The following is a 112,477-nucleotide window of genomic DNA, read 5'->3' on the forward strand; positions in this document are numbered from 1 at the left end:
CCACTACAACTACCATCGACCACACACTGCCGCCGGAAACCAACCACCAGTCACCCGGCTCCATGCCGGCGTCACCAACGTCATGGCCTCATACAACTAGCCCTCGCAGGAAGCCGCGAACTCCACCAGCGTCCGAGCCGCGAACCCGGACGCGCCGGGCACCACGTCCTCGTACGTCTTGTCCGCGCGCGCCGGGCCCGCGATGTCCAGGTGCGCCCACGGCAGCCCCGCGGTGAACTCGCGCAGGAACAGCGCCGCCATGATCCCGCCCGGCCCGCCGGGGGCCTGCCGGACGTCGCCGAGTTCGCCCTCGATGCCGGTCGCGTAGTCCTCGACCAGCGGCATCCGCCACCACGCCTCCCCGGCGCGGGCACCCGCCTCGATCACCCGGGCGGCGAGGTCGTCGTCAGTCGCGAAGACGCCGCCGGTGCGCAGGCCGAGCGACACCTTCATCGCGCCGGTCAGCGTGGCCGCGTCGACGATCAGGTCCGGCTTGAACTGGGCGATTCCGTAGGCGAGCGCGTCGGCCAGCACCATCCGGCCCTCGGCGTCGGTGTTGCCGATCTCGGTGGTCCGGCCGCCGTAGTGGCGCACGATGTCGCCCGGCCGGTAGGAGCCGCCGGAGACGTGGTTTTCCGCCGCGGGCACCAGCGCGGTGACCCGCACCGGCAGCTTCAGCTCCCCGATCGCGCGCATCGCGGCGATCACGGCCGCGCCGCCCGCCATGTCGGTGCGCATCAGGTGCATCCCGTCGGCAGGCTTCAGCGAAATGCCGCCGGTGTCGAAGGTGATCCCCTTGCCCACGAACAGCAGGTGCTTCGTCGCGCCGCGCGGGCGGTGCGTCATTTCGATCAAGCGCGGCGGCGAAGCCGAACCGCCGCCGACCGCCAGAACCCCGCCGAAACCCTTGTCGGCGAGCCACTTCTCGTCCCGCACGGTCACGTCGACCGTGCCGCCCAGCACCTTCGCCGCGGTGTTCGCCAGCCATGCCGGGTTCTTGATGTTCGACGGCGTGTTCGCGAGGTCGCGCGTAAAGGCAGCAGCCGCCGCGAGAACGCGTACACGGGCGACAGCGTCTGCGTACGCGGACACAGCGCGCTCATGCGCGACGACGAGGCGTACGGCGGGCACAGGCGGCTTCGGCTCTGTCGTGGTGACCACGAAGCGATATCCGCCCAGCGACAGTCCAATCGCTAACTCCGCCGCGTGCTCCGCTGTCGCGTCTTCAGGCAGCACGACCTGGACTGTCCGGATCGGACGGTCCCCGGCCGCTTCGCGGAACGCGCGCGCCAACGCGGCACCGGTCTGTCGAAAGTCCTTCGGCGCGCTTTCGCCGATACCGGCGACCCAGCGCGGAGCATCGCCGTCTTCGGGCACTTCGCGCACTTCGGCGGTGTGTCCGCTCGTCCCGTACGCCGCGCCTTCCTCCGCCTCGGCCAGCGCGATCAGCACTGCTCGCGGGACTCCGCGGCGCGTCGTGGCGACGACCTCGATTTCGGGCAGCTTCGTGGGAACAGGTGGTAGCGAATTACGCACAGCGAGCAACCTTAGGGCGCAGACGAACCGACCCCGGCCTCCAGAAGGAGACCGGGGTGCACAGTGGACAGAGCGGGGAGAGCGCAGGTCAGCCAGTGACCTCCTGCAATGCGGCGCCGAGGTCCTTCGCTTCCTCCGCGGAGAGCTCGACGACCAGCCGGCCGCCACCCTCCAGTGGCACCCGCATGACGAGGCCCCGCCCCTCCTTGGTCACTTCGAGGGGACCATCTCCGGTCCGGGGCTTCATGGCCGCCATAGCGTGCTCCCTCCGTCTCAACCGGCGCGCCCGGGTCGCGCACTCCCATGCCAGCCGGGTCTCGTCCCCCATTGTCCCTCATCAGCGCCCGGGCGCGAACGCGGACCGATCATTTGCCGCCGCATCGGTGCTGGTATGCCGCCCGCCGAGGGTGCGAGACTCAGTCCCGAGAACCCGAGCCGCCGCTTCAGAGGAGCATTTCGTGACCACATCCGACGTCCTGTTGACCGCCGACGCCGACGGCGTGCGCACCCTGCGGCTGAACCGGCCGGAGGCGTACAACTCGCTGACCGTCGAGCTCAAGGAGCGCCTGATCGCCGAACTGCGCGCGGCCGCCGAGGACCCGGACGTCCGCGCGGTGGTGCTCACCGGCACCGGCAAGGCGTTCTGCGCCGGGCAGGACCTCAAGGAGCACGTCGGCCTGCTGCAGGCGAACGACCCGGCCCCGCTGCACACGGTGAGCGACCACTACAACCCGATCGTCCAGGCGATCACCGGGATGCCGAAGCCGGTCATCGCGGCGGTGAACGGCACCGCGGCGGGCGCCGGCGCGGCCTTCGCGTACGCGAGCGACCTGCGGATCGCGGCGGAGTCGTCGTCGTTCCTGATGGCGTTCGCGAACGTCGGTCTCGGGCCGGACTCCGGCGCGTCGTGGACGTTGCAGCGGCTGATCGGATACGGCCGGGCTGCCGAGCTGATGCTGATGGCGCGGACGGTGGACTCGGCGGAGGCGTTGCGGATCGGGCTCGTCGGGGAGGTCGTGCCGGACGAGGAGCTTGCCGCTCGGGCGCAGAAGGTGGCGGCGAAGCTGGCGGCTGGGCCGACGGTGGCTTACGCGAAGATCAAGAGTGTGCTGGGGGTGGCGGCGGAGTCTTCGCTGGAGGAGGCGCTGGCTGCCGAGGACGCGGCGCAGACTGCGTTGGGGGCGACTGCGGATCACAGTGAGGCGGTGGAGGCGTTTGTGGGGAAGCGTCGGCCGGATTTTCAGGGGAAGTGAGCGGCTGCGCCGCTGAAAGAGAGAGTTGCGTGGGACACCCCGAAGCTTGATTGTGCTGACGGCCCGGGGTGGCTTGTCCAGGCGGGAAAGATGCCTCGACAAGCCACCCCAGACCGCAGTGAGGCTTCGTATCGGGGTGCGCGGGAGGGGCTTGGGTGCCTCGATAGTTGAGTGCGTCGGTGGCGGTCTCGTAAGCGGTGGGCGAGCGGCGGAGCGGGCCGGTCGTGAGGGGAACTCTGGGGAATCAGAGTCCGTGAGGGTGGCCCTCACGGACTTCACGCGGCGCGGAAGCAGCCTTTGACGTGGTCGTCGACCATGCCGGTGGCTTGCATCAGGGCGTAGCACGTGGTGGGGCCGAGGAAGGCGAAGCCGCGTTTCTTCAGGTCTTTCGCCATTGCCTTCGATTCGTCGGTGATCGCTGGGACGTCGGCCATGGTGCGGGGGCGGCGGTGCTTGGCGGGGGCGAAGGACCACAGCAGTTTGTCCAGCGGGATGTCCAGGTCTGCCACGGCGCGCGCGTTCTTCACCGCCGCCTCGATCTTCGCGCGGTTGCGGACGATACCGGCGTCTTGCATCAGGCGTTCGACGTCCTTCTCGCCGAAGCGGGCGACCTTCTCCGGCGCGAAGCCTCGGAACGCTTTTCGGAAGTTCTCGCGTTTGCGCAGGATGGTGATCCAGGACAGTCCCGACTGGAACGATTCGAGGCACAGGCGTTCGTACAACTCAGCCTCGCCGTGGAGCGGGACGCCCCACTCCTCGTCGTGGTACGTCGCGTAGTCCGGAGCTGAGTTGCCCCAGCTGCAGCGGGCGATTCCGTCTTCGCCCAGCAGTTCGGTCATTGTTCCCCCATTGAATAGTTCTCCGCGAACCTCGCGAACTGCCGCAGCGAATGCCGTACACCCAGGGCGAACGCGGGGCGCGCTAAGGGCCAGCCTGCGCGGCCGAGCAGGCCGAAGGGCAGTTTGAGGTGTTCGGCCCACACGAAGGTGCAGTGTCCGGCACCCTTCGACAGCACCTGGAACACCCCGGTTCCCTGCACGAGGCTGCCCAGGTGGCGCACCGTGCAGCGCAGCGGCGGTTCCCAGGTCGTGATCTCCATGGTGTCGGTGAAGCCGATGCCGCCGAAGCCGGTGAAGGCCGCGAGTTTCGAGCCGACGCTGCGGCCGTTGCCCTCGATCACCCGCACCTGCGTGCCGAGCATCCACTCGCCTTGGCGGGCCCAGTCGGTGAGCGCGAGCCAGGTCGTGCCAGCCGGTGCCGCGACGTCGACCGACAGCACCAGGTCACTCACCCGTCGGCCTCCGGTGCGCTGGTTCGCGCGGCTGGTGCGCCGCCTCAAGCCGGGCGACCCGTTCGCGCAGTTCGTCCAGTTCCACGCCGGTCCTGCGCAGCACCCAGTCCACTTCGGACATCTTGTAGCCGCGGAACACGAGCTGGAAGCGCACCTGGCGGACGTCCTCGCCGGTGATGTCCTCGGCGGGCAGACGGGTCGGCGAGCTGCCCGGCGGCAGCGGCGCCAGTTCCTCGCCCCGGCCGAACACCACAGCGGCCAGGAGGAACACCACGGCGGCCACCAGCAGCATGACTACGAGGTAGATCAGCGCGGTCGTCACGCGACGATCGTGGCACACCGCCGCCAGGAACGTCGCGCTAGCACGGCAAGTCGGAACGACAGGACTACCCACGCGACCATCAGCAGCCCGCACGGGCCGCTCAGGAACAGCCGCGCCGCGTCGACCGCTCCGGTCGCTCCGATCAGCAGCAGCACGGAGAACAGGTTGAGGCCCACCGCGACCGCACCGAGCGTCCGGCAGACCCGGGCCGTGCGGACTCCGTCGAACCGGCGGCTGACGAACCGGGTGCCCAGCAGCGAGAGAAGGCCGAGCATGGGCACGGCGTAGATCGCGGCGTGGGTGAACTGCGTGACGTAGGAATACCAACCGGGGCTCGGCGTGGTCAGCCGCGACCAGGGGCCGTAGGTGAAGATGCGCGCCACCTCCCACGACGTCTGCATCGCGGGCACACCGAGCACGAGCAGCCACAGCGTCCGTACGCCGTTGTGCATGCTCAGTTCCGCCTGGTAGTCACCGGCGATCTCCCGGACATGACCGAAATCCGCTACCGCGCGGCGTTGTGCTTCGCTCTCGCTCCAGCCGCCTTCGCGGTACGCCTCGGCCGCGTCGTGCAGGCCGTCGCGTGCTTCGGCGAGCAGATCCGCCTTCGTGCCGCGGCGGCCGATCAGCGCGCGGTCCAGTTCGGCGAGGTAGGCCTCGACGGGGCTCAACGCGGTCTGACTTGTCGTGGTCATGGTTCCAGCACTCCACCGATCACCGTGGTGAACTCCCGCCACTGCACCCGCTCCGCGGCCAGCGCCTGCTGCCCGGCGCGAGTGAGCCGGTAGGTGCGCCGTTTGCGGCCGGACACCACGTCCCACTCACTGGCAAGCCAGCCGGCGCGCTCAAGCCGGCGCAACGCCGGGTACACCGTGCCGGTGGGCAGGTCGAGCGCGCCGTCGCTGCGCAGCGCCAATGCCTCGATGATCGCGTATCCGTGCAGCTTACGGCCGTCGAGGACGGCGAGCAGCAACGCGTCGAGGTGTCCGCGCAACGTGTCCGCTTTCATAGGTCGGCAGTCTACTCATCTTGACCTTGGCAGGTTAATCTCCGTGCCCGCCGGAACCGTCCGGGAAAAACCCTGAGATCACCCCGATCTCTTGGGTTCCCTCGCTACATGTAGCCGCACTACCTATAGGCTCCGTCGGCATGGACCCACTGCCGATAGCGCGACTCCAGTTCGCGACCACGACCTCGCTCCACTTCCTGTTTGTGCTGCTCACCCTGGGCTTGGTGACCATGGTGGCGATCATGCAGACCCGCGCGACACTCCGCGGCGGAGAACAGCCGCACCGGATGACCACGTTCTGGGGCCGCCTGTACGTGGTCAACTACGCGCTCGGAATCGTCACCGGAATCGTGCTGGAATTCCAGTTCGGGATGACCTGGACCGGGCTGTCCGCGTTCGCCGGGGACGTTTTCGGCGCGCCGCTCGCGATCGAGACGCTGGTGGCGTTCTTCCTGGAATCGACGTTCCTCGGCGTGTGGATCTTCGGCCGCGGCCGGATGAACAAGTGGCTGCACCTGACGGTGCTGTGGCTGGTCACGCTGACCGCGTACGCCTCCGCGCTGTTCATCATGGTCGCCAACTCGTTCCTGCAGAACCCGGTCGGTTCGCGGATGGAGAACGGCGTGCTGCGACTGGACGACTTCGGCACGTTGTTCGCCAACCCCGCGCTCACCGCGTCGTTGCCGCACGTCATCGGGGCCGCGCTGCTGACCGGCGGCTTCTTCGTGACCGGCGTCAGTGCGTACCACTTTCTCAAGGGCACCAGCGAGATCGACTTCTTCCGCCAGTCGCTGCGGATCGGTGTCGTGACGTCGCTGATCGGCAGTGTGCTGGTAGTCCAGGCCGGGTTCGCGCAGTTCGCCGAGGTCGCCGGGTACCAGCCGGACAAGTTCACGGATTCGGTCGCTGTCGGGCTGCCGCTCGGGATGATGATCAACGTCGGCTTCTTCGCGTTCTTCGCCGCGCTGATCGGCACGCTGCTGTTGTTCCGCGACCTGCTGCTGCGAGCGCGGCCGCTGCTCGTCCTGATGGTGCCGGGGATCGCCGTGCCGTTCATCGCGGCGATCCTGGGCTGGCTGGTCCGCGAGATCGGCCGTCAGCCGTGGCTGGTGTGGGGCAAGCTGCGCACCGCCGACGCCGTCGCCGACGTCAGCGGCGGGCAGATCCTGTTCTCCTTCATCGCTTTCACGCTGTTGTTCGTCGTGCTGGCCATCGCCGACGGGGTGCTGCTCGCCCGGATCGCCAAACGCGGTCCGGCCGTCGCCGCGGCGGAAACCGAACTTCCTGTCCTGAGTGGAGTGTGACCCGTGGTGACGATCTGGTGGGGTGTGCTCGGTTTGCTGCTGGGCGGGTACTTCGCGCTGGCAGGCTATGACTACGGCGTCGGAATGCTGCTGCCCGTGCTCTCGCGCGACGAGGCTGGGCAACGGCGGGTGCTGGGCGCGGCCGGCCCGTTTTTCCTGGCCAACGAGGTGTGGCTGGTCGCCGCGGTCGGCGTGCTGTTCGGCGCGTTCCCGCAGCTGGAAGGACGGGTGTTCGCCGGGGCTTACGTGCTGGTCGTGCTGTTGCTGCTGGGCTTGGTCACGTTCACCGCGGCGGTGCAGCTGCGGAGCCGGAATCCGGAGGGAAACCGGCGCGGGTGGACGTTCGCCATTACCGCGGGTGCGCTGGTCACGGCGGTTTCGTGGGGATTGTTCCTCGGCAACCTCGTGCGCGGGCTTCCGCTCGACGCGCAGGGACGTCCGGTCGACGATGTTCTGGCGTTGTTCTCTCCGTACGCGGTGTTGTGGGGACTCGGGTTTGTCGCCCTGTTCTGCTTGCAGGGACTGGTCTTCCTCGCGGTGCGCGGCCCAGCGGACCTTGCCGGACGGGTTCGGCGGCTGACTCGGTCGTTCCTGCTTCCGGTGGGCGTTTTCCTGGTGGCAGCGACGACTTGGGGAGCCTTCTCCGGTGGTTCCTGGGCCGCGCTGGCGGTGGCAGCTGTCGCCTTCGCGGCTTACCTGACCGTCCTTTTCGGACTCCAGCGGCCACGATGGGCTCTCCCCGCCGCCATGCTTTTGAGTGCCTGCCCCGCGCTGCTGGCCGGCGTGCTGCGGTTCCCGGTCGTCCTGTCCTCCGGCGCGGGCTACCAGCTGACCGTCGACCAGGCCGCCACCACGCCGGAGATGGCCGCAGTGCTCGGCTGGTTCGCCGCGCCCGCACTCCTCGTGCTGGTCGTCGTGCAGTGGCTGACCTGGCGGGCACATCGGCGTCCGGTCGACGAGAAGTCGTTGCTGCACTTCTAAGGGAGTCTCGCCATGCCTGGTCTTCGCGGTTACCTGACAGCGCTCGCCGTGCTGGGTGTCATCGCCGCTGGTGCCGTGCTCGTCCAGGCGGACGGGCTCGCGACACTGCTCACCGGCGGCGGCGTCTCGGTCGCCCTGTTCGTCGCCGTCGGGACGCGGCTTCTGCTCGTCGTCGCGCACGGCCTGCTCACCAATCACTTCGCGGCATCGGCACAAGCCGCACTCCGTCGCCGGTTGCTCGACGCGACCGGCGACCCTGGCGTAACCGCCGCTCGAATCACCCAAGGCGTCGACACCACCTCCACCTACCTGACGGGCTACTTGCCCGCGATGGTGCTGTCGGTCGTGGTACCGATCGCAGCACTGGCAAGACTTTTTACTGCCGACTTGGCCTCCGCCCTGATCGTCACCGCGACCGTCCCGTTGATCCCGCTCTTCGGCGCGCTGATTGGCGCACACACGAAAGCGCGTACACAGTGGACGCTTCTAACGCGACTGGGTGGACACTTCCTCGACGTCGTCCGAGGTTTGCCGACGCTCAAGCTGTTCGGCCGCGCGCAAGCCCAGACCCGGATCGTGCGCGAGATGGCCGATGTGCACGCCGACGCCACCATCCGGACGCTGAAGGTCGCCTTTCTCTCCGCACTGGTGCTGGAACTCGTCGCCACGCTGTCGATCGCGCTCGTCGCAGTACCCATCGGGTTCCGCCTGTTGTCCGGCTCGATGACCGCGCACACCGCGATGCTGGTCCTGGTCCTCGCCCCCGAGGCATACCTGCCGCTGCGCGCCGCCGGAGCGAAGTTCCACGCCGCTGCCGAAGGACTCGCCGCGTTGAAAGAGATCCTGAGCGCGCCTACGGTAATCCGCCGATCCGGAACGCAGACACGTCGCCTTGGCCCGCCGGAAGTAGTGTTCGACCGCGTTTCCGTGCATTACGGCGAAACCTGCGCACTGTCCGAAGTAGACCTGACGATGCACCCTGGCGAACACCTTGCGTTGGCCGGGCCGAGCGGTTCCGGCAAATCCACCCTGCTCGCCGTGCTGCTGGGATTCGTCGAGCCGACCTCCGGGCGAGTGCTCGTGGACGGCGTCGACCTGCGCGCCCTCGACCACTCGTCCTGGCTGCACGACATTGCGTGGCTATCGCAACGTCCGACCCTGTTTCGCGGCACTCTCCTGGAAAACACCGGCGGACGCCGCGTCGACGACATCGTCACCGACCTCCCCGACGGCTACGCGACGCAGATCGGCGAACTGGGCGCTGGACTGTCCGCCGGGCAACGCCAACGCGTCGGCCTGGCCCGTGCCTTGTCCCGCACCGAAGCCGGACTCGTCCTGCTGGACGAGCCCACCGCCCGTCTCGACGCCGGTACGGAAGCGACCGTGCTGGCCGGTGCCAAGGAACTGCTGCCCGGCCGCACCGCGGTCCTGGTCGCGCACCGACCGGCGCTGGCGGCGCTCGCTTCGCGGACGGTCGCACTCAACCACGGGGTGACAGTATGAAACTCGTCCGTGCAGCCCTGCTCTCCGTCGGTGCCGAACTCGCCGGACTCGGCCTGACCGGCACCGCGGCCTGGCTGCTCATGCGTGCCGCCGAGCAGCCCCCGCTCGCCGCGCTCACCCTCGCGATCGTCGCCGTGCGCGTCTTCGCCTTGGCGCGCGGCGGACTCCGGTACGCCGAACGCCTTGCCGGACACGACGTTGTCCTCCGCTACCTCGGCTCCCTCCGGACCCGGGTGTACCAGGCCCTGCTCCCCCGACGCGTCGCCGAACACTCCGGCGCGGATCTGGTCACCCGCCTGGTGTCCGATGTGGACGCCGTACAGGACGCCATCCTCCGGCTCGCGCTACCAGCCGTGGTCGCGGGCACCGTCGGTATCGCCGTGATGATCTTCGCCTGCCTGGTAAACCTTCCGCTCGCCGGGATCATCCTCATTGGACTGATCACCGCAGGACTTCTGCTGATCCCGAGAGGCACAGCACCCGAGTCACGGGCGGAACTCGCGGAACGCACCGTAGAACTCGTCCTCGGCCGCGACGAACTCATCGCCTACGGCTGGGAACAACGAGAAAAAGCCCGCGCCGCCACGATTATCCGAAAGCTAGCCGCAGACTCCCGTCGCACCGGCCGCCGTCTCGCCCTGACCACTGCCGCCGGAGTGGCCGTGCAATTCGCGACCACCACCGCAGTCGCGCTGCTCAGCCCGGCGAACATCCCGGTCACCGCCGCCCTCGCCCTGACCACGATGGCACTGTTCGAGCTGGTCCTTCCGCTGATCCCCGCCGCCGAGCGAATCCCCGAAATCCGCACCTCGCTGAGCCGGGTGCGCGCCGTCCTCTCCGCGCCGGAACCAGCCCCCGAACCCGTCCCCGGACCAGGGCACTTCCGGCTGACCAATGTCGGCGTCCAGCATCCCGGCCGCCGCGCCGCACTCGAAGGCATCGACCTCGACCTGCCGCCCGGCACCCGGTTAGGCGTCCTCGGCCCGTCGGGTGCCGGAAAGACGACCCTGCTGCACGTCCTTCTCGGCTTCGTCTCCCCCACGTCCGGTTCGATCACCGTCGACGGCCGTCCCGTGGCCGGACCGCACCCCGCCGTCATTTCCGGAGCCCTCGCCGACGCGCACGTCTTCGCCACGACCGTCCGCGAAAACCTGCTCCTCGCCAGCCCGGAAGCCACCGACGACGACCTGCGCGCCGCCTGCGAAACCGCCGGCTTCGACCTCCCGCTCGACCGGGACACCGGCCAAGACGGCGACGCCCTCTCCGGCGGTCAACGGCAACGGCTGCTCCTCGCCCGCGCGGTGCTCGCCGCACCGCCGGTCCTGGTCCTCGACGAGCCGGTGGAAGGCCTCGACCCCGCACACGGCGACGAGGTCTTGGCGCGGGTTCTCGCCCAGGCGAAGGGAACCGTGGTGCTGGTGACGCACCGGCCGGAGCACGTCGCCGGGTTCGACCAGATCCGCACGCTGGAAGACGGGCGGCTAGCACTCAGCGTTCACCGATGAGCTGGATCGGCGAGTCCATCGGATCGAGGTGGACCATGTCGTTGGCGTCGACGTACGGCTGCGATTCCGGCGACCCCCGGAAAAGCGCGACGACGACGGCGGTGAGCCGGACTCGTCCGCCGCCGAGGTGAGTGCCCCCCAGTCGGCTCGGCGAGCCCGGCCAGCCACTCGGCCCGCACCGGGTCCATCGTGGCGGTGTAGGCCCCGGTCCGGCCGGAACGGACCTCGCGGGCGGCCAGGACGTCGCCCCACCGGGCGAGCGCGAGGATCTCGTCGATCGACAAGCGGATCGACTCGTTCCCGCAGTGTTCCAACGGCCGGTAACCGGCTCTGCTCGCCAGTAGCTGTTGTCGTCGCCGGGAACGCTTCGGTAGACCGTCTGCCACGCGGTGCGGGCGCCCGTGAAAAGGATGCGGAGCCAGCCCGGCCCAGCCGACCGGGAAGCCGTCCCGGCTGCCGGACGAGCAGACCGCGCGGTTTCACCCGGTTCGCGCTCGTGGGATCCAGCTGGTCTTCGGCCACGTCCATCGCCCCCGCGAGTCGCGGCGGATCAGACCCGGAACGCAGCGCGCGGCGATGACATCTCGATGAAACCGCGTTCTGTCCGATGTAGACAGACTGTCACCCCTGCCGGGCGGCCAGCACGTCCCGCATCGGCGGCCGGTCCGTCACCGGCACCTCCGTCACGTCCGGCACCCATTCCCCGGACACCTGCACGAACTGCGTGAACCGCGCCGCCTCCGCACTCGGCATCCCGCAACGGGCGAGTGCGGTGCCGAGGATCTGCCGGGCCATCACGCCGAGTTGCAGCAGCGACCGGTTGCGATGTTTGCGCACGCCGAGGTTGACCTGCGCCAACCCGTCGAGCCCGTAGCGCTCCTCGGCGTCCAGCAGCAGGCCGATCTCCACGCCGTACCCCCCGGCGAACGGCACCGACTCCAGGAACTCGCGCGTGCCCGCGTACTCGCCGCCCAGCGGCTGCACCAGCTCGCCGAGGGCCGGGCGCAACGCGGACAGCACCGGCCGCGCCAGCAGTTCGGTGACCCGGCCGCCGCCAGTGCTCTCCAGCCGCAGCGGGCGACGGTAGAAGCCCTTGACCAGGTGCACGCCTTCCTCGGTGAGCAGCGGGCCGAGCAGCGACGGCACGAACGCCGGGTCCGGATCGACCAGGTCGGAGTCGAGGAAGACCACGACGTCGCCGGTCGTCGCGGCGAGCGAGCGCCACAGCACCTCGCCCTTGCCGGGACGCGGCGTCAGCTCCGGCACGACATCCTCGCGGCGCACCACCCGGGCCCCGGCGGCCGCGGCGGCCTCGGCCGTCGCGTCGGTGGAGCCGGAGTCGACGACCACCAGCTCGTCGACCACCCCGCCGAGCAGCGGGCGCACCGACGCGACCACCGCGGCGACCGTTTCCTCCTCGTCCAGCGCCGGCAGCACGACCGACACGGTCCGGCCGCGTTTGGCGGCGAGGATGTCCGCGCCGCTCCACCCCGGCTCCTGCCAGGTGCGACGGTGAAACCAGCTCATGGAGACGATCGTGCCATGCTGGAGCCGGTGCCCGATCCTCCGGAGGGAGAACCTTTGCTGCCGCTGCTCGTCCGTTTCGTGCTCGGACCGCTGGTCCGCGCGCTTTACCGGCCTCAGGTCGAGGGCGTCGAGAACATCCCCGAGGACGGCCCGGTGCTGCTCGCCGCCAACCACCGGGCGGCGCTCGACACCGGTGTGATCACGTTCACCACGCCGCGGCAGGTCCGGTTCCTCGGCAAGGCCGAGTACTTCACCGGCAAGGGCATCAAGGGCCGGTTCACCGCGAAATCGCTCGACGCGCTCGGGTACATCCCGGTCGAACGCGGCAACGCACAGGCCGGGCTCGCCGCGCTGGAAGCGGGCCGGAAGGTGCTCACCGACGGCGGCGTCTTCGCGATCTACCCCGAAGGCACCCGCTCGCTCGACGGGCGGCTGCACCGCGGGCACACCGGCGTCGCCGCGCTCGCGCTCTCCACCGGGGCGAAGGTGGTTCCGGTCGCGTTGTTCGGCACCGAGGGCATCCAGCCCAACGGCGCGAGAATCCCTCGGCTCGCCAAAATCAAGGTCCGATTCGGCGAACCGCTGGACTTCGCGCGCTACGAAGGCCAGGACTCGTCCTCGGCGATCCGCCGGTCGGTGACCGACGAGATCATGTACGCGATCCTGGAACTGTCCGGGCAGGAATACGTCGACACCTACCACAAACGACCGGACGAAAAAGCGTCGTGACGCTTAACCGGTCGAGCGGCTCAGGATGTCGACCAGTTTGTCCGCGTCGGCGGCGACGCTGATCAGCTGCCGGGTCTCCGGCCGCAGGAACCCCTTCTCCAGCATTTGATCGGCGAAGGCGACCAGCGGCGAGTAATACCCGGCCACGTCGAGCAGCCCGATCGGCTTGCGGTGAATGCCGAGCTGCGCCCAGGTCCACACCTCGAACAATTCTTCAAGGGTGCCGACGCCGCCGGGCAACGCGACGAACGCGTCCGACAAAGCGGCCATTTTCGCTTTGCGCTGGTGCATGTCGGCGACCACGTGCAATTCGGTAAGGCCGCCGTGCGCGATTTCCACGCTCGCCAGCACTTCCGGGATCACGCCGATCACTTCACCGCCCGCGGCGAGCGCGGCGTTGGCCACCACGCCCATGGTGCCGACGCTCGCGCCGCCGTAGACAAGACCGATTCCCCGCTGCGCCAACAGCTTCCCGACGCCGGCCGCCGCTTCGGCGTACTCCGGCGAAAAGCCCTGCGCCGAACCGCAGAACACACAGATCCGCATCAGTGCGTGTCCTCCCAAGCCTGATAAGAATCCTGCACGACGCGCACCGCGTCGTCGATGTCGTCGGTCAAGTGCAGCAGGTTGAGGTCCTTTTCGCCGATCTTCCCGCCGCCGAGCACCGATTTCGCGATCCAGTCGTACAGCCCGCCCCAGTATTCGGTGCCGAACAGCACCACCGGGAACTTGGTGACCTTCTTGGTCTGGACCAGCGTGAGCGCCTCGAACAGTTCGTCGAGCGTCCCGAATCCGCCGGGAAGGCAGATGAACGCCTGCGAGTACTTGACGAACATGGTCTTGCGGGCGAAGAAGTAGCGGAAGTTCACGCCGAGGTCGACCCACGGGTTCAGGCCCTGCTCGAACGGCAGCTCGATGCCGAGCCCGACGGAGAACCCGCCCGCTTCGTTCGCGCCGCGGTTCACCGCTTCCATCGCGCCCGGACCGCCGCCGGTCATCACCGCGAACCCGGCGTCGGCGAGCGCGGCCCCGATCTTGCGGCCCAGTTCGTACTCCGGGTTGTCGCGTTTGGTGCGCGCGGAACCGAACACGGTCACCGCGCGCGGAACCTCGGCCAGCGCGCCGAATCCCTCGACGAACTCGGCCTGGATCCGCAGCACGCGCCACGGGTCGGTGTGCACCCAGTCGCTCGGCCCCCGCGAGTCGAGCAGGCGCTGATCGGTGGTGCTGCCCTGGTCGCGCCGATCGCGCCGGAGCACCACCGGGCCCTTGTGCCGCTCCACCGGACGTTCGGGGTACTGGCCGTCGGGAAATTCAGACTGTTCGGTCACCGGCCAAGCCTACGGGCCGATCGGCCGCGGCGGGCGCCCGCGTGGGCACCAGAGCGTGCCGGATCGGTTGCCCGTGCTTGAACGCGGGAAAGCGGACCACAGCGGGTTCCGGTCCTGCTACCAATGGCCGGTTGTCGGCAACTACCGACGAAAGTCGCCCGGCCCCGCCCCGAAACGGCGTTTTCCCTGCTACGGAGCCGCTTGCGGGGAATAGTCCTGATCGCCCCCAGGGTCCTGCTGGTCCGTTCAGCGCATTGACCGCCCTCGTGAGCGCTTTTTTACTCACGGTGTCCGCGGCCTGATCAGCCCAGCTCAACGCGTTGCGCTTTCCCCATCGTGTACCCCGAAAGGACTGTCGATGACGTCCAGAAGAGGGCTCGCCACCGGTATCGCAAGTGTCGCCGGTCTCGCCCTTTCCCTGCTCGCGCTGCCGGTGACCCCGGCATCCGCGGCCCCCGCCCAACCTTCCGCAGACCCGCAGGCCACCGCGATCGCGGCCGCCGACCGGGTCGCCGCCGCAGGCGCGGTCGGGCTTCGCAAGAGCTCGGCCGAGAGCCTGCACCGCGTCAGCACCACCCTGGGCGACGCCGGGCTGTACTACAACTCCTACGAGCGCACCTACGACGGCCTCCGGGTCGTCGGCGGGGATGCGGTGATCGTCGCCGACGGAACGGGCCGCGTGCGCGGCACCGACTCCGCCGAGGGCGCGGCCATCACCGTGGGCACCAAGCCCACTGTCGACGCGGCGCGCGCGGCCTCGGTCGCCCGCGGCCAGTTGCCGGCCGTGAGCACGGTGAGCAAGCCTGATCTGGTCGTTCTCGGCGGCGCACAGCCGAAACTGGCCTACGAGGTCGTCGTCAAGGGCCGTACCGCGAAGGCGCCGAGCAACCTGCACGTCTTCGTCGACGCCGCCACCGGCAAGGTCCTCGACCAGCGCGACGACGTGAAGGCCGAAAGCCCGGCGAAGACCGGTTCGACCGCCGCGGCCCCGCGCGCGGCGGCCAACGGCAACAGCTACTACGCCGGCCAGGTCAGCATCGACACCACCGGTTCCGGCAGCTCGTACTCGATGCGCGACCCGAACCGGCCCGGCATCAGCTGCGGGCGCGAGGGCGGCTCGGTGTACACGAAGTCCAGCAACTCGTGGGGCAACGGACGGGGCACCGACCTCGAAACCGGTTGCGTCGACGTGCTCTACACGGTGCAGACCGAGTGGAACATGCTCAAGGACTGGCTGGGCCGCAACGGAATCGACGGCAACGGCCGCGGGTTCCCGGCGTCGGTCGGCCTGAACGACGTCAACGCCTACTGGGACGGCTCGTCCACCCACTTCGGGCACTCGCAGGACAACCAGCGCCAGGCGACGTCGATGGACGTGGCGGGCCACGAGTTCGGCCACGGCATCTTCCAGAACACGCCGGGCGGCGCGGGATCGGGCAACGAGAACGGCGGTCTCAACGAGTCCACCGGCGACGTGTTCGGCGCGCTGACCGAGTTCTACGCGAACAACCCGGTCGACACCCCGGACTTCACCGTCGGCGAGGGCGTGAACCTGGTCGGCAACGGCCCGATCCGCTACATGTACGACCCGAGCCGCGAGGGCGACCCGAACTGCTACTCGTCGTCGATCCCGAACACCGAGGTGCACGCGGCGGCAGGCCCGCAGAACCACTGGTTCTACCTGCTGTCCGAGGGCAGCTCGCCGACCGACGGCCAGCCGGCCAGCCCGACCTGCAACGGCAGCAGCGTCACCGGCATCGGCATCCAGAAGGCGGGCAAGATCTTCTACAACGGCCTGCTGCACAAGACCTCGTCCTGGAACCACAAGGCGGCCCGCAAGGCGACCCTTCAGGCCGCGGTCGACCTGTTCCCGGGCAGCTGCACCGAGTTCAACGCCACCAAGGCGGCGTGGGACGCGATTTCGGTCGGCGCGGTCTCCGGTGAGGCCACCTGCACCGGCGAACCGCCGAAGGACAACGACTTCTCGGTCAGCCTTTCGCCCTCGACCGCGACTGTCCAGCCTGGACAGTCGGCCACGTCGACGGTGACCACCAAGATCACCAACGGCAACGCGCAGTCGGTGAAGCTGACCGCGAGCGGCCTGCCCTCGGGCGCCACCGCGACGTTCACCCCGGCGACCGTGCAGTCCGGCGCCACCGCGTCCGTCACGATCGCCACGACGGCCAGCACGCCGAACGGCACCAGCAAGGTCACGATCACCGCGACCGGCGCGAACGCCACCCACACCGCGGACTTCACGCTCACCGTGGGCAGCGGCAACCCAGGCGGCTGCGGCGGCGTGACCGCGTGGGACTCGAACACGTTCTACGGTCCAGGCGACGTGGTCTCGTACGGCAACCACAAGTGGACCTCGACGTGGTACTCCGTCGGCGCTGAGCCGGGTGCGCCCGGTTCCTGGGCCGTCTGGACCGACAGCGGGGCCTGCTGACGCAGTAGTCGCACCCTAGTTCGCCCCTTGGGACCAGCCGGGCACGGCGCCTCGTGCCCGGCTGGTTCGCGTCCGCGCTTGTCCAGACCACCTGTCGTGAATTTGTCTAGACCATACGATCGGGGGTAGGCATCCCCCGGCCCGCCGCTTACCGTTGCGGCACCACCGTTACCGGGGACGGGAGCCGTGATGAACGGACGGAAATCGCGCTGGTTCGGGACCGCCGTGGCGGCCCTGCTCGCACTGCCGCTCGCGGGAATCGCCCCCGCCTCCGCGGCCGCCGCGCCACAGTCGGACACCTGCGCGGTGAAGCCGAGACCCGCCGGCCCGGTGCTGCAGGGGTACTGGGAAAACTGGGACGGAGCCTCGAACGGCGTCCACCCCGGCATGGGCTGGGTACCGATCAACGACCCCAGCATGGCCGCACACGGGTACAACGTCATCAACGCCGCCTTCCCGGTGATCCTCTCCGACGGCACGGTGCAGTGGGAAGACGGCATGGACTCTACGGTGAAGGTCTCCACGCCCGCCGAGATGTGCGCGGCCAAAGACGCCGGAGCCACTATTCTGATGTCCATCGGCGGCGCGGCGGCGGGCATTGACTTGTCGTCCAGCTCGGTCGCCGACAAGTTCGTCAGCACCATCGTGCCGATCCTGAAAAAGTACAATTTCGACGGAATCGACATCGACATCGAAACCGGCTTGTCGAGCAGCGGCGACATCAATTCGCTGTCCGCCTCGCAAGCAAACCTGGAACGCATCATCGACGGCGTGCTGTCCCAAATGCCCTCCGGCTTCGGCCTGACCATGGCCCCGGAAACGGCCTACGTCACCGGCGGCTCGGTCACCTACGGCTCGATCTGGGGCGCATACCTGCCGATCATCAAGAAGTACGTCGACAACGGCCAGCTGTGGTGGCTGAACATGCAGTACTACAACGGTTCCATGTACGGCTGCTCCGGCGACAGCTACGAAGCCGGGACCGTGCAGGGCTTCACCGTGCAGACCCAGTGCCTGGACAAGGGCCTCACCGTACAAGGCACAACCATCCGGGTCCCAGCGGACAAGCAGGTCCCCGGCCTCCCCGCACAACCAGGCGCAGGCGGCGGCTACCTCGACCCGGGCTCGGTTTCGCAGGCCTACCAAAGCGTCCCCGGGCTCAAGGGCCTGATGGACTGGTCGATCAACTGGGACGGCTCAAGAGGCTGGACCTTCGGCGACAACGTGAAGTCGCTGCAAGGCCGGTAAAAGACCGCTGCGGGCCGGGGTGCTGCGCGAGGCGCCGCCCCGGCCCGCAGCTCAACTCGCCGAACTCTCCCTCCCCCGCCCCTCTGTCCGCGAGGGAACCCTGAGGGAATCAGAGTCTGTGAGGCTTCCCCTCACGACCCACCCACCAAACCGCAGCAGACGCACCCAACCATCGAGGCACCCAGCCCCTCCCACCGCAGCCAATGCACCCACCATCGAGGCACCCAGCCCTCCCCCACACCCCGATACGAAGCTTCCCTGCACACTCAAGCTTCGGGGTGCCCCACGCAACCCCACAAGCGATGTCGCCCCCAGGCGACGAGCCCGAGACTCAACCCAAGAATTTCCTCAACACCGCGGCAACCCCCCGAATCTCCCCCACCCGAACACACTCCTGCCGAGTATGCGCCAACGTAGGATCCCCAGGCCCGAAATTCACCGCAGGCATCCCCAACGCGGCGAACCGAGCCACATCCGTCCACCCCAGCTTCGCCGCAGCCGACCCCCCAGCCGCAGCCACCAACTCCGCGGCAGCAGGCGCGGACAACCCCGGCAACGCCCCCGGCGACATATCCACCAACGTCACCTCAAACCCGGCAAACACCTCACGCACATGCGCCTCGGCCTGCTCCGCTCCCCGATCCGGCGCGAACCGATGATTAACCGTCAACACAGCCGCATCCGGCACCACATTCCCAGCCACGCCACCAGAAATAGAAGTAGCCTGCAACCCTTCCCGATAAGTCAGCCCGTCAATATCCACCACCCGAGGCGCATAAGAAGCCAACCTCCGCAACGGCTCCGCCAGCGCATGGATCGCATTCGACCCCATCCAAGCCCGAGCGGTATGCGCCCGAGCCCCAGAAGTCCGCACCTCAACCCGCAGAGTCCCCTGACACCCAGCCTCGATCACCCCATTGGACGGTTCCCCCACCACCGCCAAATCCCCAGCAAGCCACTCCGGCAGCTCCCGCTCTATCCGCCCAAGCCCATTCCGAACAGCCGCAACCTCTTCATTGTCGTAAAACACGAACGTCACATCATGGCGAGGCTCCGGCAAAGTAGCGGCCAGATGCAAAAACACCGCGTCCCCGCCCTTCATATCCACCGACCCAAGCCCGTGCAACACCTCGTCGTCCCCGGCCCCAGTACGATGAGAAGGCAAGTTGGAATTCTCCGGCACCGTATCCAAATGCCCGGCGAGAATCACTCGCGAAGGACGCCCGAGATTCGTCCGCGCAAGAACGGCATCGCCATTGCGCACGACCTCCAGCTGCGGAGCCTGCTCACTCAGCGCGGCCTGCACCAGGTCCGCCAGCTTGCCCTCCTCCCCGGAGACGCTGAACACATCCACAAGGGCGGCAGTGAGCTCGGCCGGATCGGCGCGCAGGTCAAGGGAGGTCATACCGGCACCGTACCCAGCCGGCGCGGGGGCTACCGTGAGGACGTGCGCACGCGAAGCTCCCTGGTCGCTCTCGGCGTCCTCGCCCTCGTCCTCACCGGCTGCGGCAACGAGGCCGGGCCCAAGGCCCGTCCCGGGGCCGGCGATCCGGGTCCGGACGCCCTGCCGACCAAGCTTGAGGCGCTGTCGGCCGACGCCTGCTTCACCGGTCCGCAAACCCAGCTGCCCAAGGGCTGTGAGAAATACGTCACCGAGGTCGGCAACACCGCCGGTTCGGTGCACAAGCTGGCGAAAGCGGGCAAGACGGTCAACCAGCCGCTCGACCGCGACGCGACCGCGATCGACCAGGCGGTCGGCGCGTTCCGCCAGGCGGGCTGCACCACCGTGGCCGCCCCGGGCGGGGCGTGCACGCAGGCGCTGGTGTCCATCTCGACCGCGCTGACCGAGGTCAAGCAGAAGGTGAACCAGCTGGCCACCACAGGTTGATCCGGTCCGCTTCGGCTACCGTGACCAGCGTGAGCGAGCAGACCCCTGACCCCGAAACGACCGGCGCCGTCGGCGTCGGGCTGGCCACCGTCACCTCCGACGGGACCGTGCTGGACACCTGGTACCCGCACCCGAAGCTGGTCGAAGCAGGCACCAGCGGCACCGAGCGGCTGACCGCGGAGCAGACCACCGAACTGCTCGGCGAGTCCGCTGCCGCGCTGCTCGGCCCGGACACCGACCGCGGTGTCGAGGTCGTCGCGGTGCGCGTCACGATCGGCAGCCTGGCTACCGCGCCCGCCGACGCCCACGACGTCTATCTGCGCCTGCACCTGCTGTCGCACCGGCTGGTCCGGCCGCACGGGCAGAGTCTCGACGGCATCTTCGGCCTGCTGGCCAACGTCGTGTGGACGAGCCACGGCCCGTGCCCGGTCGAGGGCTTCGAGCAGACCCGGCTGCGGCTGCGGTCGCGCGGTGCGGTCGCCGTGTACGGCGTGGACAAGTTCCCGCGGATGGTCGACTACGTGCTGCCGACCGGTGTCCGCATCGCCGACGCCGACCGCGTGCGGCTCGGCGCGCACCTGGCGTCCGGCACCACCGTGATGCACGAGGGCTTCGTGAACTTCAACGCGGGCACGCTCGGCGCGTCGATGGTCGAGGGCCGTATCTCGGCGGGTGTGCTGGTCGGCGACGGCAGCGACGTCGGCGGCGGCGCGTCGATCATGGGCACGCTGTCCGGCGGCGGCACCGAGGTGATCTCGGTCGGCGAACGCTGCCTGATCGGCGCGAACGGCGGCGCGGGCATCTCGCTCGGCGACGATTCGGTGATCGAGGCCGGGCTGTACATCACCGCGGGCACCAAGGTCGAGGTCGACGGCAAGACGGTCAAGGCACGCGAGCTGTCCGGCATCTCCGGTGCCGTCTTCCGGCGCAACTCCGCGACCGGCGCGGTCGAGGTCGTGCCGCGCGGCGGTGTCGGCATCCAGCTGAACGAAGCACTGCACGCCAACTGATCCGGCCTTCGAGAGGGTGCGCTTCCCGCTGCGGGAAGCGCACCCTCTCGCTGTTTCGGCGGACTCCGATCCGAACGCTGTTCACCTACCATTAACCAGGTGACTTCCGAAGCGACCAGCCGCCGTACTCCGGAACCGACGACGCCGGCCGCTCTCGGGCTCCCCGCCGAACCGGCGAAGGCGCGACCCGGGGCACCGGCGGCCGCGCACGTCCGCGCCAAGCTCGACCACGAACTGCGCGAACTGCTGTCCCGCGAACCGGGCACCCGGGCCGGGGCCGATCCGGAAGAACTGCACCAGATGCGCGTCGCGCAACGGCGGATGCGAAGCGTGCTGAAATCGTCGAGCGCGCTGATCGGCCCCACCGCGGAACCGGTGCGCGCCGACCTCGGCTGGCTGGGCCAGGTCCTCGGCGAGGTCCGCGACTACGACGTGCTGATCGGCCACCTGCGCGAGGTGATCGCCGGCTTCGACGTCCGAGACCAGCCCGCCGGACGACGGCTGGTGTCCCGCTTCGTCGCCGAACGCACCGCCGCCCGCCGCCGGCTGAACCGGGCGTTGTCGAGCCCTCGGTACGCGACCCTCCTGCAAGGCATCGCCCAGTTGTCCCGCACCGCCGAGCACGAGATCGACGAGACCCCGGCCGAGAAGCCCAGTTTGGCCGCCGACGTACGGAAGCCATACCGGAAGCTGGCGCGCGCGGTCGCCGCCCTGCCCCCGAATCCCCCGGACGACGACCTGCACGCGCTGCGCATCCACGGCAAGAAACTCCGCTATACCGCCGAATTGGCCCGATCGGCGGCGAAGAAGAAGCAAGCCGGGAAGCTGTCCGAACTGATCAAGGCGACTCGCGAGTTCCAGACCGTTCTGGGCGACCACCAGGACGCGGTCTTCGCCGCGGAAAAGGTGCGCGGCGTACTGGCCGACGCGGACGCCGAGATCGGTTTCGTAGCAGGCCGGATCGTCGAACACGAACTCGCCAAACGCTCCCGCGTCCGCGCCACCTGGCTCGGCGTATGGCACCGCATCGAAGCCGCCGAGCACGCCGTCTCGTGAGTGGCTATCGCGGTTCTAACCGAGATTAACACTCACGACGTCGTCCACACATACCCATCCGGCCGCACCAGCACCCGCTTCCCCGGCACTCCCTCATACGCCGCGTACGCATGCCCGCCCGCATCCACGAATTCCCCCTGCGCCGTCGCCCCCTGCGGCAGAATCCGGTACGCCGGATGCTCCGTCCCGAGCGGCCCGTCGCCGAAGACCAGTTCTGTCGCATGTGGACCCTGGAACAACTCGAACAGCCGCACGCTCTTGCCGTTCGCGTCCACGAGCGGCGCGTCCGGTGCCCGATCACCCGGCCGCAACGTCCCCGTGCCCACCGGCGACAGCGGTCCGCCCCGGTAAGTCAGATCAAGCTGCTGAGTCTCCGGCCCGCGTTCGTGCGCGTCCTCAGCACCCTCCTTGTACTTCTCCAGCAACGCGGTGCTCACCCCCAGAACCCGCGCCGCGACCGCGCGCCGTTCCGCCTCGTAGCTGTCCAGCAGCGCGGGCGATCCGTCGGCGAGTTTCCAGCCGAGGTTGTACGCGTCCTGCACGCCGGTGTTCAGCCCCTGCCCGCCGGTCGGCGGGTGTACGTGCGCGGCGTCCCCGGCGAGGAACACCCGGCCCTGCCGGAATGCCGCCGCCAGCCGGATATTCGGCCGCCACACGGTTGACCACGCCAGGTCGAGCAGCCGGATCCCGCCACCGGACACCGCGTCCAGGTGCTCCTGCAACGCGCTCAGCGAGGTGCCCGTGTCGCCGTCGCCGATCGGGGAGGCGAACTGGAAATACGGCGTCCCCGGGAGCGGCGTGAACGCGACGCCGGACATCGGATCGTCCGCCTTCGCGAACCAGTACCCCGAGTCGTGGTCGAGCACTTCCGCCGAGACGTCGCCCAGCAGCATCCGGATCGACTCGTCGGTGGTCCCCTCGAACGCGATCCCCAGCGCCTTGCGCACGAAGCTCTTCCCGCCGTCCGCACCGACCAGGTACTCCACGCGCACCGTCTCCCCCGTAGACAGCTCCGCGGTGACGCCCTCCTCGTCCTGCGCAAAGCCGGCCAACGCGGTGTTCAGCTCCACCCGTACGCCAAGCTCGGCCAGCCGGTCCCGGAGGATCCCCTCGGTCTGCGACTGGCCGAGGAACCAGGCGTTCGGATACGGCACCGCGGGCGTCGGCTCGACCGGCTCGGCCATCCGCCGCACCATCGTGAACTCCCCGTCGAGGTACACGCGCATCTCATGCGGCGGCACACCCGCGGCGAGCACCGCGTCCAGCACCCCGAGGTCCTCGAAAACCTCCATCGTGCGCGGCTGCAGCCCGTCCCCGCGCGAGCCGACGAAGTACTGCTCCGCCTTGTCCACCACTCGCACGCCGACCCCGCGCCGCGCCAGCTCGATCGCCAGCGTGAGCCCGGTCGGGCCCGCCCCCGCCACCAGTACCGTCATGGCCCTCTCCCATCTAACTGAATTAAGATTCACTGAATATGGATTCAGGATGCCCGCTGATAGCGTTCGCGTCAAGGGAGGTGCCGGATGACAGCGACGAGCCGCCGGGGCAAAGCCGCCGAAACGGAAACGGCGCTCAAGGACGCGGCCAAGCGCGTGTTCTCGGCCAAGGGCTACCTGAACACGAAGATCACCGACATCACCAAGGAGGCAGGCCGCGCCGCGGGATCGTTCTACAACCACTTCGCGAGCAAGGAGGAACTGCTGATCGCGCTGCTGGCCGACCTGGCCGAGGACAGCGACCAGCAGGCCATGGCCGAGGACCATCTGTCCGATTTCAGCGACCCCGCCGCGGTCCGCTGGCACGTGCGGCAGTACTGGGATTTCTACCGCGCCAACGCGCCCACGATGCTCGCGCTGCGGCAGGCGGCGATGGTGAACGAGGACTTCGCCGCCACGTACGCGAACTTCGGGGCCACCCAGGCCTCGGACGTCGAGAGCCACCTCCGGCACGTCACCGCGGCCGGCTTGCGGCTTCCGGCGAACACCCAGCTCACCATCGCGATGATGTACCAGCTGATCGACAACTTCGCGCAGATGTGGCTGGTGACCCCGCCGCCGGCGGGCTGGAAGCAGCCCTCCGACGAGGAAGCGATCGAGGCACTGACGCGGTTCGTCTACCGCGGCTTCACCGGCCGCGACTACTGAACCCCGCACACCCCACGCCGGACCGGTCGGCAGGCTCGGCCTCGCCGGTGCGCGTACGTGAGGGGAACCCTCACGTACGTCAGCAGGAGCCGAGAGAGCCGGGCGGCGCGTCCGCTAGCCCTGTGCCAGCCGCTCCGCAGCCGCTTCGATGCGCTCGTCCGTCGAGGTCAGTGCGACGCGCACGTGATCGCGACCCGCGGGCCCGTAGAACGTGCCCGGCGCGACCAGGATCCCGCGCTCGGCGAGCCATTCCACGGTGGCCTGCGCGGATTCCCCGCGCGTCGCCCACAGATACAGCCCGGCCTCGGAATAATGGATCTCGAAGCCGTTGTCCTGCAACGCCTTCCGCAGCACGACCCGCCGCGCGCGGTAACGTTCGCGTTGCCCGGCAAGGGCTTCGTCGTCCGACAGCGCGGCCACCATCGCCTGCTGCACCGGACGCGGCACGATCATGCCGGCGTGCTTGCGCACCTCCAGCAGGTTCTTCACCAGCGCCGGGTCGCCCGTCACGAATCCGGCGCGGTAGCTCGCGAGGTTCGCCGACTTGGACAGCGAATGCACCGCGAGCAGGCCGTCGGTCTGTCCACCGTGGACGGACGGATGCAGCACCGACAGCGGTTCCGCCTCCCAGCCGAGCGAGAGGTAGCACTCGTCGGACACCACGACGGTGCCGCGGTCGCGCGCCCATTCCACCACCTTGCGCAGGTGGTCGACGCCGAGCACCCGGCCGGTCGGGTTCGACGGCGAGTTCAGCCAGATCATCGCCGGGCGGCGCGGGCCGAGCTGGGTCAGCCCGTCCGCGCGCACCACCTCGGCGCCCGCGAGCAGTGCACCGACCTCATACGTCGGATACGCCAGCTCCGGGATGACCACCACGTCGCCCGGCCCGAAGCCGAGCAGCCGCGGCAGCCAGGCCACAGCCTCTTTCGAGCCGATAGTCGGCAGCACGGCGTCCGGTTCGACGCCGGTGATCCCGTACCGCCGCCGCAGCGCCGCGACGGCCGTTTCACGCAGCTCGGGCGTGCCGTGCGTGGCCGGGTAGCCGGGGATCTCCGACACCGACGCGAGCGCGGCGCGGATCGAGTCCGGCACCGGGTCGACGGGCGTGCCGACGGAAAGGTCGACGATGCCCCCGGGATGCGCCTGCGCGCGGGCCTTGACCTCGGCGAGCGAGTCCCAGGGGAAGTCGGGCAGCCGGGTCATTCGCCCTGCGGGGGCAGAGCCTTGATGAACCCCGGGTCGTGCGCGGTCTTGCCGACCTTGGAGGCGCCGCCGGGCGAGCCCAGCTCGTTGAAGAAGTCGACGTTCGCCTTGGTGTAGTCGGACCAGTTGTCCGGGACGTCGTCCTCGTAGTAAATGGCCTCGACCGGGCAGACCGGCTCGCAGGCGCCGCAGTCGACGCACTCGTCCGGGTGGATGTACAACATCCGCTCGCCCTCGTAGATGCAGTCCACGGGGCACTCGTCGATACACGCCTTGTCGAGCACGTCGACGCAGGGCTCGGCGATCACGTAGGTCACTGCGTACTCCTGGCTTCTCCTGCTGGGCCGGTCGGTGCGGACATTACGCGCTTCCCCGGCCCCCGGTGGTGGTTAGGCGACCCTTATCCCACCCCTGGAAACGGGGCGGATCCGCGCCGCTCAGCGGTCCCGGCGACGCGGTTTCGGCGCGTTCCGGGCATCGCCGGTAATGGTGAACGCGGGGCCGGCGGGCTTGCCGTCCTCGCGTTTCTCTTCGAGAGTCCGCTTGAAGCCATCGGCGATCTCGTCGACAAGCTCGTCGTTGTGCCGGTCGTCCTTGCGCGCGTAGCTCATGGGGTTCTCCTGCGGAACGGGACAGCTCTCTCCGTCACAATCTAACCGTGAACTCCCGGGAAAAGCTCGAAATCGTGTGTGCGAAAGCCTGGCCAGCGGTGGTCGAGGAGCCGCTCGGAGATTGGACTCTGCGCTGGGCGGACGGCTTCACCGGGCGCGCGAACAGCACACTCGCCGTCGGCGACCCCGGCCGTCCGGTCCCGGACGCGCTCGCGGCGGCGTGTGACTTCGCCCACGATCGTGGCATCCCGCCCGCGGTCCAGGTGCTGAAAGACAGCGATCTGGAGCGCGCGGTGGCCGCGGCGGGCTGGCGCGAACAGGTCGAGCACGCCGCCGGGCACCAGGTGTCGGTACTGACCGGTCCACTGCCGTCCGGGCCCTCGCGCGGTGCCGAGGTCCTCGACCAGGCGTCGCCGGAATGGTGGGACTTGGCCGAGAACACCACCGAGCCGAGTTCCGCCAGCGGCACGTCGTGACCACCGGAAAGGTCGGCTACGGCGTCGTGCTGGCCGACGGAATCACCGCAGGCGCGGTGCGCGGGGCCATCGTCGACGACTGGCTGCACGTCGCCCGTCTCGCGGTCGCACCGGAGTTTCGCCGCCGCGGCCTCGCCACCACGGTGCTGCACGCGCTCGCCGGCTGGGGCCGCGCGCACGGTGCCGGCAAGTGGATCCTGCAAGTGGCGGTGGGCAACGCCGGCGCGCTCGCGTTGTATTCCGCGCTGGGCTGTTCGGAGCACCACAGGTACCGGTACTGGGGCCCGGCGCCGCGGACGTGCGAGGATCGCCAGTCGTGAAGATCGTCGTACTGGTTGGCGGGGTGGGCGGCGCCCGCTTCCTGCTCGGGGTCAAAACCGCACTCGGACTTCCCGCGATCGGCGCGGGCGAGTCTCCGCACGAGATCACCGCGCTGGTGAACACCGGCGACGACGTGTGGATGCACGGCCTGCGCATCTGCCCGGATCTCGACACCTGCATGTACACCCTCGGCGGCGGCATCGACACCGAACGCGGCTGGGGCCACGCGGGCGAGACGTGGACGGTCAAGGAGGAACTTGCCGCCTACGGCGCGGAGCCGACCTGGTTCGGGCTCGGCGACAAGGACATCGCGACCCACCTCATCCGGTCACGGATGCTGCGCGCGGGCTATCCGCTGTCCCAGGTCACCGAGGCGCTGTGCGACCGCTGGCAGCCCGGTGTGCGGCTGCTGCCGATGTCGGACGACCGGGTCGAAACGCACGTCGTGATCGACGATCCGGACCAGCCGGAGCAGCAGAAGGCCGTGCACTTCCAGGAGTGGTGGGTGCGCTACCGGGCCGGTGTGCCCGCGCATTCGATCGTCGCGGTCGGCAACGACGAGGCCAAGCCCGGCCCCGGCGTGCTGGCGGCACTGGCCGAGGCGGACGTCGTGCTGTTCGCGCCGTCGAATCCGGTCGTTTCGGTCGGCACGACGCTCGGGGTGCCCGGGGTGCGCGACGCCCTGCGGAAAACTCGCGCCAAGGTCGTCGGGGTGTCGCCGATCATCGGCGGGAAAGCGTTGCGCGGCATGGCCGACGCGTGCCTCACCGCGATCGGCGTGGAGACCTCCGCGGAGGCGGTCGGCCGCCACTACGGAGCGCGTACCGACGGCGGCGTGCTCGACGGCTGGCTCGTCGCGCCGGAGGATCACGAGGTCACGGTGCCCGGCGTGGACGTGCGCGCGGTGCCGCTGCTGATGTCCGATGTGGACGCGACGGCGGACATGGTCCGCGCGGCGCTCGACGTGGCTGGAGTCTCTCTTGGCTGATCACGCTTCGCGGAAGATCGAGATCCTGCCGGTCCCCGGGCTGCCGGAGTTCCGTCCCGGAGACGACCTGACCGGCGCGATCGTGACCGCCGCGCCGTGGCTGCGTTCCGGTGACGTGGTCGTGGTGACCAGCAAGGCGTTCTCGAAAATCGAGGGCCGGCTCGTACGCGTGCCGAGCGACCCCGAGGCGCGCGACGCGGCCCGGCGCAAGCTGGTCGAGGAAGAATCGGTACGGGTGGTCGCCCGGATCGCGCGCACGCTGATCACCGAAAACAACCTGGGCATCGTGCAGGCCGCGGCCGGGATCGACGCGTCGAACGTGCGCGGCGACGAGGTGGCGTTGCTGCCCGCGGACCCGGACGCGTCGGCTTTGGCGCTGCGCAACGGATTGCGGGAACGGCTTGGCGTCGAGGTGGGCGTGGTCGTCACCGACACCATGGGCCGGGCCTGGCGCGTCGGCCAAACCGACGCCGCGATCGGCACGTCCGGCCTGCGCGTGCTGCACGGGTACGCCGGAGAGGTCGATTCGCAGGGAAACGAGCTGGCCGTTACGGAAATCGCGGTCGCGGACGAGATCGCCGCCGCGGCGGATCTGGTGAAGGGCAAGCTGGGCGGACTGCCGGTGGCGGTGGTGCGCGGACTGCGGATCCACGACGACGGATCCACCGCGCGGGACTTGATCCGCCCGAGCGAAACCGATCTCTTTCGCTTGGGCACCAGCGAATCCATCGCGCAGGGCCGCCGGGAAGCCGTGCCGCACCGGCGTTCCGTCCGGCAGTTCAGCGACGAGCCCGTCGACCCGGAAGCCATGCGTCGCGCGGTCGCGTCCGCACTGACCGCGCCCGCGCCGCACCACACGCATCCCGTGCGGTTCCTCTGGCTGCGCGACGAAGGCCTGCGCCGCAAGCTCCTCGACGCGATGCGCGCGTCCTGGGAATCCGACCTGACCAGCGACGGCTTCACTCCTGAGCAGATCGCGAAACGCCTGTCGCGCGGCGACATTCTCTACCGCGCACCGGAACTGGTCATCCCGTTCCTGCTGCCCGAAGGCGCGCACACCTACCGCGACGAGCGGCGAAACCGGCACGAACGCACCATGTTCACCGTCGCCGCCGGCGCTGCCGTGCAAGGCCTGCTGGTCGCGCTGGCCGCCGAAGACCTCGGCTCGTGCTGGATCGGCTCGACCATCTTCGCCGCTGATCTGGTCCGGTCCACTTTGGACCTGGACGACCAGTGGCACCCGCTCGGCGCGGTCGCCGTCGGGCACCCGGCCGAACCCGCTCCCCCGCGCGGACCGCTTTCCCCCGGCGATTGGCTGATCGAACGATGACCCTGCACGAATCCGCCGTCACCGCGCTGACCGAATGGAAGCCCGCGGCCGCGGCGCAAGAATCGCTGCGGCAAGCGTTTCTCGGCTTCCTGGCGTCGCGTTCGGACACTTGCCAGCGTTCCTGCGAGGCCGGGCACCTGACCGCGTCCGCAGTGGTCCTCGACTCGACCGGCACGCAGGTCCTGCTGACCCTGCACCCGCGCGTCGGCCGCTGGCTGCAACTCGGCGGGCATTGCGAGCCGTCCGACGCGTCCCTGTCCGCGGCCGCCCTGCGCGAGGCGACCGAGGAATCCGGCATGAGCGGCCTGCTCATCGGCGAAACGCCCGTGCACCTGGACGTCCACCCGATCACCTGCTCCCTCGGCGTCCCGACGCGGCATTTCGACGTCCGTTATGTCGTGCACGCGCCGCCCGGCGCGGAACCCGTGCGCAGCGAAGAATCCGACGACCTGCGCTGGTGGCCGGTCGACGCGCTGCCCGCGGGTTCGGAAGATCTGGCCGAACTGATCGCCGCCGCCCGTTAACCTGGACGCATGGACCTGGCGCGACCGCACCTGCACCCGGGCGACACCGGCGTCGCCATCAGCGGATGGGTGGTGCTGATCGGCTTCGCGGTGGCGTTCGCGCTACTGGCGCTGGGCATTGTGGTGAGCATCCGACGAAAGCGGCGGCAACGATGAGCATCAGCTACGACCCGGCTTCGGCTGTTCCGCCGTTCGAACAGGTCCGGACCTCACTGGCCAGCCAGATCAACGACGGCACCCTTGCCGTCGGCACGAAACTCCCGACAGTGCGCGGACTGGCCGCGGAACTGGGCATCGCACCGAACACCGTCGCGCGCGCATACCGGGAACTCGAAGAAGCCGGACTGCTGGAAACCCGAGGCAGAGCAGGCACTTTCGTCGGCGCGACCGGTGACGAGACGCTGTCCCGGGCCCAAGCCGCCGCGGCCACGTACGCCGAGGTCATCCGGGGGTTGGGTTTGTCGGCCGAACAAGGCGTAGCGATCGCGGCGGCTGCCCTGCGCTGACTGCGGCGAGGATCTAGCCTGAGTTTGTCCATGCCCGATCTGACGGGATACCCCTGCTGAACTACGTCCTGCCGGGTGCGCTGATCCTGCTGCTGGTCGTCATGCTGGTCTTGAAATTCACGGTGGGACGGCGTAAGCGGCCACCGCAGGGCTGATCCATTCCACTGCGCGAACCCGGCGGAGCGGCCTACGATGAGTCCTCGCCCAGGGGAGGATTTCATCGTGGCTGTACAGCCTTGGCATCTCATGGTCCTGCTGCTGGTGGCTGGCCTGGTGGTCGCGACCGTGGTGGCGGCGCGGGCTTCGTCCAGGAAGAAACCAGGCCCGCCGCCGGGCTACTTCCCTCCGTGGCAGGGTTATCCGCCTCCCGGCCAGGGCTACCCCGGTTATCCCCCGCCCGGCCCGCAACAGCCCGGCTATCCGCCGGTAGGCCCGCCGTACCCGAACGCCGCACAACCCCAGCCCGGCGCTCAGTACCCGCCGCAGCCCGGTGTCCAGCCGCAAAACCCGCAGTATCCGTACCCGCCGCGAGCCCCGGTCAGTAGCCAGAGCGCAGCGCCGCCGCAGTCCGGCTCCTTACCGGCCCGGCAGGCACCCGCCGCGCTGACTCACATCGCCCGGTAATCCCGCAGCTCGATCCGCGGCCCGAACCTCGGCCGCCGGGCCCCGGCCGCCCCCAAATACCGGATCGCGCGCTGCCGCTGCGGCGCGTACGGCGCGAGCAGCCGCGCCATCTCCTCGTCGTCGATCTTCCGCCCGAGCAGCGTGTGCCCGACCACTGCCGGAATGTTGTAGTCGCCGAAACTGACCGCGTCCGGATCGCCCCACGCGCGCTGGGCGATCTCCGCCGCCGTCCACACCCCGATGCCCCGCACCTTCCGCAGCCGCGCGCGTCCCTGCGCCCCGCGCAGCCGCACCGCTTCCTCCAGCCGCGGGGCCACCCGGGCCGCCTCGATCAAGGCCGTGCGGCGCTTCGCGTCCACGCCGATTCTGTGCCAGTTCCAGTCCACAATGGACCGAATCGCGATCGGATCCGGCGGTACCCGCAGGAAGTCCGGGCCCGGTCCGGGGGCGCGCGTGCCGAACCACCGGCACAGCTCCGCCCACGACCGGATCGCTTCCTTGCCGCTCACCTTCTGTTCGAGAATCGCCAGCACCAGCGCGTCCCACACCCGCCCGGTCGAGCCGAGTCGCAGCCCGGGGGTGTCGCGGCGAGCCGCGGCGATCACGTCGTGGTGCGCGACGAATCCGGTGTCGTCATCGTCCGCGCCAAGCAGTGCGGGCACGCCGTCGAGCAGGAAATCCGCGCCTTCGCCCCAAGCTTCGGCCTCGACGACGCCGTCCGGGCGGTGCAGCAGCGCCAGTGTTCCCTTGCCGCCGGGCGTGTTCGCGGCCAGCCACCAGACGCCGCGGTCGCGCCGGAAGTTCAGCGACCCGCGCCCGCGGCTCAGCGGACCCAGCACCTGCGCCAGATCCACCGGAAACCCCGGACGCCACTCCATCACGCGTCGCTCGAAAACCGGATGCCGCCGTCCGGCACCGAAACGCCGGGCCAGATCCGCACGCCGTCGAGCAGTTCGCAGCGAGCCCCCACCGACGCGCCGTCGCCGAGGACCACGCCGCGCAGCACCGCGCCTTCGCCGACCTGCGCCCCGCGGCCCAGCACCGAATTCTCCACAATCGCAGCCGGGCCGATCACCGCGTCGTCGAACACGACCGAACCGGACACTGCCGCATCCTTCCCGACGACGGCCCGCGCACCGATCGTCGTGCCGCCGGTGAGCTTCGCGCCAGTGAAGATGGAAGCCCCGTCCAGCGCCAGAAAGTCGCCGGTCGGCCCGGCCAGCGCGGAAGTGGGCGCGACGCCGCGAACCAGATCCGCGCTGCCGCGGGCAAACGCTTCCGGGGTGCCGACGTCGAGCCAGTACGAAGAATCGACAAATCCATGCAGATGCGCGCCATTTTCGAGGAGCCCGGGGAACGTCTCGCGTTCGACCGACACCCGCCGCCCGGACGGGATGGTCTCGATCACCGGTCGGCGGAAGACGTAGCAGCCGGCATTGATCTGGTCCGTCGGCGGGTTCGGCGTCTTCTCCAGGAAGGCGGTGACCCGGCCGCCGGAATCGGTCGGCACCGAACCGAAGCGGCTCGGGTCCGGGACGCGCTGGAGGTGCAGCGTCACGTCCGCGCCGGAGTCGAGGTGGGTGCGCAGCTGGGCGTGCAGGTCAGCCCCGGAGAGGATGTCGCCGTTGAAGACGATCGCGTGGTCGGCGCGCAGCCGGTCGTAGACGTTGCGGATGGCGCCGCCGGTGTCGAGCGGTTCCTCCTCCACCACGTACTCAAGCTCCAGGCCGTGCGCGGACCCGTCGCCGAAGTACTCCTCGAACACCTCGGCCCGGTACGACGTGCCGAGCACCACATGCCGGATCCCGGCCGCGCGGATGCGGGAGAACAGGTGGCTCAGGTAGGGCGTGCCCGCCGTCGGCAGCATCGGCTTCGGCGCGGACAGCGTGAGCGGGCGCAGCCGCGTGCCCTGGCCGCCGACCAGTACGACGGCGTCCACCTCGACCTCGGACGTCACAGAAATCTCCTTTGTATCACGCACCGCTGAGCGACAAGCCGCGGGAAACGTGGGCGGCGCGGGCCCCGAGGGCCTACCCTAGACAGGAAACAGGCGGGCCTTTCCCTAGAGGCCCCGGGTCAGTCGGGAGGCCGAGGGGAATGGACCCCCGCGATCGCGCGGACGCTTTGCTCGCACGCGCACGATCCCGCGGCGCCTTCGTGGTGACGCCGGACAACATGACGTCTCCGATGGATGCCTCCAGTACCCAGCAGATCTCCGCCTCGGTGGTCTCCGGGCTGGACCCCGACACGACGACGCAGCTGCCCGCGTCGCTGATCGAAGAGAACGACCATCCGCTGGCAGGCGGCACGCGCACCCAGCCGTCGCCGCATCCGCTGGCCCAGCCGACGCCGACGCGGCCGCTCGAAATCCCCGGGGCGCAGAACACCGCACCGCAGCCGGCGGTGCCGAGCCCGGCCGGTCCGCAGACGACGACGCCGCTGGTCCCGCGCCCGCAGGCGAAGCCGGTGGCGAGCCCGCTGAAGGAACCGGCCGAGGAGGAAATGACCGGCCTGGTCCCGACGGTCAAGCAGAACAGCGGACGGTCCAATCTGTCCCGGCGGCTCGACGGGCTGTGATCCTCGCGGGGTCTCCCCCGGCCCGGGTTGCCCGGATTGCCCAGGGAGACTTCCCGTGCGGGAGGTCGCTTCTCCGCTGAGCGATCTTTACGACCGCAAAGTATTGCGGCGGCTGAGCATCCGGACGGTTCCGGAGGCACGCCGGTTGCCCGGATGTCCTTTGCGGACCGTCCGCCCAATGCCTGCGGCTCAAGGCAGTGCTACGGGCACGCTCGCGGTGCGTCGGCCCAGGTCGGCGGACGTCGGGTCTTGCTGTCCGGGAGGGAGCCCCGAGGGAATCTGATTCCCTCGGGGTTCCCTCCCGGACCTGCGGGCACGGATCTGCCCGGGGTGAGTCCCCGGCACGGGACTGTCAGCCCTTGCGGGTCTCCAGCTTCACCCGCAGCGCCAGCCCCAGCTTCACCGCCGCCAGCACCGGCTTCCACAGCAGTCCCTGGTGCCGGTCGGCGAGGTAGCGGTAGGCGCTCGCGTGGTGGGCGCGCAGCATCTTCGCCGACGCGCGCGCCGTCGAGTGGCCGCCGATGTGCATCACGCTCGACGACGGCGCGTAGACGTTCTGCCAGCCCGCCTTCGCGAGCCGGTCGCCGAGGTCGACGTCCTCGAAGTACATGAAGTAGCGGGTGTCGAAGCCGCCGACGGAGTCGAACGCCTCGCGCCGGAAGAGCTGGCAGGAGCCGGACAGCCAGCCGGACGTGCGCTCGGTGGGCGCGGCGTTTTCCTGGCGGTACTCGCGGGTCCACGGATTGCCCGGCCAGACCTTGCCGAACACGGCGTGCCCGATCCCGCGCCCGAACGAGGGCAGCAGCCGCGCGGACGGGTAGACGGTCCCGTCGAGGTCGTGGATCAGCGGCCCGAACGCCGCCCCGCGCGGCCAGCGCCCGGCGACCTCGATCAGCGCGTCGAGCGAACCCGGCTCCCATTCCAGGTCCGGGTTGACCACGACGACCCAGCCGTAGCTGTCGTCGAGCGCCGCGACGCCGCGGTTGGCGGCCGTTCCGTATCCGACGTTCTCGCCGATGCTGACGAGCGTCACGTTCTCGCGTTCGGCGGCCTTCTCCGGAGCGCCGTCGGTGGACGCGTTGTCGGCGACGACGACGTGCACGTCGCGGTCAGTCGCCTTGTCGAGCGTGTCGAGGAACTTCTCCAGCGTTTCGCCGGGGAAGTAGGTCACGGTCACGACGCCGACGCGGTCACCATACGTGCGCTGCTCAGTCACCGCGCCATTGTCCACTGCTCACCGACGGCTACGTCGGCCCACCGAACCGGTCACCCGCAGTGATTCCCAGGTCCGCCTTTCAGCTCCGCCAGTTCGTCGTCGATCAGCAGGCCCGGGTCGAACTTCATCCCGGTGAAGTGGCCGGCCAGTTCGAGCGACAGGACCCCGTGCAGGCGGGTCCAGAAGGACAGCGCGCGCCGCACCGCACCGGTTCCGGCGATGTCGCTGTCCACCCACTCGCGATGGGTTTCCAGGTGCACGTGGAACGTCGTCGCCGATTCCGGTTCGCCCAGTGCCGCGTTCGCCTCGATCAGGACTTCCATGACCTCGTTGGAGATCGCCGTCGTGTCCGGCGGCGCGTGGTAGCCGGGCACTGGCGTGCCGTAGATGAGGAAGTAGCGCTGCGGATCGGCCTTGGCCCAGTCCCGGATGACGTGCGCCAGTTCCAGCAGGTCCGCCCCGGAATCCGCCGCTGCCCGGACGGTGTCGGCGAGGCTCCGGAACGCGTCCCGGATCAGCGCGGTGATCAGCTCGTCCCGGCCGCGGTAGTACCGGTACAGCGCGGGCACGGTCATGCTCATCTGCTTCGCGATCGCGGTCAGCGACAGCGCGGGCAGCCCCGCCTCGGCGATCTGCTGCCGCGCGTGCTGCTTGATCTCCTCGCGCACCTGCTCGCGGTAGCGCTCTCGCGGTGCCTGTTCGGTCATCGGCCGTTCCCCTTCGTTCCTCTGCGCCCAGTGTAGTTAATCCCCTTCACTTCCGCTATTGACGTTCACGGTCGCGAACTTGTATGGTCTTAACCATAGTTAATGGTACTAACTACCACTAAGGGAGTTCACCAATGCCGAATGCCAAGCCTCGCCTGCGTGCCACGCTGCTGGCCCTTCCGATCGCCGCCGGACTGCTCGGCGCCGCACCCGCCCAAGCCGCCTCCGCGCACCCGAGTTCCCTGACCTGCCAAGGAAAAGGCATCGACCCGGCCGCCCAGCTCCAGCACCGCGCGGAAACCTTCGTCAAGGCCCCGCTGAGCACCGTGTGGCGGCTGCACACCAGTGTCGAAAGCTGGCCGCGCTGGCAAAAGCCGGTCACGAGCATGAAGCGCCTCGACCCCGGCCGCCTGCACCCCGGTTCGCGATTCCGCTGGAGCACCCCCGCTCCGCCCACACCCTCGACACCGGCCACCACACTGGTCATCACCTCGACCGTTCACCAGGTCAAGCCCGGCCAGTGCATCCGCTGGTCCGGCCCGGCGATCGGCCAGGGCCTGCGGATCGACAACGGAACGCACGTCTGGAACTTCGTCCCGATGCGCGGCGGAGTCCTCGTCCGCACCGAAGAAAGCTGGACCGGCCAGCAGATCGAGGCCGACCCGGCCACCGCGATCAAGTACCTGGCCCCTGGCCTGGACCTCTGGCTCGCCGAGTTGAAGACCGCCGCCGAAGCTCGCTGCCACCACTGAACCCGATCCGGCGAAGGAGAATCGTCATGACCGTGTCCCGCGCCTCGCTGCCCATCCTGATCACCGCCTGGTCCGTTCCGGCTCTCGTCCTCGGACAGTTCGCCTTGCTCTCCGGTATTCCGTTGATCGCGCTTCTCGTCTCCAGCCTGCGCAATTCCCAGCCGCGTGCGCTGCGCTGGTGGTCCGCCGGACTGGCCGCGGTCTATCTCGGAGTGCTCGCACTTTGGGCATTAAGTCCGGAAAGCGCGCCGAGTTTGTCTCAATCCATGAATCCGGCGGTCACCGCATTCTTCGTCGCGAGCGGAGTCGCGGTCGCTGTCGCCCACCACGTCCGCGAACGCCCCAGCCCGGTTAACTGAAACTGGTAACCTCGAAACCACCAGCCATAAAGAGGGGCCGATGAAAACCGTCGCCATCGAGGAGCACTGGACCACCCCCGGCATCGACCGGATGCTGCGCACCGAATCCGGAGACCCGAGCGTCGCGCACAACGACCGGGGCGACCTCCCCGGGCGACTGCTCGACATCGGCGACCAGCGCGTCGCGTGGATGGACGAGGCGGGCATCGACGTCCAGATCCTCTCGATCGCGCCGCCGGGAACGCACGGATGCCCGGTCCCGCGAGGCATCGAGCTGAGCCGCGAAGCGAACGACCTCGCCAGCGAGGCCGTCGCGAAGCACCCCGACCGCTTCCGTGCCATGACAACCCTGCCGATGTCCGATCCGGACGCGGCACTCGCCGAGTTGCAACGGACCGCGAAGGATCCGGCGCACGTCGGGATCATGTCCTACGGCCGCAGCGGCGATCGCCCGCTGGACGATCCCGCGTACGACGAACTGCTCGGCGCGGCCGCCGCACTCGGCAGGCCGGTCTTCGTCCACCCGCAGATCCCGGTGGAGTCAGTCCGCCAGGCTTCCTACAGCGGCTTCAGCCCGGAGCTCGACCTCGGGCTGGCCACGTACGGCCTCGGCTGGCACTACGAGGCCGGGCTCGCCGTCATCCGGCTGATCCTGCGCGGAACGTTCGATCGCCTCCCGGAGTTGCAGGTCGTCCTCGGCCACTGGGGCGAGGTGGTCCTCTTCGCACTGGACCGCATCGACAGCCTGTCGCACACGGCCACGCATCTCGAACGTCGCGTCTCCGAGTACTTCCGCACGAACATTCACCTCGCGACCAGCGGAATGCTCGTCCCGCGCATGCTGCGCAACGCACTCGAATACACGAGTACCGATCGAATCCTGTTGTCCGGCGATTATCCGTTCCATCAGGTCCAGGCCGCGGCTGTCGCGGAATTCCTGGAGAAATTGCCCGAGGAGGAAGATCGGGAAAAGATCGCGCACGCCAACGCGGAAGCCCTTTACGGCCTCTGTTAACGGTTGCGCAAATGCTGATGCCAGGCTTTTCCGTAAGCCTCGCGGTGCCGATCCGCCGTGGTCGTCCACGAGAATTCCTTGGCGCGCCGCTGCGCCGCGGAAGCCAGTACTGAGCGACGCGACGGATCGGCCAGCAACTCCGTCAGCGCCGCGGCGACATCGCCGGCACCGACACCGCAGTACGCGACCGCGTCGCCGCCGACTTCCGGCAGGGAGAGGCGGCGCGTGGTCAGTACTGCGGCACCGCAGGCCATCGCTTCGAGCACCGGCAGCCCGAAACCTTCGCCGAGGCTCGGATACGCCACAAGCTCCGCGCCGCCGAGGAACCCGGCGAGCGTCCCGAACGGCAGATACCCCGCGCGAATCACCCGAAGCCGGTGCGGCACCGCGTCCAGCGCACGCTCCACCTGGGTGTCCCAGCCAGGCTGCCCAGCGAGCACGAGCGCCGGCGCGTCCCGCTGCCCGGCGACCGCGCGGGCGTAACCACGGATCAGCGCGGGCACGTTTTTCCGCGGTTCCAGCGCCCCGAGGAACGCGATGTACGGCGTCGCGCCGAGCCCGACCGCCTTCCGCGCCGCCGCGACCTCCTCCGGGGACGGCGGATGGAACCGTTCGCTGTCGACGCCGTGATGGATGATCTCCAACTCCGCGTGCCGCACTGGGCTCACTCGGGCCAGCTCCACCGCTGTCGCGTGACTGGGAACTACGCAGAGTGTCCCCCGCCGCAGCGCGGTGGCAGTCCACGCGCGAAAGAACCGAGCCTTGACTGACGAGTGCAGGACCGCGTCGGTGAAGAACGTCGCGTCATGCAGCGTGACCACCGAAGCGGCCCCGCTGGCGAGCGGCATCGTGTAATGCGGCGAGTGCACGACGTCCGCGGCGAGCCGGCGCACCAGCCGGGGCAGGGTGGCCTGTTCCCAGGTCAGCCGGGCGGTGCGCGTCGAGGTCGCCGGCGACGCGGCGACGATTCGGGAACTGGGCGCGAGCTGACCGTAAAGCGGCAGGTCACGCGGCTGACAGACCACCGTCAGCCGGGCCCCGTCCTGGTCGAGCGCGCCGACGAGCGAGTCCACGTACCGGCCGACCCCGCCCCGATCCGCGGGCACCGCGGTCGCGTCGATCAGCACACGGGGATCACCGGTCACGAGTGCAGCGTACGGCGATCACTCACCGCACAGGTCAGGAACCGGCAAACTCCCGCCGACTCCGGGCGCCGCCACCCTCGCCCACCTGCGCTCACCCGTCTGGGTTCACCCGACCGTGTCAAGTCGATCGCAAGCTGCACCCGGCGGCCCGACCGCCGACGTCGCCTCGGCCGCGGCGCCCCGCGAACGCCCGCACCCGCTCCCTGCCCAGTTTCGACAGTTCCACCGCTTCGCCGCCTGCCATCGGCCTCGCGACGCTGCCAGCCCGGCCACCACCGAGGGTTCGCGACGCTGCCAGCCCGGCCACCACCGAGGGTTCGACCAGCGCCGGAACCTTCGCCAGCACCCCGGCACCCGACCGCCGACGCAGCTGCCGAAGCCCCGGCCGCCACCCCACCCGCAAGCCCGCCGTCAGCCCGCCCGCCGATGCGCCGCCCACACCGCCTCAGCCGCCGCCCGCCAGGTGAACGTCCGTGCCCGCTCGCGCCCCAGTTTCGACAGCTCCGCCGCCTTGTCCGGCGACAGCAGCACCTCTTTCAGCGCCCGAGCCAGCGCGTCCGCGTCCCCGCGCGGCACCACCAGCCCCGCCCCGCCGGAGACCTCCACCAGGGCCGGGACGTCCGTGTGCACCACCGGCACCCCGATCGCCATCGCTTCCAGCAGCGGCAGTCCGAAGCCCTCCGCGAGGCTCGGCACCGCCAGCACGCTCGCCCCGCGCAGCGCGGTCGCCAGTTGTGCGTCGGTCACCTTCCCCAGGACCCGCACCGATTTCAGGCCGCGGTCGGCCGCCAGCCGCACCGGGTCGATGCCGCCCCAGCCGGGCTGGCCTGCCAGCACCAGGCCGACGTCGCCGGCCTCGTCCGTGCCGTCGAGCTGCGCCACCGCGTCGACCAGCACGTCCATGCCCTTGCGCGGTTCGATCGTCCCGACCGCCAGCACGTACCGCGACGGCAGGTCAAGCTGAGCAGCCCCCTCCGGCACGGTCACCCCGTGCGGCACGACCCGCACCGGGACGTCCACGTCCAGCAGCACCGCCAGCTCGTCGGCGACCGCTCGGGTCGGCACGATCAGCCCGGACGAGCGCCGCGCGGCCCGCGCGATCATCGACCGGTGCCAGCTGACGCCGCGCGCGGTCAGGGTCTCCGGATGCGTCCAGGGCACCGTGTCATGCACGGTGACGGTCAGTGTTCGCCCAGCCGGGGGACGGGGCGGCGCGAACGGGGTCGGCGCGTGCACCGCGTCACCGCCCGGCCACCAGCGCAGGCCCAGCTGCCACAGCGCGACCAGCGCCCTCGGCGGCAGCGGCAGCACGCGCGGCCCTTCGACCCCCTCGATCCGTGCGGCGGAGACGTCCGCGTGCCGCGCGACCACGCTGGACACGGTCCAGCCGGGCGGCGCGGTGCGGGCGAGCGCGGGCAGCAGTTCGGCGGTGTACCGGCCGGTGCCACCCGGAACGGGGGCGAGCAGTTGCTCGGCGATCACGACCAGTTCGGGCACGCCGCTATTCTCTCCCAGGTGACCAGCGCGGAATCCGGCACCACCGTCGTCGTGGTGACCTGGCGTGGGGCAGCCCACCTCACCGCGTGCCTCGACGCGCTCGCCGCCCAGGATCGTCCACATCGGACACTCGTGGTGGACAACGCCTCAACCGACGGCACCGCAACGATTCTCGCCGCGCACCCCAGCCATCCGGAGGTGCTCCGGCTCCGTCGCAACACCGGTTACGCCGGCGCGATGGCCCACGCGCTCGAACGCATCGACACCCCGCGCGTCGCCTGGCTCAACGACGACGCCGCCCCCGAGCCGGACTGGCTCGCCAACCTCGAAGACACCCTCGACAGCCAGCCGCTCGCCGCCGCCGTCACCTCCCGGCTCGAACTGCCCGACGGCAGCACTCAGTCCACCGGTGTCCGGCTCACCGCCGACGGCCATGGTGCCGACCTCACCGAACCCAGCGACGAGGTCTTCGGCTTCTGCGGCGGTGCCGCACTGCTGCGCGCCGACGCCGTGCGCGCGGTCGGGGGCGTCCCGGCGAGCTTCTTCTGTTACTACGAGGACACCGACACCGCGTGGCGGCTGCGGCTGGCCGGATGGCACGTCGCCGCCGCGCCGAAAGCACGGGTCCAGCACCTGCACGGCGCCAGCACGAACCCCGGTTCGCCGCAATTTCACCGCTGGAACGAACGCAACCGACTGCTCATGCTGCTGCGCTGCGCACCTGCGAAAGTCGCGATCCGGGAACTGGCCCGCTTCGCCGCGATCACCGCTGTGCTTCCGCTGCGCCGGCACCGCCCGGGCGCGGCGAACTTCGATCCCGCGCTGCGTGTGCGGGTGCTGGCGGAGGTTGTCCTCCGGCTCCCCCGCACGCTGCGGGAACGCGGTCGCGTGAGCCGGATCTCGGCGCTGGGCCGAGGCGCGATCTGGGATGCCTGGGCTGGCCTTTAAGCTGGGCGGAAATTCGACGGAGGAGCTCGTCTTGGCAGTGGGGGACCCGCAACCGCTCGTCTCGGTGATCGTGGTGAATTACCGCGGCGCCGAGGACACCATCACCTGCCTGCGGGCGCTGCGGACCGACCTGGATTACGCGAATGTCGAGCTGATCTGCGTCGACAACGCTTCTGGAGGCGACGACGCGGCCCGCATCCGCGCCGCGGCGCCCGCCGTGCGGCTCATCGAATCGCCGGTCAACACCGGGTTCGCGGGCGGCTGCAACCTCGGCGCGCAGCACGCGAAGGGCACCGTCCTCGGCTTCCTCAACAACGATGCCCGCCCCGCCCCGGCGTGGGTCTCCGCGGCCGTCGCCGAACTGCGCGCGCAGCCGACCGTCGCCGCGGTGGCGAGCAAGGTCCTCGACTGGGACGGCACCGGCACCGACTTCGTGGACGCGGGTCTGACCTGGTTCGGCATGGGCTACAAGCGCCACGCGGGCAGCCCGCTCGCGGATGTGCCCGAGGTCGAGCACGACGTCGCCAAGGACGTCCTCTTCGGCACCGGCTCGGCGCTGTTCGTGCGCGCGTCGGTGTTCGCCGAACTCGGCGGTTTCGACGAGCGTTTCTTCATGTTCTACGAGGACGTCGACCTCGGCTGGCGGCTCAACCTGCGCGGCTGGCGCGTCCGCTACGTGCCGGAATCGCTCACCTACCACCGCCACCACGGCACCATGGCCGCCGTCGACGCGCCCGACACCGGCCGCGAGACCTTCCTGCTGGAACGCAACGCACTGGCCGCGCTGTACAAGAACCTCTCCGCCGAATCACTGGCCCGCGCTCTGCCCGCGGCACTCGCGCTGGCCGTCCGCCGGGCGACCGCACGCGGCGGCATCGACCCGGACCAGCTTGATCTGGAAAAGGGCGTCGGCCCCGTCGACACCTCGGAAATCCCGGTCCCGCGCACCACGCTCGCCGGGGTGCTGGCAGTGGACCGATTCGTCGAGATGATGCCTTCGCTGGCCGAGTCCCGCGCAGTCGAGCAAGCCGCGCGCGTGCGGACCGACGCCGACCTGCTTCCGTTGCTGCGCAAGGCACTTGAGCCCGCGTACCCGCTGCCGGATTACCTTCGCGCACACGAAATCCTCGTCGAAGCGTTCGGCATCAAGGACGTGTTCGGCCAGCGCCGCAAGATCCTTGTCCTCACCGGCGATTCGATCACCGAGCGCATGGCGGGCCCGGCGATCCGGGCGTGGAACATCGCCTCGACGCTGTCGGCCGAGCACGACGTGCACCTCATGACCACCAACCCGCTGGTCTCGCCGCCGCCCGCGGCCTTCCAGGTCAGCTCGGGCAAACACCGCGACCTCGACGGCCCGATCGAATGGGCGGACGTCGTGATCCTTCAGGGACACGTGCTGGAGCTGGCGCCGTCGCTGAAGAAGCAGCACGAGCACAAGATCGTCGTCGCCGATGTCTACGACCCGATGCACCTGGAGCTGCTGGAACAGGGCAAGGACGCCCCGGACGACCAGCGCGCGCTCGACCTGGCCGGCGTCACCCGCGTTCTGGACGCCCAGCTCGAACGCGCCGATTTCTTCCTCTGCGCCTCAGAGCGCCAGCGCCACTTCTGGCTGGGCCACCTCGCCGCGCTCGGCCGCCTGTCCCCGCGCCTCTACGACGCCGACCCGACCACCCAGTCCCTGCTCGCCGTCGTCCCGTTCGGCCTCTCCCCGCAAGCCCCGACGCGCACCGGTCCGGGTCTGCGCTCCGCTCTCGGCATCGGCGAATCCGACCGAGTCGTCCTGTGGGCGGGCGGCGTCTACAGCTGGTTCGACCCGCTGACCCTGATCCGCGCCTTCGACCTCCTCCGCCACCGCCGCGACGACGCCCGTCTGGTGTTCCTCGGCATGAAGCACCCGAACCCCGAGGTCGCCGAGATGGACATCGGCTCCCGGACCGTGCGGCTGGCGGATTCGCTGGGCCTCACGGACAAGAACGTCTTCTTCAACGAACAATGGGTCCCGTACTCGGATCGCCAGAACTGGCTTCTCGACGCCGACTGCGGCGTCACCACGCACTACGAACACGTCGAGACGACTTTCGCTTTCCGCACCCGGGTTCTCGACTACCTGTGGGCCGGTTTGCCGATCGTGACGACCGACGGTGACGCGTTCGCCGACCTTGTCCGCGCGGAGGGCCTCGGCGTCGTCGTCCCCGCCGAAGACGCTGGCGCGTTGGCAGACGCGCTGGAAAAGTCCTTGTACGACCGGGAATTCGCCGACGCCTGCGTCGAACGGATCCGCGTGGTCGCGCAGCGATACGCCTGGCCGGAGGCACTGAAACCCCTAGTGGAGTTCTGCCGCAACCCGCGCCCCGCCGCGGACCGGTTGCCCGGCGGCGCCGACCTCACCGTCAGCGACCCCGTACGCGGCACCGCGATGGTACGGCGCGATATGGCTCTGGTGCGGGAATATCTCGCCGCCGGCGGCCCAGGCGAACTGGCCAAGCGCGCAGCCGGACGGGTCACGAAGGTAGCGCGGGAGCGGTTGCGCCGTGGCTGACCGTCCGCTGCGTGTCCTGCTGGACGGCACCCCGCTGCTCGGCTCCCGGACGGGCATTGGCCGGTACACCGCCGCGTTGAGCGAAGAACTCGCTTCCATGTCCGAAGTGGACCTTCGCGCAGTCGCGTTTACCCTGCGGGGCTGGCGGAAACTGCGGCATGTCTTGCCACACGGCGTACAAGCTCGGGGAATGCCAGTCTCCGCAAGGCTTCTGCGGGCCACCTGGCTACGCACCCAGCTACCCCCGGTCGAGCTGTTCGCCGGACCAACCGATGTCGTCCACGGCACGAACTTCGTTCTCCCCGGCCGCCTTCGCGCCGCCGGAGTCCTGACCATCCACGACCTGGCTTTCCTCGACGCCCCTCAGGAACTGTCCCACTCCGACCGCACTCTCCCGGAGCTGGTCCGACGTGGCGCACACCGGGCGAATGTCATCTGCACGCCCACCGAGGCCGTCGCGGATTCCGTCGCCGAGAAGCTGGATGTCGATCGGTCGAAGATCATCGCGACTCCGCTCGGGGTGAATCCAGCCTGGTTCACCGCCCGACCGCCGGATGACGGAGTGCGGGCGAAGCTACGGTTGCCGGAGAAGTACCTGCTGTTCGCTGGCGCCGCCGGGCCACGCAAGGGTCTTGACTGGTTAGCCGCCGCCCACGCAGCCGCACCGGACCTGCCACCGCTGGTCTTCGCCGGCCCCGGCCCGTTCCCCAGGCTGCCACGGTCCGGACAGACCGGCTATCTGTCCGATGTAGACCTTCGCACGGTCGTAGCCGGTGCCGCCGCCTTGGTTCTCCCGTCCAGGGACGAAGGCTTCGGCCTGCCCGTCCTGGAAGCAATGGCCTCGGATGTTCCCGTCGTGTGCACCGACATCCCAGCTCTGCGCGAGGTAGCGGGAGACTGCGCGACCCTGGTTCCCTACGACGATGTAGACGGGCTCGCAGAAGCACTACGCCAAGCCGTGACAGACCCGCACGGCCTAGCCACCTCCACCGCCCGCAGAACTCATGCGGCAAGCTTCACCTGGCACAGCACCGCACTGCGGACTCTCGACGCCTACCGCCAGGCCGTAGCGCGCTGACCACTCGTGACGTACGCGTGCAGTGCTTCCCGCCAGTTTCGCAGTGGAGTCAGGCCCGCGTCTTGCCAGGAAGCGTTGGACAGCAGGGAGTATGCCGGGCGAGGAGCTGGCCGAGGGAATTCTTCGGTAGTGCAGGGCTTGACCCGCTCAGGATCCGCCCCGATCTCCTCGAAGATGGCCCGGGCGAACCCGTACCAAGAAGTCTCGCCGCCGCCGGTGCAATGCAGGACCTTCCCGGCAGGCCCCCGGCCGGAAGCGACCGCCTCGGCCAGCTCCCACAGGCCACGAGCCAAATCAGCGGACCAGGTAGGCGCCCCCACCTGGTCATCCACCACGGACAACTGATCCCGCTCCGACTCCAGCCGCCGGATCGTCTCGACGAAATTAGCCCCGGTCTTCCCATAAACCCAACTGGTCCGCACCACCCAGGCCGACGCCCCCGACCCGAGTACCGCATCCTCCCCGGCAGCCTTAGTCCGCCCATAGGCATTCTTCGGCCCCAAAACATCATCCACCGCATAAGGCCGATCCCCATCCCCGGGAAAAACATAATCCGTGGAAAGGTGAATCAACGGCACCCGCCGCGAGGTACAAGCCGCCGCCAACACCCGCGGCCCGTCCACATTCACCGCGAACGCCCGAGCCTCATCCGATTCCGCCGCGTCAACCGCCGTATACGCCGCGGCATTGATCACCACCGGCACCGCGCCAGCAGCCGAGGCCCGTTCAGCCAATTCCCCGACCGCGGCGATCACCTGGCCGGCAGCCGTGACATCCAGCTCCGCCGACGAAGGCGCGAGCACCTCGGTTTCCGGGCCCGCGGAATTCACCAGGTCCCGGCCGAGCTGGCCAGAACCGCCGGGCACGAGCACTGCCAGCCGCACCGGCGTACCTCCTACTGCGAAAAGGGTTTCAGGACGTGCCGAGCGCGGCGCGGGCCTTCAGCGGCTCCCACCACGCGCGGTTGTCGGCATACCAGCGCACCGTCTCCGCCAAACCGTCCTCGAACGACACCCGCGGAGCGTAACCGAGTTCGCCGCTGATCTTCGCGATGTCGACCGAGTACCGCCGGTCGTGGCCCTTGCGGTCGGCCACCGGTTCGACCATTTCCCAGCCGGCCCCGGCCGCCGCGAGCAGGCGTCCGGTCAGTTCCCGGTTGGTCAGCTCGGTGCCGCCGCCGATGTTGTAGACCTCGCCGGGACGGCCGCCGTCGGCGACCAGCTGGATTCCGTGGCAGTGATCGTCCACGTGCAGCCAGTCCCGGATGTTCAGCCCATCGCCGTACAGCGGGACCTTCTTGCCGTCCAGCAGGTTCGTCGCGAAGAGCGGGATGACCTTTTCCGGGAACTGGTACGGGCCGTAGTTGTTCGAGCACCGCGTGACGCACACCGGCAATCCGTGCGTCCGGAAGTACGAGCGGGCGATCAAATCCGACGACGCCTTCGAGGCGGAGTACGGCGAATTCGGCTCCAGTACGTGGTCTTCCGACCACGAACCGTCCTGGATGGACCCGTACACCTCGTCCGTCGAGACGTGCACGAACTTCCCGACCTGCGCCTCCAGCGCGGCCTGCAGCAACGTCTGGGTGCCGAGCACGTTGGTGAGCACGAAGTCCGCCGAACCGAGGATCGAGCGGTCCACATGGGACTCCGCGGCGAAGTGCACGACCAGATCGATGCCGCTCATCAGCTCGGTGACCTGCGCGGTGTCGCAGATGTCGCCGCGCGCGAAACGCAGCCGCGGGCTGTCGGCGACCGGGGCGAGGTTCGCCTCATTACCCGCGTAGGTGAGCTTGTCGAGCACCACGACCTCGGCGTCGGCCAGCGTCGGATACGCCCCCGACAGCACCTGCCGCACGTAATGCGAACCGATGAACCCAGCACCGCCCGTGACCAGGACCCGCATCCTCATCCACCCCTTCCGCCCGACCGGGCACTCTCGCCACCAGCCTACGGGTGGCTTACCTGGGAGTCGGTAGAGTTCGGCAAAGCGCGAAACGCGCGGGGCATCCTGGGGAGGAACAGTGGCCGAATGGCCGGGGACACCGCTGCCGGTGCACCGCGGTCGCGGCGTCGTCGTCGTGCTGCGGCGAAGCGGAAAGATCCTGTTGTCCGTCGCGTCCGTGGTCGTGCTGGCGCTTACCTGGTACGGCTGGCAGTTCATCGGCGACCCGCAGTCCGGCTTCTCCACCACGGCGATCTTCGGCGAGCAGCAGCCGCACGCGAAACCGCTCGACGGCGCGATCGACATCCTCCTGGTCGGCCAGGACAGCCGCACCGACGCGCAGGGCAATCCGCTGCCCCGCGAGGTGCTCGACATGCTGCACGCGGGCGAGTCCGACGGCGAAAAGCAGACCGACACGATGATTCTCGTGCACATCCCGCAGAACGGGGAGCACGCGATCGCCATCTCCTTCCCGCGCGACTCCTACGTCGAGATCACCGGCGGCTTCGGCAAGCACAAGCTGAACAGCGCGTATGTCTACGCCTACAACGACACCGCCAAGACGCTGCAGGCCAAGGGCAACGCCGACCTCAAGGACGTCGACGAAAAAGCCAAGCTCGCCGGACGCAAGAACCTCGTCGCGACGCTGGAGAAGTTCATCGGCAAACCGGGCATGATCGACCGCTACGCCGAGGTGAACCTGGCCAGCTTCTACGAGGTCACGAAGGCCATCGGCGGCGTGCAGGTGTGCCTCAAGAACCCGGTGAAGGAGAAGAAGTCGGGCGTCGACCTGCCCGCGGGCGAGCAGACCATCGAGGGCGTCCAGGCGCTCGCGTTCGTCCGCCAGCGCTACGGCCTGCAGAACGGCGACCTCGACCGGATCGGGCGCCAGCAGGCGTTCCTGTCCGGCCTGGCGAGCAAGGTGCTCTCGTCCGAGGTGCTGGCCAACCCGGTGCGGATCGCGCAGCTCATCGAGGCGGTGAAGAAGTCCGTGGTGCTGTCCGCGGGCTGGGACCTGTCCGAGTTCGTCGACCAGATGCGCGGGCTGACCGGCGGAAACGTCGAATTCCACACTATCCCCACCGAGGGCAACGCGGTCATGGGCGGCGCTGACGTGCTGCGCGTCGACCCGGCGAAGGTCCGCGCCGAGATCGACCGGCTGACCTCCGACGGCAGCACCCCGCCCCCCAGCAACGCGCCGTTGCCCGGAACCGGGCAGACCACCGTCGAACTGTTCGACGGCTCCGGCTCGGGCGCCGCCGACCAGGTGCGGAGCCTGTTGCAGGGCAAGGGTTTCCAGCTCGGCACCAGCACCAAGCTGTCCACCCGCGCGACGACCGTGCTGCGCTACCACCCGTCGGACGAGGCCGCCGCCGACCTGGTCCGCCAAGCCCTCGGCAGCACCGCGCAGGCCGAGCCGGACGCCGACGTCGCCGCCGGGCACGTCCGGGTGATCCTCGGCAAGGACGCGCGCGACACCGCCGGCGCGTCGGCCACGACGTCCTCGGCACCGCCCGCGTCTTCGCCCTCCGGGCCCCCTCCATCCAGCCCCTCGAACTCACCCGCGCCGCTCATCACGGCGGGCGATGTGCCCTGCGTCAACTAGAGTCGAGCACCCAGCGTGCCGGCGCGCCGCAGGCCGTACGCTGGGGAGCGGGGAGGTAGCCGGGGTGAGCGAAAACCAGGACAAACCGGACCGGACGGCGGATTCTGCCGACAGTCCGGCGGTTTCCGATGCCTCGGACCGCGGATCCGACGGAACACCGGAGCCGAAGCACGCCGCCGCTGAGCCTGCTGCAGAGGAAGCAGCCGAGGAAACCGCCGCCGAGGAAACCGAGCCGGTCACCGAGCGTGCCGCCGCCGACGAAACCAAACCAGCCACCGAACGTGCCACCGCCGACGAAACCAAACCAGCCACCGAACGTGCCACCGCCGACGAAACCAAACCAGCCACCGAACGTGCCACCGCCGACGAAACCAAACCAGCCACCGAACGTGCCACCACCGACGAAACCAAACCAGCCACCGAGCGTGCCACCACCGACGAAACCAAACCAGCCACCGAGCGTGCCACCACCACGTCCGAGCGGAAGCCCTCGCCGCACCCGCGCGTCGCACTCCCCCAGCCGTCGAACCCGGCCCCGCCGGAGGAACCGGACCGCCGCTCGGGCCGGGTCACCCGGGTCACCCGCCGCGTCGCGATCGGCCTGGTCTCGCTGCTCGCACTGAGCGGGACGGGGTACGCGTACGTCACCAAGGACAAACTGCAGGACAACGTCGCGACCGCCGACGTTCTCACCCCGCGCGCGGGCGAACCCCCGGCCCCGCCCGCCGACGACGGCGGCACCGACATCCTGCTCGTCGGCAGCGACGCGCGCACTGACCAGCAGGGCAACCCGCTGCCGCCGAGCATGCTGAAGTCATTGCGCACCGAGGACAAAGCCGGCATCAACACCGACACCGTCATCCTGTTGCGGATCCCGAAGAACGGCGGCAAGGCGTCCGCGGTGTCGATCCCGCGCGACAGCTGGGTCGACGTGCCGGGCCGCGGCAAAGCGAAGATCAACTCCGCGTACGGCGTCGCCAAGGCGCGCGCCGAACAGGAGGAACGCGCGCAGGGCGAGCACGACCAGGCGAAGATCGCCCGCGATTCGGACGCCGCCGGGCGGCGGGCGCTGGTCCAGACCGTGCAGGACCTCACCCAGGCGCGCATCGACCACTACGCCGAGGTCAACCTGCTCGGGTTCTATCTGATCACCGAGGCCGTCGGCGGTGTGCCGGTGTGCCTCAACCACGCGACGTCGGACAAGGATTCCGGGGCGAACTTCCGCCGCGGCGTGCAGACGGTGAGCGGCGGCGAAGCGCTGTCCTTCGTGCGCCAGCGCAAGAACCTGCCGAACGGCGACCTCGACCGGATCAAGCGGCAGCAGGCGTTCCTGTCCTCGGCGATGCGCAAGGTGCTGTCCGCGGGCACGCTCACCAATCCGAGCATGCTGAACAGCCTGATGGACGCGGTACACCGGTCGTTCGTGCTCGACGACAGCCTCGACGTGCTCGAATTCGCCCAGCAGGTCAAGGGCATCGCGTCCGGCGACCTGACCTTCGCGACGATCCCGGTGATCACCACGAACGGCCGCAGCGAGGACGGGCAGAGCATCGTCGAGGTCGACCCGGCCGCGGTGCGGAAGTTCGTCGCGGGGCTGGCCGGACGCAGCAGCACCGGGGGCGGCGGCGCGGCGGCCGGTGCGGTGTCGCAGAGCCTCGACTCCGGAATCCCGGGCGTGCCCTGCGTCGACTGACGCCGCGACTAGCCTGAGGGCATGAGCGAGCTTGCGAGCGAACCATCCAACACTGCGCCTTCGGCTCATGCCGCGCCGAGCGCGAGCGAGGCGGGCGCATGAGCCTCACCGAGCAGCTGCTGCGCCCGCTTCTGACCTCGCCGGCGAAACCGCTGATCACGCACTACGACGACCGGGTCGGCAGCCGGGTCGAGCTGTCCGTGGCGACGATGCAGAACTGGGCCGCGAAAACGGCAAACTGGCTGGTCGACGAGTTCGACGTGGAGCAGGGCGACGCCGTCGCGGTGCGGTTGCCCGCGCACTGGCAGACCGCGGGCGTGCTGCTCGGCGCGTGGTGGTGCGGGGCCCGCGTGGTCGCGGAGCCCGAGGGCGCGCGGGTCGTCTTCACCAGCCCGGACGAGGAGATCGACGCCCCGGCCGTCGCGGTCGTGTCGCTCGACCCGATGGGCCGCGGCCTGCCGGCGCCGCCGTCCGGGGGAGCGCTCGACTACCTGAGCGAGGCCCGGATGTCGGGCGACCAGTTCTTCCCGATGCAGCCGACGCCCGGCGACACCCCCGCGCTCGGTTCCTCCACAGTGGACGAAGTGTGGACGGAAGCCACCGCGCGCGCGGCAAAAATCGGCCTGACCGCAGCGGACCGGGTGTTGTCCACGATGGACTGGACAGTGCCGGACGGCGTACTCGACGGCCTGCTCGTTCCGCTCGCCGCCAGCGCGCACCTGGTCCAGGTCACCAACGCCGACCCGGCGAAACTGTCCGCCCGCCGCCAGGCCGAACGCACCACCGCCGACCTGCCCTCGTGAGTGCTGATCACGGCTGGAGCCGTGATCAGCGCTCACGACACACTCAGGCGCTCTGCAACTCAAGCGCCCCTTCACGGCGACGCCAGAACAGCACGTGGTCCAGGGACAGCCGTCCGCCATTGAAGCCCAGCGCCAGCGCGGTGAGGCCGAGCACCAGCACGAGTTCGTAGCCGCCTTCGCCGGTAAGGCCGTGCGCCGCGTGGACCGAGATCAGCGCGCCTGCCATGTTGATCGCATAGCCGATGGCGACCACCGGCAGCAGGAAGCCGACGACGAACGCGATCGAGCCGAGCAGTTCGAGCACGATCACGAGGAACGCGGAGACGCTCGGCAGCGGGATGCCGATCTGGCTGAACATGTCGGCGGTCGCCCCGACGCCGCTGTCCCATTTCTGCAGGCCGTGGGCGAAGAACACCACCGCGATGCCGATCCGGCCGAGCAGCAGCGCGACGTCCTTGACTCGAGTCAACATGGAGACAGCTCCCCGATAGGTGAAAATTCAACTGACCAGGCCCACGGTAGGGCACTGAACACCGCCGCGGGGGTGTCAGCCAGTGATCGACAGGAAACCGACAGGCACCGAAAACTCGCTGTACACCGCGCCCGGTCCGGCGCTACCGTGCCGTTGACCGCGAGTGCGCGCTGCTCGTGGCCGTGTTTTCGTGTTCCCGACCCGCGAGGAGTCCCGATGCGCCGACAGTCCGATCGACCCCAGTTCGGCCTGTCTCCCGCAGCTGAGGACTCCCGCACGCATGAAAGCACTGACCATCGGCCTCCTGGCGCACATCGACGCAGGTAAAACCAGCCTCACCGAACGTCTGCTGTTCGAGACCGGCGTGATCGACCACGCCGGCCGGGTCGACGACGGCGACACCCAAACCGATTCGCTCGACCTCGAACGCAGGCGCGGCATCACCATCCAGTCCGCCGTCGTGGCGGTCAGCACGCCCGGCCACCGGCTCAGCCTCGTGGACACCCCCGGCCATCCCGATTTCATCGCGGAAGTCGAACGCGCCGTCGGCGTGCTCGACGGCGCGGTGCTCGTGGTATCCGCGGTGGAAGGGGTGCAAGCACAGACTCGCGTACTGATGCGCACGCTCGTCCGGCTCGGCATTCCGGTACTGGTCTTCGTGAACAAGATCGACCGCACCGGTGCGCGTGAAGCGTCACTGCTGGAATCCTTGCGCACCAAGCTTTCCCCGCAATGTGTCGCGATGAGCGCCGTAACCGGGATCGGCACCGCTGACGCACACCCGACACCGCTCCCCTTCGATGAACGACTCGCTGACCTACTGGCCGGAGATGACGTCTTCGTTGAGTCCTATGTGGCCGGTACAGCGTCCTCAATGGATTACCGCAAGGCATTGGCCCGCCAGGTCGCCGCCTCCTCGGTGTATCCGGTCTTCTTCGGTTCGGCAATCACCGGAGCCGGCGTTCGCGACCTCGTCGCCGGAGTTTACGAACTGCTGCCATCCCGCGAACGCCGTGGAGACGGACCGCTCGACGCCACTGTCTTCAAAATCGAACGCGGCCGTTCCGGCGAGAAAATCGCTTACCTGCGAATGTTTTCTGGTTCCCTGGCCGCACGGCGGCCGGTGCCTTTCCGGCGCGTCGGCGCGGAAGGCATCGGCCGCCCCACAGCAGTACGGGTATTCGAGCACGGCGCGACCCCGGTGTCCGGGGAGGCCCTGGCCGGAGATGTCGCGCGAGTCTGGGGCTTGCCGGAAATCCGGATCGGCGACCGGCTGGGCGAACGCGCCGACCTTGCCCAGGGCCGGTTCTTCGCCCCGCCCAGCCTGGAAACGCTGGTGCACCCGGTCGATCCGGACCACACCAGTGCGCTGTACACCGCGCTGACCCGACTGTCCGAACAGGACCCGCTGATCAGCATCCACCGGCAGGCACAGGAAATCACCGTCCGCTTGTACGGCGAGGTACAGAAGGAGGTCATCCGGACGACCCTTGCCGAAGAGTTCGGCATCGGCGCCGAGTTCGAGGAATCGCGACCGCTGCTGGTCGAACGTCTGCACGGGACCGGACACCGCGTGCGCCGCCCCGCTCCGGACGAACGCGTGTTCTTCTGGGCCACTGTCGGACTCCGCGTCGAACCCGGCCCGCCCGGCTCCGGCACCGACTACCGGTTGGAAGTCGAACTCGGCTCGCTGCCGCTTTCGTTCCACACGGCCATTGAGGACACCGTCCACGAGATCCTGCACGAGGGTTTGCACGGCCGGGAAGTGATCGACTGCGCGGTCACCCTCACCGACACCGCGTTCTACCCGCCAGCCAGCACCGCCAGCGATTTCCGCGGCATGACCCGGCTAGTGCTGCGGGAAGCCCTTCGCCAGGCCGGAACACGCGTGTACGAACCGGTCCACGCGTTCGAACTGGAGGCTCCGGCTTCCGCGATCAGCGCCGTGCTGCGCAAGCTAATCGAACTACGCGCAGTCCCTGGCGAACCAGTGATCACCGGCGACCGATGCACTGTGGACGGTCATCTCCCAGCTGCCTCCGCACACGAACTGGAACAAGCACTGCCCGCGCTCACCCAAGGCGAGGGCACGCTCGGCACAGATTTCGCCGAGTACCGGCTCAAGCCGGGTGGCGGCGGGCCACGTCGAGTTCCGTCCAGCCGCCGTGGGCGGACAACAGCGTGAGAACGCGCTCCGCGAGGGCCGAAAACCGGCGCAGGTCCTCGTGGAGCGCCTTCGCACGGGCGGAGTCGAGCGGGGCGTGGTCGTCCCACCACAGGCAGATGACCGCGCTCGCGCACAGCACGAGCGGCTGAACGAGGTCCGTGAACTCCGCGGACGGCTCGGCCGTTTCCCGGCACGTGCTCTCGATTTCGTCGCAGGCGTCGAGCAGCTCGCGCAACGGACCCACCGCGCCGGACGGGGTGCCGTCCCACGACGCGGTGGGCCACGCGCGGTCGCTCAGCTCGAGCCAGAGCCGCCATCCGGCGACCAGCTCGGCCTCGTCGTGCGGCGTCCAGGTGTCGGGGAGCAGCCAGAACATGTCACCGACTGTGACATCGGAGCCGGAGTCCGCACAACCGAGCCGGCGAAAGTGTTCGCGTTTTTACCCCGGGGCGGGGGTATCTCAGCTGATCACCGGGGGCACGAACGTGCAGTTGGGCTTTTTCGCGTGCTGCGGGTCGAGCGCGTTGAGCACCTCGCGCTGCGCGATCGGGTCGTAGGTGATGCCGAGGTGGTCGGTGTAGTCGAGCCCGCAGACGTCCTGGAGGACGAGGTTCTTCACGTTGGGCGCGGGCTTGAGGAAGGCGTTGGCGTACGGGGTGACAACGTCGTCATACCTGGTCTGGATCACGGTGTAGTCGATGCCCGGAACCGTGTCTCCACCCGCGTTGAGGTCCTTGAGGAACGCCGATCCGGTCGACTGCTCATTGCAAGCCGCACAAGCCGCGCCGACAAGATCGCGCGCAGGCGGGATGGCCTGGATCGCGGTGAGCAGACCGAACAGGCTGGTGCCGTAATTGGACGGAGACAGCCCGATCAGCTTGCCGATCTTGCTCGCGCCGCCGAGGTACTTGATCCAGTAGCGCGGGTTCATCCCGCCCTGCGAATGCCCGACGACGTCGAGCTTCGAGGCCCCCGTGGCCTGGAGGATCTTGTCCCCGAAGGTCGCGAGCTGGCCGGCCGTACCGGCCACCGGCCCCACCGTCTGCAGAAACGCCCCCGGCGACCCGCCGAAGTTCCCCGCGAACACGCAGTACCCCTCGTCGGCGAGCCGCTGGGAGAGATTCGCCCAGTTCTCGTACGCGTTGGCCGTGGTGCCGTTGGACAGCAGCACCGGGTTCGGATGCTCCGCGGAAGGCTTGCAGTTCCAGTCGTTGGCCCCCGGCGGCGCGATCGTCGGCTGCCCGACCGAGTAGATCGCCGCGGCGATGATGTTCGGCTGCACCGGACCGGCCGGTTCTTTCCCGGTCGCTGCCACCGCGGTGCCCCCGCCGAGCGCGACTACCGCCGCTGCCAGGAGGACCATGCCCCGTCCGAACGCGCGTACGCCCATTCCGTTTCACCTCTCTGTGAACCCGACGCCTTGGTTAACGCGGAACACGAGAAAGGGAAACGCGGTTACTAGTTTTTATCGCAAACTGGCGAGCGCGCGGTTCACCGCATCGATCAAGGACGCCCGGTTTCCCGGGCAGACACTGATCTGCGCCTCGCCGCCGTTGGCACGCTGAAAGCTCAGCACCCGCCCGCGCCCGCTCAGATCGATGACCGACAACGGCGAACTGTACCTCCGCTCGCCCCGCCCGTCCCGTACCGCGGCATGCAACTGATGCACCGCATCGCGCGGCACGCGCATCAGGTATCGCAGCTCGTCCGCCTCGCCGCCCTCCTCGGCCAGCGGATCCGCCCCGCCGTTGTCGTAGTACTCCCGGTTGATTCGCATCACCCGAACCGCCGCCGGAGGACATTCCGGCATCGCCATGACCAGACAAGCCGCAAGCTCATCCGGCGACACCGGATCCAGCTGAACGAACTCCGCGTCCGTAATCAACCGAACGGCGTCAGGTTTGGTCGCCGCGACAAGAATCGCGCCGTTGTCCTCTTGGTGGGTGCCGAAGTCAGTCCACCCGTACACCTCATGCCGCGCGGTAGCGAGCAGTTTGAGCGTGCCACGCAACGCATCCGCCGCCTCGCCAAGCTCGTTGAGGAGCTCCCGCGTCCGCTTCGCCCGCTCGGCCGCGCCTTCCTCGGTGAGGTACATCGGGGTGTCCTCGACCACGACCGGTACTTTCCCGAGGTCCGCACCGTGCCAAAGCGCCAAAAACACCGACCGCGGCATCCGCAGCGGCCTGTCGATGATCGTCATCGAGCCCCTCAACCACCAATCGTCGGGGGCGTCGGAGGCAACCCAGTGCGGGGATCGAGAGCCCGCTCGCCGTTCTCGTCGACGAGCGAGAACGCGGAGTCGTCGTCGATTCCGTACTTGCGCTGGTGTTCTTTGTCTTCCTCGCCTTTGCCTTTTCCCGCGCCGGCCATGCCACCCATTCCCGGGCTTCCCTTGGCCCCACCCGCGCCCTTCCCCGCCGCCCCGCGGGCCGCCGCTTCTTCACCCGCGCCCACGCCGGCCCCGGCACCTACGCCTGCACCCCCGCCAAGCCGAGCCACGATCCCTCCACTGCGGCCTCCGGCTTCGCTTCCGGCATCGCTTCCGCCGCCGAGCAGCCCGAACCCGCCCGGCGTCCAGCCGCTGTTGCCACTCCCGCCCCCAGCGCCCCAGGAGGTCGGCGTCGCTGCCGGCGGGGTCCAGTTCGTTCCGCCAACCCGATCAACCGACGGTGGAGTCCACCCAGCCGTCGAAGTCCCGTCGTTGTCCCCCGGCACTCCGCTACCCGGCGGCACTGTGACACCTCCCGACGGGAACGACACCCCACCGGCCCCGCCAGTAGCCCCAGACCCACTGGTTTCTGGCCCGCTAGCTCCCGGCCCGCTTGCTCCCGGTCCTCCGCTGGCTCCCGGCCAGCTCCCCGGCCCGCCAACGGTTCCCGGCCCACTCCCGAGCCCACCGCTGGCCCCCGGACCACTCCCCGGCCCACCAGAATCCTGCCCAGGTTTTTGAGAGGCCCTCTCGTGCGACCCGGTCTTGCTCTTGGCGCGATCGCCACCGGAGTCGATCGTGAGATTCTGCCCGTCGAACCCGGACACCTGACCGTAATCGCTATTCAGCCCCTGACCGTTGGCCCTGGCCTGGTCAGCGTACTTCTGATACCGCTCGACATTGTGATTGGCGGCAGCGTTGTACTCGTTGATCTGCTTCTCGGTGTCGGTGTCCCAAGGAGTCCCCTGGTCCCAAAGATTCTTGTGCGGAGGCGCCGGAGGCATCGCCTGCAACGCGATCTTCATGTCGTTGTAGCCGTGCGTGGTGTCGACCAGCTTCTGCCCATTGACCACATATGCCTGCGCGGAGGTGGAAGACGCGTCGGATAACGGCCTTAACCGGGCCCGAGCCGCATCCGCGCCGTCGCCGGTCCAGACAGATTCCAGCATAGTGGTGATCTGCTGCGCGTCGTCGCTGTTCTGGTTGTGCTCCTGGATCATCTTCCGCACCGTGGAACTACCACTGTCCCACGACGAAGTGCCCGGCCCTTGCTGAACCTGCTGCACAATCGCAGGTGCCGGAAGGGCTTGATCACCGAGATTTCCGTGGTAGAAGTCGGAAAACCAGTTCCCCGCGTCCTTGAGCCGGTCGTTGACCCAGTCATCCGCGTCACCAATCCGGTCGCCGATCCACTGGGCTCCCTCGCCGATGAAGTCGAAGAACCCCATCGGTCATGCACCTGCCTTTTGCTTCAGGTTGGTGATCACCATGTCCGCAACGACCGCCGCCGCATCACATGGGTCTTTCTTGCCGATCTGCGAATAGCCAAGTGAGACCGATGCGTCAATTGTTTTCTGATCACTTATGCCAACAGTAACTTGACAGAATGAATCTGTCGTTGCTTGCTGCTTATAAACTGAAGCAGCTACAGCTGGAAGGCCTTGAATAGGGGACAACGGATGCCATCTTTTCGCCTGCGGCTTTGTGTTCGCATATGCCGCGCTTAACCCGTCCGAAACCTTGGTCGTATAGAGCACCGTGGCCAATGAGCCAGTGTCCCTGTTGGACCAGTGACACTCTGTCCCCAGTGCCGGGTTGTCGGCATGTTCACCCTGCGTCGGCTTCCCGACAAGAGTTTTCACTTGCTCCGGAGTAAGCGCACCGTCACACGGATGCACGGACAACACCGATTCCGGCAATGGATGCTCCACCTTTGGAGCACCCGCATACGGCAAGGTCTTGCCCGATGCGGAAGATGGCGGCGGAGCATTCGTCGCGTCAGGGGCAGGACTTGGCGCTGAACCGCCGGAACACCCCGCCAGCAGTACAGCCGTCACAACACTGACAATCGAGACCGAGAACCGCATCCTCATCCGAGCAACCCCTTTCCCTGCTCGCTGTTTCCGACAGCCTTCACGTCCACGGCCGCCTGGCCGTCCGATTCGCTGACAATGCCCAACGCCTTCTCCAAGCGTCCGATCAGCTCCGTGACGTACCGCAACATGGCATCCAGCGAATCTCTGCCCGTCGAGAAAGTGGTGACCGCCTGCTGGTTGAATCCCGCGCTTCCGGGGTCCGGCGACGGCGGGGTGAGCCTGGCCAGCGCTTGCGCATCCGGCTGCATCTTCGCCACGTTTTCCCTGAGTCTCTTCGCCCGATCGAGGAGCGAACGGGCCTCATCAGGACTCAAGGTGAATCCGGCACCCGTCTTCGTGGCAGATGCCACCACAGCAGCGTCCGACACCCCCTGGGCGACGTTCAACGCCGTGCCCACGACGGTGATCGGCAGCCCGGTCAGCCATCCGGTCGTTTCTATCGCCTTCCCCAGGCCGTTCTCAGCCATGCCTGCCCCTCCCGTGCCTGCGCACCGCCTCTCGACCAGGCAACCAGTCCCGAGGCCCCTCCGGATGCCACTGTAACCAACTGCTCACAGCGGGGTGGCGGGAACAGGCAAACTCACCCCACTGTGCGCTAGGTCAAACAGAGCAAACTGCTGCACGCCGCCCGCGACGCGAGCCAGGGTCAGGTGCCCGCCTTCTGCTTGAGGTTAGCGATCACCACACCCGCGACCGTTGCGCGGCATCACACGGATCCTGCCTGCCGCCCTCGATACTTATCGGTAATGCCGACCGTTACCTGGCAAGCATCCCGTTGCCCCGGACCGCTGGAAGTAGAATGAGCGACAGCGGGGAGACCTTGAACAGCGGGAAGCGAGCGCCAAACTTTCGCCGACCTTCTGGTATTGGCATAGACAGCACTCAGACTGCCAGCTTTCGTGGCGTACAGCGTCAGAACCAAAGCACCAGTATTCTCGTTCAACCACTTGGACTCGGCACCCAGCGCAGGAACGACGGCATGCACTCCCTGCGGCCGCATGCGGAAACCTCGTTGATTTGCGCCGATGTGCGCGCACCATCACACGGATGCCCAGACAGCGCAGACCCCGGAAGCGGTTTCTCAACCTTAGGAGCGCCCGCGTAGGGCAAGATCTACCCAGCCGCCGGCGAAGATGCAAAAGCACGAGCTGAACCGGATTCGGAATTCGGTTCAAACCACCAGATCACGTCGCGACCAAAGCGGCCACCGCGACCGCACCAGCAGTCACGAGAAACAGCTAATCCTTCGGATCACAAGCCCCCGCACTGGCCACCGTTGCCCACGATCTTCAAGTCCATAGCCACTGACCAGCCGACCCACTGACAATTTCCGGCACCCTCGCCGGACGACTGACGAGTTCGACTATCGCGGTGCACCCGGATATCGGTCACGCACCAGCATTTTGCTTCAGCCTGGCAACCACCATGTCCGATATCCGAGCAGTAACATCACACGGGCTCTTCGCGCCGACCTTTGACGGACTCAACGTAACGGACACGTCGACATCATGCCGATCACTGATTCCGATGCTCACCTGACAAAATGACTTATCGCCCTTCAGTCCATAGGCCGAATGTGCCACAGCTGGAAACCCTTGCACTAAAGGAAGTGGACGCCACACCGTAGATTGTGTTTTCGAGTTTGCGTATACCGCACTCAAACCGTCGGATACTTTTGTTACATACAAGACCGTCAGGGCGGCCCCCGAATCACTGTTCAACCAAATGACATTGCGCACCGAGCGAAGCGTTATCGGCGTGCTTTCCCGGTATTTCTTTCCCCAGAATCTCGCGCACTTGGCCCGACGTGAACGCACCGTCACATGGATGCGTCGACAGCACCGAATCCGGCATAGGGTTCTCCACTTTGGGCGCGCCTGCATACGGCAAGGTTTTTCCAGCAGCCGACGAAGAACCTGGGATATCAGATAAAACAGGGGGCAGGCTCGGCGTCGAACCGCCAGAACAGCCGGCGACGAGCACAACGGTCGCCGCAATCCCGGCAGACAACGAGGCGAACTTCACCTTCATGAAATCTTTCCCTTGCCTTCGCTATTCACGACGGCCTTCACCTCCGCAGCCATGTCCGCCCTCCCCTGCACACGCAGTCGCTCGACAAGGCAACCATGCCCGAGAGCCCTCCGATTGTCACTGTAACCAACTGCTCACAGCGGGTGACGGAAAAAGGCGAACTCACGCCACTGCACTCTACGTCGAACGGCGCTAACCGAGGCGCACTGGCCATCGCCGTGCGGGGACGTCGCGGGGATCATGCGCCCACCGTTCGCATCAGATTGACGACGGCCACGTCGGCAATGTGAGCAGCAACCTCGCATAGGGCCACCTTGCCGACCTTCGCCTGGCCAAGGGTTATCGATACATCGACAGTGTGGTGGTCGCTGACGCCAACACTTACCTGGCAGAACGACTTGGACCCTCAGAGCTGAAGGTCGAGTGACCAACAGCGGGCAATGAGCGCATCGGAGGAAGTGGTTGCCATACCGCAGACTTCGGCTTCGTATTCGCATAGAAAGCGCTCAAGCCGTCAGAAGTCTTCGTGCTGTACAAGACACTCACGATCGCGCCAGCATCACTGTTAGTCCAACGGCACTGTGCGCCAAGCGCATCCAAGTCCTCGCGCTCACCCTGCGGCGTTTGAGCCAGAATCCTGCGCGGCTGGTCTGGAGTGAGCGCACCGTCGCACGGATGTGCTGACAATACAGACTCTGGCAGTGGATGTTCCACCGTCGGTGCACTCGCGTACGGCAGTCTCCTTCCGGCAGTCGACGGCGGGGGACTGGTCACGCCAACATCTCGTTTCGGCGCAGAACCGCCTGAACACCCTGCTGCGAACATTGTTCCCGCCACCGCAACAGCAGCGAACCGCACCTTCATACGACAGTCTCCCCCTGCGACAAGGCCTCCCCGACGCAACGGTAGCCAAGTCGCGCACCGGGTGCGGCAGGTTCGAGCGCGAAAAGAGCCCCACCACCCGATCCGGGTAGTGGGGCTCTTCAATGGGCCGCCGGGAGCTCAGCCTTTCAGCAGGGCCCGCGCCATGACGACCTTCTGGATCTGGTTCGTGCCTTCATAAATCTGGGTAATCTTCGCGTCGCGCATCATGCGCTCTACCGGGAAGTCGCGTGTGTAGCCTGCGCCGCCGAACAGCTGTACTGCGTCCGTGGTCACTGACATTGCCACGTCGGATGCGTAGGCCTTCGCCGCTGATGCGGTGAAGCCGGCTCGTTTGTCGCCGCGTTCGGAGGATGCTGCGGAGGCGTACACGAGGTGGCGGGCGGCTTCGATTTTTGTTCCCATGTCGGCCAGCATGAACTGGATTCCTTGGAAATCCGCGATTGCTTTGCCGAACTGCTTGCGTTCCTTGACGTACGCGACGGCGGCGTCGAGGGCGCCTTGGGCGATTCCCAAGGCCTGTGCGCCGATCGTCGGGCGGGTGTGGTCCAGGGTGCGCAGGGCGGTTTTCAGGCCGGTGCCCGGTTCGCCGATGATGCGGTCCGCGGGGATGGTGCAGTTTTCGAAGTAGATTTCACGGGTCGGGGAGCCCTTGATGCCCAGCTTCTTTTCCTTCGGGCCCACCGAGAAACCCGGGTCGTCCTTGTGCACGACGAAGGCGGAAATGCCGTTGGCCTTCTTTTCCGCGTTCGGGTCGGTTACGGCCATCACCGTGTACCACGAGGATTCGCCGGCGTTGGTGATCCAGCACTTGGTTCCGTTGAGGACCCAGTGGTCGCCATCCAGGCGGGCTCGGGTGCGCATGGACGCGGTGTCCGAACCGGCCTCTCGCTCGGACAAGGCGTACGACGCTGAGGCTTCGCCCGAGGCGATCGACGGCAGGACCAGCTTCTTCAAGTCTTCCGAAGCGGACAGGATGATCGGCTGCGTGCCCAGTTTGTTGACTGCCGGGATCAGGGACGCGGACGCGTCGACGCGCGCGACTTCCTCGATCACGATGCACGCGCCGATGGCGTCGGCGCCCTGGCCGTCGTATTCCTCGCCGATGTGGACGGCGTTGAAGCCTGCCTTGACGAGCGCTTCATTGGCCTCGACCGGGTAGCGCTCCTGCTCGTCGACCTCCGCCGCGTAGGGCGCGATCTCCTTTTCGGCTAGAGCCCGGACCGCGGCCCGCAGTTCCTCGTGCTCTTCGGCCAGCTGATACAGGCCCTCGGCCACCTTCAGTCACCTCTTCTGCAGCAAAACGGGAGAAAGTCTCTCGATGTTAGCCCGCGTTCACTCCGAACGCGGCAGCTCGCTTCTTGTGTCCTCGGCCTCACCGTTCGTATGGTCAAGCGATGGCTGCCACTGCGTCGACCCCGCCGCCCGGATTGCCCGCTTCTCTTCACTACCCCGACGTGCCGATCGGTTCGGTGCTCGCCGGTGCCGCGACGCGCTACGACGACCGGGTCGCGTTCGCTATGGGCGACGACCAGCTCACATTCGCTCAGACCTGGCAGGCCGCCTGCCGGTTCGCGCAGGCGCTGCTCGCCCGCGGCATCGGGCGAGGCGACGTGGTCGCCGTGCACCTGCCGAACTGTCTCGCGTATCCGATCGCCTACCACGGCATCCTGCTGGCGGGAGCGACGTTCAGCCCGACGAACCCGCTGCTCCCGCCGGACGACCTCGCCTTCCAGCTCACTGACTGCGGGGCCGCGGCGGTGGTGACATTCGGGCCCGTCGCGGGCACGCTCGCGGCTGTCGCCGATCGGATTCCGGCACGGCCCACGATCGTCGTCGCGCCTGCGAGCGAGCTTGGCGAGGGGAGCGTGGAGTTCCGCGAGTTTTTCGCCGACCAGCCCGCGGACCGGCCCGGCGTGACGATCGACGTGGACCGCGACCTCGCTCATCTCGCTTACACGGGTGGCACGACGGGGCGGTCCAAGGGCGTTGAGCTCACGCATCGCAACGTCGTCACCAATACGCTGCAGCACACCTGCTGGTCGACCGGGTCGGTACCGGCGCTCGACGCGAACGGCGACGTGACGATCGACCAGATCGGCAGCCCGGACGAATGGCCGACCCGGCTCGGCACCGGCACCGCGATCAACCTGACGCCGTGGTTCCACGCGATGGGTGTGATCGCGGGGCTTAACGGGCCGCTGATGGGCGGCGGAACGACGGTGCTGCACGCCCGCTTCGACCCGGCAGCGTACGTCGCGGACGCGGAACGGCTGCAGGTCACGACCATCGGCGGCGCACCCGCGTTGTTCGCGGCGCTGCTGGCCACGCCTGCGTTCCACACCGCCGACCTGTCGTCGGTGCGCAACATCGGCTCCGGTGCGGCACCGATGAGCCACGAGATGATCCGCGCGCTGCACCAGCGGTTCCCTGACGTCGTCATCGCCGAGGGCTACGGGCTCACCGAGGTGACGATGGGTGCGGTGATCTCGCCGAGCTACCGGTCCGGCGTGCGCAAGGTGGGATCGGTCGGCAGGCCGATCTTCGACACCGAGGTCAAGCTCGTCGCGGACGGCAGTGAGGAGCCGTTGCCACCCGGGCAGGAGGGCGAGGTGTGCTTGCGCGGGCCACAGGTGATGCGCGGGTACCGGAACCGTCCGGAGGAGACCGCCGCCGCGCTGGTCGAGGGATGGCTGCACACCGGCGACATCGGCGTACTCGACGAGGACGGCTATCTGTCTATTGTGGACCGCAAGAAGGACATGCTGCTGTACAAGGGATACAACGTCTTTCCGCGCGAGCTCGAGGAACTGCTGAGCGCGTCGCCGGGCGTGCTGTCCGCGGCGGTGGTCGGACGGCCCAGTCCGGAGGTCGGCGAGCTGCCGGTGGCGTTCGTGGTGCGTAAGCCGGATTCCTCAGTGGACGCCGAACAGCTGATGGCGGCGGTCAACGAGAAGGTGCTGCCGTACAAACGCCTGCGGGAACTGCATTTCGTGGCGGAGATACCAGTGTCGGCGGCGGGCAAGGTGCTGAAGCGCGAACTGCGGAAGCAGCTGCCCGACCCGGCCTGAACCGGCGGGATACGCGGATGCCGGTTCCGGACCGGCATCCGCGTACCCGGCCTACTTGCCCGCTTTTTCGCGGAGCTTGGCGTCCTTGTCCAGGACGAGCTGCTCCAGATCCTCCTGGAACTGCGTCAGCTTCGCCTGCAACTGCAGGTCGGCGGCGGCGAGGATGCGGACCGCGAGGAGACCGGCGTTGCGCGCCCCGCCGACGGACACGGTCGCGACCGGGATGCCGGCGGGCATCTGCACGATCGACAGCAGCGAGTCCATGCCGTCCAGGTACTTCAGCGGAACCGGCACGCCGATCACCGGCAGCACGGTCGCCGACGCGACCATGCCCGGCAGGTGCGCGGCTCCACCGGCACCCGCGATGATCGCGCGGATGCCCCGGTCGGCCGCGGACTTCGCGTAGTCCAGCATCCGCTGCGGAGTGCGGTGCGCCGAGTAGACGCCGACCTCGTACTCGACGCCGAACTCGTCCAGCGCTTGCCCCGCGGCCTCCATCACCGGCCAGTCGGAGTCGCTGCCCATGATCACGCCCACCTGCGGCGCCATTGTGTTCCCCTTCAGTGGATCTCGTAGCCGTCGAGCCAGACGGCGTGGGACAGCCAGTGCGCGGACAGCAGCGCGCGATCGCGCAGGTCGTCCATGCGGTCGCCGACGAAGTTGACGTGCCCGAGCTTGCGGCCGGGCCGGTCCTGCTTGCCGTAGAGGTGGATTTTCACCTCGGGGAACCGCGCGAACAGGTGGTGCACGCGCTCGTCCGGGCTCATCTGCGGCGAGACGTCCGCGCCGAGCACGTTCGCCATCACGCACGCGGGCGCGATCAGGTCGGTGCGGCCGAGCGGGTAGTCCAGGACGCCACGCAGGTGCTGTTCGAACTGCGAGGTGCGCGAGCCGTCCATGGTCCAGTGGCCGGAGTTGTGCGGACGCATCGCCAGCTCGTTGACCAGCAGACCGGTCTCGGTCTCGAACAGCTCGACCGCGAGCAGCCCGGTGACGTCGAGCGTCGACGCGATGCGCAGGGCCAGCTCCTGCGCCTCGTGCACGCGCGACTCGGACAGTCCCGGCGCGGGGGCGAGAACCTCGGTGTTGATGCCGTTCGTCTGGACGGTCTCGACGACCGGGTACGCCGCGCCCTGACCGAACGGGGAGCGCGCGACCAGCGCGGACAGCTCGCGCTTCATCGCGACCTTCTCCTCGACCAGCAGCTCGGTGCCCGCTTCGAGGAGTTCGGGAACGGTCTCGCGCGCCTGCTGTGCGGTGTCGAGCATCCAGACGCCCCGGCCGTCGTATCCGCCGCGCGACGCCTTCAGCACCACCGGCCAGCTGTGCTCGTCGCCGAACACCACCGCATCATCCACAGTGGACACTTCGGCGAAGGCGGGACCGGGCACGCCGAGGCCGGCCATCATCTCGCGCATGACGAGCTTGTTCTGCGCGAACCCGAGCGCGGTGGGCGCGGGGCGGACGACGAAGCCCTCGGTGGCGAGGGTGAGCAGGTGCTCGCCGGGCACGTGCTCGTGGTCGAAGGTGACCACGTCGACCTGACGGGCGAAGCCGACCAGCGCGTCGAGGTCGGTGTGGTGGCCGATGACGACGTCGCTTGCCACGAGGGCCGCCGCGTCGCCCTCGTCGGCAGCCAGCACTTTCAGCGACTGGCCGAGGGAAATCGCCGCCTGCTGCGTCATGCGGGCGAGCTGCCCGCCGCCCACCATGCCGACGATGGGAAGACCGGTTCGTTTGTCCATAACGCTGCCCAGGTTACTGGGCGAGAACTGGCGGACCACCGGCGACCTGCGGCGAAGGCGGCGGCCGGTGGGGTGCGGCTGGGCCGGGGCGGCAGGGGTTCGCGGAGTGGCGCGCCGGGAACCGGCTGGGGCGCGCACCGGCCGCGGCGGCAATCTGGCGGCGGCGGGCGGGGCAGCTGGGGTTCGCGGACTGGCACCCGGAACCGGCTGGGGCGCGCACCGGCCATGGCGGGCACCCCGGGCGGGGCGGCCGGACCGGGGCAACCGGGATTCGCGGACTGGCACCGGCAACCAGCCCCAGCGCACACCAGCCACGGCAGGCACCCCGGGCAGGCGCGCCGGACCAGGACAACCAGGACTCGCGGAGTCGCTCCAGCAACCAGCCCCAGCGCACACCAACCACGGCGAACACCCCGAGCAGGCGCGCCGGACCAGGACAACCAGGACTCACGGAGTCGCTCCAGCAACCAGCCCCAGCGCACACCAACCACGGCGAACACCCCGAGCAGGCGCGCCGGACCAGGACAACCAGGACTCACGGAGTCACTCCAGCAACCAGCCCCAGCGCACACCAACCACGGCGAACACCCCGGGCGGGGCAGCCGGGATTCACGGACTGGCACCAGCAACCCGGCCACGGCGCGAACCGACCGCAGTGCACCCCCAGAGAACCGGCCTGACTGGATGCCAGGCGAATCGAGCTGACGGAAGCACCAGCGGCACTCAGACCGTGAGCAGGCGACACCCGCACGCCAAACCCCACCCAGACCGTCCCGCTGCAGCAGGATGGCTGGATGGACTCTGTCACCCTCCCACGACCGGTTCTGCACGCTCTTCGCCAAGCGAGCCTCCCCGGGGTGGCCACCGGAATGCTCACCGGCGCAACCCGGCCGCTGGCTTTCCCCTCGGGGTTCGGCGACGTCCTCGCCTGGCTCTGGACCACCGACTCCAACTCGGCCGTGATCTACCTCGCCGAGCTGATGCGGCAGCTCCGCGAACGGCACCCGCTCGCCAAGGCCGTCGTCCCGCCGTTTCGGTTCGACGAACTGCTCACCGCGGCCCGCGAATGTCTTCCGGACGACTTCGCGCACGCCGAGTTGCTGATCCAGTACACCCGCACCGCGCTGGGCGACTTCTACGGCGGTTCGGCAGATTGACCGCGCTCACTATTCGGTTGATCTGTCCACGTAGCGCGGATCAGAACGAGGGCCGTGCCCGCCCGAAGCCAAGCGCCGGACGGCCACGTAACCACCGCGATCCAGACAGTAACCGCCACCACCGACAAAACCCGTCAGCAAGCCTCCGAACAGTGCAAAGAGACTAAGAAGAACCAGCAGGCTCCCGATTGCGAGCCCGCCGCCGCAACCCCCACCGCAGCACCAACGCGACGGCCAGCACCACGGGCATGAGGATGTAGGCGTCGCCGAGGATGTTCTGCCACACCTTCCAATGCAGCTCGACATTCCGGCCGTTCGGCAAGATCAGCAGCACGCAGCTGACGAACACGAACCCCACCAGGAACGTGCCCAGCCAGCGTTTCCAGGCCGTCGCCGGGGTGGTTTTCGGCAGCCTGGACACGAGGAGCACGACCAGCGGCGCGACCCAGACCCAGTGGTGCGACCAGGAAATCGGCGAGATCAGCAGGATCCAGAACGCGGTGACGAGCAGCGCGGCCAGCGCTTGGCCGCGCCGGTGGAAGCGGAACATCAGCCACAGAGCCGGAATGGCGAGCACCAGGCCGATCGCGGTCGCCGCGCTGGAGGCCCACGGGGCCAGGTCCGTGGCACGGTTCATCAGCGCGTTCAGCGACTGGTTGCCCGCCCAGTGCACCGGGCCGATCCGGCCGGTGTCGGGGAGCGTTTTGGTCCAGTATTTCCACGAATCGTGCGGGTTGATCAGGAACAGCAGCGCCTGCATGCCGGCGAAAGTCGCCAAGCCGCGCAGAGCGTCTTTCCAGCGGCCGGTGACCAGCAGATGGCCGAGGAACACGATGGGGGTCAGCTTGATCGCCGCCGCGAGACCCACCAGCACCCCGCCCCAGCGGCTGCCGCGGGCGCCGATGACGAGCATGTCCAGCAGGACCATCGCCATCAGGATCAGGTTGATCTGACCGAGGAAGATCGTCCGCCACACCGGTTCGAAACCGAGGAAGACCAGGAAGAACACGATCGTCGACCGGGCGGGCGAGGCCCACCAGCGGGGACCGTCGGCGGCCGGGCGGGGCAGCGCGCCGATCGCGATCCGGACCGACAGGGCGAGCGCGGCCAGCGAGACCACGGTCAGGAAACCCCAGGCCACCTGCGCTGGCACGAGCGCGAGCGGCGCGAACAGCAGCGCCGCGGTCGGCGGGTAGGTGAACGGCAGCAACGCCCAGCCGGGCTCGGTGGGCAGCGTGTTCGCGTCGTAGAGGTTGTCCCCGCGCAGCAACTGCAGCGCGCCCGCCCGATAGACCGCGCTGTCCACGCCGAGGTTCCAGTCGTGCGTCCAGCCCCAGAACCCGACCACGATCGCCAGCAGCGGGAACACGGCGAGGATGAGCATCGACCGGGGGCGCACGGACAGCCGTGCCAGAGATCGGCGCAGAGCCAGCCGGGGTTGCCCGGATCGATTCACCGGAGCTTCGCCGTCGGCGGCGGAGGGTACGGTCCTGGTCACTACACCAGGAAAGCACGACTGCGGGAATGCTGGTCAGGAAGGGTGACCGGGGCTCAGCTGTGCGCCAATTCCGTCAGCAGCTCGCACGCCCGGTCATGCGTCCCCGGCAACCGGACGGCCGATACGAGCGGACGGGCGACGTCGCGCAGCTGCGGGTCCACCGAAAGCCGTTCGTTGAGCGCCCTTCGCAGCGCGACCCCGCGTGTGGCCAGGCGTTCGTCGCGTCCGGCCAGCACCGCGACCGCGGACGGGCCGATCGTCGCGTAGCACTCGCCGGTGTCGAACACGGCTCGGACCGCGTCCGCGGCGAGGATCATCGCGGTCAACCGTGGCCAGCCGGACACCGACGTCAGGTCCAGCGACACGGTGAGCAGCACATTCGCCTCGTTGACCCCGCCGCGGTAGATCTCGCCGAGCCGGGTCCGCAGGTACGCCGCGGACGGCAGGCCGGTGAGCGGATCGGTGACCTCGGTGTGCACGAGCTGGTCGGTGGCGACGTCTGCCCAGGCCAGTGCGGTCACGCGAAGCAGCCGGGCCGGGGTGGCGTCGACATCCGGCGCGACGAACCCGTCGACCGCGTCCGGATCGGCGAGCACCGCGTGCAAGGCGGCCAGGTCGCACAGCGTCTCCGACAGCCCCGCTCCCGCCGCGGCCCGCGCCCGGCCTAGTCCGGCCAGCGCGTTTTCCGCGCCGGTCGAACCGTGCCGGACAACTGCCGCGCACACCGCGTCGACTTCGGGCAGTGCCCAGTCGCTCGGGAAACGCCAGCCGGCCGCGAGACTGGCTGTTCGCCAGCGAGCTCGCAATGCCCGCAAGTGGCGGTCCCGCTCGAACCGCGCACGCGTCTCGTCCCCCGACGAGTCGCCTGCGGAGCCGAACCGCGCCCCGGTCGCCGGTACGTCCACCGAACCCCCAGCTCCTTCCGGTACCTGTCGATCTTGTTCCCCATCACGGAGGGGACGCGGCGGAACTCCCCTCGTGACGCGTTTTCCCCGATCTTTTTCGGCTAATCACCAGACGAGGAGGTGAACTTGCTGCGCCTACCGAGGCATCTGCCGGACCACGGCGTGACGAGTGTCGCCGCATCCGTCACACTTGGTGTGCGTTGTAAGGAGTAAAGCGCGTGGAGTCTGCCGCACGCACAGCATTAAAGGAGCCCCGTGTCCACCGTTCCCGCCGATCTCTCCGGTAAGAGCGACGCCGAGCTGATCGCAGAGGTTCGCGCGGGAAAAATCGCGTCCTACGGTCCGCTTTACGAGCGGCACAGCGGTGCCGCGCACAACCTCGCCCGCCAGCTCGCGCGGTCCAGCTCGGAGGCTGACGACCTCGTGTCGGAGGCGTTCTCGAAGGTTCTGGACACGCTGCGCGGCGGGAAGGGCCCGGACAGCGCCTTCCGTGCGTACTTGCTCACCGCACTGCGGCACACCGCGTACGACAAGACGCGCCGTGACCGCCGGATCGACCTCAACGAGGACATGAGCGACGTCGGCGGTGCCGCTGGCGAGGCGCTCACTGTGCCGTTCTCCGACACCGCCGTCGCGGGCCTCGAGCGCACGATGGCCGCGAAGGCGTTCGCCCGGCTTCCGGAACGCTGGCAGGCAGTTCTGTGGCACACCGAAATCGAGCAGCAGAGCCCGGCTGAAGTCGCGCCGCTGCTCGGGTTGACCGCGAACGGGGTGTCCGCGCTCGCCTACCGCGCCCGGGAAGGACTTCGCCAGGCGTATCTGCAGGTCCACCTCCAGGAAACCGGTGCGGACCGCTGCCGCGCGACGGCCGAGCGGCTTGGTGCTTGGACGCGCGACGGGCTGTCCAAACGCGAGCGCTCGCAGGTGGAAAACCACCTCGACGAATGCGAGAAGTGCCGGGTGCTGGCGGCCGAACTGGCCGACGTCAACGGCAGCCTGCGCGCGATCATCGCCCCGATCGTCCTGGGTGGCGCCGCTCTCGGTTACCTGGCCACGATCGGCGCGGCCAAGGCGAGCGCGGCTACCGCCGGTGCCGCCGCGGTCGGTGCCGGAGCCGCTGCGGCAGGCGGGGCCAAGGCGGGTGCGGCGGCGGCTTCGTCCGCGCCGCGGCAGTTCGCCGGGGTCGCCATGTCCGGGGCCGCGATGGTGGCCGCGGTCGCGGTCGCACTGGCCGCGGGCGGCGGGACGCAGACCATTCCGGCCGCCGAGCAGGCACCCGCGCCGACGGCCGCCGCGCCGGCACCCGCGCCGAAGCCTGCTCCCCAAGCTCCTCCGGTCGCGCCACCCGCTCCCCCAGCCCCGCCGCCTGCCCAGCCCGCGCCTCCGGCTGTGCCGCCGCCCGCGGCACCCCCGGCGCCCCCGGCCGCCCCGCCGGCGCAGCCGCCGGCCCCGAACCCGCCTGCCGCGCCGCCGCAGCTGTCCGCGACCATGCCGCCGAGCGGGGTCGAACTCCAGCCGGGCGGCGAAGCGGTCGCGCTGCCGATCACCGTGCGCAACAACGGCGGTTCCGTGTCCGACCCGGTCCAGGCGACGTTGAACCTGCCGCCTGGGGTCCGGGCTGTTCAGGCGAACGGCGGCGGCGCGGTCGGCGCGTACTCCAGCGAAGCAGCCGCGCAGGCCGGGCCGATGCAGGTCTCGTGTCCGGGCGGCACGGGCACGGTGACGTGCAAGACCGGCAGCGGGTTGCAGCCTGGCCAATCGGCAGTGCTGATGTTCCGGGTGCAGGCGGACGAGAACGCGAAGGGCGGCGAGGTGACCGGTTCGGTCACTGCGGGTGCTTCGGTCAAGGTCGACGTCAATGTCCGGGTGAAGGTCAATCCTCCGAAGGACGCTCTGTCGCTCGCCGCGGGCCAGCTCGGCCCGTGGTTCCACCCGGTCGTCAAGGCTGACGTGCAGAACACCGGACAGAGCACGAAACCCGTCACGATCACCTTCGATCACAGCGCTACGGGACCGTTCAGCGTCAAGCGGTTCAAGTGCACGTCCGGCGAGGAAAGCTTGCGCTGCACGAGCGTCAACCCGCTGGCTCCGGGCGAGACGGCGGAGTTGTGGGTGGGAGTGAACCGCGACCCGTTCGACGGTCCGCTCACCGTCACGGTCAACGCCTCGCTTGGCAGTGCGTCGGCAAAACCGGTCCCGGTGGAACTCGGCTGCTGGTGGAACATGTGCCACGACCCGACGATCGGGCCGCTGTCGCCCACCTCGGTGCCGCTGCCGCCGACGTCCTCGACCTCGAAGAGCCACCTGCCGAGCTCGTCGAAGCACCCGAAGCCGACCCCGCCGACACCGCCGTCCACGCCGTCCTCCGACGACGAGACGTCGGCCCCGGCGTCGAGCAGCCCGGCGGCCACCACGAGCGCGCCGCCGAACCCCGGCTCGGACAGCAAGCCCGGCAAACCCGATAACCACGGCAAACGTCCGCCGTCGGTCGAACCCCGGGGGTTCTTCGGCTGGTTCACGGAGTAGCGTCCGCGAGGTGCGCGAACTCCTGGCGAAGCACCGTGAGCTGGTCCGTTTCGCCCTGGTCGGCGGCACGAGCTTCGGCATCACGATGACGATCACCTACGGCCTGAAGTTCACCGTGCTGCGGACCCATCCGGTCACGGCGCTGATCGTCGGTGTGCTGATCGCCACGATCTTCTCCTACGTCGCGAACCGCGAATGGGCGTTCCGCACCCGCGGCGGGCGCGAACGCGCCCACGAGGCCACGCTGTTCTTCCTGATCAGCGGGGTCGCGCTCGGGCTGAACGCGTTGCCGCAGTGGGTTTCGCGCTACGTGCTGCAGTTACAAGTGCCACGCGTGAGCCTGGTCGGGCAGGAGGCGGCCGACTTCGTCAGCGGGATGATCATCGGCACTCTGCTCGGGACGCTGTTCCGCTGGTGGGCGTTCAAAAAGTGGGTGTTCCCCACGGAGGGCGCCCGGACGGAATCAGCACGGAATGACAATCCGGATATTCCGGACCGTAAGGCCGCCTGAGACCTGCCGTGACCTCGAATTCTCTAGACTGCGATATGTGACCGTCGTCGAAACCGTGCTCGCCCGTACGCCCGAGCCGTTGCGCTCCGTGCTCGTGAAGCACCGCGAGCTGCTGAAGTTCGCGATCGTGGGCGGCACGACCTTCCTGGTCGACAACGGCGTCTGGTACCTGCTGAAGCTCAGCGTGCTGGAGTCGAAACCGACCACGGCGAAGGCGATCGCGATCATCGTCGCGACGATCGTGTCGTACGTGCTCAACCGCGAATGGTCGTTCCGCACCCGCGGCGGCCGCGAACGCGCCCACGAGGCCACGCTGTTCTTCGTGATCAGCGGGGTCGCGGTGGTGGTGAACCTGATTCCGCTGCTGATCTCGCGCTACTGGCTGCACCTGGAAGTGCCGCACGTGTCGCGGTTCGTGCAGGAGGTCGCGGACTTCGCGAGCGGGTCGATCATCGGCATGCTGCTGGCGATGGTGTTCCGGTTCTGGGGATTCAAGAAGTGGGTGTTCCCGGACGAGCTGGGGGAACGGCGGAAGGACGGGGTCACCCGGCTTCCCCGGTGACCCGGCTGGCGCTGTTCGATCTGGACGACACGCTGACCGATCTCAGCGGCGCGTTTTCCCGTTGGGCGGCGGAATTCTCCGCGCGGTACCGGCTTGCCGAGGACGCGGCGGCCTGGCTGGTCTCGGCGCGGAGCGGAGGGCCGCTGGACCGGTTCTTCGCAGAGGTCCGGCAGCGGTTCGACCTGGCCGAGCCTGGTGAACGGCTATGGGCGAGTTATCGCGCGAGGATTCCGCAGCTGGTGCAGCTCTACCCCGGCGTGCTGGACGATCTCGGCACCCTGCGCGCTGCTGGATGGCGAATCGGCATTGTCACTAACGGGATGCGGGACAACCAGCTGGCAAAAATCCACCGCACCGGTCTCGCCAACGCGATCGACGGTTACTGCATTTCCGCCGCCGCCGGCCTGCGCAAACCCGATCCGCGCCTCTTCCGTCTCGCCGCGCGAAACCGCGGAACCACGCTGGCCCCCGGCGATTGGGTCATCGGCGACAGCCCCGGCCTCGACATCGCGGGCGGACACAACGCCAGGCTGCGCACGCTCTGGATCAGCCACGGCCGCCCATGGCCGCAAGGTCAGCCACCTCATCGGCTCGCGACCAGCCTGCGGGAAGCCGTCCAGATCCTCAGCGAGGAACCGGCTCCGCGGGCCACTGCAATTCGCCCACCTCGTCCGGACGCGGCACCTTCAGGAACAGACTGAAAATCGCCGGGCGTTTATTCGACAGTTCCAGCCGTCCGCCGTCCGCCTCGACCAGCGCGCGGGCCAGAGCCAACCCCACCCCGGTCGAACCGCCGCCGGAGAAACCGCGTTCGAAAATGTGCGGCGCGATGTCGTCCGGAACTCCGGACCCGGTGTCCGCGACCTCGATCACCACAGTTCCCTCCGCATCGCCGCGGCGAGCGGACAGCGTGACTGTCCCCGCGCCGTGGCGGAGGGCGTTGTCCAGCAGCACCCCGATCACCTCGCGCAGCCGCGCCGGAGTCACGCGCACCATCAGGCCGTCCGCGACCTTCAGGCGCAAATTCCGTCCCTCGACCCGCAGCAGCTGACGCCATTCCTCCGCGACAGCGGGCAGCGCCACCGGCAGATCGACCGGCTCGGCGTCTACCTCGCGGGCAGCGCGGGCGGCGGCCAGCAGTTCGTCCAGGGCCTGCGCGAGGCGGTCCGCCTGTTCCTGCGCGGCTCGGGACTCTTCGACGACATCCGGATCTTCATGGCCGGTCAAGGGCTCCAGCCGGAGCTGCAGCGCGGTCAATCGGCTGCGCAGCTGGTGCGAGACATCCCCGACCAGCTGTCGTTCCCGCTGCACGAGCTGCGCCAAGGCGGACCCTGACGTGTCGAGAGCCTCCGCGACCATGTCCAGCTCGGCCACGCGGTAGCGGCTGGGATCCGGACGGAAGTCGCCGCCGCCCAGGCGGGAGGCGCGGTCCGCGACGTGCCGCAGCGGTTTAGCCAGGCGGCGGGCGGTCACTGTCGCCACCACCGTGCCGGTGCCGACCGACAGGACCACCAGCAGCACGACCAGCAGCGTCACCTGCGTCTGCTTCGTCCGTACCGGACCGCTGGGGATCGCCAGCAGCACTGTGCCGCTTCGTGCGGTCGGGACCGATTCGACCACTGGGTCCGGGCCGGGGTTCGCGCCGAGGTGTTTTTCGCTGAACCCCTCGGCGCGCACGATCAGCATGCCGCCCTCGGGAACACCGACCCGGAACTGCTCCAGGTCGACCTCCTGGCCGTTCGCGACCTGCGTGTCGACCGTCGCGGCGATGTTGCGCGCCCGTTCGGCCAGGCTTTCCCGGTTGAGGTTCTCCACCAGCCGCCACGCGGTGACGCCGAGCGGGATGCCCAGCACGGCCGCGGTGACCAGCACGGCGAGAAGGATCGCCAGCAGGATCCGGCGGCGCATGCTCATCGGCGGCTACTCGACATTGAACCGAAACCCGACGCCGCGCACGGTCGCGATGCGCCGTTCGGCGTCGGAGTGCGCCGGCTTCGCCTGCCTGCCCGCCGCCTCGTCGGCGGCGACCGCGAGTTTGCGGCGCAGCCAGGACATGTGCATGTCGAGCGTCTTCGACGTCTTGGACTCGAGGTCGTTCCACACCTCGGCGAGGATCTCGTCGCGGCTGACGACCTGCCCGGCCCGGCTCATCAGCACGCGCAGCAGCTCGAACTCCTTGTTCGCCAGCTGCACCTCGTGCGAGTCCACAGTGACCAGTCGCGCGCCGAGGTCCATCCGGACGCCACCGGCCTCCAGCACCTCGGGCACCCGGCGGCGCAGCAGCGCGCGGATCCGCGCGAGAAGTTCCGCGAGCCGGAACGGCTTGGCCACGTAGTCGTCCGCGCCCGCGTCGAGGCCGACCACGAAATCGACCTCGTCGGTGCGCGCGGTGAGCATCAGCACCGGCAGTTCGGTGCCGCTCGCGCGCAGTCTGCGGCACACCTCCAGCCCGTCCATCCCGGGCAGCCCGAGATCGAGCACGAGCAGGTCGACCCGGTGCGCGGCGGTCGCGGCCAGCACCGCCGGACCGTCGGTGACGACCTCGATCTCGTACCCCTCCCGGTGCAGCGCGCGGGACAGCGGCTCGGCGATGGCCGGATCGTCTTCGGCAAGTAGGACCATGCTCACCTGGCCAACCTTACGGCGAACGGGCGTGAAACCATCGTGACCGTGCCTGCCTACTCGGATGACCTTGTTCTCGCCACCCGGCTGGCGGACGCCGCCGACGCGCTGACCACTGCCCGTTTCCGTGCGCTCGACCTCGTGGTGTCCGCGAAACCGGACCGCACGCCGGTGACCGACGCCGACACCGCCGTCGAGGACGCGATCCGCGAAATCCTCGCCGCCGAGCGGCCTGGCGACACGGTCGCGGGCGAGGAACGCGGCGGTTCGGCGGGCAGCGAGGGCCGGGCGTGGGTGATCGACCCGATCGACGGGACCAAGAACTTCCTCCGCGGCGTCCCGGTGTGGGCGACCCTGATCGCGCTCGTCGAGGAGGGCACGCCGGTGGTCGGCATGATCAGCGCTCCGTTGCTGGGCCGGCGCTGGTGGGCGGCGCGCGGCGAGGGCGCGCACCTGCGCGACGCGGCGGGCGAACGGCGTATGTCGGTGTCGAAGGTGGCGACGCTCGGCGACGCCTATCTGTCCACGACGGACTTGAGCAGCTGGACCGAGTACCACTCCCGCGAGAAGTACCTAGCGCTCACCGAGGCGTGCTGGGAGTCCCGCGCGTTCGGCGATTTCTGGAGCCACTGCCTCGTCGCCGAGGGCGCGATGGACGTCGCGGCCGAGTGCATCGTGAACCCGTGGGACGTCGCCGCCGCGCAGGTGATCGTCACCGAGGCGGGCGGCCGGTTCACCGATCTTTCCGGTGCGGAGACCTACGAGGGCGGCTCGGCGCTGTCCACCAACGGCCTCCTGCACGACGAGGCGCTGGCGATCCTGCGCCGTCAGTGAGCGCCGGGCAGCACGCCGACCGCGCCGCGCGCCACCTGTGACCAGGTCAGCCTGCCGAAGAGGTAGTGGCAGGCGACCTGTTCGGAGGTGAACGCGGCCCAGTCGTAGCGGTTGCCCTGCTCGCGCCAGAACACTTCCCAGCCGCCGTCGGAGGTCGGCAGCAGGCACCACGTGTTGTCCGCTTCCCGGCCGATCGACACGACTTCCCCGGGCACTCCGATGACGTCCAGCCATTTGCGAATCGACTGGGTGTTCATCGTGCCTCCCGCGTGACGTCGACCAGGAATCCCAGCGTGACCAGTTCGTCCGCGGAGAGCACCGCACGGTAGCGGATTCCGCCGCCCGGTCCGTCGAACCACTCCGCCGACGTGGCTTGCCACACCGGCATCGGCTTCAGCACGCGATACCGGCGGTAGCCCGAACGCAGCGCGGCGGGCGGCAACGCGCGTTCCGCGAACGGCGTGCCGTCCGGCGCGAACACACGGCCGTGGTCGCTGCCGAAGCGGTCCAGCAGCGTGTTTTCCGGCAGTACCACCGGATTCGGCTCTTCGACGCCGCCTTCCGGGAATCGCTCCGCGGGCGGCCACACGTACTCGGCTCCCACCACGAACCGGCGCTCCCACCCGGGACCCTCCGGCGGCGCATAGCCTTCGACGACGGCCTCGGGCGGCTCCGGATCCACCGGCGGCGCGGGCGAACGCCGGAAGCCCTGCTTGACGTACCCGAGCACCGCGGTGTCGTCCAGCAACGCCGATTCCGGATGGTCGAACAACGGCCGCCGCGCCCCCTCGGCGACCGCATTCGCCGGCGGTGGCAACTGCCGGTCCGGACGGTCCGCCGCGACCGGCAAATGCCCGAGCGGGAACATGTGGACCGAGAACAGCGCCAGCACGCTTTCCCGGTCGGTGCGCGGAGAACCGACCGGCGGACGGCTTTGCCCGGGCAGCACGCCGGTGCCCGAAGGCGGGGTGGGCACCTCGTCGAAACCGCGTTCAAGCAGCCCGCCGTAGTGGGCGGGCACGCGCACCGGGCCGGTGGCGACGTCGGTGTCTGCCGGTTCGGGCTGGTCGGACACTGGCACCCTCTTCTCGGTCGTGCCGGCACCGGGTCGGACGCTCGCTCGCGTCGGAAGGTTCCGGGCGAACGGGAAACCCACCTTATCGGGCGACGGGGATGCGCCGCCGCACCAACGCGCGGGCCGGGCCGCGCTTCTCGACCACCTCGAACCCCGCGTCGGCGAACATGCCGGTCGTACCGTGATAGAGGTCGGCCGCAGAATGCGTTCCGTCCGACACCGGGTACCCCTCGACGGCTTCCGCGCCCTCTTCGACGGCGTAGTCCATGCCAGCCCGTAGCAACGCTGTCGCCAGCCCCCGCCGACGGCCGCGGCGGTGGATGTAGAAGCAGGTGATCGACCAGACCGCACCGGGCTCGTCCGACGCCATCACGCGCGACCGGGCCAGCCGCGGATTGTCCTTCCGCGGCGGCACGGCCACCCAGCCCAGCGGTTCACCGTCGACAATGCCCAAGAACCGCAGCGGTTTCCCGTCCTGAGCCTCGGTGCGGACGTGCCCCTTGCGGCCCTCGCGCCCGGCGGCCTTGAAGTCCGGCCCGGCGAGCCGGAAGAACGCGCACCAGCAGCCGCCCCGCACCCCGCGGGGACCGAAGAGCTGCTCGAACGTTTCCGCGCTGAGCGGGACGCATCCGGGAGCGCTATCCGGCAAGCGCGTTCACGACCCGCGACGGCGACGGACGGCCCAGCTGCCCGGCCATCCACACGCTGGTCTCCACCAGCTTGCCGAGATCGACTCCGTGCTCCACGCCGAGCCCTTCCAGCAGCCAGACCAGATCCTCGGTCGCCAGGTTGCCGGTCGCCGACTCGGCGTACGGGCAGCCGCCGAGACCGCCCGCCGACGAGTCCACAGTGGACACACCGGCGCGCAGTGCGGCCTCGGTGTTGGCCAGCGCCTGGCCGTAGGTGTCGTGGAAGTGCACGGCGAGCGGCGAAGTGTCCCCGAACGCCTCGACCAGCCGGGTGACCTGGTTCGTGGTGGCGACGCCGATGGTGTCGCCGAGCGAGAGCTGCGAGCAGCCGAAGTCGAGCAGCCGCTTGCCCGCCCGCACGACCTGCTCCACGTCGACCACGCCCTCCCACGGATCGCCGAAGCACATCGACAGGTAGCCGCGGACCTCGATGCCCTCCTCGCGGGCCCGCGTGACCACCGGTTCGAACATGCCGAACTGGTCGTCGAAGGTCGAGTTCAGGTTGCGCTGGGCGAAGGTCTCGGTGGCGCTGGCGAAGATCGCGATGTGGTCGACGCCCGCGTCGAGCGCGCGGTTGAGGCCGCGGTCGTTCGGGACCAGCACCGGGTAGCGGACGCCGTCGTGGCGGTCGAGCCCGGCGAGCAGCTGTTCGGCGTCGGCGAGCTGCGGCACCCACTTCGGGTGCACGAAGCTGGTCGCTTCGAGGGTGGTCAGCCCGGCGCCGGCGAGCCGGTCCAGGAATTCGAGCTTGACCTCGACCGGCACGACCGAGCTCTCGTTCTGCAGCCCGTCGCGCGCCCCGACCTCCCAGATCTCGACCCGCGGCGGCAACCCGCCCGCGGGGACCCGTTCCGGCAGGCCGACCTCTTGAGCACCCACGTCAGCGTCTCCTTCCGCGCGGTTCCCGGCCGCGCGGGGGCAGAGGTTCGGTGTCCTGCGGGCCGGGCGCGCCGTGGTAGTCGTCGTAGGGATTGTCGTTGACTTCGCGGTAAATGACCGTGTGCACGTGCTCGACGTGGGGAATGTCATCGAAGCGCAGCGGCTCGTCCGAGGCCGACTCGATGATGAGCGTGCCGCAGCCGAAGATCCGGTCGAGCAGGCCGTGCTCGAACTGCACGCTGTTGATCCTCGACAGCGGGATGTCGATGCCGGTGCGCTTGAGCACGCCCTCGCGCGCGATCAGCCGGTCGGTGGTCACGATGAAGTGCGTCGTGCGCCAGCGGACCAGCGGCGCGAGGAACAGCCACACCACGAAGATCAGCGCCACCACGGCGACGGCGATCATCGTGATGTTGTTCCACGGCCCGGCGAAGTCCTTGGCGACCACGAGCAGCCACACCGCCGCCCCGACGGTGATCACGAACGCCAGGAACGGGAAGATCAGCATCTTGAAGTGCGGGTGGCTGTGCACCACCACGCGTTCGTTCTGGCTGAGCAAATCGTCCGGATAGGCCACGGCGGGCGCTCCCCTGCGAATGTGTGCCGATGTGGTGGATCCACCGTACCGGCGCGGGCCTCGCGCGGGCGCGCCCGTTCCGGTCAAGCGGGGCGGACGTGCACCACATCACCGGCGAAAACGGTCAGCCGCCGCCCGTCGGGGACGTCGACCTGCAACTGGCCGGACGCGTCCAGGTCCGCGGCGCGGCCGGCGAGCGTCGACCCGTCCGGCAGCTGCACCTGGACGTCCTGGCCGAGGGTCGCGCAGCGGGCGCGGTAGTCGCCGAGCAGACCGGCCTCGGTGAGGTCGCCGCCCGCCGTCCGCCAGCGGCGTTCGAGGTCGTCGAACCTGATCAGCAGGCCGAGCGCGACCTCGGTCCGGTCGGTGCTCGTCGCGCCCTGCTCGGCCAGCGAGGTCGCGGGAAGGCCGCCCGGACCGGCCGGGACGTCGTCGCCGAGCGGCAGGACGTTCAGCCCGATGCCGAGCACCACGGCCGCGTCGTCGGTGCCGACAGCCTCGGCGAGGATGCCCGCGCACTTGGCCCGCTCAGGCCCGGCGAGCACGTCGTTAGGCCATTTGAGGGCCACGTCGACACCCAGATCGGTGGCGAGCGCGTGCACCGCGAGACCGGCGACCACCGACAGTGAACCGAGTGCGGAGAACGGCACACCAGCGGGGCGCAGCGCGATGCTCAGGTACAGCCCGGCGCCCTTCGGCGAACTCCACGAGCGAGCCCGCCGTCCCACTCCGGCCGTCTGGTGTTCGGCCAGCAGAACGGTCCGGTCCGCCGCTCCCGCGATGAGGGCTTCCCGCAGGTCAGCATTGGTGGAACCGGTCGTCTCCACGACGTCGAGGCGGGCGCAGCGGCCGCCGAGTCCATCCCGCAGCCGCGCCGCGTCGAGTTCAGCCATGTGCCCACAATATGAGAGCCCCCCTAACGTGCAAGCCGTTCGCTCGTTACCCAGAGGTGCGCTCTTCTAGATTGGACGCCGTGACGCCGGAGACCCCCACCGCCGACGCGCCGCCGAAGCCCGCGTGGGCTCGCGGCGCGCTGTATCGCGGACTCGTGGCGTTGCCGCTGGTTGCCGGACTCGCCACCGCGGGCTGGCTGGTTGCCGGACGCGACCAGCCCGCGCCCGTTCCGACGCAGGCCGCGCTCACCGCACCGACGCCCGCCCAGACGGTCAGCGGTCCGTCGGTGTTGCAGGCGAGCGCTCCGGTGCAAGCACAGGAACCGGCGCAGGGCGCTGCTGGCGGAGGCGGTGGCCCGGCCCCGCTGCAGAAGTGGGCGGACTCGCTCGCCGGGCCGCTGGACATCCCGACCGCCGCGTTGCTCGGGTACGCCAACGGCGAGTTGACGATGCGCAAGGAGCGCCCGGACTGCCACCTGTCGTGGGTCACGCTGGCGGGTCTCGGCGTCGCCGGCAATAACCATGGCCGCGGCGACGGCGAGCCGATGGGGCTCTCGACGCAGCAGTGGAAGAAGTACGGCGCGCAGATCCCCGGCATCGCGAACCCGGCGCTGTCCGACCCGTCGGCCGCGTCCGTCGCCGCGGGGCGCGCACTGTGCGCGAGCGGTGTCGACCTGTCAGCGGGCAATGGCTGGTGGAAGGCCGTCGCCGGGTACGAGAACGGCAGCGGCATGGAGCTGTTCCGGCAGCGAGTGCTCGGCTACGCCCAGCTGTACGCGACGCTTTCGCTGGACCCGGCGAAGTCGAACGCGCCTTCGGTGCACGCCACGCGATTCGCGCTCGGACAGCTCGGCCTGCCGTACGTGTGGGGCGGCAACGGTCCCGACGCGGGCGCGGCCGGGTTCGACTGCTCGGGTCTCACCAAGGCTTCCTACGACAGCGCCGGGGTTTCCTTGCCGCGCACGGCGGACAGCCAGTTCCGCTCGATGCCGCCGGTTCCGGGCGGGCAGGAACCGCAGCTGGGCGATCTCGTCTTTTACGGCAGCCCGGCGACACGCATCCACCACGTGGGGCTGTACCTGGGGAACGGCCTGATGATCAACGCGCCGACCGAAGGACAGGCAATCCAGATCCACACGTTCCACCGGCCGGGGGACGACTACGCCGGGGCGGGGCACCCGGCGAACTGACGTCCGCCGCCGGCGTGCCGAAGGGTCGCGGCGCGGGATCGGCGTGCTCCGCCCGTCGGCGAACCAGCGGCAAGTTTCCCGTTTCCGCATGCAGCGCCCGTCTGTCGCTTATGCTCCGGAGCATTCTTCCTGACGGGAAAGGCACGCCATGTCCGCTCGCATCCTCCCCTTTCTTGCCGTGGGCGCTGCCCTTCTGATCCCCAGTTGCTCCGGCGAAAGCGGCGGCACCGCCTCTCCCGCGCCCACGTCCTCCTCGGCCGCAAAGCCGTCAGCCTCGCCGTCGCCGTCCACCTCCGCGGCACCGTCGTCGTCGGCTGCGGCGGAGTCGGAAGCGACCGGCGGGGACGCGGTCGAGCGGTACGAAGCCTTCATGCACGCGGCGGGCAGGCAAGACCTCGCGACGGTGTGCGAGATCGCCGGTCCGGCTGCCAAGCAGGCGGAGGACGAGGGCATGGGACCGTGCGAGAAGACGATGCCGATGGCGTTCCAGATGATCTCCCCGGCACAGAAAAAGGCCCTGCAGACCGCCACGGTCGACCGGTCCAAGATCAAGGACGGGCCCACGAAGGTCGAAATCCCGGCACGCGCGGTGAAGGCTTCCGTCAAGTTCACCGACAGCGACCTCGGCGACGCGGTTATGGAGAATCGCGGCGGCAAATGGTACGTAGTCGACTGACCCAATGCGCGGCACCGGCGCGGCGGGCCACTTCGGCGGCCTTGCGGTAGTGCTCCTCGGACGGCAGTCCCAATCGGACGGCCAGTTCGCCCAGGTAATAGGCGACCGGGCCGAGTGTCACCATGCCGGAACCGGCACCGGCCAGTTCGTTCTCCGCGGGGGCCAATCGCGCATACAACTCGCGTGCGTCTCCGGTCGAGACGGTGAGGCAAGCGCGCAGTTCGAGGAAGAGGTCCGGGCGCTCTGGCGGCAGTATGAAGTCCACTGTGGACTCCAGACCGTGTTGGACACAGAGGCAATGCCGGGCGAGCGGCAGCAGGCCACGGTCCACTCCGGACATTCCGCTGCCGGGCAACCGGACCGCGGCGCTGCGGTAAGCGGCGTCCGCGGCAGCGACCGGACCGGTGACCGCCAGGCGGAGCGCGCGGTACCAGTCGGTGAATACGCTGACGAGCGGGAGGTCGTACTGCTCCCCCAGCCGATCCGCTGCGGTCGCGTGGGTGTCGGCAGCGGCGAAGTCGGCTAGCGCTGAGCGGGCCTGCGTCAGCACCAGGTGACCGAGCACCTCGAATGTCACCAGCCGGTGCCGAGCAGCCAGGTCGACCAGTTCCTCGCCGATCCGGGCGCGTTCCGGGGCCAAGCCGGCACGGGTAAAGGTCTGCGTCCAGCGTGCGTTCAACGCCAGCGCCAGCAACGCCGGATCCTCGGCGGATCGCGCCAGTTTCTCCGCTTCGACAGCGGCGTCGCGGGCGCGTTGACCGCCTTCGTTGCGCAGTTCCAACGCGATGGTCGCCAGCAGCCGGGTGCGCACGAGCGGATCGGTGGTGTGCACGCGTTCGGCGGCGTCGGCGATGCGGCGGGCCAGCACGGGGTCGTCGTTCTCGGTCCAGATTCCCGGCACGTCGAAGGCGGTCAGTACCCGGAGGGTCAAAGCGGAATCGTCGCCGGCTAGGTCCAGCGCCTCGGCGCGGTAGCGGCGCGCGGCGGTCAAGGAGCCAGTGAACGCGGACGTCCGAGCGAGACCCATCAGCAATTCCACCGTACGCGGGCCTTGCGCCAAAGCAGCTTGCCAGAGCCGAAGTGCTTCGTGCGGCGCGAAATCTCGCTCAGCGCGTTCTGCGGCTGCTTGCGCGTAAGCGGTTCCGCGATCGTCTCCGGCAAGCAGGAAGTGGTGGGCCAGCAAGGAAATTGCCGACGGCCGACGGCTCGCCAAAGTCTCGCCGACCTCGCGGTGCAGCTGTGCACGTCGAGCTAGCGAAAGATCGTCGTAGACGGCGTCGCGGACGAGCGCGTGCGCGAACCGGAACGCGCGCGGTCCGCTTTCGCTCAGAAATCCTGCCTGTACAGCGGTTTCCAGCTCGTCGAGGACGTCACCGAGCAGGCCGAGATCGACATCCGCGCCGATCACCGCGGCCTTCCCGAGCACCGCGCGCACCTGGTCGGGCAACGCGGCGATCCGGTTCCGGACGACGTCGCGTACTCCGTCCGGCAGGTCGCCTTCGGCATCCAGTGCGCGGGCGAGTTCCTTGACGAAGAACGGGTTTCCGCCAGATCGCCGGTGAATCACAGCGGCGGACTCGGGACCGGCCAGCTCGGCCACTGCCTCGGCCGAAAGCCCGCCTAGGTACAGCCGAACCGGGTCGGCGCGCGCTAGCCTGCCCAACGCCGCGGTCAGTTCCGGAGCGACTCCGGTGGTCCGGTACGTCGCGATCAACAGCACCGGAGCCGCGGTCATCGACGTCAGCAGCGCCAGGGTTTCCTCGCCCGCCCACTGCAAATCGTCCAACACGAGCAGCAGCGGACCCCGGCGAGCCACCTCAGCGATCCGCGCGGTCATCGCCTGATGCCACTCGAAGCGCGCTACCGCCGGGTCGCCACCGGTCGCCCGCGGCGGGACCGGTTCTCCCAGCGCGGCGAGAATCCGTGTCCACGGCCAGGCGGGCGGCACCCCGGCGCCATCCGGATTCACGCCCCACGCGGTGGTCCAGCCCAGTCGCGCGGCGAATTCCTCGACCAGCGCCGTCTTGCCCGCGCCCGCCTCGCCGGACACCAGCACGAGCCGGAATCGCTTGCGGTCAGCCACTTCCGCCGCGACCTCGGCGAGCCGCGCCAGCTCCGGATCACGCCCGGCCAGCCGCCCGGGAACCGACGGGGTCAGCTGCGGAGCCTGCGCCAGGACGTCCTGCTCCACCTGCCGCAACGCCGGACCAGGGTCGACCCCCAGCTCCGCCGCGAGCCCGGCCCGCGCCCGACGCAAGGCGGCAAGCGCGTCCCCCTGACGTCCCGCGCGGTACAAGGCGAGCGCGAGCAATCGCCACGCTTCCTCGCGCAGCGGATGAGCGTCCACAAGGGACTCCAGATCCGGCACGGCTTCGGCAGCACGGCCAAGATCCAGCAAACCAGCTGCCCGCCGTTCCAGCGCGAGCAACCGCAGTTCGTCCAGCCGAGCCCGTTCGGCACGCGCCCACGGCTCGTCCGAGAACTCCGCGTACGGCTCGCCCCGCCACCAGCCGAGCGCCTCGTCCAACTGCGCGACCGACGGTGTCCCGCGCAGCAACGCCTCGAACCGCCATGCGTCAACCTGCTCCGGTTCGGCACGCAGCGCGTACCCCGGTCCAGCCGTGACCAGCAGCTTCGCGGGCGTCCGCGGCGGACGGTCCGGTTCGAGCGAACGCCGCAACGCGCCGACAAACGTCTGCACCGCACCGACCGCGCCTGCCCGAGGTTCGGTCCACAACGCGTCGACCAGCGCGTCCGTCGACACCACCTGCCCGCGGGCGACGAGCAGGCGCGCGAGCACCGCACGGTGCCGCGGCCCAGGCAACGCCACCGGCCCGCGTGCGTCATCGGCCGCCAACGGGCCCAGCACCGAGAACGAGATGGTCATCAGTTCCGTACTGTAATCAGCTCGCTCGTTGCTGATCGGTTGCTGATCGGCCCGGCCCACGCTGGGTCGCATGAACTTCGACTACCAGCGGGTGCCCGTCGCCGACGGCGTGTCCCTCAACGTGGCGGTCGCGGGCTCCGGCTCGCCCGTCGTCCTGCTGCACGGCTTCCCGCAGACCCACCTGATGTGGCGGCACGTCGCCGCCGACCTCGCCGCCGACCACACCGTGCTGTGCCCGGACCTGCGCGGCTACGGCGACAGCGACCAGCCAGCTGACGACGGCGAGACCTACTCGAAGCGCACCATGGCCGCCGACGTCGTCGCACTCGCACGCGCCTTCGGACACGAGAAGTTCGCGCTCGCCGGACACGACCGCGGTGCCCTCGTCGCGATCCGCGCCGGCCTCGACCACCCAGACCACGTGTCCCGCCTGGCCATCCTCGACGTGCTGCCGACGCTGGACATGTGGGACGTCCTGCACGGCGTCAACGCGTCCGTCGCCTTCCATCTCTACCTGATGGCGCAGCCCCCCGGCCTGCCCGAGCAACTGATCAGCGGCGCTCCCGACGCGTTCTTCGGCTACTTCCTCGACCAGTGGGGCGCGGACCCGGAGTCCATCCCGGCCGACATCCGCGCCCGGTATCTCGAAGCGAGCCGGAACGCGATCCCGTCGATCGTCGCCGACTACCGCGCCTCCGCGGGTATCGACCTCGAACACGACCGCGGCGACCGCGCCGCGGGCAACCAGCTGAAGATGCCGGCCACCGTGCTGCAGCAGGGCTGGGGCGACGCGCTGGGCTTCGACGCGGCCGCGCTCTGGCGCGCATGGGCACCGGACCTCGTGCATGAAACCGTAGACAGTGGACACTTCATGGCCGAGACTTCCCCTGGCAGCGTTACGAAATCGCTGCGGGACCTGCTCGCGCGCTGACCCGTCGGAAGTCGTCCGTGCTCGTGATCTTCGAGAACGAATCGTCGGCACCTGGCAGTGCCGCGCACTGGTCGCGGCCGCCTTGCCGAGGCCGCTGCCGGGGTGCGCCCAGCTGTGCCGAACTGGAATGTCAGACTGGTCCGACCAGCGGATCTGACAACCAGGGAGAGCGATGGGCGACGGGCAACCTGCCGCCGAGGTGCTTTCCGCGGAGCTGGCCGCGCTGCGCGCGCGGGCCGGGAATCCGTCGTTTCGCAAGATGGCCGACCGCTCCGGGCAGATCTCGCACACCACCCTGCACGAGGCGGTCCGCGGCACCCGGTTCCCGTCGTGGGACACCACGCGCGAGTTCGTCCGGGCGTGCGACGCGGACGAACAGCAGTGGCGGCGACGCTGGGAAGAGCTGAAGGGCGTCCCTCCGGAGCCCGCGGTTCCCGTCGGCGATACGGCCGAGGCCGCCGTCGTCAAAACGGCGGCGGAACCGGTGCTGATCAGCGCGGAACCGGCTGTCGCGGAGAAGCCCCGGCACCGTCGCAGGTACGCACTGGCCGCAGTCGCGTTCGTCGTCGTGCTCGTCGCCGCCGTCGGCGCGATCGTGGTGCCGAAGCTGAAGAGCGGCAGCCTGGTCGACGTCGGTGCGCGCGTCCCCGGCGACAACTCCCAGTTCGTCGACGACGTGACCGTGCCCGACGGCACGGTGCTCCACGTCGGCGAGACCGTCCAGAAAGTATGGGAGCTGCGCAACACCGGCTCGGTGGCCTGGCATCAGCGATACCTCCAGCGGATGGACCTGCCGCCGAGCCCGGGAACGTGTCGCACCCCGGACCGGGTGCTGATCGGCGACACCCCGCCGGGCGACCACGTGATGGTGAGCGTTCCGCTGACCGCGTCGCCCGCGCCGGGGCGCTGCTGGATCGGCTGGAAGATGGTCGACGCGAAGGGAGCGGAGCTCTTCTCGACCCGCCGTCCGGTGTATGTGCTGGTGACCGTCGTCTCCTGACGCGTGTCAGATCGTGTAAGACCTGGTCGCCGGGGTACCGAACACCCCGGCAGGCTCGTCAAGATGAGGACTCTGGGGGTCGGTCCGTGGCAGCCCGCGAACAGCGCTGCCACGGACCGCCGCGTTCAGGCCGGACGCCGGAAGGTGGTCCGGTAGGCGCTCGGCGACACCCCGAGCGCGGCTTGCAGATGCTGGCGCAGCGACGCCGCCGTCCCGAATCCGCACGCCGCGGCGACCCGGTCGACCGGCAGCTCCGATTCCTCCAGCAACTGCCGCGCACGCTCCACTCGCTGCTGGGTCAGCCACTGCAGCGCCGACATCCCGACCTCGTCCCGGAACCGCCGGGTGAACGTCCGCGTGCTCATCGACTCGCGCGCCGCGAGGTCGCGCAGCGTGATCGCCTGGTCGAGGTGCTCCAGCGCCCACGCCCGCGCGGCCGAGGTGGACGACGACCGCGGTTCCGGCACCGGACGGCGGATGAACTGGGCCTGCCCGCCCTCGCGATGCGGTGAAACGACTGTGCCGCGAGCGACCTCGTTGGCGACCGCCGCGCCGAAATCGCGCCGGATCAGATGCAGGCAGAGATCGATGCCGGACGCGACACCCGCCGAGGTGAAGACGTTGCCGTCCTCGGTGTAGAGCACATCCGGGTCGAGCTGCACGCGCGGGTATTCGAGCTGGAACTCGCACGCCGAACGCCAGTGCGTGGTCGCGCGGCGGCCGTCGAGCAGGCCCATCGCGGCGAGCACGTACGCGCCGGTGCAGATCGAGGCGATCCGGCTGCCCGGGCACACCAGGCTCATCGCGTGCTTGAGCTGCGGGGTCAGCTGCCGCCCGGTGGGCTCGTATTCGAGCGACGACGCGGGAACGATCACGGTGTCGGCCTCGGCCACTGCCTCCGGGCCCTGTGCCACCGGGATGGTGAAGTCCGCATCGGTGCGGATGTCGCCGGGCTCCGGCGTGCAGGTGACGACCTCGTACAACCGCTCGCCGTCAGCGGATCTGGCCTGGCCGAACAGCCGGTGGACGATGCCGAGCTCCATCACGAGCATGCCGTGGCGCACCAGCACCGCGACCTTGTGCCGCTCCGGATGACGAAAAACAGCCATGGCCCGATTCTTGCACAAGGTGGCCATCGGGCCACTGTTGTGCCCGTTTCGCCGGTTGCACCCTGGCCTCATGAACGTCTTGTGGATCTACGCCCACCCCGACCCCGCCTCGCTCAACGGCGCACTTCGCGACGAGGGCGTCACGACGCTGCGCGATCTCGGCCACGACGTGCGCGAATCCGATCTCTACGCGATGCGCTGGAACCCGATCGTCGACGAGATCGCGACCGTGCCCGAGGACGTCCGGATCGAGCACGAAAAACTCGGCTGGGCGGACACCGTCATTGTCCAGTTCCCGCTCTGGTGGGCGGACACCCCGGCCATCCTGAAGGGCTGGTTCGACCGCGTTTTCGTGCAGGGCTACGGCTACGACTACCGCGACGAAACCGGCCACACCCTGCGCTACGGCAACGGCGTCCTGGCCGGGAAACGCGCGATGGTCATCGTCACCGCCGGCGCGCACGAGGACAGCCTCGGCCCGCGCGGCGCGCACGGCTCGCTGGACGATCTGCTGTTCAACGTCCAGCACGCCACGCTCTTCTACACCGGCATGACAGTCCTGCCGCCGCTCAAGGTGACCGGCACGACCCGGATGCCGCCGGAGAGGTTCGACTGCGTCGTCGAGCAGTTGCGCAAACGTTTGCACTCCCTGGAAACGACCGATCCGCTGCCGTACCGCACCCAGGACGGCGGCGACTACGACCGGCGGCTCGTCCTGCTTCCCAAGGTAGCCCCAGGTCAGACCGGGTATGGCGCGCATCTGACCGCTTGACCCGTATATACCTCCGTGGTTATATACGAGCATGGCGATCCTGCGAACGGCTCCTGGCGGACGACCGAGCGTCACCCTCGAACGGATCTTGGCCCATCCGCCGGAGAAGGTGTGGCGCGCGGTCACCTCGCCGGAAGAACTGGCGCACTGGTTCCCCGCCGCGGTCACGCTGCCGGACGCCCCGGCGCCGGGCGGGAAGATCACGTTCACCTTCACCGAAACCGGGGACGTCAGCGAGGGCGAGATCGTCGGCTACCGGCCGCCGGAGGTCTTCGAGTTCACCTGGAACTCGGACCTGATCCGGATCGAGGTGTCGGCTGAGGGCACGGGCAGCAAGCTCGCCTTCACGCACGTCTTCAACCGTGGCGAACCGGACATCGCCCTGCTCGGCACGGGACGGCACGTCGCAGGCTGGGTCGCCTGCCTGGATTCCCTCGAAGCCACGCTGGAGGGCCGGACGCCGGAACCGCCGGCCGACTGGCACGCGCGGATGGTGCACTACGCCGAGGAATTCGGCCTGGAAGACGGCGAAGTCCTGGACGGCGGCGTGCTCCGGTTCCGCCGGGACCTGGTCTGGCCGCCTGCCGAGGAAGTCTGGAAGCGGCTGCCTCAGCCCGAAGCCGGAGCGGAGGTGCTGGAGTCGCGGTCACCGGAGGTGCTGGCCTACACCTGGCTGCACGACGGGGAACCGGCTGGGCACGTGCGGTGGGAAGTGACGGCGGATCCGCTGGACGGGGTGCGGGTGGAGCTGACCCAGACCGTTCCGGCGGAACTGAACGATCAGCTGCCGGACTTGCTGACGGCACGGCATGAGCAGCTGAACGCGTTGTTCGCCGGGTCCTTCGGGGTGGAGCTGGAACCGTGGGACGAGCAGCGGCGGGCGGCGGTGCGGAGGCGGTACAGCTCGTGAGTGCCGATCGCGGTTCTCACCGGGATCAGCACTCCCGAGACCCCTACCCCAGCGCAGTGTTGTACGGCGAAAACCGCACCTCAGCCAGGCCTGGCAACGCTTTCCCTCCCAGCACCAGCCTCGGCGCCGGACCATGCACCGCCAGCCCACGCGCCTCGCACCACGCCGACAGCTCCGGGAACCGGTGGTCGACCGCGAGCCGGAGATCGCCGGACGTGGTGCGGGCGATGCCGCGGATCAGCGCGCGGGCCTGGTCCATGTCCCCGGCCACCACCGGACCGATCACCAGCACTCCGGCGTGCGCGGTGCCGAGCGCGTAACCGTCGTCGGTCACGTGGACGTGCTCGGCCTCGAACAGCATGCGGTTCAGCAACTCCCGCCGCGCGAAGCCTTGCGCCGCACTGTCCAATTCGTACACTCGCGCCACGTCCGGCGGACCGATCGGCCGCGCCGCCGGGCCGCCGTCGTCAGCGAACCGGCCGCGATGGTCGTCGCAGCCGCCGTCGACTTCGAAGCCCATCGATTCATACAGCGGACGCGCGTTTTCCGTGGTGTGCAAGGACACCACCGCGTCACCGGCCGCGTCGAGCGCCTCCGCCATCACCTGAGAGCCGAGTCCCTGCCGCGCGAACCGTTCCGCCACGACGACCATCGACACTGACGCGGTCGGCCCGGTCCGGCTGAGCACCGCCGCCGCGGCGAGACCGCCGTCTGGGGCGTCGATGCCGAATCCGCGGCCGACCTCCAGCAGCATCGCCCATTTCCGTTCCTCGCGCGGCCACCCGCGATCGGTTCCGAGGTCGAGGCAAGCGGACAGGTCGGCGGGCCCGAGCGAGCGGACCGAGGCGTCGGCGAGCAGCACGCTGCCCACCCTAGGCCCGGCCGCGGCCGCAGTGGTCGGCTCGACCCCGAAAATTCAACTGAAGCCCGGCATTGGCTTCGCTGGTGACCGACTTCGAAGTGCTGACCGGCCAGCAGGTTCTCGGCGACGGCCGGTTCGCCGAGGTCGGCGAGGTGCGGCTGACCGAGACCGATTCCCGCACGGGCTGTGTGGCCGTCGGGGGTTCGCTGGGGCATCCGCAGTGGGCCGGGCACAGCGTGACGAGTTCGTCCGAGCCGACCGCCTGGAACCGCGTCGGCGTCTACCGCGCCGTCACGCTCGAATGCGTGCACCTGGTGAGCCTGCATTGGCCGGTCAACGCGCTGGCGTTCCATCCGGAGCCGCCGATTCCGGCCATCGGCTCCGGAGCGTACGACGGCGGCTATTTCTACGAGGGTGAACTGACCGTCCTCGACCTCGAATCCGGCCGCGCGACCTCTTTGTCGCGCGAACGCCGCGAGGTCACCGAACTCCGCTGGGGTGTCCGTGTTCGACGAGCATGAGGAGGAGCAGCGCGCCCCACAATGGCCGTCGCGGCGCTGAGCGACGGACGGATCCTCGCCAGCCTTGAGCACGTCGCGGCTGAGTGCTGGTCGGCGAACGCGAATGGTCCGTGCCTGCCTCGGGCCTCGGCTGCCAGCTCTACCCCGACCCCGCCGAGACCTCCGCCGTCCTCACCGGCTGGGCGGGCTGGGCCGAATCCTGCGCGACCGTCGAACGCGTCCGGCTGTCCGACGACAGCGTCGAACGGCTCCGCGACCTCGATCACTCCGTCGTGCTCACCACCGGGCATTTCGCGGTCCCCCGTCATCCGGGCCGACCGAGGCGCTGTCCCCGGAACACCGCTTCGACCTCGGCGGCTACGACCTCGTCAACCACTTCTTCGACATCCGCCGGGCTCCGGCGCTGTTGTTCTTGCACGGGCGGGGACCGCGAACGCGCCAGGACAAATGGGTCGTCGCCTTCGATCCCGCGCGGCGGCGAACCGAGCGCTTGTTTCCCCTCGAAGGGGACCCGGCCCGGAACCTCTTCGGCGGCCCCGGCGTGTTCGTCGACGGCCACCAGGTCACCGCGATAGACACCATCGGGTACACCGTCTCCGTCGCGTACAACTCCGGCGAGATCGTCGCGCTCGACGGCCGCGTGCTCGTCCGCGACACAGCGGAGAGGGAGTCCTACGCCACACGCGCGGCAACCGCGCAGTAGCTAAGCTCCGCCACATGAGCAGTGCGACGCAGCCGCTCGGGACGCCGCCCGAGGGAGAACCGGACATCCACACCACGGCCGGCAAGCTCGCGGATCTCTACCGCCGCTACGACGAGGCCGTGCACGCCGGCTCGGCGCGCGCGATCGAGAAACAGCACGCCAAGGGCAAGAAAACCGCCCGCGAGCGGATCGATCTGCTGCTCGACGAGGGCTCGTTCGTCGAGCTGGACGAGCTGGCGCGGCACCGCTCCACGAACTTCGGGCTGGAGAAGAACCGCCCGTACGGCGACGGCGTCGTCACCGGCTACGGCACCGTCGACGGACGTCCGGTGTGCGTGTTCAGCCAGGACGTCACGGTGTTCGGCGGCGCGCTCGGCGAGGTCTACGGCGAGAAGATCGTCAAGGTGATGGACCTGGCGATCAAGACCGGCCGTCCGATCATCGGCATCAACGAGGGCGGCGGCGCGCGGATCCAGGAGGGCGTCGTCTCGCTCGGCCTGTACGGCGAGATCTTCCGCCGCAACACCATGGCCTCCGGGGTGATCCCGCAGATCTCGCTGATCATGGGCGCGAACGCGGGCGGGCACGTCTACTCCCCCGCGCTCACCGACTTCGTCGTGATGGTGGACGAGACCTCGCAGATGTTCATCACCGGACCGGACGTGGTGAAGACGGTGACCGGCGAGGACGTCACCTTCGAGGAACTCGGCGGCGGGCGCACGCACAACACGAAGTCGGGCGTCGCGCACTACCTCGGTTCCGACGACGAGGACGCCATCGCCTACGTCAAGGAACTGCTCTCCTACCTGCCGCAGAACAACCTGTCCGAACCGCCGGAGTTCGACGCGAACCAGTCGCCGGCCGGGTTCTTCGAGAACGTCACCGACACCGACCGCGAACTCGACACACTCATCCCGGACTCGCCGAACACGCCGTACGACATGCACGAGGTCGTCACCCGCGTGCTCGACGACGGCGAATTCCTTGAGGTGCACGAGCTGTTCGCGCCCAACATCCTGGTCGGATTCGGCCGGGTCGACGGGCAGAGCGTCGGCGTCGTCGCGAACCAGCCGACGCAGTTCGCCGGCTGCCTCGACATCGACGCGTCCGAGAAGGCCGCCCGGTTCGTGCGGACCTGCGACGCGTTCAACATCCCGGTGCTGACCTTTGTGGACGTTCCCGGCTTCCTCCCCGGTACCGACCAGGAGTGGAACGGCATCATCCGCCGCGGGGCGAAGCTGATCTACGCGTACGCGGAGGCGACCGTCCCGCTGATCACGGTGATCACGCGCAAGGCGTACGGCGGCGCGTACGACGTGATGGGCTCCAAGCACCTCGGCGCGGACGTCAACCTGGCCTGGCCCACCGCGCAGGTCGCGGTGATGGGCGCGCAGGGCGCGGCGAACATCGTGCACCGCAAGACGCTGGCCAACGCGGCGGCGGAGGGTCGCGATGTGGACGCACTGCGCGCTGATCTGATCCAGGAGTACGAGGACACGCTGCTGAACCCGTACGCGGCGGCCGAACGCGGCTACGTCGACTCGGTGATCGTGCCCGCGCACACCCGCGGCCACGTCGCCAAGGCGCTGAGCCTGCTGCGCACCAAGCGCGAATCGCTGCCGCCCAAGAAGCACGGCAACATCCCCCTGTGAGGCCGCGATGACGGACACTCCCCTGCTTCGCGTAGTCCGCGGCAACCCGGACGACGCCGAACTCGCCGCGCTCACCGCAGTGGTGGCCACTGCCGCGGCCGCGTCGGCACCCGCTCCGCCACGGCGGCGTACGTCGTGGTGGGGCGACCGAGCAGCCGCGGTGCACGCGCCGCCGGCGGCCGGGGACGGGGCCTGGCGCGCCTCGGCGTTGCCTCGCTGAAGCCCCCGCGAGTGTCAGCAGCCCTCGTGAGTGTCGGTGCCGGTTAGGGCGCACCGTGTTCCGGCTGCCTACGGTCCCGACACGCGCCCAATGCGGCATGGGGGGTTCTCCGTAGCGGGGCTCGCGAAGTCGTCCCGCTGGACATCTGGGTGCGGTCCGGCCGTGCCAGCAGGAGCCGAGAGAGCCACCTGGCGCTACCGGCGCTGCGCGTCACAGCAGCGAGACCGCGCACAACGGCTACCGAAAAACCTCACTGGAGCGCCACGGCCAAGCCGACCGAAGACTCACGACCTGAGACGTCAACGCCCCCGCTGAGCCCAATCCGGCGCATCCGCGCCCGCGTGCGCCAGCAGCTCTTCCCGGGTGATCGAGCCCAGCGGCCCGACGCCCCGGAGCAACAGGTAATCGCCCGTGTCGGCCTGATCGTGCTCGATCTCGACGTCCTCGGCGTGGTAGCTGTCCGTCCAGACGATCCGGACCTGGCAGCCACCGTTCTGGGTCAGCGCGTGCACCTGCTGGACGGTCGCGAGCCGCGCCATCGGTTCCGATTCCCATTGCTGCTGCAGGAATCGCCACCGCGAGGCCTGTTCGGCCGCCCGTAACCGTTGATCGAGCCCGCCGGCCCGGTCCCGGAAAACCCAGAGAATCCCGGCCACGACCGCGGCGGCGACAGCCAGCCCGACCAGCCACAAGACCGTTCCCATGTCTCCGGGAGCCTACTCGGGCGGATGCTCCCGGAGAAATCGCTCGACCAGGCCATCTGTGAACTCCGGCGGCACCGGCGCGCCGGTGACCAGCACGCGGTAGTGGATCGGCCCGGCCAGTTGCTCGACCGCACTGTCCAGGTCGACGTCTGAGGGCAATTCGCCGCGGGCGACGGCACGTTCGAGCGGCAGCCGGTCACGCCTGTGCTGGGCGCGGATGTGCACCTCGCGCAGCTGCCGCGCCAGGTCCGGGTCGTGCTGGGCCTGGCCGAGCAGCGTGCGGAAGACCGCACCGGCGTCGGCTGTGGTCAGGAAGGACGCCATCGCGGCGAGGTGCGCACAGAGGTCCTTGCGCAGATCGCCGGAGTCGGGCGGCGAAAGTTCCTCGGCGAGGTCGTCGCCGAGCGCTTCGAGCAGAATGTCCACTTTGGACGGCCACCAGCGGTAGACGGTCTGCTTCCCCACCCCCGCTCTGGCCGCGATGCCCTCTATCGTCAGCCGGGCGAAGCCGACCTCCACCAGCAGGTTGTCGACCGCGTCCAAGACCGCGCGGCGCGCGCGCTCGCTGCGGCCGTAGCGGTTCCCGTGATGCCGGCGCTCGCCGGGCTCAGTGACGTCGCCCACGTGAATAAGTCTAGCCAAGACGCAACGTCTCGTCTAGCGTTACGAGCACCAGCTCACTAGGGGGTTCTCAGTCATGTGTTCCGCGTGCGGGGTGCCGACGCACCAACCCGATTCCGGGGTTACCGGCACAGCGGCCCCGCGCAAGTTCGCGGCGCTGTACAACAAGGACTGCCGTCCGTATCTGATCGGCACCGGCCTGGCCATGATGGCCGACAATATTGAGCACGTCATCACCTACTGGGTGCTCTGGGAGAAGTTCCAGTCGCCCGCGCTGACCGGGTTCGAGGTGATCAGCCACTGGGTGCCGTTCCTGCTGTTCTCGGTGTACTTCGGAGGGCTCGCCGACCGGCACGACTGCCGCCGGATCATCCAGGCCGCGCAGGTGCTGTTCATGGCGGTGTCGGTGGCGTGGGGCGTCCTGATCGTCACCGACACGCTCGAGGTGTGGAGTGCCTGCGTACTGCTGATTTTGCACGGCTGCGCGGGCGCGATCTGGGGGCCGGGCGAGCAGTTGATGCTGCACGATTTCGTCGGTCCCGCGGAATTGCCGAGCGCGGTCCGGCTCAACGCCACCTTCCGCAGCCTGGGCATCCTCTTCGGCCCGGTCGTCGGCTCGGCGCTGCTGCTCGGACTCGGTCCGGTGGCGGGCATTTTCGTGAACGTCGCGTTCTACCTGCCGCTGACCGTGTTCCTGTTCCGCACCAAGTTCACCGGACACACGAGAGACGGCGGAATCATCCGTCGCCCCCGAGTCGGGCTGATGGATTCGGTGCGGATCCTCAGGGAAATCAGCGGGAACCCGACGATGGTCGGGATGATCATCCTCGCCGGGCTCGGCGCGTTCTTCGTCGGCGCCTCGATGCAGAGTTCGATGCCGATCTTCGCCCAGGATCTCGGCGCGGGCAGCGCCGGAACCGCGTACGGCGTGCTGCTGTTCGCCAACGGGGCGGGCGGCGTGATCGGCGGGATCCTGCTGGAAGCGACCGGGAAGATCAAACCGAACGTGCCCGCCGCGGTGATCAGCACGGCGGTCTACGGGCTCTCAAGCCTGTTCTTCGCGATGACCGCCAGCTATCCGATCGCGGTGGCACTGCTGGTGGTCGGCGGCGTGGCGAACCTGGCGTCGATGTCGATCGGGCAGACCGTCGTGCAGTTGCTGGCGAAACCGGAGGAACGCGGCCGGGTGATCGGCGTGTACAGCGTGTCCGCCAACGGTCTTCGCGCCGGCAGCGGATTCACCGTGGGACTGCTCGGTTCCGCGGTCGGGGTGCACTGGTCGCTGGGCATCAGTGCGGCCGCGCTCACCGTCGGCACCGGGATCGCCGGGTGGTATTCGCTGGGCAGCCGGCGGGCGCGGCAACTGCACCAGTTCACCGACTGAGCCGGATCCGAAGACGGTCTACCTCGTCCGCGGCCATTCCGGCGCGGACGAGGTAGTCGCGAACGTCGAGGCCGTCGAGGGTGGCCAGAACGGCTTCACGGATGGTGCTCCGGCGGCGCGCCGAAGCTGCTTCGAGCAGCGCGGTTTGGTCTTCGCCGAGCGCCCGGTACAGCGGGAGGACGGCTTCGGTCGAGAGGGCGTAGTCGGCGGCGATGGTTTCCGGGTCGACGTCGGCGAGGGCGAGCAGGAGGAGCGAGACGAGGCCAGTGCGGTCTCGGCCGGAAGTGCAGTGGAAGAGCACGCCGCCTTCGGCTCGGACCAGCGCCTTCAGGACTGTTGTGCAGCGTTCTGCTTTGCGGTCAAGGAAAACGCGGTAGTACAGCGGGGTGCCGTCGAGTTGCTCGTCGGCGATGTACTGCCAGAACCCGATGTCTTCGACGTCGTCCAGCGGGACTTCGAGGCGTGTCATTCCGGACGGCACGGCGGGCGCGTAGGTGCTGATCTCGGCGGGGTTTCGCAGGTCGACGATGGTCTGGAGACCCGATTCTCGCGCCTGGGCCCAGCCAGCGCCGGTGACGAACCGGAGGCTGGCGGACCGGTAGCACCGCGCCGGATCGGTGCGGCCGCCGGATCGGGTCGGGAGACCGCCGAGGTTTCTGGTGGTGAAGAAGCCTTCCCATTCCACCGTCCGGTTCTCGCCCATCAGCCGATCTTGGCCTCGGCTGTCCACCGTCGACAACCAGCTCGCCGAGGGCCGCAAACAGGCCGTCGAACAGGCGATCGCCGGTTTTTGTCGGTGGTCGGAGTTACGCTCGCCCCATCACGCACCACCCATCACTGTCAGCGACAAGCTGCTCACCAGCACAGATCACACTGGACCGCAGTTTGCTCCACACCGTATAGTCCACGTGGAATAACCCACGTTGGGTCACTCGATTGGATCTTCTGGAGGAATACCGTCATGGTCGCGGCCAAGCTCACGGCACTGGGCGTCGCCGTGCTCGAGCTGCTGCACGAGCGGCCGATGCACCCGTACGAAATGGCCCAGCTCATGCGGGAACGGCACGTCGAAGCCCGCGTGAAGCTCAAGGCCGGCTCGCTCTATCACACGGTGGATCGGTTGCAGCGCAACGGTTTCGTCGATGCGGTCGAGACACAGCGAGACGGCAAACGGCCGGAGCGCACGGTGTATGCCATGACAGCCGCGGGCAAAGACGCCTTCCAGGAACGAGCCCGGCAAATGCTGGGCGACGTGGTGCCGGAGTACAGCGACCTGCTCAGCGGGCTCGCCGTGATCGACGACCTCGGACGCGACGTCGCGCTGTTCGAGCTGGAGCACCGCATCACCCGGCTGCGCGCGGCCGTGGCGTCGGACGCGGTGCTCGTCAGCCGCCTGGAATCCGACGGCACCCCCGACATCTACTGGCTCGACTTCCGCTACAGCGCGGCGCAGCGGAAGTTCGAGCTGGCATGGATCGAGCAGCTGTTCGCGGACCTCGACAGCGGCCGGATCCCTTTCCAGGACAAGAAACTCAAGCTCAAGGAAAACGATGAACGCAAGACCGGTTAACCCGTGGGCCGCGCTCAGCGCGCTCTGCATCGGGTTCTTCATGATCCTGCTGGACACCACGATCGTGTCCATCGCGGTGCCCGCCATGCTGCAGCACCTCGACACCGGGCTGAACTCGGTGGTGTGGGTGATCAGCGTCTATCTGCTCACCTACGCCGTGCCGATGCTGTTCACCAGCCGCCTCGGCGACCGCTTCGGCCCGAAGCGCGTGTTCGTCGCCGGGCTCGTCGTGTTCACCGCTTCGTCGCTGTGGTGCGGGCTGTCCGGCAACGTCGAGATGCTGATCGCCGCCCGTGCCGTGCAAGGCCTCGGTGCCGCACTGATGACGCCGCAGACGCTGGCGTTCATCAGCCACCTGTTCCCGCCCGCGAAGCGCGGCGCGGCGATGGGTGCGTGGGGCGGCGTGGCGGGCCTGGCCACGATCACCGGCCCGCTGCTGGGCGGCGTGCTGGTGCAGCACCTCGGCTGGGAGTGGATCTTCTATGTGAACGTGCCGATCGGCGTCGTCGCCATCGCGCTGACGCTGTGGCTGGTGCCGGACTGGCAGCCGAAACACTCGCACTCGTTCGACCTGATCGGCATCCTGCTGTCCGCGGCCGGACTGTTCTGCGTCGTCTTCGGTGTCCAAAATGGACAGCAGTACGACTGGGGCACGGTGTTCGGCGGCATCACGGTCTTCGAAATCATCGGGGCCGGGGTGGCGCTGCTGATCGCCTTCGTGCTGTGGCAGCGCTACAACCGCCGGGAACCACTGGTCCCGCTGCAGGTGTTCGCGAACCGCAACTTCTCCGCGGGCACGCTCACCGCGACGACGGTCGGCTTCACGATGACCGGCATGTTCCTCCCGCTGATCATCTACATCCAGACGGTGCTCGGCCTCTCCCCCACCATGGCCGGCCTGCTCACCGCCCCGATGTCGCTGCTGTCCGGCGTGATCGCGCCCTTCGTCGGCCGCGCTTCGGACAAAATCAACGGCAAGTACCTGGTGATGGGCGGCCTGGCCCTGCTGGCCGCGGGCGTCGGCATCATCGCGCTGCAAGCACGGCCGGACACGAGCCCGTGGGCGCTGATCCCTGCTCTGCTGGTCTGCGGCCTTGGCGTCGGCTGCATCTTCTCGCCGATGAGCAACCTGACGATGGCATCGGTGGAACCGCGGCTCACCGGCACCGCCTCGGGCATCTTCAACACCGCCCGCCAGGTAGGCGGAGTACTGGGCAGCGCCGCGATCGGCGTGCTCCTGCAAGCGAGGATCAGCGCCTCGATCACGAGCGAAGCCGCCACCGCGGCCGCGCAACTGCCGGAGCAGTACCGCACCCCGTTCACCGAAGGAATCGCCCACGCCGCCGCCTCGACCGGCGAGTTCGGCGGCTCCGGCGGCCCAGCGGCCATCCCGGGCCTCCCGGCGGACCTCGCCGCACAAGCGGGCCGCCTCGCCAGCGAGGTCGTCCACAATGGACTCACCGACGCCGCCCGCGCGACGCTGATCCTGCCGATCGCGGTGCTGGTACTGGGAGTCCTGTCGGCAGCGGCGTTGCGCCGGGTGTCCCCTCGGCCGCACGCACCAGCGCCGACCGCCCCAACCCCGGAACCAGCCCGATGACCGGCTGACCCCCTGCCCCGGCTGGCCGCCAACCCAGCCGGGGCACGGCAGGCGACCGGCGAGGTCGCGGCAGCAGGGTTGCGCACGGCACCAGACGGGGCGCGCCAGGTTGCGGCGGACGGGCAGGAGCCGACGGGTCAAGCTGGTGAGACAGCGCAACTCGGAACTTCCGCCGAGAGAGACCGCGCGAACCGAGCCCGGACAAGGCCGAGAAAACCGAACGAACCGTCTCCGGCCGCCACTGCCGCCCCGGCTCCAGCTCCCGCCACCGCTCCCGCCGCAGCCACAACTCCGGCTCCCGCCACCGCCGCGACTCCGGCCACCACCCCGGCTCCCGCCACCGCCACCGCTCCCGCCACAGCCACCACCCCGGCTCCCGCTACAGCCACCACTCCGGCTCCCGCCACAGCCGCGACTCCGGCCACCGCCCCTGCTCCCGCCACCGCCACCGCTCCGGCTCCAGCCGCGACTTCGGCTCCCGCCACGGCTCCAGCTCCGACCGCCGCCCCCGCCCCCGCCGCCACCACCGCTGCGACTCCAGCGGCCGCCGCGGCCCCGCCAGAACTCGCCCACCCTCGGCGAAGAAGCCACGACGTGGCTCAACTGCTCCCCCCAGCCCAGTGCACGCCAACCCTCCCGGGCCACGCCCCCTGACCCCGCCCCACCGGGGTAGCGTTCGCACGTGCGTCTAGTCCTCGCCTCCCAGTCCCCCGCCCGCCTCGCCGTCCTGCGCAGTGCCGGTCTCGATCCGGCCGTCGTCGTGTCCGGTGTCGATGAGGACGCTGTCGCGGCCGCGCTCACCGATCCGGAACCCGCCGACCTCGTCTCGGCTCTCGCGAAGGCCAAGGCCAATGCCGTCGTCGAAATGGTCTCCGAGCCCGGTGCCGTGATCGTCGCCTGCGATTCCATGCTTTCCATCGGCGGCGAGATGGTCGGCAAGCCCGCTACCGCCGAGGTCGCGAAGCAGCGGTGGGCCCGGATGGCAGGCGGCTCCGGCGTCCTGCTCACCGGGCACGCCGTGGTCCGGATCGACGGCGGGCAGCGCACCAAGGAAGCCTCCGGCACCCGGTCCACCACCGTGCACTTCGCCGACCCCAGCCAGGCCGAGATCGACGCCTACGTCGCCACCGGCGAACCGCTGCACGTCGCGGGGGCGTTCACGCTCGACGCGCTCGGCGGGTGGTTCGTCGAGGGCGTCGAAGGGGACCCGTCGAGCGTCATCGGGATCAGTCTTCCGCTGCTGCGCCAGCTTCTCGCCGAGGTGGGCGTCAGCGTCACCGAAATGTGGAACTAGTTCACATATTGGGACGATGTGTCACTCGGACGAGTGATCGGGGAAAGTCGACGCTGGCCCGCATCCGGGTCAGTGGAAACTCTCGACCTCCCTGGGGTGGCACATGTCCTTCGTCAGGACGTACACCAAGCCGCGCGTGTTCGCCGCGGCCGTCCTCGGTTCGCTTGTCGTGGGCGCCGGTCTCGGCGTGCTCGCGCGGGCGACTGAAGCCGGCTGGCTGACCGACACCCTCGACCATATCGGCACGATCTTCACGACGTTGCTGCAGATCGCGGTGATCCCGCTGGTCTTCACCGCGATCGTGGTCGGCATCAACAGCCTCCGCGGCCTCGGCGGCGGCCGCACCGCCGCGCGGCTCGGCGGCAAGACCGTGCTGTGGTTCGCGATCACGTCGTTCATCGCCTCGCTGATCGGGATCGCGATCGGCAAGCTGTTCAACCCCGGCTCCGGCGGGCTCGGCGAGGGCGTCGCGGCCACCGCGAAAAACGCCGACAAGGCCGCGAAGAGCATGAGCAACTGGGGCTCCTGGGATGCCTTCATCAAGGGCCTGCTGCCGGAGAACTTCTTCTCCGCCTTCGCCGAGGGCAGCACGCTCCAGGTGCTGTTCCTCGCCGTCGTGATCGGTGCCGCCGCCTACAGCCTCGGCGACAAGGCGAAGCCGTTCGTCGACTTCACCACGAGCGTCTTCGAAATCATCCAGCGCTACCTCGGCTGGATCGTGCGCCTCGCGCCCATCGGCATCATCGGCCTGATCGGCGCCGCCGTCTCCAACTACGGCGACGCGCTGTTCCGCCCGCTGCTGTCGACCACGATCGCGGTGTACGTCGGCTGCCTGCTGGTCCTGTTCGTCGTCTACCCGATCCTGCTGCAGTTCGTCGCGAAGGTGAACCCGCTGACGTTCTTCGCCAAGGCGGGCACCGCGATCCAATTCGCGTTCGCGTCGCAGTCGAGTTCGGCCACGCTGCCGCTGACCCGGCAGTCCGCGGTGAACCTCGGCGTCGACCCCGGGTACGCCGCCTTCGCCACTCCGCTCGCCAGCGCGACCAAAATGGACGGTTGCGCCGCAGTGTTCCCGGCGATCGGCGCGATCTTCATCGCCAACCTCGCCGGGGTGCCGCTGAGCTTCGGCCAGTACGCCGGCATCGTGGTCGTCGCCGTGGTCGGCGCGCTGGCCACCGCGGGCACCACCGGCTGGCTGACCGCGCTCACCCTGACCACCGCGTTCATCGGGCTCGACGCCAAGCAGGTCGCACTCGGCATCGCGCTGATCTACTCGGTGAACCCGATCATGGACATGATGCGCACCGCCACGAATGTCGCGGGCCAGATCGTGGTCCCGACGATCGTCGCGCGCAGCGAGGGCCTGCTCGACGAGGAAATCCTCCACACGCAAACCGCTCGTCCGGACCATCGCGACGAGGGCGGTGCCGCGCGGCCCGCCACTGCCTGAAGTCTCGTGAGCGGCGATCCCGGTCAGAACCGGGATCGCCGCTCACGAGTTGCCGGAACAACGCCGCAGCTGGGACTTCTTCAGCTCCACATCCGGCCAGCCCCGGAAATCCGACGGCGCGGTGACGGTGCTGGTGCAGCCCATCACCTCGCCGTCGAGTTCGTACACCTCCGCTACCACCGGAGCCGCCTGGCAGCGCGGCGTGCCGGACACCGCCTTCGGGCATTCGTGCCGGACGACGATCACGTCCGGACGGCCGTCCTGGCTCACGTCGTAGAGCGACAGCGAGCCGGCGTCAGAGAAATACGGCTTGCCGTAGTCGCGCCACACCCCGCCGGACTCGGTGAGCAGTTCGCCGTACGAACCGCCGGCCGCGTCGCCGCGGATCAGGCACGCGGCGGTGGACCCGTCGATACAGCGCAGGGAAGTCGCCGTCAGCTTCGCGCCCAGGTTCGTGATCGCCAGTTCGAACGGCTGCTGCCCGACCTGGACCCGGCCCGATCCGCCAGCGGCGTCCGCCAGCAACACGACCGGGGTACCGCCGACGCTCACTGCGGCCAGTTGCTTGCACGGGCCGTTTCCGCAGGTCGAGGACGGTCCTTCCACCGGAGCCGCCGCGGGCTCGCGCGGTGCCATGGTCACCGCGTTGTCCGGCTTCGGGCGCAGCACGACGACCACGACGAGCGCCGCCGCCGTGACCACCGCCGCGAGAACGGCGGTAAGCAGCGCGGATCGCGGGACGCGCTTCGGCCAAGTCCGCATATCCGAGACTGTAAGCGACCTTGCACACCGTGTCCGTCTATGTTGTCGGAGTGACGAACCCCAATCTGCCCCCGGCCCTTTACCTGCCGACCGGCCCCACCGGCCCGACCACCGACGGCCAGACCGGAGCCAACGTCGAACTGCGCCGCACCCCCGACGGCCGCACCGCGCTGGTCGCGTTCACCGCGCTCGACCGGCTCGTCGACTGCTGCGGCGAGCACCAGCCGTGGATCCTGGTCAACACCGAAAACCTGGCGCTGGTGCACCAGGTCAACCCCTACGACGTCATCGTGCTCGACTCCGAACTACCGGCGCGACTGCGGCATCAGGCTCCGGCCGGACGGGTATAAACAGGACCGAACTGGGTGGTCCACCTCTCAATCCAGGCCCTGCCTGGGTCCGTAGACTCCCGGTTGACCAGCAGCGCGGCGACGGGCACGGGAGGTATGTGGTGAGCGAGCAGGACACCGCGAGCACAGGCGGTCCGGTGACCAAGATCCTGGTCGCGAACCGGGGCGAGATCGCGGTTCGCGTGATCCGGGCCGCGAAGGACGCGGGCCTGCAGAGCGTGGCCGTGTACGCGGACCCGGACCGCGACGCTCCGCACGTGCGTCTCGCCGACGAAGCGTTCGCCCTCGGCGGGAACACCGCGGCCGAGAGCTACCTCGCGATCGACAAGATCCTCGACGCCGCCAAGCGGTCCGGTGCCGATTCGGTCCACCCCGGCTACGGCTTCCTTTCCGAGAACGCCGAGTTCGCCCAAGCCGTCCTCGACGCGGGCCTGACCTGGATCGGACCGAGCCCGCAGTCGATCCGCGACCTCGGCGACAAGGTGACCGCGCGGCACATCGCGACGCGCGCGGGCGCGCCGCTGGTGCCCGGCACCAAGGAGCCGGTGAAGGACGCCGGCGAGATCATCGCGTTCGCCGACGAGCACGGCCTGCCGGTCGCGATCAAGGCGGCGTTCGGCGGCGGCGGCCGCGGCCTGAAGGTCGCCCGCACCCGCGAAGAAATCCCTGAGCTGTTCGAGTCCGCGACACGCGAGGCGGTGGCCGCGTTCGGTCGCGGCGAGTGCTTCGTGGAGCGCTACCTGGACAAGCCGCGGCACGTCGAGGCGCAGGTGCTGGCCGACCAGCACGGCAACGCGATCGTCGTGGGCACCCGTGACTGCTCGCTGCAGCGCCGCCACCAGAAGCTGGTGGAAGAGGCTCCCGCGCCGTACCTGTCCGACGACCAGCGCGCCCGGATCCACGAGTCCGCCAAGGCCATCTGCAAGGAAGCCGGCTACTACGGCGCGGGCACCGTCGAGTACCTCGTCGCGACCGACGGCACCATTTCCTTCCTCGAGGTGAACACCCGGCTGCAGGTCGAGCACCCGGTCTCGGAGGAGACCACCGGCCTCGACCTGGTCCGCGAGATGTTCCGCATCGCCCGCGGCGAGAAGCTCCGGATCACCGAGGACCCGACGCCGCGCGGCCACTCGATCGAGTTCCGCATCAACGGCGAGGACGCCGGCCGCGGCTTCCTGCCCGCGCCGGGCACGGTGACCAAGTTCGTCGCCCCGTCCGGGCCGGGCGTGCGCGTCGACTCCGGCGTCGAATCCGGCAGCGTGATCGGCGGCCAGTTCGACTCGATGCTCGCCAAGCTCATCGTCACCGGTTCGGACCGGGCGAACGCGCTGGAGCGCAGCCGTCGCGCGCTGGCCGAGTTCGAGGTCGAGGGCATGGCGACGGTGCTGCCGTTCGACCGCGTGATCGTGAACGACCCGGCGTTCATCGGCGACGAAACCGGCTTCAGCGTGCACACCCGCTGGATCGAGACCGAGTTCGACAACCAGATCGAGCCGTTCACCGCGCCCGAGGTCGAGGCCGAGGAGGAGACGCCGCGGCAGAACGTCGTGGTCGAGGTCGGCGGACGCCGGCTCGAGGTGTCGCTGCCGGGCGGGTTCGCCCTCGAAGGCGGCGGTGCGCCCGCGGCGACGAAAGCCAAGCCGCGCAAGCGGGCAGGCGGCGCGAAGGCAGCGGTGAGTGGCGACGCGGTCACCGCGCCGATGCAGGGCACCATCGTGAAGATCGCGGTCGAGGAAGGCCAGCACGTCGAAGCGGGCGAGCTGATCGTGGTGCTCGAAGCGATGAAGATGGAAAACCCGGTAACCGCGCACAAAGCGGGCACGGTCACCGGGCTTTCGGTCGAGATCGGCTCCGCGGTCACGCAGGGAACGCAACTCTTGGAGCTCAAGGACTGAAGTTGTGCCGAATGTCGTGGGTGCCGCGCGCTCGCGCGGCCTACCATCGACTACGTGACTGAGGTTCCGTCTCCGCAGCTGCGGATCAGCGACCAGGAGCGAGAGTCCGCGCTGCATGCGCTCGGTGAGCACATGAGCGCGGGGCGGATCGACATCGACGAGTTCGGCGAACGTTCCGCCCGGATCACCGCGGCCAAAACCCGGGGCGAGCTGGGCGAGTTGTTCACCGACCTTCCGGTGCCGCATCCGGTGTTCGGCGCGGGCGCGACCGCCGCGCCCGAACCGGCGGTGGCACCACCGCCGATGTCCGTGCCGCAGCCCGCCGCGTCCGGCGAGGTGGCCGCCCGGCAGCCGGACTGGTCGGCTGGGCAACGCGCTGCCGCCGCCTTGGTTCCGCTGGTGTGGATCGCGGCGATCGCCCTGATCGCCACCGGAGCCGCGGGATGGCCGGTGATCTTCGCGCCGATCGCGCTCACCGCGGTCGGCCGCGCGCTCTGGGGCAGGGGTTTCGAACACCATGACCATCACCACCGCCACGACCGGCATCGGGAACGCCGTGAGGAGTTCCGCGCGATGCGTGACGAGCACCGGCGGCAGCGCCGGCTGGACCGCTGAAGCGGACCATGGCTGACCTGCGGCTGAGCGACGCCGAACGACAGGACGCGCTCGACGTCCTCTCCGAGCACGTCCGCACTGGACGCCTCGACATCGACGAGTACGGCAGCCGCTCGGCGAAGGTCACGTCAGCCAAGCTGGTCAGCGAACTGGTGCCGCTGTTCGACGACTTGCCTTCGCCGCGACCGAGCGCGTTGCTGGCCACGGCCCGGCCGGAACCGGTCGTGCCCGCGGGCACCGGCAAGCTGGGCGCGTTCGTGTGGCGGTATTCGGTGCCGCTTTCCATCGCCTTGGCGGTCGTCGTGCTCATCGTGACGCGCGGACGGTTGCTGATCGTGTTCGCGCTGCCGTTGCTGCTGATCCTGTTCAGCGGATGGCGGCGGCGCTGAGCCCGCCGGAACGCGCGCCGCGGCCGAGCCCGATAATGGGGCTGCGGCCGGGTTCGGTCGATCCGAAGACCGAACGACGGGCGGGCCCGATGTTCGCCGGGGTCGGGATTCTGGCACTCGCGGTGTGCACGATCGTCGCCGCCGGTCAGCCGCACGGCGATCCCGCGCAATGGCGCACCACGCTGCTTCTCGCCGCGGCGAGCGGACTGTGGCTGCTGGTGCTGATCCCGGTCTTCCCGCGGCGCACCCGGAAACCGTGGCTGGCCATCGGATTCTTCATTGTGCTGCTGGCCAGCGCGACCCTGCTCACCTCGCGGCTGGATCCGTTCACCGCCTTCGCCTCGATCGGTTACCCGATCGCGTTCGTGTTGTTCCCGACGCGCTGGAGCATCTTCGCGGCGGCCGCGACCGCGGTGGTTCCGTTGCTGGCCAAGGGCATTTGGCAACCTTCACCGCCATGGATCACCGCGGTGTCGATCGTCGGGCCGATCCTGTACGCGGCGTGGTTCGTCGGCGCGGAAAACGAGCAACGCCGTCGCACCAACGAAAAACTCGCGCAATCGAACGCGCAGCTGGAAACGGCCTTAACGGAGAACGCGGCACTGCACGCGCAATTGCTCACCCAAGCCCGCGAGGCAGGCGTGTTCGACGAGCGACAGCGCATGGCTCGCGAAATTCACGACACTGTCGCCCAGGGGTTGACCGGCATCGTCACCCAGTTGCAGGCCGCCGACCGGGCCACCGAAGCCGCGGATCGGCAACGGCACCTCGACCACGTGCACACGCTGGCGAAAGACAGCCTCACCGAGGCGCGCCGAGCGGTTCAAGCGTTGCGACCGGAACCGCTGGCGGACTCACACCTGCCGGAAGCGTTGGCGGGCTTGGCGAATCGAGTGTCCGGCACCTCCGGTGCCAAGGTGACCGCCGCAGTCGAAGGCGATGCCCGGCCGTTGCTGCCCGAGCTGGAGGTGGCGCTGTACCGGGTGGCACAGGAAGCCTTGGCCAACGCGGAAAAACACGCACACGCCGACCGGATCGGCATCACGCTCACCTACACGAGCGACCTGGTCATGCTCGACATCCGGGACGACGGAAGAGGTTTCGCCCCCGGCGACCGCGGCGAAGGCACCGGTTTCGGCCTGGAAGCCATGCGTCAGCGGGTGCAACGGGTGGCGGGTTCACTGACTGTCGAGTCCGCGCGAGGGGAAGGGACCGCCGTGCACGCGGAGTTCCCGGCGATCCCTTCGCCCGGTTCGGCGTGACTCGGTTTGGCGGGTTTTTCCCCCCTGCGTCCGCCCGGTCGTGACGCGGCGCTCAGCCGTTTCCCGTCTCCGGACGGCTAGGCTCGAGTTGTGGAACCCGTGGAAATCAACGCGGGCGCGTACTACCTGCGTCAGCTGCGCGCGGACCGGCATCTCGACGACCGGCCCGCGCTGATGGAGGCGTTCGCGGACCCGCGGCATCGGCGGTACGTGCTGAACTACCGGTTGCGCACCCCCGACGAAGCCACCGAGTACGTGACGCTGCGCGCCGCACAGTGGGCGTGCGACGAGCGCTGCTCATGGGCCGTGGCCGAACCGGCGACTGGCCGCCTGCTCGGCGAAGTGGGGCTGCGCGATCTGGACCTCGACTTCGGCACCGCCGAAGCGTCCGTGTGGACGCATCCGGCCGAACGGGGCAAAGGCATTGCGGCAGTAGCGCTTTCGGCCGCGATCCAGTTCGGATTCGCCCGGTTGGGACTGCACGAGATCGCTTACCGGCACGACGAAAGCAACACCGCGTCCGAGGTGGTGGCGCGCCGCGCCGGGTTCAGCCGGGTCGGGGCGGAGGAGCGGCCCTCGCCTAGCGGGGAAAAGCTCATCAGGTGGGTGCTCAAGCCCTCGTGAGTGTTTACGCCGGTCCGCACCGGCGTAAACACTCACGACCTCTCAGCTGACCGGTTCGATCAACCCGGCCCGAGCCTCCGGAGCAGCGGCCCGCAACGCATCCGCCGACTCGTCCGTCGGCTGCAGCTGCGAATCCCGCTCCGCCTCGACCCGCGCCCGATAGACCTCGACCTCGCGCTTGGCCGCCTCCTCCGACCAGCCCAGCACGCCGGCCACCAGGTGGGCGACCTGCTCGGCGCAGTCGACGCCGCGGTGGGCGTACTCGATGGAGATCCGCGTACGCCGGGCGAGGACGTCCTCCAGGTGCAGCGCACCCTCGTGGCTGGCCGCGTACACGACCTCCACGCCGAGGTAGTCCGGTGCCGACTCGATCGGCTTGAGCAGCTCCGGCCGGTCCGCCGCGAGTGCCAGCACCTCGTGCACCAGCGAGCCGTAGCGGTCGAGCAGGTGCCGCACGCGGTACGGGTGCAGTCCGTGCTCCGCGGCCAGGTGGTCGGCCTGGTTGACCAGCGCGTGGTAGCCGTCCGCGCCGAGCAGCGGGACCTTGTCGGTGATGGACGACGGCGGGCGGCCCGGCAGGTCGACCACCGCGGCGTCGACGGCGTCGGCCGCCATCACCCGGTACGTCGTGTACTTGCCGCCCGCGATCGCGACCAGACCCGGCGCGACCCGCGCGACCGCGTGCTCGCGCGACAGCTTCGACGTCTCTTCGCTCTCGCCGGCCAGCAGCGGACGAAGACCCGCGTACACGCCTTCGATGTCGTCGTGCGTCAACGGCGTCGCGAGCACCGAGTTCACGTGTTCGAGCAGGTAGTCGATGTCGTGCTTGGTGGCTGCCGGGTGCGCGAGGTCGAGGTTCCAGTCGGTGTCGGTGGTGCCGACGATCCAGTGGTTGCGCCACGGGATGACGAACAGCACCGACTTCTCGGTGCGCAGGATCATCCCCGACTCCGACACGATCCGGTCGCGCGGAACCACGATGTGCACGCCCTTGCTGGCGCGCACGCGGAAGCGGCCACGGCCGCCGGAGAGCCGCTGCAGTTCATCGGTCCACACGCCGGTGCAGTTGACCACCGCGCCGGCGTGGATCTCGGTCTCGCGGCCGTCCTCGACGTCGCGCACGCGCACGCCGGAAATCCGGTCCGCCTCGTGCAGGAAGCCGACGACCTGGGTGGAGGTCCGGACCACCGCGCCGTAATGCGCCGCGGTGCGCGCGACGGTCATCGTGTGCCGGGCGTCGTCCGACTGCGCGTCGTAATACCGGATGCCGCCGATCAGCGCCGACCGCTTGAGCGCGGGGACCATCCGGAGGGCACCCGCGCGGGTGAGATGTTTCTGGCCCGGCACCGACCGGGCACCGCCCATCGTGTCGTACATCAGCAGCCCGGCGGCGGTGTACGGACGCTCCCAGATCCGGTGCGTCAGCGGGTACAGGAAGCTCACCGGCTTCACCAGGTGCGGCGCGATCTTCGTCAGCATCAGCTCGCGCTCGTGCAACGCTTCGCGCACCAGGCCGAACTCGAGCTGTTCGAGATACCGCAGGCCGCCGTGGAAGAGCTTGCTGGATCGGCTCGACGTGCCGGATGCCAGGTCGCGGGCCTCGACGAGAGCCACCCGCAGGCCGCGGGTCGCCGCGTCGAGCGCGGTGCCCGCGCCGACGACGCCGCCGCCGATCACGACCAGGTCGAAGGTCTCGTCGCCGAAGCGCCGCCAGGATTCCTCCCGGCCCGCCGGACCCAGCCGGGCCGGGTCGCTGCCGCTGTGCGGATTCGTCACCACTCGTTCCTCCTCGTGCTCCACCTTCCCCAGCATCGCACGCTTGCGTGATCGTCTGCTGACCCCGAGGTGACACGTGTGGCGGAACCCATGACGATCATGGTCACATTGCTTCGCCCGGCTTATGGATTGCGCGCGTACGCACCGGTAACGTGCCGCGGACTGGGGTCGGCGACGGGGCTGTGGCCGGACGTGATCGGCCCTGCACAGACTGTCCAGTGTGGAGGTGCGGGAAGCGTGAGTCTGAGTCCGGGCGCGATCATCGTCTGGGAGCTGCTGGGGACAGCGGTGCTCCTGTTGCTGGGCAACGGCGTGGTCGCCAACGTCGTGCTGCGCAAGAACAACGGCTTTCAAGCCGGAACCCTGTTCATCACTTTCGGGTGGGCTTTCGGCGTGTTCGCCGGGGCCAGCATCGCCGCGCCGACCGGTGCGCACCTGAACCCGGCGGTCACGCTCGGCCTGGCCATTTCGGGCAAGGTTTCGTGGGCGGACGTGCCGTTCTATCTGATCGGCGAAATGCTCGGCGCGATTCTCGGCGCCGTGCTGTGCTGGCTGACCTACAAACTGCAGTTCGACGACCATCCGAATCCGGAGGAGACGCTCGGCATTTTCTCCACCGCCCCGCAGATCCGGAACAAGGCGTGGAACCTGGTGACCGAGATCATCGGCACCTTCGTGCTGGTCGGCTGGATCCTGCTGACCCCGGCGTTCAAGACCGCCGCGGACGGGACGCCGACCTTCGGCAACACCGCGCTGGGCTATGCCGGGGTGTCGTTCATCGTGCTGGTGGTCGGCATCTCTCTCGGCGGGCCGACCGGCTACGCCATCAACCCGGCCCGCGACCTCGGCCCGCGGATCGCGTACGCGTTCCTGCTGCCGATCAAGGGCAAGCGCGACCCGGACTGGAACTACTCGTGGGTGCCGGTCCTCGGTCCGCTCGTCGGCGCCGCGCTGGCGGCGCTGGTGTACCTGGCCGTGCACAACCTGACCTGACCCAGCTTTCCGGAGGGAATCCATGACTTCGTATGTCGCCGCGATCGACCAGGGCACCACGTCGACGCGTTGCATGATCTTCGACCACTCCGGCCGTGTCGTCGCGGTCGACCAGCGCGAGCACGAGCAGATCTTCCCGAAGGCGGGCTGGGTCGAGCACAACGCCGAGGAAATCTGGGAAAACACCCGCGCCGTCGCGGCGGGCGCGCTCGCCAAGGCCGACCTGCGGCCGACCGACATCGCCGCGGTGGGCATCACCAACCAGCGCGAGACGGCGCTCGTGTGGGACCGCAACACCGGAAAGCCGGTGTACAACGCGATTGTCTGGCAGGACACCCGCACCGACAAGATCGCCGGCGAACTGGGGGCGCTCGGCGGCGGCCAGGAGCGCTACCGATCGAAGACCGGCCTCCCGCTCGCGACGTACTTCTCCGGCCCGAAGATCAAGTGGATCCTCGACAACGTCGAGGGCGCGCGGGCCAGGGCCGAGGCGGGCGATCTGGTGTTCGGCAACATGGACACCTGGGTGCTGTGGAACATGACCGGCGGCACCGACGGCGGCGTGCACGTGACGGACCCGACGAACGCGTCGCGCACGCTGCTGATGGACCTCGACACCTTGCAGTGGGACGAGGACATCGCGGCGGAGATGGGGATCCCGCTGTCGATGCTGCCGGAGATCCGGTCGTCGTCGGAGGTGTATGGCAACGTCCGCCCGCGCGGAGCCCTCGCCGAAGTGCCGATCGCGGGCATCCTGGGCGACCAGCAGGCGGCGACGTTCGGCCAGGCGTGCCTCTCGCCGGGCGAGGCCAAGAACACTTACGGCACCGGCAACTTCGTGCTGCTGAACACCGGCACGGAGAAGGTAATGTCGGAAAACGGCCTGCTCACGACGGTCTGCTACAAGATCGGCTCGAACGACACGGTGTACGCGCTGGAGGGTTCGGTCGCGGTCACCGGTTCGCTGGTGCAGTGGCTGCGCGACAACCTGGGGTTGATTTCGTCGGCGGCCCAGATCGAGGAATTCGCCCGGACGGTCGAGGACAACGGCGGCGCGTACTTCGTGCCCGCGTTCTCGGGCCTGTTCGCCCCGTACTGGCGCTCCGACGCCCGGGGCGCGATCGTCGGCCTGACCCGGTTCGTGAACAAGGGCCACCTCTCGCGGGCGGTGCTGGAGGCGACGGCGTTCCAGTCGCGAGAGGTGATCGACGCGATGAACGCCGACTCGGGTGTCCCGCTGAAGTCGCTGAAGGTCGACGGCGGGATGGTCGTGAACGAACTGCTGATGCAGTTCCAGGCGGACATCCTCGGCGTGCCGGTGATCCGCCCGGTGGTGAACGAGACGACCGCACTGGGCGCGGCGTACGCGGCCGGGCTGGCGGTCGGGTTCTGGGAGTCGGAGGACGACATCCGGACCAACTGGGCCAAGGACAAGCAGTGGGACCCGGCGATGGACGAGTCCCGCCGGGAGAAGGAATACCGGAACTGGAAGAAGGCGGTGACGAAGACCTTCGACTGGGTGGAGGACTGAGCCTTCCCGCAGGCTCTTCCGCGTCCGCCGCGAGGGCTTGCCGCCTGGCTGAGTGATGGGTCGTGAGGGGAGCGCTGAGTGACGGGTCGTGAGGGGAGCGCTGAGTGACGGGTCGTGAGGGGAGCGCTGAGTGAAGCTGATTCCCTCAGGGCTCCCCTCACGTACTTCTGGCCCAGCGCCGCCCAGCCCGCCGCCACAGCGGCGCGACCCACCACCAGCTCAACTCGGCAAGACTGCGGCAGAGTCAGCCCGCTCCGCACCGCGCGACG

At 69.1% G+C, this 112,477-nt stretch carries 112 protein-coding genes and 2 pseudogenes; 61 read left to right on the top strand and 53 right to left on the bottom strand.

All coding sequences use genetic code 11. The features are described 5' to 3' along the window. A pseudogene (locus tag BM362_RS46555) lies at positions 1–100 on the top strand (IS481 family transposase); the annotation flags it as partial. On the opposite strand, the gene BM362_RS32635 reads toward BM362_RS46555, so the two are convergent. Together BM362_RS32635 and BM362_RS32640 are read right to left on the bottom strand one after the other, a co-directional pair. Next, positions 97–1,536, bottom strand: a complete 1,440-nt coding sequence (locus BM362_RS32635) for a leucyl aminopeptidase family protein (RefSeq protein ID WP_093575817.1) — start codon at positions 1,534–1,536, stop codon at positions 97–99. The pseudogene BM362_RS46555 and the gene BM362_RS32635 overlap by 4 nt on opposite strands. Positions 1,537–1,624: 88 nt before the next feature. Further along, positions 1,625–1,792, bottom strand: coding sequence for a DUF3117 domain-containing protein (locus BM362_RS32640; RefSeq protein WP_005155393.1), 168 nt, complete (start codon positions 1,790–1,792; stop codon positions 1,625–1,627). Between the two features lie 202 nt (positions 1,793–1,994). Here BM362_RS32640 and BM362_RS32645 point away from each other — a divergent pair, with 202 nt between their 5' ends. Beyond that, the gene (locus BM362_RS32645) at positions 1,995–2,789 is read left to right on the top strand and encodes an enoyl-CoA hydratase-related protein (RefSeq protein ID WP_093575818.1); all 795 of its coding nucleotides are present in this window, start codon (positions 1,995–1,997) and stop codon (positions 2,787–2,789) included. A gap of 275 nt (positions 2,790–3,064) precedes the next feature. Here BM362_RS32645 and BM362_RS32650 read toward each other — a convergent pair whose 3' ends face one another. From BM362_RS32650 to BM362_RS32670, 5 genes are read right to left on the bottom strand one after another with little or no spacing between them, the layout of a single operon-like run. After that, positions 3,065–3,628 carry a DNA-3-methyladenine glycosylase I gene (locus tag BM362_RS32650; RefSeq protein ID WP_067585755.1) on the bottom strand — a complete coding sequence of 188 codons (564 nt, stop codon included), beginning with the start codon at positions 3,626–3,628 and terminating at the stop codon, positions 3,065–3,067. After that, positions 3,625–4,080 (bottom strand): SRPBCC family protein, encoded by a 456-nt coding sequence (locus BM362_RS32655; protein WP_043831994.1) that lies wholly within the window; start codon positions 4,078–4,080, stop codon positions 3,625–3,627. Before BM362_RS32655 ends, BM362_RS32650 begins: the two co-directional genes overlap by 4 nt. Further along, positions 4,073–4,402, bottom strand: a complete 330-nt coding sequence (locus tag BM362_RS32660; RefSeq protein ID WP_067585752.1) for a DivIVA domain-containing protein — start codon at positions 4,400–4,402, stop codon at positions 4,073–4,075. Before BM362_RS32660 ends, BM362_RS32655 begins: the two co-directional genes overlap by 8 nt. Further along, complete coding sequence (locus BM362_RS32665; RefSeq protein WP_093575819.1) at positions 4,399–5,097, bottom strand: permease prefix domain 1-containing protein; 699 nt, start codon at positions 5,095–5,097, stop codon at positions 4,399–4,401. Before BM362_RS32665 ends, BM362_RS32660 begins: the two co-directional genes overlap by 4 nt. Next, positions 5,094–5,411 (bottom strand): helix-turn-helix transcriptional regulator, encoded by a 318-nt coding sequence (locus BM362_RS32670; RefSeq protein ID WP_037815937.1) that lies wholly within the window; start codon positions 5,409–5,411, stop codon positions 5,094–5,096. Before BM362_RS32670 ends, BM362_RS32665 begins: the two co-directional genes overlap by 4 nt. A 140-nt stretch (positions 5,412–5,551) precedes the next feature. On the opposite strand from BM362_RS32670, the gene BM362_RS32675 reads away from it, so the two are divergent. The 4 genes from BM362_RS32675 to cydC are packed head-to-tail and all read left to right on the top strand — an operon-like array spanning position 5,552 to position 10,704. Beyond that, complete coding sequence (locus BM362_RS32675) at positions 5,552–6,715, top strand: cytochrome ubiquinol oxidase subunit I (protein WP_093575820.1); 1,164 nt, start codon at positions 5,552–5,554, stop codon at positions 6,713–6,715. Between the two features lie 3 nt (positions 6,716–6,718). Beyond that, entirely contained in the window at positions 6,719–7,696 is a 978-nt protein-coding gene (cydB, locus tag BM362_RS32680) for a cytochrome d ubiquinol oxidase subunit II (RefSeq protein WP_093575821.1), read from the top strand. A 12-nt stretch (positions 7,697–7,708) separates the two neighbouring features. Continuing rightward, a complete protein-coding gene (cydD, locus tag BM362_RS32685; protein ID WP_093575822.1) occupies positions 7,709–9,199 on the top strand; it encodes a thiol reductant ABC exporter subunit CydD in 1,491 nt (496 codons plus the stop codon). After that, positions 9,196–10,704, top strand: a complete 1,509-nt coding sequence (gene cydC / locus BM362_RS32690; RefSeq protein ID WP_093575823.1) for a thiol reductant ABC exporter subunit CydC — start codon at positions 9,196–9,198, stop codon at positions 10,702–10,704. Before cydD ends, cydC begins: the two co-directional genes overlap by 4 nt. 621 nt (positions 10,705–11,325) lie before the next feature. Here cydC and BM362_RS32695 read toward each other — a convergent pair. Beyond that, positions 11,326–12,231, bottom strand: coding sequence for a glucosyl-3-phosphoglycerate synthase (locus tag BM362_RS32695; protein ID WP_093575824.1), 906 nt, complete (start codon positions 12,229–12,231; stop codon positions 11,326–11,328). 54 nt (positions 12,232–12,285) lie between these two features. Here BM362_RS32695 and BM362_RS32700 point away from each other — a divergent pair, with 54 nt between their 5' ends. Further along, entirely contained in the window at positions 12,286–12,960 is a 675-nt protein-coding gene (locus BM362_RS32700; protein WP_067586101.1) for a lysophospholipid acyltransferase family protein, read from the top strand. Between the two features lie 3 nt (positions 12,961–12,963). Here BM362_RS32700 and BM362_RS32705 read toward each other — a convergent pair whose 3' ends face one another. Beyond that, on the bottom strand, positions 12,964–13,506 hold the full coding sequence (locus BM362_RS32705) for an LOG family protein (RefSeq protein WP_198545440.1): 543 nt from the start codon (positions 13,504–13,506) through the stop codon (positions 12,964–12,966). Continuing rightward, a complete protein-coding gene (locus BM362_RS32710; protein ID WP_067585723.1) occupies positions 13,506–14,291 on the bottom strand; it encodes an LOG family protein in 786 nt (261 codons plus the stop codon). Before BM362_RS32710 ends, BM362_RS32705 begins: the two co-directional genes overlap by 1 nt. Before the next feature lie 358 nt (positions 14,292–14,649). On the opposite strand from BM362_RS32710, the gene BM362_RS32715 reads away from it, so the two are divergent. Next, positions 14,650–16,740, top strand: a complete 2,091-nt coding sequence (locus BM362_RS32715; RefSeq protein ID WP_093575825.1) for a M4 family metallopeptidase — start codon at positions 14,650–14,652, stop codon at positions 16,738–16,740. A gap of 189 nt (positions 16,741–16,929) precedes the next feature. Beyond that, positions 16,930–17,988 (top strand): chitinase, encoded by a 1,059-nt coding sequence (locus BM362_RS32720; RefSeq protein WP_067585716.1) that lies wholly within the window; start codon positions 16,930–16,932, stop codon positions 17,986–17,988. Positions 17,989–18,319: 331 nt separating this feature from the next. On the opposite strand, the gene dapE is transcribed toward BM362_RS32720, so the two are convergent. Beyond that, a complete protein-coding gene (gene dapE / locus BM362_RS32725; protein ID WP_093575826.1) occupies positions 18,320–19,393 on the bottom strand; it encodes a succinyl-diaminopimelate desuccinylase in 1,074 nt (357 codons plus the stop codon). A gap of 42 nt (positions 19,394–19,435) precedes the next feature. Between dapE and BM362_RS32730 the strand changes: the two genes are divergently transcribed. From BM362_RS32730 to BM362_RS32740, 3 genes are all read left to right on the top strand, one after another. Further along, a complete protein-coding gene (locus BM362_RS32730; RefSeq protein WP_093575827.1) occupies positions 19,436–19,876 on the top strand; it encodes a hypothetical protein in 441 nt (146 codons plus the stop codon). Positions 19,877–19,905: 29 nt separating this feature from the next. Beyond that, on the top strand, positions 19,906–20,886 hold the full coding sequence (dapD, locus tag BM362_RS32735; RefSeq protein WP_067590025.1) for a 2,3,4,5-tetrahydropyridine-2,6-dicarboxylate N-succinyltransferase: 981 nt from the start codon (positions 19,906–19,908) through the stop codon (positions 20,884–20,886). Positions 20,887–20,985: 99 nt separating this feature from the next. Continuing rightward, complete coding sequence (locus BM362_RS32740) at positions 20,986–21,942, top strand: CHAD domain-containing protein (protein WP_093575828.1); 957 nt, start codon at positions 20,986–20,988, stop codon at positions 21,940–21,942. Positions 21,943–21,974: 32 nt separating this feature from the next. Here the strand turns inward: BM362_RS32740 and BM362_RS32745 are convergent, their stop codons facing one another. Continuing rightward, positions 21,975–23,378, bottom strand: coding sequence for an FAD-dependent monooxygenase (locus tag BM362_RS32745; RefSeq protein ID WP_093575829.1), 1,404 nt, complete (start codon positions 23,376–23,378; stop codon positions 21,975–21,977). Between the two features lie 87 nt (positions 23,379–23,465). On the opposite strand from BM362_RS32745, the gene BM362_RS32750 reads away from it, so the two are divergent. Then, positions 23,466–24,086 (top strand): TetR/AcrR family transcriptional regulator, encoded by a 621-nt coding sequence (locus BM362_RS32750; protein WP_093575830.1) that lies wholly within the window; start codon positions 23,466–23,468, stop codon positions 24,084–24,086. Between the two features lie 114 nt (positions 24,087–24,200). Here BM362_RS32750 and dapC read toward each other — a convergent pair whose 3' ends face one another. The 3 genes from dapC to BM362_RS47845 all read right to left on the bottom strand — a co-directional run bounded on the left by dapC (position 24,201) and on the right by BM362_RS47845 (position 25,900). After that, a complete protein-coding gene (gene dapC / locus BM362_RS32755; protein WP_093575831.1) occupies positions 24,201–25,289 on the bottom strand; it encodes a succinyldiaminopimelate transaminase in 1,089 nt (362 codons plus the stop codon). Beyond that, a complete protein-coding gene (gene fdxA / locus BM362_RS32760; RefSeq protein ID WP_009072848.1) occupies positions 25,286–25,606 on the bottom strand; it encodes a ferredoxin in 321 nt (106 codons plus the stop codon). Before fdxA ends, dapC begins: the two co-directional genes overlap by 4 nt. Positions 25,607–25,726: 120 nt before the next feature. Then, positions 25,727–25,900, bottom strand: a complete 174-nt coding sequence (locus tag BM362_RS47845) for a hypothetical protein (protein ID WP_093575832.1) — start codon at positions 25,898–25,900, stop codon at positions 25,727–25,729. A 47-nt stretch (positions 25,901–25,947) separates the two neighbouring features. On the opposite strand from BM362_RS47845, the pseudogene BM362_RS32770 reads away from it, so the two are divergent. The 7 genes and pseudogenes from BM362_RS32770 (at position 25,948) to BM362_RS32800 (ending at position 30,669) form a co-directional block, all read left to right on the top strand. Next, positions 25,948–26,696: pseudogene (locus BM362_RS32770) on the top strand (GNAT family N-acetyltransferase). Continuing rightward, positions 26,693–27,685, top strand: coding sequence for a 2-phospho-L-lactate transferase (gene cofD / locus BM362_RS32775; protein WP_067589956.1), 993 nt, complete (start codon positions 26,693–26,695; stop codon positions 27,683–27,685). The pseudogene BM362_RS32770 and the gene cofD overlap by 4 nt, the downstream one beginning before the upstream one ends. Continuing rightward, positions 27,621–29,015 (top strand): coenzyme F420-0:L-glutamate ligase, encoded by a 1,395-nt coding sequence (locus tag BM362_RS32780; RefSeq protein ID WP_369805997.1) that lies wholly within the window; start codon positions 27,621–27,623, stop codon positions 29,013–29,015. The genes cofD and BM362_RS32780 overlap by 65 nt, the downstream gene beginning before the upstream one ends. After that, the gene (locus BM362_RS32785; protein WP_067589949.1) at positions 29,012–29,539 is read left to right on the top strand and encodes an NUDIX hydrolase; all 528 of its coding nucleotides are present in this window, start codon (positions 29,012–29,014) and stop codon (positions 29,537–29,539) included. Before BM362_RS32780 ends, BM362_RS32785 begins: the two co-directional genes overlap by 4 nt. 9 nt (positions 29,540–29,548) lie before the next feature. Next, entirely contained in the window at positions 29,549–29,695 is a 147-nt protein-coding gene (locus tag BM362_RS32790) for an LPXTG cell wall anchor domain-containing protein (RefSeq protein ID WP_093575833.1), read from the top strand. Continuing rightward, entirely contained in the window at positions 29,692–30,045 is a 354-nt protein-coding gene (locus BM362_RS32795) for a GntR family transcriptional regulator (protein WP_093575834.1), read from the top strand. The genes BM362_RS32790 and BM362_RS32795 overlap by 4 nt, the downstream gene beginning before the upstream one ends. A 222-nt stretch (positions 30,046–30,267) precedes the next feature. Continuing rightward, complete coding sequence (locus tag BM362_RS32800; RefSeq protein WP_208865409.1) at positions 30,268–30,669, top strand: hypothetical protein; 402 nt, start codon at positions 30,268–30,270, stop codon at positions 30,667–30,669. On the opposite strand, the gene BM362_RS32805 is transcribed toward BM362_RS32800, so the two are convergent. Further along, entirely contained in the window at positions 30,654–31,547 is an 894-nt protein-coding gene (locus BM362_RS32805) for a DNA-3-methyladenine glycosylase family protein (protein ID WP_067589943.1), read from the bottom strand. The genes BM362_RS32800 and BM362_RS32805 overlap by 16 nt on opposite strands. Then, a complete protein-coding gene (manB, locus tag BM362_RS32810; RefSeq protein WP_067589940.1) occupies positions 31,547–32,626 on the bottom strand; it encodes a mannose-1-phosphate guanylyltransferase in 1,080 nt (359 codons plus the stop codon). Before manB ends, BM362_RS32805 begins: the two co-directional genes overlap by 1 nt. A gap of 140 nt (positions 32,627–32,766) precedes the next feature. On the opposite strand from manB, the gene BM362_RS32815 reads away from it, so the two are divergent. After that, complete coding sequence (locus BM362_RS32815) at positions 32,767–33,246, top strand: hypothetical protein (protein WP_093575835.1); 480 nt, start codon at positions 32,767–32,769, stop codon at positions 33,244–33,246. Positions 33,247–33,598: 352 nt separating this feature from the next. On the opposite strand, the gene BM362_RS32820 is transcribed toward BM362_RS32815, so the two are convergent. Then, on the bottom strand, positions 33,599–34,462 hold the full coding sequence (locus tag BM362_RS32820; protein WP_208865410.1) for a glycosyltransferase family 2 protein: 864 nt from the start codon (positions 34,460–34,462) through the stop codon (positions 33,599–33,601). A 50-nt stretch (positions 34,463–34,512) separates the two neighbouring features. Further along, positions 34,513–35,169 carry a TetR/AcrR family transcriptional regulator gene (locus BM362_RS32825; protein WP_067589934.1) on the bottom strand — a complete coding sequence of 219 codons (657 nt, stop codon included), beginning with the start codon at positions 35,167–35,169 and terminating at the stop codon, positions 34,513–34,515. Between the two features lie 134 nt (positions 35,170–35,303). Here BM362_RS32825 and BM362_RS32830 point away from each other — a divergent pair, with 134 nt between their 5' ends. The 3 genes from BM362_RS32830 to BM362_RS32840 are packed head-to-tail and all read left to right on the top strand — an operon-like array spanning position 35,304 to position 37,295. Further along, positions 35,304–35,921 (top strand): SRPBCC family protein, encoded by a 618-nt coding sequence (locus BM362_RS32830; protein WP_093575836.1) that lies wholly within the window; start codon positions 35,304–35,306, stop codon positions 35,919–35,921. A gap of 26 nt (positions 35,922–35,947) precedes the next feature. Beyond that, positions 35,948–36,280: a hypothetical protein gene (locus BM362_RS32835; protein WP_067589928.1), complete on the top strand. Its 333-nt coding sequence runs from the start codon at positions 35,948–35,950 to the stop codon at positions 36,278–36,280. Positions 36,281–36,320: 40 nt separating this feature from the next. Continuing rightward, a complete protein-coding gene (locus BM362_RS32840; protein ID WP_093575837.1) occupies positions 36,321–37,295 on the top strand; it encodes an amidohydrolase family protein in 975 nt (324 codons plus the stop codon). Here the strand turns inward: BM362_RS32840 and BM362_RS32845 are convergent. Beyond that, complete coding sequence (locus tag BM362_RS32845) at positions 37,292–38,422, bottom strand: glycosyltransferase family 4 protein (protein ID WP_067589922.1); 1,131 nt, start codon at positions 38,420–38,422, stop codon at positions 37,292–37,294. The two genes, BM362_RS32840 and BM362_RS32845, sit on opposite strands and share 4 nt — an antisense overlap. A gap of 429 nt (positions 38,423–38,851) precedes the next feature. Continuing rightward, positions 38,852–39,937 (bottom strand): glycosyltransferase family 4 protein, encoded by a 1,086-nt coding sequence (locus BM362_RS32855; RefSeq protein ID WP_093575839.1) that lies wholly within the window; start codon positions 39,935–39,937, stop codon positions 38,852–38,854. Positions 39,938–39,955: 18 nt separating this feature from the next. On the opposite strand from BM362_RS32855, the gene BM362_RS32860 reads away from it, so the two are divergent. The 3 genes from BM362_RS32860 to BM362_RS32870 are packed head-to-tail and all read left to right on the top strand — an operon-like array spanning position 39,956 to position 44,508. Further along, entirely contained in the window at positions 39,956–40,885 is a 930-nt protein-coding gene (locus tag BM362_RS32860) for a glycosyltransferase family 2 protein (RefSeq protein WP_093575840.1), read from the top strand. A 31-nt stretch (positions 40,886–40,916) separates the two neighbouring features. Then, positions 40,917–43,430 carry a glycosyltransferase gene (locus tag BM362_RS32865; protein ID WP_067589916.1) on the top strand — a complete coding sequence of 838 codons (2,514 nt, stop codon included), beginning with the start codon at positions 40,917–40,919 and terminating at the stop codon, positions 43,428–43,430. Then, a complete protein-coding gene (locus BM362_RS32870; RefSeq protein WP_067589913.1) occupies positions 43,423–44,508 on the top strand; it encodes a glycosyltransferase family 4 protein in 1,086 nt (361 codons plus the stop codon). Before BM362_RS32865 ends, BM362_RS32870 begins: the two co-directional genes overlap by 8 nt. Here the strand turns inward: BM362_RS32870 and rfbD are convergent. Continuing rightward, complete coding sequence (rfbD, locus tag BM362_RS32875) at positions 44,484–45,392, bottom strand: dTDP-4-dehydrorhamnose reductase (protein ID WP_093575841.1); 909 nt, start codon at positions 45,390–45,392, stop codon at positions 44,484–44,486. The genes BM362_RS32870 and rfbD overlap by 25 nt on opposite strands. A gap of 28 nt (positions 45,393–45,420) precedes the next feature. Beyond that, positions 45,421–46,413, bottom strand: coding sequence for a dTDP-glucose 4,6-dehydratase (gene rfbB / locus BM362_RS32880; RefSeq protein WP_093575842.1), 993 nt, complete (start codon positions 46,411–46,413; stop codon positions 45,421–45,423). A 118-nt stretch (positions 46,414–46,531) separates the two neighbouring features. On the opposite strand from rfbB, the gene BM362_RS32885 reads away from it, so the two are divergent. The 3 genes from BM362_RS32885 (at position 46,532) to BM362_RS32895 (ending at position 50,554) form a co-directional block, all read left to right on the top strand. Further along, the gene (locus BM362_RS32885; protein ID WP_067589904.1) at positions 46,532–48,058 is read left to right on the top strand and encodes an LCP family protein; all 1,527 of its coding nucleotides are present in this window, start codon (positions 46,532–46,534) and stop codon (positions 48,056–48,058) included. 595 nt (positions 48,059–48,653) lie between these two features. Then, positions 48,654–49,751 (top strand): LCP family protein, encoded by a 1,098-nt coding sequence (locus BM362_RS32890; RefSeq protein WP_208865417.1) that lies wholly within the window; start codon positions 48,654–48,656, stop codon positions 49,749–49,751. Positions 49,752–49,849: 98 nt separating this feature from the next. Beyond that, positions 49,850–50,554: a TIGR03089 family protein gene (locus BM362_RS32895; RefSeq protein ID WP_093575844.1), complete on the top strand. Its 705-nt coding sequence runs from the start codon at positions 49,850–49,852 to the stop codon at positions 50,552–50,554. Between the two features lie 43 nt (positions 50,555–50,597). On the opposite strand, the gene BM362_RS32900 is transcribed toward BM362_RS32895, so the two are convergent. After that, positions 50,598–51,026 (bottom strand): DoxX family protein, encoded by a 429-nt coding sequence (locus BM362_RS32900; protein ID WP_067589896.1) that lies wholly within the window; start codon positions 51,024–51,026, stop codon positions 50,598–50,600. A gap of 280 nt (positions 51,027–51,306) precedes the next feature. Here BM362_RS32900 and BM362_RS32905 point away from each other — a divergent pair, with 280 nt between their 5' ends. After that, the gene (locus BM362_RS32905) at positions 51,307–53,211 is read left to right on the top strand and encodes an elongation factor G (protein WP_093575845.1); all 1,905 of its coding nucleotides are present in this window, start codon (positions 51,307–51,309) and stop codon (positions 53,209–53,211) included. On the opposite strand, the gene BM362_RS32910 is transcribed toward BM362_RS32905, so the two are convergent. The 9 genes from BM362_RS32910 to BM362_RS32950 all read right to left on the bottom strand — a co-directional run bounded on the left by BM362_RS32910 (position 53,147) and on the right by BM362_RS32950 (position 61,689). After that, positions 53,147–53,569 (bottom strand): hypothetical protein, encoded by a 423-nt coding sequence (locus BM362_RS32910; protein ID WP_067589890.1) that lies wholly within the window; start codon positions 53,567–53,569, stop codon positions 53,147–53,149. The two genes, BM362_RS32905 and BM362_RS32910, sit on opposite strands and share 65 nt — an antisense overlap. 84 nt (positions 53,570–53,653) lie before the next feature. Further along, positions 53,654–54,583 (bottom strand): esterase/lipase family protein, encoded by a 930-nt coding sequence (locus BM362_RS32915; protein ID WP_202505945.1) that lies wholly within the window; start codon positions 54,581–54,583, stop codon positions 53,654–53,656. A 75-nt stretch (positions 54,584–54,658) separates the two neighbouring features. Beyond that, complete coding sequence (locus tag BM362_RS32920) at positions 54,659–55,393, bottom strand: ESX secretion-associated protein EspG (RefSeq protein ID WP_093575846.1); 735 nt, start codon at positions 55,391–55,393, stop codon at positions 54,659–54,661. A gap of 8 nt (positions 55,394–55,401) precedes the next feature. Beyond that, positions 55,402–56,850, bottom strand: a complete 1,449-nt coding sequence (locus BM362_RS32925) for a hypothetical protein (protein ID WP_093575847.1) — start codon at positions 56,848–56,850, stop codon at positions 55,402–55,404. Positions 56,851–56,853: 3 nt separating this feature from the next. Next, on the bottom strand, positions 56,854–57,459 hold the full coding sequence (locus BM362_RS32930) for a DUF3558 domain-containing protein (protein ID WP_244287363.1): 606 nt from the start codon (positions 57,457–57,459) through the stop codon (positions 56,854–56,856). Between the two features lie 32 nt (positions 57,460–57,491). After that, positions 57,492–57,965, bottom strand: a complete 474-nt coding sequence (locus BM362_RS32935; RefSeq protein WP_093575848.1) for a hypothetical protein — start codon at positions 57,963–57,965, stop codon at positions 57,492–57,494. A gap of 1,243 nt (positions 57,966–59,208) precedes the next feature. Continuing rightward, positions 59,209–59,529 carry a DUF3558 domain-containing protein gene (locus tag BM362_RS47065; protein ID WP_143132571.1) on the bottom strand — a complete coding sequence of 107 codons (321 nt, stop codon included), beginning with the start codon at positions 59,527–59,529 and terminating at the stop codon, positions 59,209–59,211. 381 nt (positions 59,530–59,910) lie between these two features. Then, complete coding sequence (locus BM362_RS50780; RefSeq protein ID WP_208865411.1) at positions 59,911–60,393, bottom strand: DUF3558 family protein; 483 nt, start codon at positions 60,391–60,393, stop codon at positions 59,911–59,913. 138 nt (positions 60,394–60,531) lie between these two features. Beyond that, positions 60,532–61,689 (bottom strand): acyl-CoA dehydrogenase family protein, encoded by a 1,158-nt coding sequence (locus BM362_RS32950; protein WP_093575849.1) that lies wholly within the window; start codon positions 61,687–61,689, stop codon positions 60,532–60,534. A 119-nt stretch (positions 61,690–61,808) separates the two neighbouring features. Here BM362_RS32950 and BM362_RS32955 point away from each other — a divergent pair, with 119 nt between their 5' ends. Beyond that, on the top strand, positions 61,809–63,482 hold the full coding sequence (locus BM362_RS32955; protein ID WP_093575850.1) for a class I adenylate-forming enzyme family protein: 1,674 nt from the start codon (positions 61,809–61,811) through the stop codon (positions 63,480–63,482). Positions 63,483–63,533: 51 nt separating this feature from the next. On the opposite strand, the gene purE is transcribed toward BM362_RS32955, so the two are convergent. Both purE and BM362_RS32965 read right to left on the bottom strand, forming a co-directional pair. Next, complete coding sequence (gene purE, locus BM362_RS32960) at positions 63,534–64,031, bottom strand: 5-(carboxyamino)imidazole ribonucleotide mutase (RefSeq protein ID WP_037815998.1); 498 nt, start codon at positions 64,029–64,031, stop codon at positions 63,534–63,536. An 11-nt stretch (positions 64,032–64,042) separates the two neighbouring features. Continuing rightward, positions 64,043–65,227 (bottom strand): 5-(carboxyamino)imidazole ribonucleotide synthase, encoded by a 1,185-nt coding sequence (locus BM362_RS32965; protein WP_093575851.1) that lies wholly within the window; start codon positions 65,225–65,227, stop codon positions 64,043–64,045. Between the two features lie 794 nt (positions 65,228–66,021). Here BM362_RS32965 and BM362_RS32970 point away from each other — a divergent pair. Further along, the gene (locus BM362_RS32970; RefSeq protein WP_143132572.1) at positions 66,022–66,384 is read left to right on the top strand and encodes a hypothetical protein; all 363 of its coding nucleotides are present in this window, start codon (positions 66,022–66,024) and stop codon (positions 66,382–66,384) included. A 163-nt stretch (positions 66,385–66,547) separates the two neighbouring features. On the opposite strand, the gene BM362_RS32975 is transcribed toward BM362_RS32970, so the two are convergent. Both BM362_RS32975 and BM362_RS32980 read right to left on the bottom strand, forming a co-directional pair. Next, complete coding sequence (locus tag BM362_RS32975; RefSeq protein WP_067589867.1) at positions 66,548–67,882, bottom strand: glycosyltransferase 87 family protein; 1,335 nt, start codon at positions 67,880–67,882, stop codon at positions 66,548–66,550. 53 nt (positions 67,883–67,935) lie between these two features. Beyond that, entirely contained in the window at positions 67,936–68,787 is an 852-nt protein-coding gene (locus BM362_RS32980; RefSeq protein ID WP_093575852.1) for a hypothetical protein, read from the bottom strand. Between the two features lie 255 nt (positions 68,788–69,042). On the opposite strand from BM362_RS32980, the gene BM362_RS32985 reads away from it, so the two are divergent. Genes BM362_RS32985 through BM362_RS33000 form a run of 4 tightly spaced genes read left to right on the top strand, consistent with a single transcriptional unit; the run spans position 69,043 to position 73,087 of the window. Next, complete coding sequence (locus tag BM362_RS32985; protein ID WP_093575853.1) at positions 69,043–71,313, top strand: sigma-70 family RNA polymerase sigma factor; 2,271 nt, start codon at positions 69,043–69,045, stop codon at positions 71,311–71,313. Positions 71,314–71,323: 10 nt separating this feature from the next. Further along, on the top strand, positions 71,324–71,824 hold the full coding sequence (locus BM362_RS32990) for a GtrA family protein (protein ID WP_067589858.1): 501 nt from the start codon (positions 71,324–71,326) through the stop codon (positions 71,822–71,824). Positions 71,825–71,861: 37 nt separating this feature from the next. Next, complete coding sequence (locus BM362_RS32995) at positions 71,862–72,386, top strand: GtrA family protein (RefSeq protein WP_067589855.1); 525 nt, start codon at positions 71,862–71,864, stop codon at positions 72,384–72,386. Continuing rightward, positions 72,383–73,087, top strand: coding sequence for an HAD family hydrolase (locus BM362_RS33000; RefSeq protein ID WP_167545544.1), 705 nt, complete (start codon positions 72,383–72,385; stop codon positions 73,085–73,087). The genes BM362_RS32995 and BM362_RS33000 overlap by 4 nt, the downstream gene beginning before the upstream one ends. On the opposite strand, the gene BM362_RS33005 is transcribed toward BM362_RS33000, so the two are convergent. Both BM362_RS33005 and BM362_RS33010 read right to left on the bottom strand, forming a co-directional pair. Further along, positions 73,011–74,294 (bottom strand): ATP-binding protein, encoded by a 1,284-nt coding sequence (locus BM362_RS33005; RefSeq protein ID WP_093575946.1) that lies wholly within the window; start codon positions 74,292–74,294, stop codon positions 73,011–73,013. The two genes, BM362_RS33000 and BM362_RS33005, sit on opposite strands and share 77 nt — an antisense overlap. Positions 74,295–74,306: 12 nt before the next feature. Continuing rightward, positions 74,307–75,008 (bottom strand): response regulator transcription factor, encoded by a 702-nt coding sequence (locus BM362_RS33010; RefSeq protein ID WP_009072764.1) that lies wholly within the window; start codon positions 75,006–75,008, stop codon positions 74,307–74,309. A 42-nt stretch (positions 75,009–75,050) separates the two neighbouring features. On the opposite strand from BM362_RS33010, the gene hisN reads away from it, so the two are divergent. Further along, positions 75,051–75,842: a histidinol-phosphatase gene (gene hisN / locus BM362_RS33015; protein WP_093575854.1), complete on the top strand. Its 792-nt coding sequence runs from the start codon at positions 75,051–75,053 to the stop codon at positions 75,840–75,842. Here hisN and BM362_RS33020 read toward each other — a convergent pair. From BM362_RS33020 to BM362_RS33045, 6 genes are all read right to left on the bottom strand, one after another. Beyond that, the gene (locus BM362_RS33020) at positions 75,836–76,099 is read right to left on the bottom strand and encodes a hypothetical protein (RefSeq protein ID WP_067589846.1); all 264 of its coding nucleotides are present in this window, start codon (positions 76,097–76,099) and stop codon (positions 75,836–75,838) included. The two genes, hisN and BM362_RS33020, sit on opposite strands and share 7 nt — an antisense overlap. Next, complete coding sequence (locus tag BM362_RS33025) at positions 76,096–76,917, bottom strand: TNT domain-containing protein (RefSeq protein ID WP_244287364.1); 822 nt, start codon at positions 76,915–76,917, stop codon at positions 76,096–76,098. Before BM362_RS33025 ends, BM362_RS33020 begins: the two co-directional genes overlap by 4 nt. Before the next feature lie 82 nt (positions 76,918–76,999). After that, on the bottom strand, positions 77,000–77,566 hold the full coding sequence (locus BM362_RS33030) for a GNAT family N-acetyltransferase (RefSeq protein WP_093575856.1): 567 nt from the start codon (positions 77,564–77,566) through the stop codon (positions 77,000–77,002). Beyond that, on the bottom strand, positions 77,556–78,485 hold the full coding sequence (locus tag BM362_RS33035) for a hydroxymethylglutaryl-CoA lyase (protein WP_093575857.1): 930 nt from the start codon (positions 78,483–78,485) through the stop codon (positions 77,556–77,558). Before BM362_RS33035 ends, BM362_RS33030 begins: the two co-directional genes overlap by 11 nt. A 1-nt stretch (position 78,486) precedes the next feature. Continuing rightward, positions 78,487–79,062: a PH domain-containing protein gene (locus BM362_RS33040; protein WP_067589828.1), complete on the bottom strand. Its 576-nt coding sequence runs from the start codon at positions 79,060–79,062 to the stop codon at positions 78,487–78,489. A gap of 83 nt (positions 79,063–79,145) precedes the next feature. Then, positions 79,146–79,955, bottom strand: a complete 810-nt coding sequence (locus BM362_RS33045) for a biotin--[acetyl-CoA-carboxylase] ligase (protein WP_067589825.1) — start codon at positions 79,953–79,955, stop codon at positions 79,146–79,148. An 80-nt stretch (positions 79,956–80,035) separates the two neighbouring features. Between BM362_RS33045 and BM362_RS33050 the strand changes: the two genes are divergently transcribed. Both BM362_RS33050 and BM362_RS33055 read left to right on the top strand, forming a co-directional pair. Continuing rightward, the gene (locus BM362_RS33050; protein ID WP_067590004.1) at positions 80,036–81,145 is read left to right on the top strand and encodes a C40 family peptidase; all 1,110 of its coding nucleotides are present in this window, start codon (positions 80,036–80,038) and stop codon (positions 81,143–81,145) included. 178 nt (positions 81,146–81,323) lie between these two features. Then, positions 81,324–81,821 (top strand): hypothetical protein, encoded by a 498-nt coding sequence (locus BM362_RS33055; RefSeq protein WP_244287365.1) that lies wholly within the window; start codon positions 81,324–81,326, stop codon positions 81,819–81,821. Here BM362_RS33055 and BM362_RS33060 read toward each other — a convergent pair. Next, positions 81,781–84,708, bottom strand: coding sequence for an ATP-binding protein (locus BM362_RS33060; protein ID WP_093575947.1), 2,928 nt, complete (start codon positions 84,706–84,708; stop codon positions 81,781–81,783). The two genes, BM362_RS33055 and BM362_RS33060, sit on opposite strands and share 41 nt — an antisense overlap. Before the next feature lie 70 nt (positions 84,709–84,778). On the opposite strand from BM362_RS33060, the gene BM362_RS33065 reads away from it, so the two are divergent. Beyond that, on the top strand, positions 84,779–85,639 hold the full coding sequence (locus BM362_RS33065) for an alpha/beta fold hydrolase (RefSeq protein ID WP_093575860.1): 861 nt from the start codon (positions 84,779–84,781) through the stop codon (positions 85,637–85,639). A 172-nt stretch (positions 85,640–85,811) separates the two neighbouring features. Beyond that, the gene (locus BM362_RS33070; protein WP_093575861.1) at positions 85,812–86,639 is read left to right on the top strand and encodes an NBR1-Ig-like domain-containing protein; all 828 of its coding nucleotides are present in this window, start codon (positions 85,812–85,814) and stop codon (positions 86,637–86,639) included. 125 nt (positions 86,640–86,764) lie between these two features. Here BM362_RS33070 and BM362_RS33075 read toward each other — a convergent pair whose 3' ends face one another. After that, positions 86,765–87,748, bottom strand: coding sequence for a GlxA family transcriptional regulator (locus tag BM362_RS33075; protein ID WP_093575862.1), 984 nt, complete (start codon positions 87,746–87,748; stop codon positions 86,765–86,767). A gap of 70 nt (positions 87,749–87,818) precedes the next feature. On the opposite strand from BM362_RS33075, the gene BM362_RS33080 reads away from it, so the two are divergent. Beyond that, positions 87,819–88,520 (top strand): NAD(P)H-dependent oxidoreductase, encoded by a 702-nt coding sequence (locus tag BM362_RS33080; protein WP_067589807.1) that lies wholly within the window; start codon positions 87,819–87,821, stop codon positions 88,518–88,520. 31 nt (positions 88,521–88,551) lie between these two features. After that, the gene (locus BM362_RS33085) at positions 88,552–89,430 is read left to right on the top strand and encodes an SRPBCC family protein (protein WP_093575863.1); all 879 of its coding nucleotides are present in this window, start codon (positions 88,552–88,554) and stop codon (positions 89,428–89,430) included. 43 nt (positions 89,431–89,473) lie between these two features. Here the strand turns inward: BM362_RS33085 and BM362_RS33090 are convergent, their stop codons facing one another. Continuing rightward, positions 89,474–90,292 (bottom strand): GNAT family N-acetyltransferase, encoded by an 819-nt coding sequence (locus tag BM362_RS33090; protein ID WP_232791896.1) that lies wholly within the window; start codon positions 90,290–90,292, stop codon positions 89,474–89,476. An 83-nt stretch (positions 90,293–90,375) separates the two neighbouring features. Between BM362_RS33090 and BM362_RS33095 the strand changes: the two genes are divergently transcribed. The 4 genes from BM362_RS33095 (at position 90,376) to BM362_RS33110 (ending at position 93,388) form a co-directional block, all read left to right on the top strand. Further along, the gene (locus tag BM362_RS33095; protein ID WP_143132574.1) at positions 90,376–90,813 is read left to right on the top strand and encodes a hypothetical protein; all 438 of its coding nucleotides are present in this window, start codon (positions 90,376–90,378) and stop codon (positions 90,811–90,813) included. A gap of 490 nt (positions 90,814–91,303) precedes the next feature. Then, entirely contained in the window at positions 91,304–91,516 is a 213-nt protein-coding gene (locus BM362_RS33100; RefSeq protein WP_093575865.1) for a hypothetical protein, read from the top strand. Positions 91,517–91,530: 14 nt separating this feature from the next. After that, a complete protein-coding gene (locus tag BM362_RS33105; protein WP_067589795.1) occupies positions 91,531–93,168 on the top strand; it encodes an acyl-CoA carboxylase subunit beta in 1,638 nt (545 codons plus the stop codon). A 7-nt stretch (positions 93,169–93,175) separates the two neighbouring features. Then, positions 93,176–93,388 carry an acyl-CoA carboxylase epsilon subunit gene (locus BM362_RS33110; protein WP_067589792.1) on the top strand — a complete coding sequence of 71 codons (213 nt, stop codon included), beginning with the start codon at positions 93,176–93,178 and terminating at the stop codon, positions 93,386–93,388. Between the two features lie 299 nt (positions 93,389–93,687). Here the strand turns inward: BM362_RS33110 and BM362_RS33115 are convergent, their stop codons facing one another. Together BM362_RS33115 and BM362_RS33120 are read right to left on the bottom strand one after the other, a co-directional pair. Further along, a complete protein-coding gene (locus tag BM362_RS33115) occupies positions 93,688–94,092 on the bottom strand; it encodes a hypothetical protein (RefSeq protein WP_093575866.1) in 405 nt (134 codons plus the stop codon). Positions 94,093–94,104: 12 nt separating this feature from the next. Further along, positions 94,105–94,716, bottom strand: a complete 612-nt coding sequence (locus tag BM362_RS33120) for a TetR/AcrR family transcriptional regulator (RefSeq protein ID WP_067589786.1) — start codon at positions 94,714–94,716, stop codon at positions 94,105–94,107. Positions 94,717–94,807: 91 nt separating this feature from the next. Between BM362_RS33120 and BM362_RS33125 the strand changes: the two genes are divergently transcribed. Next, positions 94,808–96,097 (top strand): MFS transporter, encoded by a 1,290-nt coding sequence (locus BM362_RS33125; protein ID WP_232791894.1) that lies wholly within the window; start codon positions 94,808–94,810, stop codon positions 96,095–96,097. On the opposite strand, the gene BM362_RS33130 is transcribed toward BM362_RS33125, so the two are convergent. Then, positions 96,087–96,800 (bottom strand): tyrosine-protein phosphatase, encoded by a 714-nt coding sequence (locus BM362_RS33130; RefSeq protein ID WP_067589780.1) that lies wholly within the window; start codon positions 96,798–96,800, stop codon positions 96,087–96,089. The genes BM362_RS33125 and BM362_RS33130 overlap by 11 nt on opposite strands. A 258-nt stretch (positions 96,801–97,058) precedes the next feature. Here BM362_RS33130 and BM362_RS33135 point away from each other — a divergent pair, with 258 nt between their 5' ends. The 4 genes from BM362_RS33135 to BM362_RS33155 all read left to right on the top strand — a co-directional run bounded on the left by BM362_RS33135 (position 97,059) and on the right by BM362_RS33155 (position 102,011). Next, positions 97,059–97,667 carry a PadR family transcriptional regulator gene (locus BM362_RS33135; RefSeq protein WP_067589777.1) on the top strand — a complete coding sequence of 203 codons (609 nt, stop codon included), beginning with the start codon at positions 97,059–97,061 and terminating at the stop codon, positions 97,665–97,667. Then, positions 97,648–99,267: a DHA2 family efflux MFS transporter permease subunit gene (locus tag BM362_RS33140; RefSeq protein WP_093575867.1), complete on the top strand. Its 1,620-nt coding sequence runs from the start codon at positions 97,648–97,650 to the stop codon at positions 99,265–99,267. The genes BM362_RS33135 and BM362_RS33140 overlap by 20 nt, the downstream gene beginning before the upstream one ends. A 682-nt stretch (positions 99,268–99,949) precedes the next feature. Further along, entirely contained in the window at positions 99,950–100,561 is a 612-nt protein-coding gene (locus BM362_RS33150) for a Maf family protein (protein WP_093575868.1), read from the top strand. A gap of 103 nt (positions 100,562–100,664) precedes the next feature. Continuing rightward, on the top strand, positions 100,665–102,011 hold the full coding sequence (locus tag BM362_RS33155) for a dicarboxylate/amino acid:cation symporter (RefSeq protein ID WP_067589771.1): 1,347 nt from the start codon (positions 100,665–100,667) through the stop codon (positions 102,009–102,011). A gap of 42 nt (positions 102,012–102,053) precedes the next feature. Here BM362_RS33155 and BM362_RS33160 read toward each other — a convergent pair whose 3' ends face one another. Further along, positions 102,054–102,773 (bottom strand): hypothetical protein, encoded by a 720-nt coding sequence (locus tag BM362_RS33160; RefSeq protein WP_067589768.1) that lies wholly within the window; start codon positions 102,771–102,773, stop codon positions 102,054–102,056. Positions 102,774–102,823: 50 nt separating this feature from the next. Here BM362_RS33160 and BM362_RS33165 point away from each other — a divergent pair, with 50 nt between their 5' ends. From BM362_RS33165 to BM362_RS33190, 6 genes are all read left to right on the top strand, one after another. Next, on the top strand, positions 102,824–103,123 hold the full coding sequence (locus BM362_RS33165) for an SAV_915 family protein (RefSeq protein ID WP_067590001.1): 300 nt from the start codon (positions 102,824–102,826) through the stop codon (positions 103,121–103,123). 101 nt (positions 103,124–103,224) lie between these two features. Continuing rightward, complete coding sequence (locus tag BM362_RS33170) at positions 103,225–105,018, top strand: acetyl/propionyl/methylcrotonyl-CoA carboxylase subunit alpha (protein ID WP_093575870.1); 1,794 nt, start codon at positions 103,225–103,227, stop codon at positions 105,016–105,018. 54 nt (positions 105,019–105,072) lie between these two features. Further along, a complete protein-coding gene (locus tag BM362_RS33175) occupies positions 105,073–105,633 on the top strand; it encodes a DUF1707 SHOCT-like domain-containing protein (RefSeq protein ID WP_093575871.1) in 561 nt (186 codons plus the stop codon). Between the two features lie 8 nt (positions 105,634–105,641). Next, on the top strand, positions 105,642–106,022 hold the full coding sequence (locus BM362_RS33180; RefSeq protein ID WP_093575872.1) for a DUF1707 SHOCT-like domain-containing protein: 381 nt from the start codon (positions 105,642–105,644) through the stop codon (positions 106,020–106,022). After that, a complete protein-coding gene (locus tag BM362_RS33185; protein WP_067589756.1) occupies positions 106,007–107,284 on the top strand; it encodes a sensor histidine kinase in 1,278 nt (425 codons plus the stop codon). The genes BM362_RS33180 and BM362_RS33185 overlap by 16 nt, the downstream gene beginning before the upstream one ends. 90 nt (positions 107,285–107,374) lie before the next feature. Next, positions 107,375–107,908, top strand: coding sequence for a GNAT family N-acetyltransferase (locus BM362_RS33190; protein ID WP_198545538.1), 534 nt, complete (start codon positions 107,375–107,377; stop codon positions 107,906–107,908). Between the two features lie 42 nt (positions 107,909–107,950). Here the strand turns inward: BM362_RS33190 and BM362_RS33195 are convergent, their stop codons facing one another. Beyond that, positions 107,951–109,720, bottom strand: coding sequence for a glycerol-3-phosphate dehydrogenase/oxidase (locus BM362_RS33195; protein ID WP_067589750.1), 1,770 nt, complete (start codon positions 109,718–109,720; stop codon positions 107,951–107,953). Between the two features lie 207 nt (positions 109,721–109,927). Between BM362_RS33195 and BM362_RS33200 the strand changes: the two genes are divergently transcribed. Next, positions 109,928–110,677, top strand: coding sequence for an MIP/aquaporin family protein (locus BM362_RS33200; protein ID WP_067589998.1), 750 nt, complete (start codon positions 109,928–109,930; stop codon positions 110,675–110,677). Between the two features lie 22 nt (positions 110,678–110,699). Then, on the top strand, positions 110,700–112,208 hold the full coding sequence (gene glpK, locus BM362_RS33205) for a glycerol kinase GlpK (RefSeq protein WP_093575873.1): 1,509 nt from the start codon (positions 110,700–110,702) through the stop codon (positions 112,206–112,208). The last annotated feature ends 269 nt before the right edge of the window (positions 112,209–112,477 follow it).

The sequence above is a fragment of the Amycolatopsis rubida genome (assembly GCF_900115345.1).
In the GTDB taxonomy this organism is placed as follows: Bacteria; Actinomycetota; Actinomycetes; order Mycobacteriales; family Pseudonocardiaceae; genus Amycolatopsis; species Amycolatopsis rubida.

Excerpts from the sequence above, each read along its gene's own strand:
- glpK (WP_093575873.1), top strand. The coding sequence starts at position 110,700 with ATGACTTCGTATGTCGCCGCGATCGACCAGGGCACCACGTCGACGCGT.
- rfbB (WP_093575842.1), bottom strand. The coding sequence starts at position 46,413 with ATGCGGGTCCTGGTCACGGGCGGTGCTGGGTTCATCGGTTCGCATTAC.
- BM362_RS32910 (WP_067589890.1), bottom strand. The coding sequence starts at position 53,569 with ATGTTCTGGCTGCTCCCCGACACCTGGACGCCGCACGACGAGGCCGAG.
- BM362_RS32785 (WP_067589949.1), top strand. The coding sequence starts at position 29,012 with ATGACCCTGCACGAATCCGCCGTCACCGCGCTGACCGAATGGAAGCCC.
- BM362_RS32795 (WP_093575834.1), top strand. The coding sequence starts at position 29,692 with ATGAGCATCAGCTACGACCCGGCTTCGGCTGTTCCGCCGTTCGAACAG.
- BM362_RS32805 (WP_067589943.1), bottom strand. The coding sequence starts at position 31,547 with ATGGAGTGGCGTCCGGGGTTTCCGGTGGATCTGGCGCAGGTGCTGGGT.
- BM362_RS47065 (WP_143132571.1), bottom strand. The coding sequence starts at position 59,529 with ATGAAGGTGAAGTTCGCCTCGTTGTCTGCCGGGATTGCGGCGACCGTT.
- BM362_RS33155 (WP_067589771.1), top strand. The coding sequence starts at position 100,665 with ATGTCCTTCGTCAGGACGTACACCAAGCCGCGCGTGTTCGCCGCGGCC.
- BM362_RS33180 (WP_093575872.1), top strand. The coding sequence starts at position 105,642 with ATGGCTGACCTGCGGCTGAGCGACGCCGAACGACAGGACGCGCTCGAC.
- BM362_RS32835 (WP_067589928.1), top strand. The coding sequence starts at position 35,948 with ATGACCGTGTCCCGCGCCTCGCTGCCCATCCTGATCACCGCCTGGTCC.
- BM362_RS33195 (WP_067589750.1), bottom strand. The coding sequence starts at position 109,720 with ATGCTGGGGAAGGTGGAGCACGAGGAGGAACGAGTGGTGACGAATCCG.
- BM362_RS32895 (WP_093575844.1), top strand. The coding sequence starts at position 49,850 with ATGAGCCTCACCGAGCAGCTGCTGCGCCCGCTTCTGACCTCGCCGGCG.
- BM362_RS32675 (WP_093575820.1), top strand. The coding sequence starts at position 5,552 with ATGGACCCACTGCCGATAGCGCGACTCCAGTTCGCGACCACGACCTCG.
- BM362_RS32790 (WP_093575833.1), top strand. The coding sequence starts at position 29,549 with ATGGACCTGGCGCGACCGCACCTGCACCCGGGCGACACCGGCGTCGCC.
- BM362_RS32915 (WP_202505945.1), bottom strand. The coding sequence starts at position 54,583 with ATGGGCGTACGCGCGTTCGGACGGGGCATGGTCCTCCTGGCAGCGGCG.
- dapE (WP_093575826.1), bottom strand. The coding sequence starts at position 19,393 with ATGACCTCCCTTGACCTGCGCGCCGATCCGGCCGAGCTCACTGCCGCC.
- BM362_RS33160 (WP_067589768.1), bottom strand. The coding sequence starts at position 102,773 with ATGCGGACTTGGCCGAAGCGCGTCCCGCGATCCGCGCTGCTTACCGCC.
- BM362_RS33115 (WP_093575866.1), bottom strand. The coding sequence starts at position 94,092 with ATGGGAACGGTCTTGTGGCTGGTCGGGCTGGCTGTCGCCGCCGCGGTC.
- BM362_RS47845 (WP_093575832.1), bottom strand. The coding sequence starts at position 25,900 with ATGAGCTACGCGCGCAAGGACGACCGGCACAACGACGAGCTTGTCGAC.
- BM362_RS33010 (WP_009072764.1), bottom strand. The coding sequence starts at position 75,008 with ATGGTCCTACTTGCCGAAGACGATCCGGCCATCGCCGAGCCGCTGTCC.
- BM362_RS33075 (WP_093575862.1), bottom strand. The coding sequence starts at position 87,748 with ATGGCTGTTTTTCGTCATCCGGAGCGGCACAAGGTCGCGGTGCTGGTG.
- BM362_RS32920 (WP_093575846.1), bottom strand. The coding sequence starts at position 55,393 with ATGACGATCATCGACAGGCCGCTGCGGATGCCGCGGTCGGTGTTTTTG.
- BM362_RS32965 (WP_093575851.1), bottom strand. The coding sequence starts at position 65,227 with ATGGACAAACGAACCGGTCTTCCCATCGTCGGCATGGTGGGCGGCGGG.
- BM362_RS32905 (WP_093575845.1), top strand. The coding sequence starts at position 51,307 with ATGAAAGCACTGACCATCGGCCTCCTGGCGCACATCGACGCAGGTAAA.
- BM362_RS32715 (WP_093575825.1), top strand. The coding sequence starts at position 14,650 with ATGACGTCCAGAAGAGGGCTCGCCACCGGTATCGCAAGTGTCGCCGGT.
- BM362_RS32665 (WP_093575819.1), bottom strand. The coding sequence starts at position 5,097 with ATGACCACGACAAGTCAGACCGCGTTGAGCCCCGTCGAGGCCTACCTC.
- BM362_RS33140 (WP_093575867.1), top strand. The coding sequence starts at position 97,648 with ATGAACGCAAGACCGGTTAACCCGTGGGCCGCGCTCAGCGCGCTCTGC.
- BM362_RS32705 (WP_198545440.1), bottom strand. The coding sequence starts at position 13,506 with ATGCGGATCTGTGTGTTCTGCGGTTCGGCGCAGGGCTTTTCGCCGGAG.
- BM362_RS32830 (WP_093575836.1), top strand. The coding sequence starts at position 35,304 with ATGCCGAATGCCAAGCCTCGCCTGCGTGCCACGCTGCTGGCCCTTCCG.
- BM362_RS32720 (WP_067585716.1), top strand. The coding sequence starts at position 16,930 with ATGAACGGACGGAAATCGCGCTGGTTCGGGACCGCCGTGGCGGCCCTG.
- BM362_RS32925 (WP_093575847.1), bottom strand. The coding sequence starts at position 56,850 with ATGGGGTTCTTCGACTTCATCGGCGAGGGAGCCCAGTGGATCGGCGAC.
- BM362_RS32640 (WP_005155393.1), bottom strand. The coding sequence starts at position 1,792 with ATGGCGGCCATGAAGCCCCGGACCGGAGATGGTCCCCTCGAAGTGACC.
- BM362_RS33110 (WP_067589792.1), top strand. The coding sequence starts at position 93,176 with ATGACGGACACTCCCCTGCTTCGCGTAGTCCGCGGCAACCCGGACGAC.
- BM362_RS33070 (WP_093575861.1), top strand. The coding sequence starts at position 85,812 with ATGGGCGACGGGCAACCTGCCGCCGAGGTGCTTTCCGCGGAGCTGGCC.
- BM362_RS33085 (WP_093575863.1), top strand. The coding sequence starts at position 88,552 with ATGGCGATCCTGCGAACGGCTCCTGGCGGACGACCGAGCGTCACCCTC.
- dapC (WP_093575831.1), bottom strand. The coding sequence starts at position 25,289 with ATGACCCGGCTGCCCGACTTCCCCTGGGACTCGCTCGCCGAGGTCAAG.
- BM362_RS50780 (WP_208865411.1), bottom strand. The coding sequence starts at position 60,393 with ATGAAGGTGCGGTTCGCTGCTGTTGCGGTGGCGGGAACAATGTTCGCA.
- BM362_RS33130 (WP_067589780.1), bottom strand. The coding sequence starts at position 96,800 with ATGGGCGAGAACCGGACGGTGGAATGGGAAGGCTTCTTCACCACCAGA.
- BM362_RS32900 (WP_067589896.1), bottom strand. The coding sequence starts at position 51,026 with ATGTTGACTCGAGTCAAGGACGTCGCGCTGCTGCTCGGCCGGATCGGC.
- BM362_RS33135 (WP_067589777.1), top strand. The coding sequence starts at position 97,059 with ATGGTCGCGGCCAAGCTCACGGCACTGGGCGTCGCCGTGCTCGAGCTG.
- BM362_RS33185 (WP_067589756.1), top strand. The coding sequence starts at position 106,007 with ATGGCGGCGGCGCTGAGCCCGCCGGAACGCGCGCCGCGGCCGAGCCCG.
- BM362_RS32650 (WP_067585755.1), bottom strand. The coding sequence starts at position 3,628 with ATGACCGAACTGCTGGGCGAAGACGGAATCGCCCGCTGCAGCTGGGGC.
- BM362_RS32670 (WP_037815937.1), bottom strand. The coding sequence starts at position 5,411 with ATGAAAGCGGACACGTTGCGCGGACACCTCGACGCGTTGCTGCTCGCC.
- BM362_RS32825 (WP_067589934.1), bottom strand. The coding sequence starts at position 35,169 with ATGACCGAACAGGCACCGCGAGAGCGCTACCGCGAGCAGGTGCGCGAG.
- BM362_RS32780 (WP_369805997.1), top strand. The coding sequence starts at position 27,621 with ATGTGGACGCGACGGCGGACATGGTCCGCGCGGCGCTCGACGTGGCTG.
- BM362_RS32750 (WP_093575830.1), top strand. The coding sequence starts at position 23,466 with ATGACAGCGACGAGCCGCCGGGGCAAAGCCGCCGAAACGGAAACGGCG.
- BM362_RS32695 (WP_093575824.1), bottom strand. The coding sequence starts at position 12,231 with ATGAGCTGGTTTCACCGTCGCACCTGGCAGGAGCCGGGGTGGAGCGGC.
- purE (WP_037815998.1), bottom strand. The coding sequence starts at position 64,031 with ATGGCGCCGCAGGTGGGCGTGATCATGGGCAGCGACTCCGACTGGCCG.
- cydD (WP_093575822.1), top strand. The coding sequence starts at position 7,709 with ATGCCTGGTCTTCGCGGTTACCTGACAGCGCTCGCCGTGCTGGGTGTC.
- BM362_RS32955 (WP_093575850.1), top strand. The coding sequence starts at position 61,809 with ATGGCTGCCACTGCGTCGACCCCGCCGCCCGGATTGCCCGCTTCTCTT.
- BM362_RS32815 (WP_093575835.1), top strand. The coding sequence starts at position 32,767 with ATGGACCCCCGCGATCGCGCGGACGCTTTGCTCGCACGCGCACGATCC.
- BM362_RS33045 (WP_067589825.1), bottom strand. The coding sequence starts at position 79,955 with ATGGCTGAACTCGACGCGGCGCGGCTGCGGGATGGACTCGGCGGCCGC.
- BM362_RS33065 (WP_093575860.1), top strand. The coding sequence starts at position 84,779 with ATGAACTTCGACTACCAGCGGGTGCCCGTCGCCGACGGCGTGTCCCTC.
- BM362_RS32970 (WP_143132572.1), top strand. The coding sequence starts at position 66,022 with ATGGACTCTGTCACCCTCCCACGACCGGTTCTGCACGCTCTTCGCCAA.
- BM362_RS33005 (WP_093575946.1), bottom strand. The coding sequence starts at position 74,294 with ATGCGCCGCCGGATCCTGCTGGCGATCCTTCTCGCCGTGCTGGTCACC.
- cydC (WP_093575823.1), top strand. The coding sequence starts at position 9,196 with ATGAAACTCGTCCGTGCAGCCCTGCTCTCCGTCGGTGCCGAACTCGCC.
- BM362_RS32840 (WP_093575837.1), top strand. The coding sequence starts at position 36,321 with ATGAAAACCGTCGCCATCGAGGAGCACTGGACCACCCCCGGCATCGAC.
- BM362_RS33020 (WP_067589846.1), bottom strand. The coding sequence starts at position 76,099 with ATGAACACCCAGTCGATTCGCAAATGGCTGGACGTCATCGGAGTGCCC.
- BM362_RS33080 (WP_067589807.1), top strand. The coding sequence starts at position 87,819 with ATGAACGTCTTGTGGATCTACGCCCACCCCGACCCCGCCTCGCTCAAC.
- BM362_RS33105 (WP_067589795.1), top strand. The coding sequence starts at position 91,531 with ATGAGCAGTGCGACGCAGCCGCTCGGGACGCCGCCCGAGGGAGAACCG.
- BM362_RS32935 (WP_093575848.1), bottom strand. The coding sequence starts at position 57,965 with ATGGCTGAGAACGGCCTGGGGAAGGCGATAGAAACGACCGGATGGCTG.
- BM362_RS33060 (WP_093575947.1), bottom strand. The coding sequence starts at position 84,708 with ATGACCATCTCGTTCTCGGTGCTGGGCCCGTTGGCGGCCGATGACGCA.
- BM362_RS32745 (WP_093575829.1), bottom strand. The coding sequence starts at position 23,378 with ATGACGGTACTGGTGGCGGGGGCGGGCCCGACCGGGCTCACGCTGGCG.